At 63.1% G+C, this 114,492-nt stretch carries 105 protein-coding genes, 2 tRNA genes, 1 pseudogene and 1 other annotated feature (2 of these 109 only partly in view); of the genes and pseudogenes, 58 read left to right on the forward strand and 50 right to left on the reverse strand.

The window, feature by feature from the left end; genetic code table 11:
* Positions 1-1,180 carry the 3' portion of an NAD(P)/FAD-dependent oxidoreductase gene (locus P8T11_RS16235; protein WP_268080995.1) on the forward strand. It extends 386 nt beyond the left edge of the window, so the window shows 1,180 of its 1,566 coding nt (coding positions 387-1,566); the start codon falls outside the window, past its left edge; the stop codon is at positions 1,178-1,180.
* On the opposite strand, the gene P8T11_RS16240 is transcribed toward P8T11_RS16235, so the two are convergent.
* Complete coding sequence (locus P8T11_RS16240) at positions 1,177-2,619, reverse strand: MFS transporter (RefSeq protein WP_268080994.1); 1,443 nt, start codon at positions 2,617-2,619, stop codon at positions 1,177-1,179. The genes P8T11_RS16235 and P8T11_RS16240 overlap by 4 nt on opposite strands.
* A 161-nt stretch (positions 2,620-2,780) precedes the next feature.
* On the opposite strand from P8T11_RS16240, the gene P8T11_RS16245 reads away from it, so the two are divergent.
* Positions 2,781-3,668: a LysR family transcriptional regulator gene (locus tag P8T11_RS16245; RefSeq protein ID WP_268080993.1), complete on the forward strand. Its 888-nt coding sequence runs from the start codon at positions 2,781-2,783 to the stop codon at positions 3,666-3,668.
* A gap of 23 nt (positions 3,669-3,691) precedes the next feature.
* Here P8T11_RS16245 and P8T11_RS16250 read toward each other — a convergent pair whose 3' ends face one another.
* The 5 genes from P8T11_RS16250 to P8T11_RS16270 all read right to left on the reverse strand — a co-directional run bounded on the left by P8T11_RS16250 (position 3,692) and on the right by P8T11_RS16270 (position 9,652).
* A complete protein-coding gene (locus tag P8T11_RS16250) occupies positions 3,692-5,239 on the reverse strand; it encodes an argininosuccinate lyase (RefSeq protein WP_268080992.1) in 1,548 nt (515 codons plus the stop codon).
* 167 nt (positions 5,240-5,406) lie between these two features.
* Positions 5,407-7,398: an acid phosphatase gene (locus P8T11_RS16255; protein ID WP_268080991.1), complete on the reverse strand. Its 1,992-nt coding sequence runs from the start codon at positions 7,396-7,398 to the stop codon at positions 5,407-5,409.
* Between the two features lie 93 nt (positions 7,399-7,491).
* Positions 7,492-8,469, reverse strand: a complete 978-nt coding sequence (locus tag P8T11_RS16260) for a LysR substrate-binding domain-containing protein (protein WP_268080990.1) — start codon at positions 8,467-8,469, stop codon at positions 7,492-7,494.
* A 76-nt stretch (positions 8,470-8,545) separates the two neighbouring features.
* Positions 8,546-9,217 carry a DUF1028 domain-containing protein gene (locus tag P8T11_RS16265; protein ID WP_268080989.1) on the reverse strand — a complete coding sequence of 224 codons (672 nt, stop codon included), beginning with the start codon at positions 9,215-9,217 and terminating at the stop codon, positions 8,546-8,548.
* A gap of 21 nt (positions 9,218-9,238) precedes the next feature.
* Positions 9,239-9,652, reverse strand: a complete 414-nt coding sequence (locus P8T11_RS16270) for a RidA family protein (protein WP_268080988.1) — start codon at positions 9,650-9,652, stop codon at positions 9,239-9,241.
* 243 nt (positions 9,653-9,895) lie between these two features.
* Between P8T11_RS16270 and P8T11_RS16275 the strand changes: the two genes are divergently transcribed.
* The 3 genes from P8T11_RS16275 to P8T11_RS16285 all read left to right on the forward strand — a co-directional run bounded on the left by P8T11_RS16275 (position 9,896) and on the right by P8T11_RS16285 (position 12,698).
* Entirely contained in the window at positions 9,896-10,921 is a 1,026-nt protein-coding gene (locus P8T11_RS16275) for an ABC transporter substrate-binding protein (RefSeq protein ID WP_268080987.1), read from the forward strand.
* Positions 10,922-11,020: 99 nt separating this feature from the next.
* A complete protein-coding gene (locus tag P8T11_RS16280) occupies positions 11,021-11,875 on the forward strand; it encodes an ABC transporter permease (protein ID WP_268080986.1) in 855 nt (284 codons plus the stop codon).
* Between the two features lies 1 nt (position 11,876).
* Positions 11,877-12,698, forward strand: coding sequence for an ABC transporter permease (locus P8T11_RS16285; protein WP_230694461.1), 822 nt, complete (start codon positions 11,877-11,879; stop codon positions 12,696-12,698).
* A 96-nt stretch (positions 12,699-12,794) separates the two neighbouring features.
* Here P8T11_RS16285 and P8T11_RS16290 read toward each other — a convergent pair whose 3' ends face one another.
* From P8T11_RS16290 to P8T11_RS16310, 5 genes are read right to left on the reverse strand one after another with little or no spacing between them, the layout of a single operon-like run.
* Complete coding sequence (locus tag P8T11_RS16290; RefSeq protein ID WP_268080985.1) at positions 12,795-13,775, reverse strand: 2-hydroxyacid dehydrogenase; 981 nt, start codon at positions 13,773-13,775, stop codon at positions 12,795-12,797.
* Positions 13,776-13,789: 14 nt separating this feature from the next.
* The gene (locus tag P8T11_RS16295; RefSeq protein WP_268080984.1) at positions 13,790-14,248 is read right to left on the reverse strand and encodes a type II 3-dehydroquinate dehydratase; all 459 of its coding nucleotides are present in this window, start codon (positions 14,246-14,248) and stop codon (positions 13,790-13,792) included.
* A 12-nt stretch (positions 14,249-14,260) separates the two neighbouring features.
* The gene (locus P8T11_RS16300) at positions 14,261-14,893 is read right to left on the reverse strand and encodes a glutathione S-transferase (RefSeq protein ID WP_268080983.1); all 633 of its coding nucleotides are present in this window, start codon (positions 14,891-14,893) and stop codon (positions 14,261-14,263) included.
* A gap of 46 nt (positions 14,894-14,939) precedes the next feature.
* Positions 14,940-15,938, reverse strand: coding sequence for an NAD(P)H-quinone oxidoreductase (locus P8T11_RS16305; protein ID WP_277550032.1), 999 nt, complete (start codon positions 15,936-15,938; stop codon positions 14,940-14,942).
* An 8-nt stretch (positions 15,939-15,946) separates the two neighbouring features.
* Positions 15,947-17,065, reverse strand: a complete 1,119-nt coding sequence (locus P8T11_RS16310; RefSeq protein WP_268080981.1) for an ABC transporter ATP-binding protein — start codon at positions 17,063-17,065, stop codon at positions 15,947-15,949.
* A 243-nt stretch (positions 17,066-17,308) separates the two neighbouring features.
* On the opposite strand from P8T11_RS16310, the gene P8T11_RS16315 reads away from it, so the two are divergent.
* Positions 17,309-18,577: a flavin-containing monooxygenase gene (locus tag P8T11_RS16315; RefSeq protein WP_268080980.1), complete on the forward strand. Its 1,269-nt coding sequence runs from the start codon at positions 17,309-17,311 to the stop codon at positions 18,575-18,577.
* Between the two features lie 49 nt (positions 18,578-18,626).
* Here the strand turns inward: P8T11_RS16315 and P8T11_RS16320 are convergent, their stop codons facing one another.
* The 3 genes from P8T11_RS16320 to P8T11_RS16330 are packed head-to-tail and all read right to left on the reverse strand — an operon-like array spanning position 18,627 to position 21,570.
* Complete coding sequence (locus P8T11_RS16320; RefSeq protein ID WP_268080979.1) at positions 18,627-19,403, reverse strand: SDR family oxidoreductase; 777 nt, start codon at positions 19,401-19,403, stop codon at positions 18,627-18,629.
* Between the two features lie 24 nt (positions 19,404-19,427).
* Complete coding sequence (locus P8T11_RS16325) at positions 19,428-20,342, reverse strand: 3-keto-5-aminohexanoate cleavage protein (protein ID WP_268080978.1); 915 nt, start codon at positions 20,340-20,342, stop codon at positions 19,428-19,430.
* 13 nt (positions 20,343-20,355) lie between these two features.
* Positions 20,356-21,570, reverse strand: a complete 1,215-nt coding sequence (locus P8T11_RS16330; protein ID WP_268082341.1) for an ABC transporter substrate-binding protein — start codon at positions 21,568-21,570, stop codon at positions 20,356-20,358.
* 172 nt (positions 21,571-21,742) lie between these two features.
* Here P8T11_RS16330 and P8T11_RS16335 point away from each other — a divergent pair, with 172 nt between their 5' ends.
* The 4 genes from P8T11_RS16335 to P8T11_RS16350 all read left to right on the forward strand — a co-directional run bounded on the left by P8T11_RS16335 (position 21,743) and on the right by P8T11_RS16350 (position 23,767).
* On the forward strand, positions 21,743-22,519 hold the full coding sequence (locus P8T11_RS16335; protein ID WP_268080977.1) for a Crp/Fnr family transcriptional regulator: 777 nt from the start codon (positions 21,743-21,745) through the stop codon (positions 22,517-22,519).
* A gap of 90 nt (positions 22,520-22,609) precedes the next feature.
* Complete coding sequence (locus tag P8T11_RS16340) at positions 22,610-23,032, forward strand: hypothetical protein (RefSeq protein WP_268080976.1); 423 nt, start codon at positions 22,610-22,612, stop codon at positions 23,030-23,032.
* 179 nt (positions 23,033-23,211) lie between these two features.
* A complete protein-coding gene (locus P8T11_RS16345) occupies positions 23,212-23,448 on the forward strand; it encodes a ribbon-helix-helix domain-containing protein (protein ID WP_268080975.1) in 237 nt (78 codons plus the stop codon).
* 4 nt (positions 23,449-23,452) lie between these two features.
* Entirely contained in the window at positions 23,453-23,767 is a 315-nt protein-coding gene (locus P8T11_RS16350; RefSeq protein ID WP_268080974.1) for a type II toxin-antitoxin system RelE/ParE family toxin, read from the forward strand.
* Positions 23,768-23,998: 231 nt separating this feature from the next.
* Here P8T11_RS16350 and P8T11_RS16355 read toward each other — a convergent pair whose 3' ends face one another.
* From P8T11_RS16355 to P8T11_RS16365, 3 genes are read right to left on the reverse strand one after another with little or no spacing between them, the layout of a single operon-like run.
* On the reverse strand, positions 23,999-24,775 hold the full coding sequence (locus tag P8T11_RS16355; protein ID WP_268080973.1) for a molybdopterin-binding protein: 777 nt from the start codon (positions 24,773-24,775) through the stop codon (positions 23,999-24,001).
* On the reverse strand, positions 24,772-25,635 hold the full coding sequence (locus tag P8T11_RS16360; protein WP_268080972.1) for a cytochrome b/b6 domain-containing protein: 864 nt from the start codon (positions 25,633-25,635) through the stop codon (positions 24,772-24,774). Before P8T11_RS16360 ends, P8T11_RS16355 begins: the two co-directional genes overlap by 4 nt.
* 57 nt (positions 25,636-25,692) lie before the next feature.
* A complete protein-coding gene (locus P8T11_RS16365; RefSeq protein WP_268080971.1) occupies positions 25,693-26,328 on the reverse strand; it encodes a hypothetical protein in 636 nt (211 codons plus the stop codon).
* 449 nt (positions 26,329-26,777) lie between these two features.
* On the opposite strand from P8T11_RS16365, the pseudogene P8T11_RS16370 reads away from it, so the two are divergent.
* A pseudogene (locus tag P8T11_RS16370) lies at positions 26,778-27,321 on the forward strand (IS3 family transposase); the annotation flags it as partial.
* Positions 26,885-27,000: a sequence feature (AL1L pseudoknot), on the forward strand. It overlaps the preceding pseudogene by 116 nt.
* A gap of 160 nt (positions 27,322-27,481) precedes the next feature.
* Here the strand turns inward: P8T11_RS16370 and P8T11_RS16375 are convergent.
* A tRNA-Gly gene (locus P8T11_RS16375) sits at positions 27,482-27,555 on the reverse strand.
* A gap of 184 nt (positions 27,556-27,739) precedes the next feature.
* Between P8T11_RS16375 and trmB the strand changes: the two genes are divergently transcribed.
* The 5 genes from trmB to lysM all read left to right on the forward strand — a co-directional run bounded on the left by trmB (position 27,740) and on the right by lysM (position 30,864).
* A complete protein-coding gene (gene trmB / locus P8T11_RS16380; protein WP_268080970.1) occupies positions 27,740-28,576 on the forward strand; it encodes a tRNA (guanosine(46)-N7)-methyltransferase TrmB in 837 nt (278 codons plus the stop codon).
* Positions 28,576-29,517, forward strand: coding sequence for a prolyl aminopeptidase (gene pip / locus P8T11_RS16385; RefSeq protein WP_268080969.1), 942 nt, complete (start codon positions 28,576-28,578; stop codon positions 29,515-29,517). The genes trmB and pip overlap by 1 nt, the downstream gene beginning before the upstream one ends.
* Before the next feature lie 11 nt (positions 29,518-29,528).
* Complete coding sequence (thiS, locus tag P8T11_RS16390; RefSeq protein WP_268080968.1) at positions 29,529-29,729, forward strand: sulfur carrier protein ThiS; 201 nt, start codon at positions 29,529-29,531, stop codon at positions 29,727-29,729.
* A gap of 327 nt (positions 29,730-30,056) precedes the next feature.
* Positions 30,057-30,374: a hypothetical protein gene (locus P8T11_RS16395; RefSeq protein WP_050445694.1), complete on the forward strand. Its 318-nt coding sequence runs from the start codon at positions 30,057-30,059 to the stop codon at positions 30,372-30,374.
* Between the two features lie 43 nt (positions 30,375-30,417).
* On the forward strand, positions 30,418-30,864 hold the full coding sequence (gene lysM, locus P8T11_RS16400) for a peptidoglycan-binding protein LysM (RefSeq protein WP_268080967.1): 447 nt from the start codon (positions 30,418-30,420) through the stop codon (positions 30,862-30,864).
* Positions 30,865-30,984: 120 nt separating this feature from the next.
* Here lysM and ffh read toward each other — a convergent pair whose 3' ends face one another.
* Positions 30,985-32,391 (reverse strand): signal recognition particle protein, encoded by a 1,407-nt coding sequence (gene ffh / locus P8T11_RS16405; RefSeq protein ID WP_050445692.1) that lies wholly within the window; start codon positions 32,389-32,391, stop codon positions 30,985-30,987.
* Positions 32,392-32,497: 106 nt separating this feature from the next.
* On the opposite strand from ffh, the gene P8T11_RS16410 reads away from it, so the two are divergent.
* The 4 genes from P8T11_RS16410 to P8T11_RS16425 all read left to right on the forward strand — a co-directional run bounded on the left by P8T11_RS16410 (position 32,498) and on the right by P8T11_RS16425 (position 34,952).
* A complete protein-coding gene (locus P8T11_RS16410) occupies positions 32,498-33,340 on the forward strand; it encodes a cytochrome C assembly family protein (RefSeq protein ID WP_268080966.1) in 843 nt (280 codons plus the stop codon).
* A 1-nt stretch (position 33,341) separates the two neighbouring features.
* The gene (locus P8T11_RS16415) at positions 33,342-33,602 is read left to right on the forward strand and encodes a PP0621 family protein (RefSeq protein ID WP_268080965.1); all 261 of its coding nucleotides are present in this window, start codon (positions 33,342-33,344) and stop codon (positions 33,600-33,602) included.
* Positions 33,603-33,733: 131 nt separating this feature from the next.
* Positions 33,734-34,312, forward strand: a complete 579-nt coding sequence (ampD, locus tag P8T11_RS16420; protein ID WP_268082340.1) for a 1,6-anhydro-N-acetylmuramyl-L-alanine amidase AmpD — start codon at positions 33,734-33,736, stop codon at positions 34,310-34,312.
* Positions 34,313-34,331: 19 nt separating this feature from the next.
* On the forward strand, positions 34,332-34,952 hold the full coding sequence (locus P8T11_RS16425; protein ID WP_268080964.1) for a glutathione S-transferase family protein: 621 nt from the start codon (positions 34,332-34,334) through the stop codon (positions 34,950-34,952).
* A 239-nt stretch (positions 34,953-35,191) separates the two neighbouring features.
* Here P8T11_RS16425 and P8T11_RS16430 read toward each other — a convergent pair whose 3' ends face one another.
* Positions 35,192-36,010, reverse strand: a complete 819-nt coding sequence (locus tag P8T11_RS16430; protein ID WP_277550027.1) for an IclR family transcriptional regulator — start codon at positions 36,008-36,010, stop codon at positions 35,192-35,194.
* Positions 36,011-36,370: 360 nt separating this feature from the next.
* Between P8T11_RS16430 and P8T11_RS16435 the strand changes: the two genes are divergently transcribed.
* The 4 genes from P8T11_RS16435 to P8T11_RS16450 all read left to right on the forward strand — a co-directional run bounded on the left by P8T11_RS16435 (position 36,371) and on the right by P8T11_RS16450 (position 40,867).
* Positions 36,371-37,603, forward strand: a complete 1,233-nt coding sequence (locus P8T11_RS16435) for a 2-dehydro-3-deoxygalactonokinase (RefSeq protein ID WP_268080962.1) — start codon at positions 36,371-36,373, stop codon at positions 37,601-37,603.
* A 10-nt stretch (positions 37,604-37,613) separates the two neighbouring features.
* On the forward strand, positions 37,614-38,267 hold the full coding sequence (locus P8T11_RS16440) for a 2-dehydro-3-deoxy-6-phosphogalactonate aldolase (protein WP_268080961.1): 654 nt from the start codon (positions 37,614-37,616) through the stop codon (positions 38,265-38,267).
* The gene (gene dgoD / locus P8T11_RS16445; protein WP_050445685.1) at positions 38,264-39,412 is read left to right on the forward strand and encodes a galactonate dehydratase; all 1,149 of its coding nucleotides are present in this window, start codon (positions 38,264-38,266) and stop codon (positions 39,410-39,412) included. The genes P8T11_RS16440 and dgoD overlap by 4 nt, the downstream gene beginning before the upstream one ends.
* Positions 39,413-39,556: 144 nt before the next feature.
* The gene (locus tag P8T11_RS16450) at positions 39,557-40,867 is read left to right on the forward strand and encodes an MFS transporter (RefSeq protein ID WP_268080960.1); all 1,311 of its coding nucleotides are present in this window, start codon (positions 39,557-39,559) and stop codon (positions 40,865-40,867) included.
* A gap of 72 nt (positions 40,868-40,939) precedes the next feature.
* On the opposite strand, the gene P8T11_RS16455 is transcribed toward P8T11_RS16450, so the two are convergent.
* The 3 genes from P8T11_RS16455 to P8T11_RS16465 form a co-directional block, all read right to left on the reverse strand.
* Entirely contained in the window at positions 40,940-42,139 is a 1,200-nt protein-coding gene (locus P8T11_RS16455; RefSeq protein WP_127185874.1) for an MFS transporter, read from the reverse strand.
* 125 nt (positions 42,140-42,264) lie between these two features.
* On the reverse strand, positions 42,265-43,074 hold the full coding sequence (locus P8T11_RS16460; RefSeq protein WP_268080959.1) for an IclR family transcriptional regulator: 810 nt from the start codon (positions 43,072-43,074) through the stop codon (positions 42,265-42,267).
* Positions 43,064-43,861 carry an IclR family transcriptional regulator gene (locus P8T11_RS16465; RefSeq protein ID WP_268080958.1) on the reverse strand — a complete coding sequence of 266 codons (798 nt, stop codon included), beginning with the start codon at positions 43,859-43,861 and terminating at the stop codon, positions 43,064-43,066. Before P8T11_RS16465 ends, P8T11_RS16460 begins: the two co-directional genes overlap by 11 nt.
* Positions 43,862-44,086: 225 nt before the next feature.
* On the opposite strand from P8T11_RS16465, the gene P8T11_RS16470 reads away from it, so the two are divergent.
* From P8T11_RS16470 to P8T11_RS16490, 5 genes are all read left to right on the forward strand, one after another.
* A complete protein-coding gene (locus tag P8T11_RS16470; protein WP_268080957.1) occupies positions 44,087-45,253 on the forward strand; it encodes an acyl-CoA dehydrogenase family protein in 1,167 nt (388 codons plus the stop codon).
* A 66-nt stretch (positions 45,254-45,319) separates the two neighbouring features.
* Positions 45,320-46,303, forward strand: coding sequence for a Bug family tripartite tricarboxylate transporter substrate binding protein (locus P8T11_RS16475; RefSeq protein ID WP_268080956.1), 984 nt, complete (start codon positions 45,320-45,322; stop codon positions 46,301-46,303).
* A 61-nt stretch (positions 46,304-46,364) separates the two neighbouring features.
* Positions 46,365-47,528 (forward strand): acyl-CoA dehydrogenase family protein, encoded by a 1,164-nt coding sequence (locus tag P8T11_RS16480; RefSeq protein WP_268080955.1) that lies wholly within the window; start codon positions 46,365-46,367, stop codon positions 47,526-47,528.
* 19 nt (positions 47,529-47,547) lie between these two features.
* Positions 47,548-48,543: an acryloyl-CoA reductase gene (locus P8T11_RS16485; protein ID WP_268080954.1), complete on the forward strand. Its 996-nt coding sequence runs from the start codon at positions 47,548-47,550 to the stop codon at positions 48,541-48,543.
* Between the two features lie 17 nt (positions 48,544-48,560).
* On the forward strand, positions 48,561-50,705 hold the full coding sequence (locus P8T11_RS16490) for an acetate--CoA ligase family protein (protein ID WP_268080953.1): 2,145 nt from the start codon (positions 48,561-48,563) through the stop codon (positions 50,703-50,705).
* Here the strand turns inward: P8T11_RS16490 and P8T11_RS16495 are convergent.
* The 3 genes from P8T11_RS16495 to htpG form a co-directional block, all read right to left on the reverse strand.
* Entirely contained in the window at positions 50,665-51,921 is a 1,257-nt protein-coding gene (locus tag P8T11_RS16495; protein ID WP_268080952.1) for a type II toxin-antitoxin system HipA family toxin, read from the reverse strand. The genes P8T11_RS16490 and P8T11_RS16495 overlap by 41 nt on opposite strands.
* Positions 51,918-52,175, reverse strand: coding sequence for a helix-turn-helix transcriptional regulator (locus P8T11_RS16500; protein ID WP_268080951.1), 258 nt, complete (start codon positions 52,173-52,175; stop codon positions 51,918-51,920). The genes P8T11_RS16495 and P8T11_RS16500 overlap by 4 nt, the downstream gene beginning before the upstream one ends.
* Positions 52,176-52,385: 210 nt before the next feature.
* A complete protein-coding gene (gene htpG / locus P8T11_RS16505; RefSeq protein ID WP_268080950.1) occupies positions 52,386-54,284 on the reverse strand; it encodes a molecular chaperone HtpG in 1,899 nt (632 codons plus the stop codon).
* A gap of 214 nt (positions 54,285-54,498) precedes the next feature.
* On the opposite strand from htpG, the gene P8T11_RS16510 reads away from it, so the two are divergent.
* The 4 genes from P8T11_RS16510 (at position 54,499) to repC (ending at position 57,510) form a co-directional block, all read left to right on the forward strand.
* Complete coding sequence (locus tag P8T11_RS16510; protein ID WP_050445671.1) at positions 54,499-55,887, forward strand: uracil-xanthine permease family protein; 1,389 nt, start codon at positions 54,499-54,501, stop codon at positions 55,885-55,887.
* 162 nt (positions 55,888-56,049) lie between these two features.
* Positions 56,050-56,134 (forward strand) — tRNA-Leu (locus P8T11_RS16515).
* Between the two features lie 312 nt (positions 56,135-56,446).
* Entirely contained in the window at positions 56,447-56,638 is a 192-nt protein-coding gene (locus tag P8T11_RS16520) for a helix-turn-helix transcriptional regulator (RefSeq protein WP_042795350.1), read from the forward strand.
* A 26-nt stretch (positions 56,639-56,664) separates the two neighbouring features.
* Complete coding sequence (gene repC / locus P8T11_RS16525) at positions 56,665-57,510, forward strand: replication protein C, IncQ-type (RefSeq protein ID WP_268080949.1); 846 nt, start codon at positions 56,665-56,667, stop codon at positions 57,508-57,510.
* A gap of 458 nt (positions 57,511-57,968) precedes the next feature.
* Here the strand turns inward: repC and P8T11_RS29250 are convergent, their stop codons facing one another.
* Positions 57,969-59,399 carry a UvrD-helicase domain-containing protein gene (locus P8T11_RS29250; RefSeq protein WP_431521702.1) on the reverse strand — a complete coding sequence of 477 codons (1,431 nt, stop codon included), beginning with the start codon at positions 59,397-59,399 and terminating at the stop codon, positions 57,969-57,971.
* Complete coding sequence (locus P8T11_RS16530; protein WP_268080948.1) at positions 59,392-61,113, reverse strand: ATP-dependent nuclease; 1,722 nt, start codon at positions 61,111-61,113, stop codon at positions 59,392-59,394. Before P8T11_RS16530 ends, P8T11_RS29250 begins: the two co-directional genes overlap by 8 nt.
* A gap of 372 nt (positions 61,114-61,485) precedes the next feature.
* Between P8T11_RS16530 and P8T11_RS16535 the strand changes: the two genes are divergently transcribed.
* Positions 61,486-62,283 carry a hypothetical protein gene (locus P8T11_RS16535; protein WP_268080947.1) on the forward strand — a complete coding sequence of 266 codons (798 nt, stop codon included), beginning with the start codon at positions 61,486-61,488 and terminating at the stop codon, positions 62,281-62,283.
* Positions 62,284-63,386: 1,103 nt separating this feature from the next.
* Here P8T11_RS16535 and P8T11_RS16540 read toward each other — a convergent pair.
* From P8T11_RS16540 to P8T11_RS16555, 4 genes are all read right to left on the reverse strand, one after another.
* Positions 63,387-63,818 (reverse strand): hypothetical protein, encoded by a 432-nt coding sequence (locus tag P8T11_RS16540; RefSeq protein WP_268080946.1) that lies wholly within the window; start codon positions 63,816-63,818, stop codon positions 63,387-63,389.
* Positions 63,819-65,610: 1,792 nt separating this feature from the next.
* The gene (locus P8T11_RS16545) at positions 65,611-66,690 is read right to left on the reverse strand and encodes a BsuBI/PstI family type II restriction endonuclease (RefSeq protein WP_219991214.1); all 1,080 of its coding nucleotides are present in this window, start codon (positions 66,688-66,690) and stop codon (positions 65,611-65,613) included.
* On the reverse strand, positions 66,687-68,210 hold the full coding sequence (locus tag P8T11_RS16550; RefSeq protein ID WP_268080945.1) for an Eco57I restriction-modification methylase domain-containing protein: 1,524 nt from the start codon (positions 68,208-68,210) through the stop codon (positions 66,687-66,689). Before P8T11_RS16550 ends, P8T11_RS16545 begins: the two co-directional genes overlap by 4 nt.
* Positions 68,211-68,403: 193 nt before the next feature.
* Positions 68,404-69,537 (reverse strand): integrase, encoded by a 1,134-nt coding sequence (locus P8T11_RS16555; protein WP_219991216.1) that lies wholly within the window; start codon positions 69,535-69,537, stop codon positions 68,404-68,406.
* A 638-nt stretch (positions 69,538-70,175) separates the two neighbouring features.
* Here P8T11_RS16555 and P8T11_RS16560 point away from each other — a divergent pair.
* The 3 genes from P8T11_RS16560 (at position 70,176) to P8T11_RS16570 (ending at position 72,121) form a co-directional block, all read left to right on the forward strand.
* Positions 70,176-70,793, forward strand: coding sequence for a nucleotidyltransferase domain-containing protein (locus P8T11_RS16560; protein WP_268080944.1), 618 nt, complete (start codon positions 70,176-70,178; stop codon positions 70,791-70,793).
* The gene (locus P8T11_RS16565) at positions 70,777-71,202 is read left to right on the forward strand and encodes a hypothetical protein (protein WP_268080943.1); all 426 of its coding nucleotides are present in this window, start codon (positions 70,777-70,779) and stop codon (positions 71,200-71,202) included. The genes P8T11_RS16560 and P8T11_RS16565 overlap by 17 nt, the downstream gene beginning before the upstream one ends.
* Positions 71,203-71,503: 301 nt before the next feature.
* Complete coding sequence (locus P8T11_RS16570; RefSeq protein ID WP_268080942.1) at positions 71,504-72,121, forward strand: HAD family hydrolase; 618 nt, start codon at positions 71,504-71,506, stop codon at positions 72,119-72,121.
* A gap of 56 nt (positions 72,122-72,177) precedes the next feature.
* Here P8T11_RS16570 and P8T11_RS16575 read toward each other — a convergent pair whose 3' ends face one another.
* Positions 72,178-72,810 (reverse strand): CGNR zinc finger domain-containing protein, encoded by a 633-nt coding sequence (locus tag P8T11_RS16575; protein WP_268080941.1) that lies wholly within the window; start codon positions 72,808-72,810, stop codon positions 72,178-72,180.
* Between the two features lie 268 nt (positions 72,811-73,078).
* Here P8T11_RS16575 and P8T11_RS16580 point away from each other — a divergent pair, with 268 nt between their 5' ends.
* The 6 genes from P8T11_RS16580 to P8T11_RS16605 all read left to right on the forward strand — a co-directional run bounded on the left by P8T11_RS16580 (position 73,079) and on the right by P8T11_RS16605 (position 77,212).
* Positions 73,079-73,939 carry an alpha/beta fold hydrolase gene (locus P8T11_RS16580; RefSeq protein WP_268082339.1) on the forward strand — a complete coding sequence of 287 codons (861 nt, stop codon included), beginning with the start codon at positions 73,079-73,081 and terminating at the stop codon, positions 73,937-73,939.
* Positions 73,940-73,942: 3 nt separating this feature from the next.
* Positions 73,943-74,080 (forward strand): hypothetical protein, encoded by a 138-nt coding sequence (locus P8T11_RS16585; RefSeq protein ID WP_268080940.1) that lies wholly within the window; start codon positions 73,943-73,945, stop codon positions 74,078-74,080.
* A 45-nt stretch (positions 74,081-74,125) separates the two neighbouring features.
* A complete protein-coding gene (locus tag P8T11_RS16590; RefSeq protein ID WP_268080939.1) occupies positions 74,126-75,094 on the forward strand; it encodes an AraC family transcriptional regulator in 969 nt (322 codons plus the stop codon).
* A gap of 143 nt (positions 75,095-75,237) precedes the next feature.
* On the forward strand, positions 75,238-75,777 hold the full coding sequence (locus P8T11_RS16595; protein ID WP_268080938.1) for a carboxymuconolactone decarboxylase family protein: 540 nt from the start codon (positions 75,238-75,240) through the stop codon (positions 75,775-75,777).
* A gap of 89 nt (positions 75,778-75,866) precedes the next feature.
* Entirely contained in the window at positions 75,867-76,637 is a 771-nt protein-coding gene (locus P8T11_RS16600) for an alpha/beta hydrolase family protein (RefSeq protein WP_268080937.1), read from the forward strand.
* Positions 76,638-76,744: 107 nt separating this feature from the next.
* Positions 76,745-77,212 (forward strand): MarR family winged helix-turn-helix transcriptional regulator, encoded by a 468-nt coding sequence (locus tag P8T11_RS16605; RefSeq protein WP_050445665.1) that lies wholly within the window; start codon positions 76,745-76,747, stop codon positions 77,210-77,212.
* Positions 77,213-77,282: 70 nt separating this feature from the next.
* Here P8T11_RS16605 and P8T11_RS16610 read toward each other — a convergent pair whose 3' ends face one another.
* The 4 genes from P8T11_RS16610 to P8T11_RS16625 form a co-directional block, all read right to left on the reverse strand.
* The gene (locus P8T11_RS16610) at positions 77,283-78,599 is read right to left on the reverse strand and encodes an MFS transporter (protein ID WP_268080936.1); all 1,317 of its coding nucleotides are present in this window, start codon (positions 78,597-78,599) and stop codon (positions 77,283-77,285) included.
* Between the two features lie 59 nt (positions 78,600-78,658).
* Complete coding sequence (locus tag P8T11_RS16615) at positions 78,659-81,679, reverse strand: cytochrome c (protein ID WP_268080935.1); 3,021 nt, start codon at positions 81,677-81,679, stop codon at positions 78,659-78,661.
* Positions 81,676-82,266, reverse strand: a complete 591-nt coding sequence (locus P8T11_RS16620; protein WP_268080934.1) for a (2Fe-2S)-binding protein — start codon at positions 82,264-82,266, stop codon at positions 81,676-81,678. The genes P8T11_RS16615 and P8T11_RS16620 overlap by 4 nt, the downstream gene beginning before the upstream one ends.
* A 94-nt stretch (positions 82,267-82,360) precedes the next feature.
* The gene (locus tag P8T11_RS16625; protein WP_268080933.1) at positions 82,361-83,518 is read right to left on the reverse strand and encodes an FAD-dependent monooxygenase; all 1,158 of its coding nucleotides are present in this window, start codon (positions 83,516-83,518) and stop codon (positions 82,361-82,363) included.
* Between the two features lie 271 nt (positions 83,519-83,789).
* On the opposite strand from P8T11_RS16625, the gene P8T11_RS16630 reads away from it, so the two are divergent.
* Genes P8T11_RS16630 through P8T11_RS16655 form a run of 6 tightly spaced genes read left to right on the forward strand, consistent with a single transcriptional unit; the run spans position 83,790 to position 90,676 of the window.
* Positions 83,790-84,566, forward strand: a complete 777-nt coding sequence (locus P8T11_RS16630; protein WP_050445660.1) for a maleate cis-trans isomerase family protein — start codon at positions 83,790-83,792, stop codon at positions 84,564-84,566.
* Complete coding sequence (locus P8T11_RS16635) at positions 84,563-85,399, forward strand: alpha/beta fold hydrolase (protein WP_268080932.1); 837 nt, start codon at positions 84,563-84,565, stop codon at positions 85,397-85,399. The genes P8T11_RS16630 and P8T11_RS16635 overlap by 4 nt, the downstream gene beginning before the upstream one ends.
* 39 nt (positions 85,400-85,438) lie before the next feature.
* Positions 85,439-86,512 (forward strand): 2,5-dihydroxypyridine 5,6-dioxygenase, encoded by a 1,074-nt coding sequence (locus tag P8T11_RS16640; protein WP_268080931.1) that lies wholly within the window; start codon positions 85,439-85,441, stop codon positions 86,510-86,512.
* Positions 86,509-87,195 (forward strand): isochorismatase family protein, encoded by a 687-nt coding sequence (locus P8T11_RS16645; protein ID WP_268080930.1) that lies wholly within the window; start codon positions 86,509-86,511, stop codon positions 87,193-87,195. The genes P8T11_RS16640 and P8T11_RS16645 overlap by 4 nt, the downstream gene beginning before the upstream one ends.
* 41 nt (positions 87,196-87,236) lie before the next feature.
* Positions 87,237-89,627, forward strand: coding sequence for a xanthine dehydrogenase family protein molybdopterin-binding subunit (locus tag P8T11_RS16650; protein WP_268080929.1), 2,391 nt, complete (start codon positions 87,237-87,239; stop codon positions 89,625-89,627).
* Between the two features lie 14 nt (positions 89,628-89,641).
* Positions 89,642-90,676, forward strand: coding sequence for an XdhC family protein (locus P8T11_RS16655; protein ID WP_268080928.1), 1,035 nt, complete (start codon positions 89,642-89,644; stop codon positions 90,674-90,676).
* Here the strand turns inward: P8T11_RS16655 and P8T11_RS16660 are convergent.
* From P8T11_RS16660 to P8T11_RS16670, 3 genes are read right to left on the reverse strand one after another with little or no spacing between them, the layout of a single operon-like run.
* Positions 90,673-91,218: a GAF domain-containing protein gene (locus tag P8T11_RS16660; protein WP_268080927.1), complete on the reverse strand. Its 546-nt coding sequence runs from the start codon at positions 91,216-91,218 to the stop codon at positions 90,673-90,675. The genes P8T11_RS16655 and P8T11_RS16660 overlap by 4 nt on opposite strands.
* Positions 91,218-92,570 (reverse strand): MFS transporter, encoded by a 1,353-nt coding sequence (locus tag P8T11_RS16665; RefSeq protein WP_268080926.1) that lies wholly within the window; start codon positions 92,568-92,570, stop codon positions 91,218-91,220. The genes P8T11_RS16660 and P8T11_RS16665 overlap by 1 nt, the downstream gene beginning before the upstream one ends.
* Before the next feature lie 34 nt (positions 92,571-92,604).
* Positions 92,605-93,834, reverse strand: coding sequence for a metal-dependent hydrolase family protein (locus tag P8T11_RS16670; RefSeq protein WP_268080925.1), 1,230 nt, complete (start codon positions 93,832-93,834; stop codon positions 92,605-92,607).
* Between the two features lie 204 nt (positions 93,835-94,038).
* Here P8T11_RS16670 and P8T11_RS16675 point away from each other — a divergent pair, with 204 nt between their 5' ends.
* Positions 94,039-94,989 (forward strand): LysR substrate-binding domain-containing protein, encoded by a 951-nt coding sequence (locus P8T11_RS16675; protein WP_268082338.1) that lies wholly within the window; start codon positions 94,039-94,041, stop codon positions 94,987-94,989.
* Positions 94,990-95,011: 22 nt separating this feature from the next.
* Here P8T11_RS16675 and P8T11_RS16680 read toward each other — a convergent pair whose 3' ends face one another.
* The gene (locus P8T11_RS16680; RefSeq protein ID WP_268080924.1) at positions 95,012-96,142 is read right to left on the reverse strand and encodes an FUSC family protein; all 1,131 of its coding nucleotides are present in this window, start codon (positions 96,140-96,142) and stop codon (positions 95,012-95,014) included.
* A gap of 164 nt (positions 96,143-96,306) precedes the next feature.
* Here P8T11_RS16680 and P8T11_RS16685 point away from each other — a divergent pair, with 164 nt between their 5' ends.
* The 3 genes from P8T11_RS16685 (at position 96,307) to P8T11_RS16695 (ending at position 100,175) form a co-directional block, all read left to right on the forward strand.
* Positions 96,307-97,323 (forward strand): amino acid ABC transporter substrate-binding protein, encoded by a 1,017-nt coding sequence (locus P8T11_RS16685; protein ID WP_268080923.1) that lies wholly within the window; start codon positions 96,307-96,309, stop codon positions 97,321-97,323.
* Positions 97,324-97,561: 238 nt separating this feature from the next.
* Positions 97,562-99,697, forward strand: coding sequence for an ATP-dependent helicase (locus P8T11_RS16690; RefSeq protein WP_268080922.1), 2,136 nt, complete (start codon positions 97,562-97,564; stop codon positions 99,695-99,697).
* 196 nt (positions 99,698-99,893) lie between these two features.
* Positions 99,894-100,175 (forward strand): peptidylprolyl isomerase, encoded by a 282-nt coding sequence (locus tag P8T11_RS16695; RefSeq protein WP_050445647.1) that lies wholly within the window; start codon positions 99,894-99,896, stop codon positions 100,173-100,175.
* Between the two features lie 94 nt (positions 100,176-100,269).
* On the opposite strand, the gene P8T11_RS16700 is transcribed toward P8T11_RS16695, so the two are convergent.
* From P8T11_RS16700 to P8T11_RS16715, 4 genes are all read right to left on the reverse strand, one after another.
* Positions 100,270-101,010 (reverse strand): ATP-binding cassette domain-containing protein, encoded by a 741-nt coding sequence (locus tag P8T11_RS16700; RefSeq protein WP_326494531.1) that lies wholly within the window; start codon positions 101,008-101,010, stop codon positions 100,270-100,272.
* Positions 101,011-101,072: 62 nt separating this feature from the next.
* Positions 101,073-102,035, reverse strand: coding sequence for a sugar ABC transporter substrate-binding protein (locus P8T11_RS16705; RefSeq protein WP_050445645.1), 963 nt, complete (start codon positions 102,033-102,035; stop codon positions 101,073-101,075).
* Positions 102,036-102,053: 18 nt separating this feature from the next.
* Positions 102,054-102,995, reverse strand: a complete 942-nt coding sequence (locus tag P8T11_RS16710; RefSeq protein ID WP_127185904.1) for an ABC transporter permease — start codon at positions 102,993-102,995, stop codon at positions 102,054-102,056.
* Between the two features lie 145 nt (positions 102,996-103,140).
* Positions 103,141-104,790 (reverse strand): xylulokinase, encoded by a 1,650-nt coding sequence (locus P8T11_RS16715; RefSeq protein WP_268080920.1) that lies wholly within the window; start codon positions 104,788-104,790, stop codon positions 103,141-103,143.
* A 217-nt stretch (positions 104,791-105,007) separates the two neighbouring features.
* Between P8T11_RS16715 and P8T11_RS16720 the strand changes: the two genes are divergently transcribed.
* Genes P8T11_RS16720 through P8T11_RS16730 form a run of 3 tightly spaced genes read left to right on the forward strand, consistent with a single transcriptional unit; the run spans position 105,008 to position 108,045 of the window.
* The gene (locus P8T11_RS16720; RefSeq protein ID WP_268080919.1) at positions 105,008-105,943 is read left to right on the forward strand and encodes a 3-keto-5-aminohexanoate cleavage protein; all 936 of its coding nucleotides are present in this window, start codon (positions 105,008-105,010) and stop codon (positions 105,941-105,943) included.
* A 44-nt stretch (positions 105,944-105,987) separates the two neighbouring features.
* Entirely contained in the window at positions 105,988-107,187 is a 1,200-nt protein-coding gene (locus tag P8T11_RS16725; RefSeq protein WP_268080918.1) for an ABC transporter substrate-binding protein, read from the forward strand.
* 54 nt (positions 107,188-107,241) lie between these two features.
* Positions 107,242-108,045: an SDR family oxidoreductase gene (locus tag P8T11_RS16730; protein WP_268080917.1), complete on the forward strand. Its 804-nt coding sequence runs from the start codon at positions 107,242-107,244 to the stop codon at positions 108,043-108,045.
* 54 nt (positions 108,046-108,099) lie between these two features.
* Here the strand turns inward: P8T11_RS16730 and P8T11_RS16735 are convergent, their stop codons facing one another.
* The 4 genes from P8T11_RS16735 to P8T11_RS16750 form a co-directional block, all read right to left on the reverse strand.
* Positions 108,100-109,029: a LysR family transcriptional regulator gene (locus tag P8T11_RS16735; protein WP_268080916.1), complete on the reverse strand. Its 930-nt coding sequence runs from the start codon at positions 109,027-109,029 to the stop codon at positions 108,100-108,102.
* Positions 109,030-109,033: 4 nt separating this feature from the next.
* On the reverse strand, positions 109,034-110,506 hold the full coding sequence (locus tag P8T11_RS16740) for a DUF1254 domain-containing protein (RefSeq protein WP_268080915.1): 1,473 nt from the start codon (positions 110,504-110,506) through the stop codon (positions 109,034-109,036).
* Positions 110,507-110,643: 137 nt separating this feature from the next.
* Complete coding sequence (locus tag P8T11_RS16745) at positions 110,644-111,207, reverse strand: ureidoglycolate lyase (protein WP_268080914.1); 564 nt, start codon at positions 111,205-111,207, stop codon at positions 110,644-110,646.
* Positions 111,204-111,443, reverse strand: coding sequence for an Arm DNA-binding domain-containing protein (locus tag P8T11_RS16750; RefSeq protein WP_268080913.1), 240 nt, complete (start codon positions 111,441-111,443; stop codon positions 111,204-111,206). Before P8T11_RS16750 ends, P8T11_RS16745 begins: the two co-directional genes overlap by 4 nt.
* A gap of 160 nt (positions 111,444-111,603) precedes the next feature.
* Here P8T11_RS16750 and P8T11_RS16755 point away from each other — a divergent pair, with 160 nt between their 5' ends.
* Complete coding sequence (locus P8T11_RS16755) at positions 111,604-111,984, forward strand: cupin domain-containing protein (protein WP_268080912.1); 381 nt, start codon at positions 111,604-111,606, stop codon at positions 111,982-111,984.
* 3 nt (positions 111,985-111,987) lie between these two features.
* On the opposite strand, the gene P8T11_RS16760 is transcribed toward P8T11_RS16755, so the two are convergent.
* Entirely contained in the window at positions 111,988-113,292 is a 1,305-nt protein-coding gene (locus P8T11_RS16760) for an MFS transporter (protein ID WP_431521703.1), read from the reverse strand.
* 291 nt (positions 113,293-113,583) lie between these two features.
* Here P8T11_RS16760 and P8T11_RS16765 point away from each other — a divergent pair, with 291 nt between their 5' ends.
* Positions 113,584-114,492, forward strand: partial view of a WG repeat-containing protein gene (locus P8T11_RS16765; RefSeq protein ID WP_268080911.1) — the 5' end (the start) only. Its footprint extends 1,932 nt past the window's final position; only the first 909 of its 2,841 coding nucleotides appear in the window; its start codon is at positions 113,584-113,586; its stop codon lies beyond the right edge, outside the window.

Raw genomic sequence — 114,492 nt, forward strand, 5'->3', positions numbered from 1 at the left:
GCACCTGGCCGAAGCCGGGGTCGACGTCGTGCTGATCGAAAAAGACCATATCGGCTCGGGTGCCTCGGGCCGCAACGGCGGGCAGATGACGCCCGGCCTGGCGCGCTGGGAAGCCGGCACCATGCTGGACAAGTTATCCATCGATGAAGCTCGGCGCCTGTGGCGCTTTGCTTCAGTGGAAGCCATGGAAACGGTGGACGGCCTGCGCGACCGCTACGGCTTTGATTGCGACCGCAAACGCGGCCACATCACGGCGGCGGTCCACGCGGGCCATATGGGTGCACTGGTCGAAAACGCCGACGCGCGCCGCCGCCTGGGCGATGACGAGGTGAAGATCATCGGCCGGCACGAACTGAAAGAGCAGTACGTGAAATCCGACATCTATTTCGGCGCCGCCATCGACGGCGGTGGCGGCCAGGTGCAGCCGCTGGCCTTGCTGCGCGGCCTGGTCCACGCCTTCGTCAAGCTGGGCGGCCGGGTGCACGACAACACCACCGCGCAAGCCATTGAAGAGTCACCGGGCAGCACGTTGGTCAAGACCGCGCAAGGCGCGATCAAAGCCCGCCGCGCCGTGGTGCTGGCCGTGCACAGCGCCACCTTCCAGTTCATGCCGGGCAGCGCCACCACCGTGCCCTTCTTCACCTATGTGGCGGTCACCCCGCCGCTGGGCGACACCCTGGATGCGTTGATCCCGTCGGGCTTGCCGGTCTACGACACGCAACTGCAAATTGACTACTACCGCCCGGTGCGCAACCAGCGCCTGCTGTTCGGCGGCCAGGGCACGGGCAACTCGTGGTCGCCGCGCGACGTCAACAACTACCTGCTGGACCGCATCAAGACCGTGTTTCCGCAGCTGGAGAAACCTGAACTGGAATATTCCTGGAGCGGCATCAGCGACCTGACGCTGAACGGCGCCACCGACAGCCGCAAGAGCGCGGGCGACGTGCCGGTGTACATGGTGCATGGCTGGAGCGGCCACGGCGTGGCGCAAACGGTGCGCATCGGCCGCGCCATCAGTGACGACCTGACCGGCCGCAACACCGACTACGCCATGCTGACGCGCTTTGACCACGCCGGCATTCCGCTGGGCCGGCATTTGTCGCCCGTCGCCATTCCGCTGATCAAAGGCGCGCTGGGCGTGATGGGCATCATCAACCCGGCCGACATGGTGTCGTTCTAAGCCGCCACGCGCGCGCGGCCCCGGTCCAGCGCCGCCAAGGCCAAGGCCAACAGCAGCAAGGCCGCGGCCAAGGCGTACGTCCACCGCATGCCCGTCGCCAGGTCGGCGGGCGATGCGGCCCGGAGGTCGCCCGCGCCCGCCGCCCAGGCGAACACCGCGCCCATCAACGATGCGCCGGTAATAAAGCCCAGGTTGCGCGACAGGTTCAACACGCCCGATACCGCGCCACGCTGGTCAGCGCCCGTGCTGCCCATGACGGCACTGCTGTTGGCGGCCTGGAACAGCGCGTAGCCGCTGGTGATCACCACCAGCGGCGCCACGTATTCCGCCACGCGCGCCATCCCCGCCACCCCGCCAACCACCATCGGCACCCAGGGCAGCAGGATCGCGCCCGTCGCCATCGCGGCCAAGCCGGCCAGCATCACGCGCTGCGCGCCATAGCGGTCCACCCCGCGTCCGGCCGGCACGCCCACCAGCGCCGCCACAACCGGTCCGCAAGACATCACCAGCCCGACCCGCGCGGCATCCAGGCCCAACGCGCCCGCCAGATAGAAAGGCCCCACCACCAGCGTCGTCATCATTACGGTGGACACCAGCGTGTTGGTCGCCACACCCGCCCGCAGCGTGGGCTGGCGAAACAGCGCCAACTGAATCAAGGGCGACGCCGCCCTGGCCTGCATCCGCACGAATGCCACCGCCGCCACCGTGGCCGCCAACAGCAGCACGGCCTGGTTTGCGCCAAAGCCGCCAAAGCCACCACCGGCCGTCATCGCCAGCGCATACGCCGCAATGGCCAGCGCCAGCAACAGCGAACCCATCACGTCGAAACGCGCGCGGGCCTGGCCGGCGGGCTTGCGGTCGGCCGGCAGATAAGACCAGGCCAGCGCGAACGCCAGCGCGCCCAGGGGCAGATTGATCAGAAAGATAAGCGGCCAACCCCAGCCACTGATCAGCAGGCCGCCCAAGGTGGGCCCCAGCGCCGTGCCCACCGCCGACATCGTGCCCAGCAGCCCCATCACGCTACCGGTCTTGCCTTTCGGCGCGGCTTCGCTGGCGAACGCCATCGTCAACGCCATCATGACGGCGGCGCCCAGGCCTTGAACGGCACGCGCCCCAATCAAGCCCATCAAGCCACCTAACCAGGGTGAGCCGCCACACAGCGCCGACCCCACGGTGAACAGGGCGATACCCACCAGCATCAGACGCCGACGCCCCATCAAGTCGCCCAAGCGGCCCACGCTGACGATCAGCGTTGTGATGGCAAGCAAGTACGCCAGCACCACCCATTGAACAGCTTGAAAGCGCGCCTCGAACGCTTGCGCAAGCGTCGGCAATGCGACGTTGGCAATACTGGTCGCCAGCGCGGGCAACAGCATGCACAGGGACAGGCAGGCCAGAAGGGGAATAGACGGAGAAGCTGTGGAAGGTTGGGTATGCACGATCAGGCCTGCAAGCAAAGCGGGCCACCAACACGGCGCCCTCAACACATCCTAGGCGCTACTGGAATCAGGCGAAAGACGCAGCATTTACATTGAATACCTGCACCAGACGCTATGACAAAAGCCGCGGGCAAGTGCACATCCGTGCTACGTTTGCGAGCATGGCCACGCCCGATCTCAACCTGCTTATCACCCTGGACGCCTTGCTTGACGAAGGCAGCGTGGCGCGCGCCGCGAGACGCTTGCGGCTAAGCCCGTCGGCCATGAGCCGTGCGCTGGCGCGGCTGCGCGCCACCACGGGCGACCCGCTGCTGGTGCGCGCCGGACGCGGGCTGGTGCCCACACCGCGCGCGCTGGCGCTGCGCGCCCATGTGCATGAACTGGTGCAAGACGTGGAAGCGGTGCTGCGGCCCGCCGAAGCATTGGATTTGACGCGGCTGGATCGCGTCTTCACGCTGCGCGCCAGCGATGGCTTTGTCGAGAATTTCGGCGCCCGGCTGCTGGCCCGCATGGGCGACGAAGCCCCCGGCGTGCGGCTGCGCTTCATGCAGAAGACCGACAAAAGCAGTGCGCCGCTGCGCGAAGGCGAAGTAGACCTGGAAACCGGCGTGGTGGGCGACGCGGCCAGCCCCGAGCTGCGCACGCGCGCGCTGTTTCAAGACCGCTTCATCGGTGTCGTGCGCGCGGGCCATCCGCTTGGTGGCGGCAAGATCACGCTGGCCCGCTACGCCAAGGCGCAGCACATTCTGATGTCGCGCCGCAACCAGGACAAGGGGCCGGTGGACGACGCCTTGGCAGCCACGGGGCGGCAACGGCACATCGCCACCCTGGTGGGCGGCTTCTCCGCCGCCCTGGCGTTGGCCCGGGAAACGGACCTGATCGCCACCGTGCCGGAACGGCACACCGGCACGCTGCGCGCCGGCATGCACAGCTTTGCGCTTCCCTTCCCCGTACCGACGTTCACCGTGTCGATGCTGTGGCATCCCCGCATGGACGGCGATGCCGCGCATCGCTGGTTGCGCGGTTGCGTGCTGGACGCCATCCAGTAGCCCCCGCGCGCCCAGGCTTGCGCTTACTTCGCGGCGCTGGCCGCCAGGGCGTTGAACTGCTTGTCCAGCTCGGCCAGCGACTGGTTGATGTGGGCGCGACGATCCTGAATCCACTTGCCCTGCTCGCTCAACTGCGCGCGCGCTTCTTTCAGCATGCGGTCCATTTCCGCCGGCTGCGGGCCGCCGATGGTGGCGCGATTTTTCACGATGGACACGGGGTCCAGGGTCGAGCGGAATTCCGCTTCGCTCATCGGCAGTTCTTTGGCGTACTTGGAGTCTTTCATGGCATCCGCGTAGATGCGGCGGGCCTGCTCATACGGAAAGTCCAGCGGCTTGATGTTGTTGGCGCGGGCGTAGCTGACCACTTCGGACGCAAAGTGGTGGCCGTCGCGGAACGGCAGCTTGTACTTGCGCATCAGCACGTCAGCCAGCTCCTGCGAGGCGGTCCAGTCGCTGTTCAGTTCTTCCAGCGCGCGCTCGGGGCTGATGACCATGGCCTTCAACACGCGATCCCAGCGCTTGAGCGCCGAGATGCCGCTGTCCACCATTGCCGAATTCTGCTTCACGTCCTTGGGGTCGCTCATGCCCGGCGTGATGTTGTGCGTCTGGATGGCCGGCCCCATCGCCAGCGTCAGCGCGGTAGAGGCATCGCTGCGGGTGGAGTTCAGCAAACCCGGGTTGCGCTTCTGCGGCATGGCGCTGGACACATAGGTGTTGTCGCCACCCTCTTGCAGCAGGATCCAGGGGCGCGACTGCGCGTACTGCGTCATGACGTCTTCAACGAAGTTACCGGTCCGCAGCGCGATGCTGGTCACGATGGACGCCACTTCCACGGGCTGGTCCATGGACGAGATCTGCGAGGCATCGTAGGCGTTGTCGACCAGCGCCTCAAAGCCCAGGTATTGCGCCATGCGTTTACGGTCCAGCGGCCAGCTGGTGCCGTTGAGCACGGTAGTGCCCATGGGCGAACGGTCGATGCGCACATAGGCTTCGCGGATGCGATCGGCGTCGCGCGCCAGGCCGGCAGCCTGGCCCAGCAGGTAATGGCCATAGCTGTTGGGCTGCGCGGCCACGCCATTGGTGTAGTTCGGCACGACGGTGCCAGCGTGCTTGGCGGCAAGCTCAACCATCGTCGTCGAGGTCTTGTTCAGTTGGTCGGCCAGCTCCAGCAGCTTGTCGCGCAGGATGGCGCTGCGGTAGGTCGCGTGCATGTCCTGGCTGGAGCGGCCGGCGTGCAGCAACGTGATGTCTTCGCCCGCCGCCTTGATCAGCAGGGGCTCGAAGGTGATGACTGTGGCGGGGCGCTTGCCGCCGGGCTGGTTGCCGTCGTGGATCACCTTGGCCACACCCGCCGCCAGGCGCGGCGCCATGGCCTTGTCCAGCAGCCCTTCATCGGTGTTGATGACGGTGGTGGCCTTGTTGATTTCCCCCAACCAGAAGAAGGGGTCGCGTGGGGTGGCGGAGGCTGCCGCCGGTTTGGCGCCCGCAGCCGGCGCGGCCTGGGCCTGCGCGGCGTGCGCGCTCAGCGACAAAACCAGGGCGGCGCCCAGGGTGGGAAAAAACTGTCTCATGGAGTTCTCGTTATTGGGGGTGGTCCGGTAGTTTATGGAAAAGCCCCTTTGCCGCAAACCCAGAGTTTCACGGATGCGTGGTGAAGAACGAAAAGTAAAAAAAAACCCCTGCCATCCCGAAGGCAGGGGCCAAGCCGGCGTGCGGGCGACCAGGTCGCCCGCAACGCTTAGACCGCCGAATCCAGGCGCACCTGCACGCTGTCGGCGTTGTACACGGCAGTGGCCTTGAAGCCGTTGACCGTAATGCCGTCGAACGTGCCATGCACCTTGTTGGCGCGCAGCACCGTGATCGTTGCACCCACCTGCGGCGTGTAGCCCGAACGGAAGTCAACGTTCAACTGACCTGCCAGGGCAGCATCCGAGTTCACGGCGATCTGGCCGGCTTCATCGTCGCCGATCAGGGCTTGCAACACGCCAGCCGAAGTCTGGGTATAGCTGCCTTGCACCTGCACCGCTTCAGCGGCATTCAGCGCCAGGGCGCCGCCGCTGAGGTACACCGCGCCCTCGCCCAGCGCCTTGGCAGAATCCGCGCGCAGCGTGCCGCCCGCAACCAGGGTGCCACCCGTGTAGGCGTTGGCGCCCGCCAGCCCCAAGGTGCCGGTGCCGCTCTTGGTGAGCTTGCCCGCGCCGGCGATGTCATTGCGCCATACGTCCAGCGCATTGAAGCCACCACGGCTGGCCGTCATGGTGACGTCCACGTCGCCATTGAAGGCGCCGTAGCCGTCGCCGGCTGCGAACAGGTTCAGGCGGCCAAAGCCTTCGGCGTCGTCAATGACCGGATAGCCCGAGGGCAGCGCCGTGGTCTTCAACACCACGCGGCGTTGATCGGCCGTCAGGTACGGCAAGCGCGTTTCCAGCATGACCTCCGCGCCCTTGGGCACGACGGCCGGTTTGCCGGTGTCGCCAATCTGCGTGAAGGCGAACGTCAGGCGGCGACGGTACTCGGCCTTGTTCACGGCATGATCCGCAAAGCGGTCCTGGCTGACGTCCTGCGAATGCGCGAACGCCAGGAACTGCTCGGGCGTGCTGGCGCCCACGGCGGCCATCAGCGTCTGGTGCGCCTGCGCATACGCCACCGAGCGCGTGCCTTCGCTGGCGGCATAGATGTTGCCCAGCGCCGAGGCCTGCCCCAGGATGCGGCCGCTGATCACGTCCAGCGGTGAATGCATGCCGGCGATGATGCGGCTTTCGCCCAGTTCCAGGCCGCGCGCCAGCAATTCGTGGAAGCGCTCCGGCACCAGATACGCCATGCCGATGGCGTTGCGCACGGATTCCGCCGTGTGGCCGCTGGGGTAGCCGCCATCGGTCGGCGGAGTCAGGCTCTTGGCGGGTTCAAGCGTGGGCACCACCTGTACGTCGGCGCTCCAGCGCCACGGGCGTGCGTACTTGTAGTAGCGCTTGCTGGGCTCGGTGGACGCATTGGCGCCCATGCTCTGCACAAAGGCGATGACGTCGCCAAATTCCGGGTTGGCGGCGCCACTTACGCCCGTGTTGTTGCCGGTGTCGTCGTACTTCACCGTGGTGGCGTCGGGCGCCACGTCGTTGATGCTGGTGGTCTGCTGCGCAGCGGTGCGCCAGTAGGACGTCAGCGGCCCAAGGCCATCGGTCACGCTGTAGTTCTTGCCACGGCGATCATCCAGGTAGGCGGCCTTGGCCTGCTCCGGCGTGCGCGCGGCGGTGGTGCGCACGACGAAGTCGATGTTCTCGTCGTGCACGGCCTTGTTCTTGACGCGGCCATCCGTGGCATCGCCCGGAATGCCCGTCCAGTCCGACGCGATGACGCCGGGAAAGCCATCGGCGCCTGCTGCCGTGACACCGGCATCCACCAGGCGGGTGCGCGGTTCCCAGATGTCCAGAAAGCCGCCCAGCACACGCACGCCGGCATTGGTTTCCAGGGTGGCGTAGCGCGGATCACCACGCTGGTTCGTGTTGGCGAAATCAACAAAGGCGGGCGCATCGGGCACCGGCGCGGTGTCGACTCGGCCCAGCCCGGCGGGCGGCGCGGGGATGACATAGGCAACGTCGTCGTTCTGACCTGGGGCGTCGGTATCGTTGTCGTCATCGCCGCCGCAGGCGGACAAGGCCAGGATTACCGCCAGGGACGTTGCGCGCAAGGCATAGGCAGGGAGCACCCTGCGCAAGGGTCGTGCTTGAATCATCGGGATCAACCAAACTGGTTAGAGAACGCAGCATGGTAGGTAGAAAATATTTACGCCCGATGACACCCGTTTGCTAAACCCGCGGCTTCTGCGTCATGGCGGATCGGACGCGGCCACGCCGGAAATGTAGGGGTCGAAGAAGCTGGCCGCGCTCATGCCCGGGATGTACTGATCCGAGATATACGCGCGACAGCGCTGCATGAATGCTTGCGTCAGGCGTGAGGGCTTCATCGGCTTGTACGTGGCCAAGCCCAGCAGCATGGGGCGTTGTTCACCGGCCAGGCGCAGACGAACCAGGCGCTTGCCGTCCAATGATTGGGTCGACTTCGGCCGCACGTTGAAGAGCGCGTAGCCGATGCCATTGGCGACCATCGAACGCACCACGTCTTCGGAACGTGAACGCGCCACGATGTTCGGTTCCAGCCCGGCCTTGGAGAACAAGGACAGGAAATATTCCCGGCTCATGGGCAGGTCCAGCAACACCATGGGCAACTGCGCCAGCTCATCAAGCGTGACGGCAATCTGCTGCGCAAGCGGATGCAGTTCGCTGACCAGCACATGGGGCGGCATGTGCGCCAGCGTTTCAAAGCTGATCTCTTCGCCCAGTTGCAGGTCGTAGGTCAACGCCACGTCGATGTCCAGCGTGTGCAGCTTGTTGATGAGCTCTTGCTGGTCGCCTTCGGCCATATGCAGCTCGACCTTTTCAAAGGCGCGCGAAAAGCCAAAGATGACCTCTGGCGCAATCATGGCCGCCAGCGGCTGAAAGCAGCCCACGCGCAGCACGCCCTGGATCGCGTCCGTGGAGTTTGAGGCAATTTCATAAAGCTTGGTCGCGCGTTCCAGCAGGTCTTCGCATTCCTGCATGACCTGCATGCCCAAGGGCGTCAGCGCCAGGCCCTTGGAGGGATGCCGCACAAACAGTTGCACCCCAAGCTCGGTCTCGATGTGGGCAATGGCCGCCGAGATGGACGGCGGCGAGATGTGGATCTGGGCGGACGCCGCGGCGATGCTGCCGTGCTTGGCAGTCGCCACGAGGTACTCCATCTGGCGCAGGGAAATGCGATTGAGCATGGTCCAACTTGAGGGAACAGGGAATGTTGCAGAGTATCCGGTCTGCCCGTGGCGGTGGGCAACATTTTCCTCAGTCTCACAAGTCGCCCGGCACGCCGAAGCTGGGCGCGTCGCGCGGGTCACGCGCGCGCGTCACGTAGGCCGCAAGCTGCGGCTCGTAAATTTTCCAGGCCTCGTACAGCGCTTCAACCGGTCCGGCCTCGACCCAATCCAGCCGCAGGTCCACGATGGGCCAGTCCAGGTCTTGATACACCAGCAGGCCAGCCGAATGCACCGGCCCCGCTTCGCCGCCCGCCTCCTGACCTGCCAGCAGCGCTTGCATCAAGCGTTCGGCCAGCGCGCCCTCTGCCCGTTCGAACGCGGCCAGCATGGCGCGCGGCACGTCGGTGCTGGCCAGCATATTGCCGGCGCAGGCGGCGTGCTCGCCTGCCGCGCTGGCCAACACGCCCAGCGCGCTGGCGCCCGTGTAGATGGCCGGCGGGTTCGTGGCGTCTATCGCCATCAATTGGCGGTAGGCGATGAAGGGCCGTTCCTGCAAGCCATCAAGCGCTTGTTGCGGGCTATGCCCGGCCGCCATCAAGTCCAGCGCCAGCGGCCCCAACGCGGGGTCGGTGATGTTCTGACTGACGGCGGCGCCCACGCCCGCGCGCGCGCGGATGCAGCGCGAAGCCACGGCGGGCGAAGACGACGAGACGGCCGCGCCGAACTGGCCGGAGGCGGGGCAGCGGGCAATGATCGAGAAGGTCATGGTCGGTGGCCTGAAGGGATGTCAATCGGGGATGACAGCGGTGGCGTCGATTTCAACCAGCCATTCCGGCCGCGCCAGGGCCGACACCACGATGCCGGTGGACACCGGGTATACCCCCTTGAGCCAGCGTCCCACCACGCGGTAGACAGCCTCGCGGTAACGCGGATCAATGATGTAAATGGTGATCTTGCAGATGTCCTCGAGTTCACCGCCCGCCTCTTTGAGCAGCATGGCGATGTTCGCCATGGCCTGTTCGGCCTGCCCGGCGGCGTCGCCGATGCAAACGCTTTCAGAGGTATCCAGGTTCTGCCCGATCTGTCCCCGCAGGAAGACGGTGCTGCCCCGGGCCACCACGGCCTGGCACAGATCGTTGTCCAGGCTCTGTTCGGGGTAGGTGATCTTGGTATTGAAGGTGCGGATGCGCTTGTGTTTCATGGCGGCGTGGGTAGGTGGGTCAATGGCATGGCCCCCATCTTCAAACCCGGACGACGCCACCGGCTATTTGTTTTTTCCTTTGCCCGCTCTCGGAATTTCCGACTCAGGCACGGCATGGCCGCGCCTCAGGAAATTCGAGCCAGGCCGAAGGAAAAGGCGACTTGGCCCCCGCTGCCCCCTCTTCCATCATCTGGCTTCCAGTCGGAAGCGCTCGGCGGAACCAACATAGACAAGGGGATTTCAATGATTCGCAAACTTACGGTAGCCGGCCTGCTTGCCGGCGCGCTGCTTGGCAACGTCGCCTGGGCCCAGGACGCGCTGGTGGTCAGCACCTGGGGTGGCAGCTTTCGCGACCTGATCGACGAAAACATCGGCAAGGAATTCACGCGCCAGACGGGCGTGCCGGTCAAGTACATCACGGGCGGCACGATCGACCGGCTCAACAAGGCCAAGCTGAGCAAGACCCCCGAAAGCGACATTACGTTCACCACGTCGCACATCGGCTGGCTTTATGTGAACGGCGGCCTGTTCGAAAAGCTGGATACCGCCAAGCTGCCCAACTACGCCAACCTGGTGGACCGCGCCAAGGTCAGCCCGTATCACGTGGGCAGTTGGGCCTACGTGTACACCATCGGCTACCGCCCCGACCTGACACCCAAAGACATCAAGTTCGATAGCTGGAACGACCTGTGGAACCCCGAGCTCAAGGGCAAGCTGTCGGCACCGGACTTCGACCCCAGCCACATCATCAACGTGTCGGCCATGCTGTCGGGCGGCGACGCCAAGACCTGGGAAAAAGGCCAGGACAAGCTTCGCGCGCTGAAGCCGAACTTCAAGGCCTTCTACACCAACGACGCCAACAGCCAGCAACTGATCGCCACCGGCGAAACCCCGGTGCAGATTCTGTTGTCGATGAACGCCTACTACATGATCAGCCAGGGCGTGCCGATCAAGGTGGTCATGCCCAGGGAAGGCGCCGTGCTGGGCATCGACACCATGGGCATCATGAAAGGCAGCACCAAGGCTGACCTGGCCTACAAGTTCATGAACATCGCCTTGTCGCCCGAAGTGCAGTCCAAGATCGTGGCCTTCAAGAAGGCCAGCCCGGTCGTCACGAACGCCAAGGTATCGGCCGAGGACGCGGCGCTGCCCGGCGTGTTCACCACCAAGGAACAGTGGGACACGCAGGCCATCGTGATCGACGACAAGCTGCGCGCCGAGAAGACCGCGGAATGGCGCAAGTGGTTCACCGAGAACATCATGAACTGACATCCGCGCCGGTTGCACCGCGCCTGTGTCCCAGCCATGGCCATGGCGGGACACGGGCGTTTCCAGCAAGCATCAACGCATTCGGATTGACAAGCCCCTATGAATACACGTTCCAGTCTGCGCGGCTGGTTGATATCGCCCGCCGGCCTCGTCGCCCTGTGCATCTGCGTGTCGATGGCAGCGGTGCTGCAATTCAGTGTGCGCGCCTTCATTCCCGGCTCTTTGGACGTGGGCGGGCTGACGCTGGCGAACTTCACGGGGCTGGGTAAGTCCGTCTACCTGTCCGCCTTCGTCAACACGCTGCTGCTCAGCATCGAAACCACCATCTGCTCTTTGCTGGTGGCCTACCCGCTGGCCTATGCCATGGTGCGGGTGCGCAACCGCCTGTTGAAATCGTTCATCCTCATCGTGTCGATCACGCCGTTGTTCCTGGGTGAAATCGTCCGCACGTATTCGTGGATCATCGTGCTGGGCAACAATGGCTTCATCAACACGGTGCTGCGGAAAACTGGGTTGATCGACCTGCCGCTGAACCTGATGTTCACGCACCTGGGCGTGCTGATTGCGCTGGTGCATGTGACGATACCCGTGGTGGTGCTGATGCTGGCCACCGCCATTTCGCACATCAATCGCGACTATGAAAAAGCCGCGCAAAGCCTGGGTGCCGGCCCCGTGCGCACCTTCCTGACGGTGACGCTGCCGCTATCCATGCCGGGCATCATCGCCAGCATCACCACGTCGTTCGCCTGGACCTTCAGCGCGTTTGCCACACCGCAGATGATCGGCGGCGGCCGGGTGCCCACCGTATCGACGCTGGTCTACCAGTTGGGCTTCTCTTCCATGAACTTCCCCCTGGCCGCGAGCCTGAGCGTTGCCGGCCTGGCCTTGACGGTCGTGTCGCTGATGCTGCTGGGCCGGGGCACCAAGCGACTCAAAGCAATGGGAGCGCACTAGCATGGCCATCAAACACACCCTGCCCTTGCCCTTGCGCATTGGCGCGCCGCTGCTGATCACCCTAATCCTGGCCTTCGTGCTGTTGCCGGTGGTGGTGGTGACCCTGGCGTCGTTCAACGACAAGGCACTGCTGACGTTTCCGCCCGAAGCCTGGTCGCTGCGCTGGTTTGAACGGGTCTTCACGTACCCGGACTTTCAGCAGGGCTTTCGCGCCAGCCTGATCGTGATGGTCTGGGCGTCGTTCCTGGCGCTGTTCATCGGCACCGCGCTGGCCATCGCCGTCAAGCGCATGGGCTTTCCCGGCAAGGACATGTTGCAGGCCATCCTGCTGTCACCGCTGGTGATCCCGCATTTCACGCTGGGCCTGGGGCTGCTGATTTTGGTGGCGCAGTTTGATATGGACCGGGGCTACGGCCTCGTCATCCTGTGCCATGTGATGCTGGTGCTGCCCTTCGTGATGCGCAGCGTTTATGTGTCCATGGAGAACATCGACGAACGCCTGGAACAGGCGGCGGCCAGCCTGGGGGCTTCACCCTTGAAGGTGATGTTCACGGTGACCGTGCCCTTGCTGGCGCCCGGTCTCTTTGGCGGGTGGTTGTTCGCCGCCATCATGTCGTTCAGTGAATTCACCGCGTCGCTCTTCGTCACGACGCAACTGACGCAGACGCTGCCGGTGTCGATGTACAACTACGTGCGTGAATTCGCGGACCCGACGCTTGCCGCGCTATCGGTGGTGTATATCGCCGTGACGGCCAGCCTGCTGGCGCTTGCCAACGCCTTCCTGGGCCTGGGCAAGATCCTGAACATCGAAGAGGTAGAGTAGGCGGTTTGGCGGCCGGCGGTCCGGCGGTCCGGCGGTCCGGCGGCCGGCGCCCCGGCAGCAGGCGGCAGGCGAACCTGCCGCACGGCGACCCGGCGCTCAGTAACCGCGCGACGGGTCGATCTGGTTGGTTGGGGCATCGCCGCGCGAAACACGCGCGATGTTCTCAGCGATCTGCGCCGCCGCCGACGCCGGAATGGCAACGGATGCCAGATGCGGCGTGATCAGCACGTTATCCATGGCCCAAAGCGGATCATCGCCGGGCAGGGGCTCGCGTTCAAAAACATCCAGCGTGGCCGCGCCGATGTGCCCGCTTTGCAGCAGCGTCATCATGGCCGCCTGGTCCACCAGGGCGCCACGCGCCACGTTGATCAGCGCGGCCCCGCGCGGCAGCTTCTCAAGCCGCGCCTGGTCAAGCAGGCCGCGCGTCTGCGGCGTCAGCGGCAGCATGATCACCAGGATATCAGCCTGCGAGATCACCGTATCCAGCGCGCCCATACCCGCGTGGCACTGCACGCCCTCAATCTGGCGCGGGCTGCGCGACCAGCCCAGCACGGTGAAGCCTTGGCGTTGCAGTTCGTGGGCCGCATAAGCGCCCAGTTCCCCCAGCCCCAGCACCGCCACGCGCGTATCCTCTGGCGCGCGCGGATGCCGATACGCCCATTCTCCACGGCGCTGCGCCTGTTCAAACCAGGGAATATCGCGCGCGTGGCGCAGCGTGGCGAACAGCACGTAGCCCGCCATCATGCGAGCCATGTGCGGATCGGTGATGCGGGTAATGGGTACGCCGGCCGGGAGATCGTTGCGGCCGACCAAGGAATCCACCCCCGCGCCCAAGTTGATGATCAGGCGCAGGTTGGGCATGGGGTCGAAGAAGCCGGTGGGCGGCTTCCAGGCCAGTGCGTAGTGGATGGCGGCGGGGTCGTCGACCTCGCTCTCGTGCAGGATGCGCAACTGCGGCATGCGCGCCTGCAAGGCCTGCTTCCAGGCGGTGAAATCGTCGAACTGGCTGTAGAAGACCAGCGCGCCAGACGGCGCGGCGAGGGTTGCGGAGCCTATCGCGGTGTTACCTGACGTCATCGGTATCGCCTTTTTCAAGCGGGGCGCGCGATCAGGCGCGACATGGCTTCAATGGCCAGCTCATAGCCCTCGCCGCCCAAGCCCGCGATGACGCCGTCGGCCGCTTTGGAAATATAGGAATGATGGCGAAACGCTTCGCGCCGCCAGATGTTGCTCATGTGGACCTCGATAATGCGGCCGGGAAACGCCAGCAAGGCATCCAGGATGGGAATCGAGGAATACGTCAGGCCCGCGGCGTTGATGATGATGCCTTGCGCATCGCCGCGCGCTTCCTGTATCCAGTCGATCAACTGGCCTTCGTGGTTGGATTGCACGAAATGCAGTTGCAGGTTCAGGCTGGCCGCCTTCTTTTCGCAACGTTCTCGTAGCGCCGGGAAGCTCTCGGCGCCATAGGTTTTGTTGGCGTCCAGGCCATACAGATTGGCGTTCGGGCCGTTGAGAAACCAGATGGTGGCAGGAGTAGAGGGTGTCATGGCGGTGCGACCTTAAGCTTCGTGAGGAAGGGTTGCCTGCATGGCGGGCAGCTTGCGAAACGCCGCTTCCCATTGCGTGGCGCGCGGATGGCTGGCGCGCCAGTCCAGTTCAGGAAAACGAAAATCCAGATAGCCCAGCGCGCAGCCCAAGGTGACGTCGCCGATGGTGGGCGCTTGCGTGGGTAACGTGGCAGTCGGCGGTTCGATCTGCCGTTCGATCTCAACCAGGCAGGCGTCGACCTTGACCAGTTGCGCCTCGCGCCATACCGACCACTGATACTCAGCCGGCCGAGCCGTGCGTTCATAGCGCGCCAGCAAGGCCGCGTCCAGCAGCCCATCACCCAACGCCTGTTGCGCCAGGGCGACCCAGCGGCGCGGCCCCGCGGCAGGAAACAGATCGGCGTTGCCCCCCAGATGGGCCAGGTATTCGCAAATGACGCGGCTGTCGTACAGCGCCTGCCCATCGGCCAGGATCAGCGTCGGCACCTTGGCCAAGGGGTTATACACAGCGATGCGATCATCGCGGCGTACCGGATTGGCCGCGCTGTCCAGCCATTGGATCTGATCCGCCACGCCCGCCAAATGCGCGCAAACCATGACCTTTCGGACGTACGGGGAGGTGGGTGCGTAAAGCAGCTTCAGCATGGGGTCTATTCCTTTATCGCGAAGGCAACACGAACAACGCAACGCATCAAGGGCGCAGCACTGCCTTGCCGAACACGTCGCCGCTTTCCAGCAGGCGGTGCGCCTGCGCCGCCTCTGACAATGGCAGGCTGGCGTGGACGCGCGGGGCGATGCGGCCGTCCGACACCAACGGCAGCACATGCCGGGTGATGGCCTGCGCCATGCGCGTTTTCTCTGCCGCGCTTTGCGGCCGCAGGGTGGATGAATGCAGGCTCAATTGCTTTTGCATCAGGGTCAGCAAATCAATGTTGACCTGCGACCCTTGCAGGAACGACAGGCTGACGTGACGGCCGCCAAAGGCCAGCGCCTGAAGGTTGCGCCGCACATAGTCGCCGCCCACCATGTCCAGCACCACGTCCACGCCCTGCCCTTGCGTGGCGTCCAGACAGGCCCGCACGAAATCCGTGTCGCGATAGCAGAGGGCATGGGCCGCGCCCATCTCGCGCAGCGTCGGCAGACGGTCCGCGCGCCCGGCCGTCGCCACTACCCGCGCACCCGCCGCGTGCGCCATGCGCAGGGCCAACGTGCCGATGCCGCCCGCCGCGCCATGGATCAATACGGTCTGGCCCATGCGCAGGCGGCCAAGCTCAAACAGGTTGTGCCACACGGTGAACAGGCCTTCGGGCAAGGCCGCCGCCGCGTCGTCGTCCAGGCAATCCGGCACGACAAAAGAATGGTCGACGCGGGCCACGCACCAGGGTGCATAGCCGCCACCGGGCAACAGGCTCATCAGCCGTTGCCCCCGCAACGCTTCGGGCACGCCGGGGCCTGTGGCGACGACCTGGCCGCAGGCTTCCAGGCCCAGCACGTCGGTCACACCAGTGGCCAGCCGTACCGCCCCCTGGCGTTGCATGATGTCGGGCCGGTTGACGCCGGCGGCGCGCACGCGCAACAGCACTTCACCGGGGCCGGGCACGGGCACCGGCCTTGTTGCCAACGTCAGCACACTGGCGTCGCCGGGTTCGCGGGCGACGACGGCCTGCATGGTGGAGGGAATGACGGTCATGGCGGGCGCTAGGACACGTTGAACACGCTGATGCCCTGGCCGGGCAACGCCAGGCCGGTCACTGAGCCTACCGGCCAATGCTGCAAGGCATCCAGGCCCGCGCTGCGCACCATCACGCGTTGATGGCCGGCCACCGGGATATCGACGTCGATATAGGAATCAATGTGATCGCCCTGGAACACATGGTTCACGACCGTGCCGCTAAGCACGGATTCGCTATGCAGGCTCTCAAGCCGGATCTGTTCCGGCCGCACATAGATGTCCAGGCGGCGGCCTTCGTGCGAGCCGCCCACCAGCCGGTCTCGCGCCACGCGGATCAAGCCGGCGCCCAGGCGCAGCAAGATTCCGTCCGGGTCCGAGCCGTGATAGTGCGCGGGCAGTATGTTCACATCGCCCAGGAACGAGGCCACGAAAGGGTCTTGCGGATTGCGGTAGAGCTCGTCGGGCGTGGCGATCTGGCGGATGACGCCGCTGGACATCACCGCGATACGGTCCGACATGGCCAGCGCCTCGCCCTGGTCGTGCGTGACGAACACCGTGGTCACGCCCAGCTTGCGCTGGATCTCGCGGATTTCCACCTGCATCGAACCGCGCAGGCCCTTGTCCAGCGCCGAGAACGGCTCGTCCAGCAGCAGCACCTTGGGGCGTATCACCAAGGCGCGCGCCAGTGCCACGCGCTGCTGCTGGCCGCCGGACAACTCGCGGGGCTTGCGTTCGCCCAGCCCATCCAGCTTGACCAGCGCCATCGCCTCTTCCACGCGCTGGGCAATCTCAGCGGCCGGCATCCGGCGCATGCGCAGGCCGTAGCCGATGTTGCGCGCCACCGTCATATGAGGAAACAGCGCGTAGTTCTGAAACACCATGCCAATTTGCCGCTGATAGGGCGGCAGATCCGTAACCAGTTGATCTTCGATGAAGATCTCGCCGTTGTCCGCTTGCGCGAACCCCGCGATCAGGTTCAACAGCGTGGTCTTGCCGCAGCCGGACGGCCCCAGCAGCGTCAGGAATTCACCGCGCCGGATCTTCAGCGACAGCTCCTGCAACACCGTCTGCTGACGGTACTTCTTGACCACTCCTTCCAGGCTCACCGCGCTGGACGATTTTGGGGACACGGGGCTGTTCTGCATGGCGGCTCTGTCTGTTGCGCGATGCTTTGCAGAATAAGGGAAGCGGGGTCGGCCGGCCGTTTGTGGATATTGATGCGGTCCATCGGAAAAAACGAAACGAGGCCCCCGTTTCGGCCCACGGCAAGTGATTTGCTTTTTCCTAAGCCCAGCGTCCAAAAAACCAAGTTATCAAGCGCGCCCATCTGGCTCACACTGCGCCGCATCGATGCACGTATGCGGTCTGGAACCTTCTTAGGAAAAGCAATGTCAGTGGAAAAAACCAATACCTTGGTGATCGGCGCCGGCCAGGCCGGCATCGCGATGAGTGAGCACCTGGGCGCGATGGGCATTGACCACATCGTGCTGGAACGCAAGCGCATCGCCGAACGCTGGCGCTCTGAACGCTGGGACTCGCTGGTGGCCAACGGCCCCGCCTGGCATGACCGCTTTCCCAGCCTGAAATTCGACGACATCGGCGCGGATGTGTTCCCGCCCAAGGAACGCATGGCGCAGTACTTTGAAGACTACGCCAGGATGATCAATGCGCCCGTGCGCACCGGCGTCGAGGTCCTGCGCGTGCAGCGCAACCAGAAGCGGCCTGGTTTCACCGTCACCACGTCTGATGGCGTGTTCGAAGCGCTGCATGTGGTGACCGCGACCGGCGCGTTCCAGATTCCCAGCTACCCGGCCATCGTGCCAGAAGACGCGGGCATTCAGCAGGTGCATTCATCCGCCTACAAGAACCCGGGCCAGCTTGCAGACGGTGCGGTGCTGGTGGTGGGCGCGGGCGCTTCGGGCTCGCAGATTGCCGAGGAATTGCGCCGCGCCGGGCGCACCGTGTACCTGTCCGTGGGCGAACACTATCGCCCGCCCCGTTCCTACCGCGAACGCGATTACTGCTGGTGGCTGGGCGCGCTGGGCATGTGGGACGAAGTCAAGAAAAAGCCCAAACGCGAGCACGTCGCCTTCGCGGTCAGCGGCTACGACAACGGCAAGACCATCGACTTTCGCCGGCTGGCGCATGCGGGCATTCAGTTGGTCGGCATCACGCAACGCTTTGAGAACGGCGTGATGGCGTTCCAGGAGGGCTTGGCCGAAAACGTGGCGCAAGGCGACGCCGACTACTTTGAAGTGCTGCGCGAGGCCGACGCCTACATCGAACAGAACGGACTGGACCTGCCGCCTGAACCCGAAGCCTGGGAACTGCTGGACGACCCCGACTGCCTGACAAACCCCATCCTGAGCCTGAGTCTGGCCCACGCCGGTATCACCAACATCGTCTGGGCAACCGGCTTCAAGGTGGATTACCGCTGGATGGAAGTCGACGTGTTCGACGACCAGGGCTACCCCGTTCACAAGCGCGGCATCACCGCTGAAAAAGGCATCTACTTTCTGGGCCTGCCGAACCAGTCGAACCGGTCGTCGTCATTCATCTGGGGCGTGTGGCACGACGCGAAATACATCGCGGACCATATCGGGATTCATCTGGACTATCTGGCGTATGAGAAGAACGGAGGGATGCCGCAAGTGTGAATGAGGCATGCGGGGCGCGTTCCACCCTGGTCCGCGTTCCCGCCCGTGCTCAGCCCAGATACTCCACGTTTCCACACACCGAGATACTCTGCCCGCTGATGACCGCCCCTTCGTCGGAACACAGGAAGGCCACTTGGTTCGCGATATCTTCGGGACGCGTCATGCGGCGTAGCGAGACTTTCTCGACCAGTTGTTCGCGCATCGCATCGTTGCTGACGCCCCCTGCCTGCGCGCGGGCGGCAATGATGCGCTCGACGCGATCGCCCGACACCACGCCCGGCAGCACGGAGTTGACGCGAATGTTGGACGGGCCCAGTTCCATGGCCCACGTCTGCGTCAGCCCCGCCAAGCCGAACTTGCTGGCGCTGTAGGGGCTGCGCAGCGAAAAGCCCAGACGACCCGCCACCGATGAGATATTGACGATGGCGCCGCCACCGGCCGCCCGCAGCAAGGGCACGGCGCTGCGCGCGCACAGGAAAGTGCCGGTCAGATTCACGTTCAACGTGTTTTGCCAGGCGTCCAGCGGGGTGTCTTCCAAGCGGCTGGTGGGGCCGGACACGCCCGCGTTGTTGATCAGAGCGTCAAGCTTGCCCCAGCGCGCGGCCAGGTCCGCGAACATGGCCATTACCTGCGCTTCGCTGGAGACGTCGGTCACGCTTACCGTCATACGCGGGTTCACGCTGCGTGCCGCTTCGCAGGCTGCCGCATCCACGTCGCAGATGTGCACTTCGGCGCCGGATGCCAGGAATTTCTGCGCGATGGCCAAGCCGATGCCCTGCGCGCCCGCCGTGATCAGGACGCGCTTGCCGTTCAAGGATTCAATCATGATGTCTCGTCAACGTTAAGGCGTTCAGACCGCGAACTCGGGGCGGAGTCCGCTTTTCAAGGGCAAGCCCATGATCTCGCGCGCCTCGGCGGGTGTGGCGGGTTCCATGTCCATTTCGCGGATGATGCGCACAATGCGCTCGGTCAGTTGGACATTGGTGGCCAGTTCGCCGTGCCGGTAATACAGGTTGTCTTCCAGGCCCACGCGCGCGTGGCCACCCAGCAGCAACGCGCTGATGTTGGCTTCAAGCTGCGACGGGCCGATACCGCTGACGCAGAAAATGCTGTTCTTCGGCAGCAGGTCCACCATCATTTGCAGATGCCGGGGCGAGAACGGCATCGCGTTCTGGAAATTCCGATGCACGTTCATGACCAGGTTGATGAAGTGCGGCTCTTCGTCCAGGCCTTCCTCGATCAGCGTCGTGGCGTCTTGCAGGATGTGCGTGGGGCTGAAGACCTCCCACTCGGGCTTGATGCCGCGCGCCTTCATGCCGGCCGCCAGTTCGCGCGCCTTGCTCAGCGGCGTATTCATCAGGTATTCGCGGTCGCCAAACGCCAGGTTCAGCGTGGTGGCGTCCAGCGTGCACATTTCGGCGCCGGCATCCATGCCCTTGAGCCGCTCTTCCCACAAGATTTCCCAGGTGCCGGGCGACGTTTCCTTCACCATGTCGCCATGCACGCCGCCCCCGGTGGAATTGTTCAGCACAATGTCGCAACGTTCGCGGATGCGCTGGTTCATGTCGCGGTAGATGGCGGCATCGCACGTGGCCTGGTCGTCCGGCCGGCGCGCGTGCAGCGCCACCACGCTGGCGCCCGCGTTGTAGCAGCGGTAGACGTCCTCGGCGATTTCAGCGGGTTGCGTCGGCAGGTGCGGGTTCTGGGTCTTGAATGCCATGCCCCCGGTTGGGGCGATGGTTACGATGACTTTGCGTTTGGCCATGGGGGTCTCCGGTTCACTTCCACAGCGCGCAGCGGCTTTCGGCTTTCTTGGTGAAGGCCTCGTTGCCGTCAATGGTCTGCAGCACCTTGAAGTAGTCCCAAGGCGCTTTGGACTCGTCCGGCGTCTTCACCTGCAACAGGTACATGTCGTGCACGACGCGGCCATCCGGGCGCACCACGCCGTCCTTGATGTACATGTCATTCAGCTTGTTCTCGCGCAGGTATGCCAGCACGCGATCACCGTCGTCCGTGCCCAGGGCCTTGACAGCGCGCAGGTATTGCAGCGCCGCGGAATAATCGGCCGCTTGCAGCGACGACGGCATGGCGTTGCGGCGTTCAAAGAACTTCTGGCTCCAGGCGCGGGTCGCATCGGATGCGTTCCAGTACCAGCTATCGGTCAGGTACAGGCCCTGCGTGGCGGGCAAGCCCATGGCGTGGATGTCGTTGATGAACATGATCATGCCCGCCAGCTTCATCGTCTTGGTCACGCCGAATTCATTGGCGGCCTTGATGGCGTTGGTGGCGTCGGCGCCCGCGTTGGCCAAGGCAAGAATCTCTGCCTTGCTGGCTTGCGCCTGCAACAGGAACGACGAGAAATCGTTGGCCGACAAGGGATGCTTGACCGATCCCACGACCTTGCCGCCGCCCGCCTCGACCACCTTCGTCGTATCCGCTTGCAGCGCGTGGCCGAATGCGTAATCGGCCGTCAGGAAATACCAGCTTTTACCACCCGCCTTGACCACCGCCGCGCCCGTGCCGCGCGCCAGCGCAACCGTGTCGTAGGCATAGTTCAAGGTGTAGGGCGTGCATTGCTCGTTGGTCAGCACGGGTGCGCCCGCGCCCACCACGATAATGGGCTTCTTCTTGTCGGCCGCCACCTTGGACATGGCCAGCGCGGTGCTGGAATTGGTGCCGCCGATCAGCATGTCCAAGCCCCGCTGGTCCAGCCATTCACGCGCCTTGGCCGATGCGATATCCGCCTTGTTCTGGTGGTCTGCCGTCAACAGCTCGATCTTCTTGCCGTTGATCTCGCCGCCCATTTCCTCGATGGCCATCTTGATGGCTTCCGCTCCACCCGGGCCGTCGGGGCCGGAGTACACGCCGGACAGGTCGGTGATGAAGCCGATTCGGATGACATCGTCCGAAATCTGGGCGTGCGCGGCGCTTGCACTGAGCAGCGACACGGCGGCAGCGCAGGCGAGCGCGCTGCCGGACTTGATGCGTGGCATTGACAACATACCTGTCTCCTCTTATGTTTTTTGGCTCTTGATGCCTCAAGTATTCTGGGACCGCCCCCGGGCGCGTACAGTCATCATGGTGACAAAGCGGCCTAGGGTTTACCTGTGCGCCTTTTACCTTTTGCCTTTTTCCCCTTTTGCCCTGTTGTTGAACGGAGAAACCATGCGTGGACCGACCGCCAGCCTAGGCAACCAGACCCGTGGCCCCAAGCGCAAGCCGGCCGCGTGCCCGGTGGACAGAATGTTGAGTGTTGTGCCCTGGTACAACGGCATGCCCGAGCTTGAGCGCAACCTGGTCCGCTCGGAACTGCGCACGGTGCCGCTGGCCACTGGCGAATACCTGTTTCGCGCGGGGTCCAAATCGCTGGGTTGGTATGGCGTGGTCGAAGGCCTGGTGAAATGGACCTCGCCCGGCGCGGACGGCAAGTCCCTGTCGTTGGCCGGCTTCAGCATCGGCAGCTGGTTCGGCGAAGCCACCATGCTGCGCCGCGCGCGCTTTGAGTATGAGGTGATTGCGCTACGCCCCAGCCGCATCGTCATCCTGCCGCGCGACACCTGCGAACGCCTGTGGAACCACAACATCGAATTCACCAAGGCGCTGACGATGCACCTGGCGCAGCGGGTCAACTGGCTGATGGCCAGCTACACCGGCAACGTGCTGCTGGACGTGGACACCACCGTCGCCCGCGCCGTGGCGGCGCAATTCGATGCCGAACGCCATTCGGACACGCAAGGCCGATTGAAAATATCCCAGGAAGAAATTGCCAGCTTGTGCGGGGTCTCCCGCCAGCGATGCAACGCCGCGCTGACCCGGCTGGCGCGCGCGGGGGTACTGCGAACGCACTACGGCGGCATGACGATTCTGGATAAGGACGCGCTGTATCAACGGGCGTTGATTGACGATGATTCGGGGGATTCGCCGAGTATGATGCGCCGCTGACTCATTGGAGATGCGTTGACATTCGACGACCAGAAGGCGAGCAGCTTGCCTCGACGGGCCGGGCTGCGCGTAGGTTTGCGGGTCTTGCTCATGCTATTGCCCTTGTTCTGCCTATTGCTGGCTTGGGCAGGCTGGAAGATTCTGAAATCGCCCTACGAACCCCAGGGCGCAACGTCCACGGCGTCGGCATTCATCCAGGACATTCACCAGGAAAACTGGCCACGCGCGCATGACCTGACATTCAAGAACGGCTACACCGGACGCAGCCTGGATGAACTGCGCCGCGTCGCCGCCCGCCAATTCTGCGGGCGTGTGTCCGTGCTGAAATCCTGGCATCCCCCACAAACCCACGGCAACCGGCTGCGCCGATGGCTGAACGGCGTGGCGGTGGATCAAGACCAGGTGTGGGTGGAATTCGATGACGCGGCGTCGGGATGCATGATGACGTTCGAGATGCGGCTTGGCAAAGATAGCCAGTGGAAGGTCTTCAATTTCCAGAGCCATGCGGGGTGATGGTGGGCACCGGGGATTCACTAAGCGTTCATATATGAACACCTAGAGGGGTTAGCAATTCAGATCTGAACAAGGCTCCGAGACGACCGTTGCCGACTTGTTGACGTATTCATTTTTGATTATATTGAATACACCAATAGCGACAGGAGCCGGACATGCCTCGGACTACGACTACAACCATGACGGTACGCCTTAGCGGACCGCTCAGTGATTTCGTCGCCGCCAACGTGGGCGAGCATGGCGACTACGAAAACGTCAGCGAATACATGCGCGATCTGATCCGCCGCGACAAGGAACGCAAGGAACAGGACGCCTTCAACCGACTGAAGGCCGAGCTGGCCCACGCCTTCGCAGCCCCGGAGGCGTCGTACCGCCCTCTGACCGCAGCCGATGTGATCGCGCGCAACCGAGGCTGACGGCGTGGCCAACGTACTGATCCAGGAAGCAGCCTCCTGGCGGCTTGACGAAATCTATCGCTACACGCGCGATCGTTGGGGTACGGATCAAGCCGATCGCTACATTACCGGCCTGTTCGATGCCTTCGAAGGCATCGATACCCACCGGACTTCATCCAAGCCCCTTCCCGCCGAGTTCGGCATCGACGGCTACTTCTTCCGCTACGAACGCCACTTCGTTTACTGGCGCCGGCTCTCGAACGGCGACATCGGCATCGTCACCCTACTGCACGAACGGATGCACCAGATCGACCGTTTTCGGGACGACTTTGGTTTATGAGCGAAAGGCAATTTTGGGAAAGGCCATGCCAAGATCCAGGACGGCCCGAGCAACACGCCACGGCGTTTTCTTGGAACTGCCTGGATGTTGAGGTGGCGCGGGTGAAGGGTTTCTCATCCGGGGGGAGCTGGCGAACTAGCGTAGCCATTTCGGTGTGCCAAGACTCGCCGGTATTTGGGTTCGTCATAAAACTACTCACCGTGACCGTCAGAATGGCGCACCGCCATGCGTTCAAATACCTGCGTACCACTCATAACCACGATCTTCCCAGTAGCCGCCTCGACCGCCCCATAACGTGTCGAACGACGAAACGACTTCGATGCGCATCAGGTATTTCGCCTGTTTGTAGCCGAGCTGCCGTTCGACTCTCAGCCGCAGCGGCGCACCATGTGCAACCGGCAGATCCTTTCCGTTCATCGCATACGCAAGAATCGTCTGCGGATGATAGGCATCGAGCAGATCGATACTTTCGTAATAACGGCCACTGCCATCAAACGTAACCTCTAGCTCATCCGCGCAGTGAAGCACGACATATCGCGCTCCGGGTTTCAATCGTGCAAGATCCAATATCCGGCCGAGGGGGGCCCCCTGCCATTGCCCGATAGCACTCCACCCCTCGACACAATCGTGCCGGGTAATCTGCGTGCGCGACGGCAGACTTTTCAGTTGCGCGAGGGACAGGCTGAGAGGTTGTTGCACCAACCCATCCACCTGCAGCCGCCAATCGGCGAAGTCATTTTCGAGCAGACGGTTATATTCCTCGGAGTCAGGTGCTTGGGTACCATTGGCGCGGAATACGGGCGATAAGTCGGCCACGCTGTATTCTGGGGCCAGCGATTGACGGTCCAGCAGCAATCGCTGACCAGCCATCGTCAGCTTTTCGGTATTGCGCAAGACGGTACCGAACGACTCGCTCTGCGTCACGCGGTCACAGCCAGCCAGCAACAATGTGCTGGCGCCAGAAACCAGGCTGGCCAACATTTTCCGTCGGGAAAATCCTGTTGTCATGATTCATGTCCTGAGTGATCGATGTCATAGCGTCCGGTGATCATCGATCGTATGTTGTTCCAAAAACCAGACAACACGACCATGAGTACATGCACAATGACAAACAGCACCAGCGATGATGCCGTGATGAAATGCAAGGTACGTGCCGACTGCCGGCCCCCGAACCAATCGGGTAAAAACGGAAAGGCCGCGTCAATACCGGGCGACATAGTCAACCCCGTCAACACCATGAGGGGCAGTAGTACCAGCGCGACCATCAGATAAGTGAGTTTTTGCAGGGCGTTATATCGCCGTGCTTCGTCGCCTTTGGCGAAACGCAGGCGTGCATGATCCACGATTTCTCGCCATAGGTGCCGCGGCGTCAGCTGATCCCGATCCGGCAACAGTTCCCCGCGAATATGATTTCGCCAGAGTCCGTGTACTAGATACAGCAGACCATTGATCACCAGCAGCCAGGCAAACAGGAAATGCCAGTTCCTGGCTGCGCCCAGATCGTAATAGGACGGAATGGTCAGCCAGGCAGGAAATGCTCGTGCCGTATCGGCACCGTCTACGTTAGAGACGCCGAGAATGCCGGTTGTCTCGATACGAAGCGCACCAATGCGAAGGAATCCGTGCGTGCCATCGTCACGTTGCTGTGAACCAATCTCCAGCAGCGCATGTTCGGTATCGGCACCATACTGACCCCAGTAGAGTCGGGGGTGCGCATTGAAAATCTGCAATCCGCTGAGCAACATGATTGAAAAGCACAGCACGTTGATCCAATGCGTAATGCGCACGGTCACAGAATGACGCCGGATGCGATGACGGCGCGTTGGACTATCCGCAACACGGATAGAGGTTGAATTAGTGATATTCATGGACAGGGTCTCTTTTCGGCTGGCAGGGGATGCCAGCCGGACATCGTTGTGATCCCATTACATCGGAGGCACGACACCGTTCTTGCCTACGATCAACTGCCCCGTCGACAGCATGCCTTTTGCATCCTTTTGCGCGGGGATGAAAACAGCGGTGCCGGGTTGCACGTCCTCAGCCGTAGCAGGTGCAAGCGTCACAACTGGCGTACCGTTGGGGATGGCGATTTTCTTTTCTTTGCCGTGATAGTTGACCGTCACCGTGCTGCCATCCACCGATTTGACGGCGTCGCCGACGGTAGCATTGGTCATTGTGCTATTGGGTTTCAAATCCCATCCATAGCTGCCTTCCCCGGTTCCTTTGAGTGCGGGGGGAAAGATCAGCACTTCCAACGCGCCGTCGCCGCCGGCAGACTTGGGCAACGAAGCGATGCCCACGAAATCGCCTGGCTTGATATCACCGATGCTGGCTTTCACGACAGCTGACGCCATCCATCCTTTGTTAAGCGTAATAGTCAGTGCTTGACCCTCGCGTGATTTCACCTGTAGTTGATCACCAGCCAGCGAGACCACGGTGCCGCGTACGCGTACGATTTGATCTGCTGGATTGGCCGCCATTGCGGCAGTCAGGCCCCCAGCGACAAGGGCGACGCCCGCCACACTGTTGATGAGGTATTTGCGTAATGTTGAGAGATGCATACAAATTTTCCTGGTGATGAAAACACCACCTAACGAACAATCGGCGTCTAAGGTGAAGCAAGCTGTCGAAAGCCGCGCCGAGAAAACTTTCGAATAACGACCAACTAGTTGGTCGGTTGCTAAACTAAAAAAAATGGCGACCTTGCTCCTATCCGGACAGGAGACCTGATTCAGACAGTCAACTGATGAATAGCAGCACTCACTAGCGTGCGAAAAACCTCTGGCCGGCGGGCCGCCCGCGCCGACAACGATGACTGACTGGATACGCAAACGCGACAATTGCCGTCGCTAGATCAGCTTTTTGTCGCTCGTGATGGCTACCAATCTACTAGTTGGTCGATAGGCTGTCAAGGCGGCTTTTGTCACTCGTCGTCAAGAAACTTCAAGATCGCGCGGTTGAACGCCGCCGGATCCTGAATGAATGCAAAGTGAACCGCCCCGGGTTTTGCAGCGGGCAGCGCGAAGGCGTCACCACCAGCGAGCGCGAGCGGATCAAGGAACTGGAGCGGGAGAACCGCGAACTGCGCCGGGCCAACGACATCCTGCGTACGGCCAGCGCTTTTTCGCACAGGCGGAGCTCGACCGCAAACTGAAGTCGTAAACGCCTACATCGACCGGCACCGGGAGGCTTACGGGGTCGAGCCGATCTGCAAGATGTTGCAGCTTGCCTCGTCGGCCTATCGGCGCCATGCCGCGCGGCTGTACGATCCATCGCGACGCAGCGACCGCGTCCGGCGCGACGAACAGCTCACGCTGCACGGTCGAGCGACTGATGCGCATGCAGGGTCTGCAAGGTGTGCGGCGCGGCAAGCGGCTGCGAACGACCATCGCCGATGACGCGGGCAGCCGCCCGCTGGATCGGGTCAACCGGCAATTCCGCGCAGACCGGCCGAACCAGTTGCGGGTCTCGGACTTCACCTATGTCTCGACCTGGCAGGGCTGGCTGTACGTGGATTCGTCATTGACGTCTACCCCCGGCGCATTGTCGGTTGGTTCAACCATAAACGCCTGTACTCATCCATCGGTTATATGCCGCCCGCCGAAGCTGAGGCAAACTACTACAACCAACTCGGCACAACCGCCGACGAGGCCGTTTTACTTTAACCAAATAGCCTCCGCGATACCCGGGGCGGTTCACCGTAGAAGCTAAGCGTGGAGCGGGTGAAGGGAATCGAACCCTCGTATGAAGCTTGGGAAGCTGCCGTTCTACCATTGAACTACACCCGCTCGGGTGTCGTGCCGCAGCGCTTGGCCTGGGCAGAGCCGACGATTATAGCGCGGGTTTTTCAGATTCCAGGGGCGATTTTTGCGTGCGTCCTTGGCGGTATGGACCTTCGGAATTTAATGCGTCCCCAATTTAGTCCATCCGGCCGACTCCGCCCCGCCGCACCTGCCACTACAATTCGGGGCTATGAAACCCAACAACCCCGCGAACTCCTCCGCGGACACCCCCGCGACGCCTTCCGTGAACACCTCCGACACCCCCGCCGACTCCTCCGCTTCGGCGCCTGCCACCGCCCCCGTTTCCGCCGAAACCCAGGCGGCCTTGGCAAGCACGGCCCACGCGCCGAACAGCCCTGGCGCCACGCACATCCGCAGCTTCGTGCATCGCCGTGGCCATATCACCCAGGGCCAGTTGGCTGCGTTGGAACGTCTGATGGGCGAATGGTCCATTCCGTACGCGCCCCGCCGCCTGGATCCCGCCGCTGCATTTGGCCGTCAAGCGCCGACGGTGCTGGAGATTGGCTTTGGCATGGGCGAGACCACCGAGAAAATCGCGCTGGCGCGTCCCGAAGACAATTTCCTGGGCGTGGAAGTATTCAATGCCGGTGTCGGATCGTTGCTGCGCCGCATTGAAGATTCCAAGATCTCGAACCTGCGCATCATTCAGCACGACGCCGTGGAAGTCGTGCGCGACATGATTGCGCCGGACTCGCTGGCCGGCGTGCACGTGTACTTTCCGGATCCGTGGCCCAAGAAGCGCCACCACAAGCGCCGCCTGCTGCAGCCGGCGTTCGTGTCGCTGTTGGCCAGCCGCATCGCGCCGGGTGGCTATATCCACTGCGCCACCGACTGGGAAGACTACGCCGTACAAATGCTGGAAGTGCTTGGCGGCGAACCGCTGCTGGCCAACACGGCGGACGGCTACGCGCCCCGCCCCGATTACCGCCCCCTGACCAAATTCGAGACACGCGGTCTGCGCCTGGGCCACGGCGTCTGGGACCTGATCTTCAAGCGAGTCGCCTAATGCTCTATCCGCCGATCGAACCCTACCGCCACGGAATGCTGGATACCGGAGACGGCCACCAGATCTATTGGGAAATGTCGGGCAATCCGAACGGCAAGCCCGCCGTGTTCCTGCATGGCGGGCCGGGCAGCGGTTGTTCGCCCGTGCATCGCCAGCTGTTCGATCCGCAGCGCTACAACGTGCTGTTGTTCGATCAACGCGGTTGCGGCCGATCCAAGCCGCACGCCAGCCTGGACAACAACACGACCTGGCATCTGGTGTCCGACATCGAGCGCCTGCGCACCGAGATCATGGGCGCGGAAAAGTGGTTGGTGTTTGGCGGTTCGTGGGGGTCGACCCTGGCGCTGGCCTATGCGGAAACGCATCCGACGCATACCAGTGAATTGGTGTTGCGCGGCATCTTCGGCCTGCGCCGCGCGGAAATCCAATGGTTCTACCAGGAAGGCGCGTCGTGGCTGTTTCCGGACCGTTGGGAAGAATACCTGGCGCCCATTCCGGAAGCCGAACGTGGCGACCTGGTGGCGGCGTATCACAAGCGCCTGACGGGCGATGACGCGGCCGAGCAACTGCGCGCGGCCAAGGCCTGGAGCAAGTGGGAAGACAGCACCATCACCTTGCTGCCCAGCCCGCGCCACCAGCAAAGCCACGCCGCTGACCGCGCCGCGCTGGCGTTTGCGCGCATCGAGAACCACTACTTCGTGAACGCGGGTTTCATGGAAGAAGGCCAGTTGATTCGCGACGCGCACAAGCTGCGCGGCATTCCGGGCACCATCGTGCAGGGCCGCTACGACGTCTGCACGCCGGCCCGCACGGCCTGGGACCTGCATCGCGCCTGGCCGGAAGCGGATTTTCATCTGGTTCCCGACGCGGGCCACGCCTTTGATGAACCCGGCACGCTGGCGCGCCTGCTCGCCGCGACCGACGCTTACGCAAAACAGTGAGGACACCTGACATGCACATCACCCTGAATGGCGACGCGCGCGAGTTTCCCTTGGACACCACCGTCATTGAACTGCTGCAAACACTGGGCTACGCCGGCAAGCGCGTAGCGGTGGAACGCAATGGCGAGATCGTGCCCAAGAGCCAGCACGAACAGACCACGCTCACCGATGGCGACCAGGTCGAAATCGTGGTGGCGGTGGGCGGCGGCTGAAAGCCCTTATCCACATCCCCCGCGGCGCGAACCGGTGCCGCAACCCACAAAGGCCGCTGTCAGTTCAGCGGCCTTTTGCGTGGGTGATTACATAGAAGCGGACCGCGCATGGCATCCCGCGCCCGATGCGGTTTGCGCTTGCCGTGCGACACGCCCTGCAAAGTGGCGAGCATTGTTGCGTAGTCTGCCAAGCGGCTAGCAACCTGTTACACCATACCCTCTCGTCTCGCGGCGATTACGCGAGTAATAATCGTTGCTGCTGGCGTTGTAGGTTGTCGTGTTGTTGTTCTGGCGTTGCACATCGCCCCATCGGGGCAAGGAGGCATCATGAACACCGCGGTCATCATCAATCTTCTCATCCAGCTCGTTGCTGGCGCAGCGGGCGGTAATGGACTGGGAAAAATGCTCCAGCAGTTCAATTTGGGTCCCCTGGGCAACACCATCGCGGGCGCCATCGGCGGCTTGGCCGGCGGTTCGTGGCTGGCGCCCATGATCACCGCCGGGGCGGGCGCCGCCACGGCGGCCAACACGGGGATGGATCTTTCAGCGATAGCGGGCAGTGTGGTGGGCGGCGGAGTGGGTGGTGCCGTGCTGACCTTGATTGCCGGCATCGTACGCAAGATGTTCGTGGGCCGCGCGCCCTGATGGCAATTCGTTTTCTCACCGCAACATAGATAAAGGAAACACGATGGGTCTGCTCAATTTCATCAAGGACGTAGGCGAAAAGCTCTTCGGCGCCAGCGAGGCCAAAGCCGCGACAGCGGACGAGTTGAAGAAAGAGTTGGATAAGCACGGCCTGAATGCGGATGGCCTGCAAATCTCGGTGGAGGGCGACAAGGTCACGGTGGCTGGCGAGGCGCTCAGCACGGAAGACGCCGAGAAAATCTCGCTGGCGCTAGGCAATACCGTGGGCGTGGCGGCGGTGGACAACCAGTTGAAGGTGAAGCAGGCCACGCCCGAAGCCAAGATGTATACGGTGCAAAAGGGCGACAACCTGTGGAAGATTGCCGAAGCGCAGTATGGCAAGGGCCAGGGCGCGAAGAACACGCTGATCTTCGAGGCCAACAAGCCGATGCTGACGAGCCCGGACAAGATCTACCCGGGCCAGGTGCTGCGCATTCCGCCGGCGGCGTAAGCGCTCATTGAACTCGACAAGCCGGAGAACACCCATGCGTTTTCCGGATTGTGTCGCGGCACGGCTCCCCCTGCCTGCCGCGATTGCTTGGCCAGACGCAATGTCTGGCCATTTTTTTGATTACTTCATTCCAAAACGGCCAAGACCCTTCATGCCGCCCATGGCGCGCATCATTTTTGCCATGCCGCCCTTCTTCATCTGCTTCATCATCCCCTGCATCTGCTCGAACTGAGCCAGCAGGCGGTTGACCTCTTGGACCGGCACGCCGGAACCGGTGGCGATGCGGCGCTTGCGGGATGCCTTGATCAGCTCGGGCTTGGCGCGTTCGGCGGCCGTCATGGAATTCAGGATGCCTTCCGTGCGGCGCAATTGCTTTTCGGCCTGGCCGCCTTGCAACTGGCCCGCGGCCTGCTGGAACTGGGCAGGCAGCTTTTCAAGCAGCGAACCCATATCGCCCAGCTTTTTCACCTGGCCCAGCTGTTCGCGGAAATCGTTCAGGTCGAACTTGTTGCCCGACTTGATCTTGGCCGCCAGCTTTTGCGCATCGGCGATATCGATGTTCTTCTGCGCCTGCTCGACCAGCGACACGATGTCGCCCATGCCCAGCACCCGTTGCGCCATGCGGTCGGGGTAGAAAGGCTCCAGGCCGTCCAGCTTTTCGGACACGCCGACAAACTTCAGCGGCTTGCCGGTAACGTGGCGCACCGACAGGGCCGCGCCGCCACGGGCGTCGCCGTCCAGCTTGGTCAGCACCACACCGGTCAGGGGCAGCGCGTCCGCGAAGGCGCGCGCGGTGTTGACCGCGTCCTGGCCCTGCATGGCGTCCACCACGAACAGCGTTTCCACCGGCTTGACCAGGTCATGCAGCGCGCGGATTTCGCGCATCATGGCTTCGTCGATGCCCAGGCGGCCGGCCGTGTCCAGGATCAGCACGTCGTAGTGGTGACGGCGCGCATGGTCCACCGCGCCGCGCGCGATGTCTTCGGGTTTCTGGCTGGGGTCCGACGGCAGGAAGTCCACGCCGACCTGCGCGGCCACGCTTTTCAGCTGGTCGATAGCGGCGGGGCGATACACGTCGGCTGACACCACCAGCACTTTCTTCTTGCCGGTCTTGCGGCCGTGCTGAGTGTGCTGCCCTTCGGACAGCCAGCGCGCCAGCTTGCCGGTGGTGGTGGTTTTACCGGCGCCTTGCAGGCCGGCCATCAGGATGACGGCGGGCGGCTGCACAGCCAGCGACAGTTCGTTGGAATCGGCGCCCAGGTCGCCGCCCATCAGGGCGGTCAGTTCCTTGTGGACGACGCCGACCAGGGCTTGGCCCGGGCTGAGGCTGGCGGCCACTTCTTCACCCAGCGCTTTTTCCTTCACGCGGGCGACAAATTCACGCACGACGGGCAGCGCCACGTCGGCTTCCAGCAGCGCCATGCGCACTTCGCGCAGCATCTCCTGGGTGTTGGCCTCGGTCAGGCGGGCTTCACCGCGCAGCGTCTTGACGACACGCGAAAGGCGTTGAGTTAGGTTATCGAGCATGAGAGGCGTTTCCGCTTAAACTAGTTGATTGAACGGTGGCCGCAGGCGCGGATTCTGCGCTTTCGGGTGGCACGCACCCCAAGGCCCCATCCAGACAACGGTTTTTATGTCACTAGGCATTGTATTTCACACAGCGGCTGCCTTGGCGTACGCAGTGCTAGGGGGGGCTCTCTGGGCCCGCCTGGCCGGCGCCGGGGAAGTCGAACAGACGGGCAAAATCGGCCGTCTGTGCCTGCTGGGGGCCTTGGTCCTGCATGGAATCGGGCTGCAACAATCCATGTTGGGCGCGCAGCATCTGTTCATTGGGTGGGCACTGGCCCTGTCCGCGGCCATCTGGCTGGGCATGGTGGTGTTCTGGCTGGAAAGCCTGCTGGTGCGCATCGACGGCCTGCAATTGCTGCTGTTGCCCGCCGCCGCCATCGCCAGCGCCCTGGCCGCCGTGTTTCCCCAGGGGCAATTCGTGCCCCACGCCGACAACGCCTGGCTACGCGTGCACCTGTTGATCGCCCTGGCCGCCTATGGCCTGATCACCATCGCCGCCCTGCACGCCATGATGATGGCCCTGCTTGACCGCCATTTGCACCGCCCGCTTGACGCCCCCGCCGAACGCAGCATCATTGGCCGCGTGCTGGACTCCCAGCCGCCCCTGCTGGTGCAGGAACAGCTGCTGTTCCGTATTATCTGGATCGGTTTCATCGTGCTGACCCTGGCGGTGGGCTCGGGGTCGGTGGCGTCAATGAAACTGACGGGCAAGATCCTGCCGTTTGACCACAAGACCGTCTTCACCCTGCTGTCCTGGCTGACGTTCGGCGTGCTGCTTGCCGGGCGCCACGTGTGGGGCTGGCGCGGGCGCGTTGCGCTGCGCTGGACGTTGACGGGTTTTGGTTTCCTGATTCTGGCGTACACCGGCAGCCGGTTCGTGCTGGAAATGATTCTGCATCGAGGCTGACGTGGGCAAGTTGTTGTTCTGGATCGTTTTGATCATCGCGGTGCTGTTCGTAGCTCGCATCGCCGCCCGCATGGCGGCGGCGCGCCAGGAGGGCGACCCGCCCAAGGCCCGCAACCCGCCTCCCCCGGCCAAGCTGGCGCCGGAATCCATGGTGCGATGCGCGCATTGCGGCATCCACCTGCCCCGGTCCGAAGCCGTGCTGCTGAACGGTCACACCTGGTGCGGCACCGAGCACGCAAAGCTGGGCCCAGCCAGGAAGTAAGCGGCGGGCAGGCGGCAGCGTTGGCGCCATCGGCGGCGTTTTACGCGCGCGCCCTTGCAAAAACGCGGATTTTGGACGCGGCGGCGACCACGGCATAATGCCCGTTGGATTCACCACGCATGTTCTCTCTTATGGCTCTGCTTCTGGATCGACATGGCTGGCTGGCGCCGGCCCCGGGTGTAACCCTCCTGCCCTCGCCCAACCGCGACGCGCGTCCCAAAGACGCGCAGGTCTCGCTGCTGGTGCTGCACAACATCAGCCTGCCGCCGGGCAAGTTTGGCGGCCCCGAAGTCGCCGGGCTGTTCCTGAACACGCTTGACCACGCATCGCACCCCTGGCTGGAACGCCTGCGCGGCTTGCGCGTATCGGCCCACTTCTTTATTCGCCGCGATGGGCGCATCATGCAGTTCGTGTCCACCGACCAACGCGCCTGGCACGCCGGGGTGTCGCGCTTTGGCAAGCGCGAACGTTGCAACGACTTTTCCCTTGGCATCGAACTCGAAGGCACGGACACCCTGCCTTACACCGATGAACAATACCTGGCGCTACGCAAGCTGACGCGGGTGTTGCGCGTACGCTACCCCTTGGCCGCGGCCCGAGGTCACGAACACATAGCCCCGGGGCGCAAGACCGACCCCGGGCCGGCTTTCAACTGGACGCGTTTTTCGCGCGACAGCGGCTTTGCGCGGCGGCAGTTGCCGCCCGTCTGACACTACTCAAGGACTGGTTATGTTGAAGATCTGGGGACGCCTGACGTCCGTCAACGTGCAGAAAGTGATGCTGGCCGTGCGCGAACTGGCGCTGCCGCACACCTTCGTACAGGCCGGCGGACCTTTCGGCGTGAACGACACGCCGGAATTCGCCAAGCTCAACCCGAATCGCACCGTGCCGGTCATCGACGATGGCGGCTTCGTGCTGTGGGAATCGAACGCCATCGTGCGCTACCTGGCCTCGCGCTACGGCGTGGGCACGCTCTGGCCCGAAGACGCCTGCCTGCGCGCCGATGCCGACCGCTGGATGGACTGGCAGGCTACCGAATGGCAAGGCGCCATGGGCCCGGCTTTCCTGGGGCTGATCCGCACGCCCGAAGACAAGCGCGACCACGCCGCCATTGAAAACTCGGTCAAGCGTTCCAACGCACGCGCCCTGATCCTGGACCAAGCTTTGCAAGGCCGCGAATTCATCGCCGGCCGCCATCTGACCATGGGCGACATCGCGCTTGTCTGCGCGGCGCACCGCTGGCTGGCCCTGCCCATTGAACGCCCCGACACCCCGGCGCTGTCCGCCTGGTACCGCCGCGTGATGATGCGCCCCGCCCCCCAAGGCGTGCTGACGCTTCCGCTGGAATAGCGCATATTGCGTTGCGATCCCGACTTGTAGGATGGGTGTAGCGCCAGCCGTGACATGTAGGATGGGTGCAGCGCGGCCAGGTCATGCCTAGAACCCCGGGCGCCGATCGCGCGGAACCCATCTTGCAACGGTTGCTATGTGGCAAGGCTGCGGAAGAATTGGGGTGCTGCTTGATGGGTTTCGCGCGATCCGCGTTTGTTTTTTTTCGTGCGACCTCGCGCGCTACACCCATCCTACGTTCAACTGCGGTCCACCTTCCAGCCCATTTCCGCCGAAATACCTGCGGCCGCGTCCTGCACCACCGGGACCATGTCGCGCATGCGTTCCAGGGACATGTACGGCACCGTGCTGGACACGCTGATCGCCGCGACGATGCCACTTGAAGCATCGCGCACCGGCGCCGCCACGCAGCGAATCGACGGCTCGTTGTCTTCCAGGTCAAACGCATAGCCTTGCGCCGCGTACTCGCGCATGCGGTCACGGAACGCTTCCCAGGTCTGCTGGCCGCCTGGGGCGCGCGACGACACCGGCGCGCCGATGCGATGCAGCGCCTTCCATTGCGGCTCTTCGGTATCCAGCAGCAGCGCCTTGCCCACGCCCGTGGCGGCCAGCGGCATGCGATGCCCCACGCGCGACCGCATTTCCAGACCCTTCTTGCCGGAGATCTTCTCCAGGTACAGCACGTCGTCGTTGTCACGCACGGCCAGATGGATGGTGTCGCCCGTTTGTGTGGCCAGCGCATCCAGATAGGGGCGCGCCAGGGTCGCCATGGGAAACGCTTCGCGCGCCTGAAAACCCAGTTCGATCAGCTTCGGCCCCAGCACGTACCCCACACCGGGCAAGGCCCGCAGATAGCGTTCTTGCACCAGGCAACTGGCCAGCCGGTGCGTGGTGCTGCGCGCCACGCCGATGCGGGCGCAGATGTCTTTCAGGTCACGCGCACCGGCCGCCACCGCCTGCACCACGGCCAGGCCGCGCATCAGCGTCTGAGTACCGGCGGGCGCGACGGCGTCGGGGTCCAGGGTGGGGATGGGCATTGCGGGCGGGAGGGTGGTCATGAAACGTGAATACACAGCGAGAACGGGGGCAAGCATACCCGGGATGGCGCAGGGCGCGCGTGCGGTGGGATTACGGTGGGATTGCGGCGAGGCTGCGAACGGAATTGCGGCGGGGTTGCACCCCCGGCGCCTGCCCAATCTCGCCACGCCTTATTCCCTATATGCGGGATTTAATTCTACATTTTGAGATTTTTCAAGCTCTGATCTAGAATTTTTTCCCAACGCGCGCCGGGCTCGACGGCCCGGCGCGCATCAAGACAACAAGGCCGCAGCGCCCCGTATTGCACGCCTTACCCGCGCCCACCTTGGCGCCACCGGCAAGCGACTTCGGGCATGGCGGCCAACGATGAGACACATCAGATGACACCCGCAACACCCGCCCGCGCGGCGCTTATCGCGCTGGATTGGGGCACCTCTTCACTACGCGCGTACCGACTGGACGACACGGGCCGCACGCTGGACACCCGGCATCTGCCCTGGGGCATCATGCGCCTGCCGCAGCCCTTGCAGGATGGCGCGGCCAGCACCGCCCTGTCCGGCTTCGACCTGGCGTTTGAACAGGCTTGCGGCGACTGGCTGCGCGCCGAACCCACGTTGCCCGTCATCGCCTGCGGCATGGTCGGCAGCGCCCAGGGTTGGCAGGAAGCGGCTTACCTGGATGTGCCGGTTGACCTGGAACGCATCGGCACCTTGCTGACCGTGGTCGACCGCAGCAGCGCCGGCCCCAACGCCACCCCGGTACACATCGTGCCCGGCCTGATCCAGCGCCATGGCCTGCCCAACGTGATGCGCGGCGAAGAAACGCAGGTGTTCGGCGTGATGTTCGACCAGGCGGGCGGCTTGGCCGCGCAGCCGGGCGCAGCGCCAGATGCAGGGCTAGATGCAAGGCCGGATGCAAGCCCAGATGCAAAGCCAGATCCCGCATCAGGCCCAACGTCAGACTCAAATCCAATCGCGGCCCCCGCCGACACGGTGCTGATCGGCCTGCCCGGCACGCATTCCAAATGGGTCAACGCCCGCCATGGCCGCGTCACGCACTTCGACACCTTCATGACCGGCGAGGTCTACGCCGCGCTGCGCGGCCACACCATCCTGGGCCGCACGATGAGCGATGCGCCCGCCACCAACAAGCAAGCTGACGATCAAGCTGACAAGCAAGCCGAAAAGCAGGCAAACAAGCAGGCCGACATCGCCGCCGACAGCGGCGCCTTCATGCGCGGCGTGAAAGTGGCCGGTGCGCCGGCGGGACGCGCCGGCGTGTTGTCCACCATCTTCAGCACGCGCGCGCTGGGCCTGACCGGTGAACTGCCTTCAACGTCGCAAGCCGACTATCTGTCAGGCCTGCTGATCGGCCACGAAATTGCCGCGCTGGCCCAGATGCTGCGCGAGCAAGGCGAGCTGCCCCGCATCGTGCTGTGCGGCGACCCCGCGCTGTGCCAACGCTACATCCTGGCCATGCAGCACTACGGCCTGGGCACGCCCGAGCAAGCACAAAACGCCACTGAACGCGGCTTGTGGCACCTGGCCGTCTGCGCCGGGCTGGTCAAGACCGGAATGGTCAACGCCGCCCCCACCCCTTCGGCATCCGTCTAGGAACCTGCACATGAACCACACCGGACTGCAATCCGCCATGGCCCAATGCGGCCTGATCGCCATCCTGCGCGGCGTCCAGCCGCACGAAGCGGAAGACATCGGCAATGCCCTTTACACGGCAGGCTTTCGCTTGATCGAAGTACCGCTGAATTCACCGGACCCCTTGTCCAGCATCCGCGCCATGCGCGCCGCGCTGCCCACCGACTGCCTGATTGGCGCCGGCACCGTGCTCAACCCCGATGACTGCGCGCGCGTGCAGGATGCGGGCGGTGAATTGATCGTGATGCCGCACAGCGACGCCGCCGTCATCCGCGCCGCGAAAAAGCTGGGCATGGCGTCCTGCCCCGGCGTCGCCACGCCCACCGAGGCGTTTGCCGCGCTGGCGGCCGGCGCCGACGTGCTGAAGATGTTTCCCGCCGAACAGCTAGGCCCCGCCGTCCTCAAGGCCTGGCGCGCCGTGATGCGCCCGCCGATCGCGCTGGTGCCGGTGGGCGGCATCACGCCGGACAACCTTTCCGTTTTTGCTCAGGCCGGCGCCAGCGGCTTCGGCCTGGGCTCCGCCTTGTACAAACCCGGCCTGACGGCCACCGACGTCGGCCAGAACGCGCGCGCATTCGTCGCCGCCTGGCAACGCGCCTATTCCGCCCAGGAGACCCAAGCATGAAGATCACCAAGCTCACCACCTACATCGTGCCGCCCCGGTGGTGCTTCCTGAAAATCGAAACGGACGAAGGCATCGTCGGCTGGGGCGAACCCGTCGTGGAAGGCCGCGCGCATTCGGTGGCTGCCGCCGTCGAAGAACTGTCCGACTACCTGATCGGCAAAGACCCGCGCAACATCGAAGACCACTGGACGGTGCTATACCGAGGCGGCTTCTATCGCGGCGGCGCCATCCACATGAGCGCGCTGGCCGGCATCGACCAGGCGCTGTGGGACATCAAGGGCAAGCACCTGGGCGTGCCGGTGTCGCAACTGTTGGGTGGCAACGTGCGCGATCGCATCCGGGTGTATTCGTGGATAGGCGGCGACCGCCCGGCCGATACCGCCGCCGCCGCCAAGAGCGCCGTGGACCGTGGCTTTACCGCCGTGAAGATGAACGGCACGGAAGAACTGCAATACATCGATTCGTTCGACAAGGTGGACAAGTGCCTGGAGAACGTGGCCGCCGTGCGCCAGGCCGTCGGCCCCAACGTGGGCATCGGCGTGGACTTCCACGGCCGCGTGCACAAGCCCATGGCCAAGGTCCTGATGAAAGAACTGGACCCGTTCAAGCTGATGTTCATCGAAGAGCCGGTGCTTAGCGAACACTACGAAGCGCTGAAGGAACTGGCGCCGCTGACGTCCACGCCCATCGCGCTGGGCGAACGCCTGTTCTCGCGCTGGGACTTCAAGCGCGTGCTGTCCGAAGGCTATGTAGACATCATCCAGCCCGACCCGTCGCATGCGGGCGGCATCACCGAAACCCGCAAGATAGCCGCGATGGCCGAAGCGTATGACGTGGCGCTGGCGCTGCATTGCCCGCTGGGTCCCATCGCGCTGGCCACCTGCCTGCAGATCGATGCGGGTTGCTACAACGCCTTCATCCAGGAACAGAGCCTGGGCATTCACTACAACGCCGCCAACGACCTGCTGGACTACGTCAGCAACCGCGAAGTCTTCAAGTACGAAGACGGCATGGTCGCCATTCCGCAAGGCCCAGGCCTGGGCATCGAGGTCAACGAGGAATACGTGAAGGAACGCGCCGCCGTGGGCCACCGCTGGCGCAATCCGATCTGGCGCCACGCCGACGGCAGCTTCGCCGAGTGGTAAGGCCGGCCCGATCACGCTGACTGACCGCCATCCGGCGCCTCTTGCTTCTGTCACGAGCGCCGCTTTTTCTTCTTTATATCGATAACCCAAAGGCATCCAAGCCGATGCCCCCCGCCCCTTGAAGGGCGCACGAGGAGACAATCCGTGTCGACCGCCACCCACGCCGGCTTGCAACACGCCCAGCGCCCCACGCGCAGCCGGTACATCATCATGGTGATGTTGTTTATCACTGTTGTCATCAACTACCTGGACCGCAGCAACCTGTCCATCGCCGCGCCCGCGCTGAAAGACGAGTTCGGGCTGGACACCTGGCATGAAGGGCTGATCCTGTCCGCCTTCGGCTGGACCTACGCCGCCATGCAGATCCCCGGCGGCTGGCTGGTGGACCGCGTATCGCCCCGCGTGCTGTACGCCGTCGCGCTGATCCTGTGGTCGGCCGCGACCTTCTTCATGGGCTTTGCCAGCAGCTTCATCATCCTGTTCGTGTTGCGGCTGGCGGTGGGCGCATTGGAAGCGCCCGCCTACCCCATCAACAACCGCGTCGTCACGACCTGGTTTCCGGAAAAAGAACGCGCCACCGCCATCGGCTTCTACACGTCCGGCCAATTCGTGGGCCTGGCGTTCCTGACGCCCGTGCTGGCCTGGTTGCAACACCACTACGGCTGGCACATGGTGTTTGTCAGCACCGGCTTGCTGGGTATCGTCTGGGGCGTGCTGTGGTACTTGATCTATCGCGAGCCGCGCCAGTTCAAGGGCGCCAATGCCGCCGAGATCGAACTGATCCAGCAAGGCGGCGGCGTGGTCGACCTGGACCGCAACGCGCACGCCAAGAAGGCGCCGTTCAACTGGAATGACCTGGGCCTGGTGATGTCCAGGCGCAAGCTGTGGGGCGTGTACCTGGGGCAGTTCTGCCTGACGTCCACGCTGTGGTTCTTCCTGACCTGGTTCCCGACCTATCTGGTGAAGTACCGAGGCATGGACTTCATCAAGTCGGGCTTCCTGGCATCCGTGCCCTTCCTGGCCGCGTTCGTCGGCGTGCTGTGCTCGGGCGTGCTGTCCGACTTCCTGGTGCGGCGCGGCGCCAGCATGGGCCTGGCCCGCAAGCTGCCCATCATCCTGGGCCTGCTGATTTCCACATCGATGATCGGCGCCAACTTCACCGACTCCACGCCCTGGGTCATCTTCTTTTTGGCCCTGGCCTTCTTCGGCAACGGCCTGGCGTCGATCACCTGGTCGCTGGTGTCCACCTTGGCGCCGGTGCGGCTCCTGGGCCTGACGGGCGGCGTGTTCAATTTCGTGGGCAACCTGTCATCCATCTGCACGCCCATCGTGATCGGCTTCCTGGTATCGAAAGACAACTTCGCCCCCGCCATCGTGTATGTGTCGTCGCTGGCATTGCTGGGCGCACTGTCGTACATCCTGCTGGTGGGCAAGGTGGAACGGATAGAAGCGTGATTGATGTGTGTTGGTGAGACAAAAGGCGCCGGATAAGTCTGGCGCCTTTTTCGTCTATATGGTCAGCGCCCCTCAGCAGCCCTGCATCGCCAGCTTGCGGCGGCGCACATTGCCGGCCCGCTGCACCAGCACCAGCGCCAACCCGGCCACGGCGATGACGGCGCCGGCGATGGGTACCGCCGCGTAGCCCAGGCCGGCCGAGATCACCGCGCCACCAGCGGCTGCGCCGACCGCGTTGCCCAGGTTGAACGCGCCCACATTCACCGAAGACGCCAGCCCGGGGGCCGCTGTGGCGGCGCGCATCACGCCCATCTGCAAGGGCGGCACCACGGCGAAGGTGGCGACGCCGAAGATCAACAGGGAAATGGCCGCGCCGATCTGGGTAGAGGCGATCCACGGGAACGCCAGCAGGTCGATGATGACGATCACAAGGAAGGTGATCAGCGTGCCATCCAGCGAGCGGTCGGCCATGCGGCCGCCCAGGCCATTGCCCAATGTGAAGCCCAGGCCGATCAGCACCAGCATGCCGGTAATGAAGGCGGGCGATGCGCCGGTAATGTCGGCCAACGTGGGCGCAATGTAGGTGTACAGCGTGAACATCGCGCCCGCGCCCAGCACCGTGGTCAACAGCGCCAGCAGCACGACGGGGCTTTTCAGCACGGCCAGTTCATGGCGCACATCGGGGCGGCGTCCGGCTTCGCCAGCAGGCAAGGCAAACCACAGGGACAACATCGCAATCAAGCCCAGCACGGCGGTGGCGGCAAACGACATGCGCCAGCCGATCACCTGCCCCAGCCACGTGGCGGCGGGCACGCCGCCCACGTTGGCGATGGTCAGACCCATGAACATGGTCGCCACCGCGCTGGCCTGCTTGTGGCGCGGCACCACGCTGGCGGCCACCAGCGAGCCCAGGCCGAAGAACGCGCCGTGGTTCAGGCTGGTGACCAGCCGTGCCAGCAACAGCGTGGTGTAGTTGGGCGACAGCGCGGACAGCACGTTGCCGATGGTGAAGATCAACATCAACAGAATCAGCGCCTTGCGCCGCGACCAGCGCGAAAACGCCAGCGTCATCAGCGGCGCGCCCAGCATCACGCCGATGGCGTAGGCGCTGATCAGCATGCCGGCGCTGGGAATGGACACGTCCACGCCCTCGGCAATAACGGGCAACAGGCCCATGGGGGAAAACTCGGTCACGCCGATGCCGAACGCACCGACGGCGAGCGCCAGCAGCGGCAGGCCGGACTTCACCGGCGGATTATCTTGCGGGTTCATGCGGATTCCTTGAAGCGCGTCGGAAAGACAGGCGTGCAGTATGACGGCGCGATCCTTGCGGAAAAAGCCGTCTGGCATGCAAACACTTTTGACTTCAAGTCACGAATCGCCCCCAGGCACGGAGGCTAGGTCAGCCCCAGCAAGCGCTCCGTCTCGCGCGCCAGGGCGACCAATCGGGGGCCGATGTCGGCGGCGCGCTCGCGGTAGGAGCCGTCCCCGGACGGTACGCCGCAGTTAAAGACGTACAGCAGGGACTGATAAGGCCGCCACAAGGGCGCGGCAAACCCATAGGCGTCGGGACGCCATTGCACGTTGTTGCCGCAATACCCTTTTCGTTCCAGGTCGCGCGATGCCGCCGCCAGGCTGGGGAAGTGCTCGGCGTAATGGCGCGCGTCGGCCACGCGCAACTGGTTCAGCACCACCACCCGCTCGGCGTCCGGCACGCGGCACAGCCAGGCCTTGCCCGCCGCGCTGGACAGCAAGGGCAAGGCCGCGCCGATGTCGGGCCGGGTCTGCAAGGCGTCGTTTGACCTGGCGGTTTCCACGTACACCATCTGCAAGCGGTCGCGCACCACCAGCGACACCGCACCGCGCGCATGGTCGGCCAACTGCTTCATCAACGGCCGCGCCAATTGGCGGATCTGCATGCTGGCCAGCAAGGGGTAGCTCAGCGCCAGCACCGACGCGCCCAGCCGATAGCGGGCAGGCGGCCCCAGGCGTTGCAAGAAACCCAGTTCGACCAAAGTATGTGTCAGACGCGCCACCGCGCTTTTGGACAGGCCGGTCTGCTGCGCGAAGTCCTTGTTGGCCAGCTCCGGCCGGTCCGCCCGAAAGCACGCCAGGATATCGATGCCGTGCGCCAAGGTGGTGGCAAAGTCGCGGTCGGGGTTGGGCTTGGGATCTCGGGCGGGACCCTGTTCAGGTTCAAGCGGCATCCTGGCGCTCCAGCATTTTTTCCACCCGCGCCACCAAGGTCAGCAGACGCGGCGCGATACGTCGACGCAAATCTCCCGCCCGCAGCCGCCGCGCGGGTACGCCGCAATTGAAGACGAACACCTGCTCGTCAACGCGACTACGCATCGGCACCGCCACGGCATGCACATCGGCATGCCATTCGCCTTCAGCCACGCAGTAGCCGTGCGCCGCATAGTCACGGCGCGCCTGTTCCCACCCCGGCGCATGCCGTTGCCAGGCGGCGGGATCTTGCTGGCGCAGCGTCTGCAGCAGCGCTTCTGCCTCATCGTCATCCGCCTGTGCCAGCCAGGCCCGGCCCATCGCCGAGGGCAGAAGCGGCAGCATGGCGCCGATGTCGGGCCGAAACGCCACGGCGTCATGGCCCCGGCAGGTTTCCACGTACACCATGTGCGTGCCGTGATGCATGCCCAGCGACGCCGAGCCGCCCGCCGCGTTGGCCAGCCGCGTCATCAGCGGGCGCGCCAACTGCCGCAGCTTGATGCTGGCCAGCAAGGGATAGCTCAGCGACAACAGCGCCGTGCCCAGGCGGTAGCGGCGCAGGCTGGCGTCATAGCGCAACAGGCCGCGCTGAACCAATGTATAGGTCAGCCTCGAAATCGTGGCTTTGGACAGACCGGTGCGGTCGGCCAGCTCGCGGTTGCTGAGCGCGGGCTCGCCATGGCGAAAGGTTTGCAGCACCGCCAAGCCGTGGGCCAGCGTGGTCGCGAAATCAGGGTCGGGGTGGCGGCCGCCCAGGGGCGTGGTCATGGTCGCAATCCGGGTGGGAATTCCGCGCGAGAAAGTTAATGGCGAAATGCGCGGGACATTGATGCCGATCATAGAGCAAGCGCCGAACGTATCGCGTGATTTGCGTTCAAGATATCAAAACACTTGTCTCGCATTTCGCTTTGCTTTGCTAGCCTGGGTTCCATGTTGCCCCGGCGCGGATTCCTCCGCCCGCAGGCCAAACAATTAGAAAATCGGAGACAACCCATGATCAGGGACCCTGACGGCTTTCCCGCCTTCATCGAATCGCTGCGCCGCTTCGTCCGCCAGCAACTGGTTCCGCGCGAAGCCGAAGTGGCGCGCCTGGATGAAGTGCCCGACGACCTGGTGCGTGCCATGGCCGACCAGGGCATGTTCGGCTATTCCATCCCGGAAGCCTACGGCGGCGCGGGCATGAGCACCGAAGAACTGATCCGCGCGGCGATTGAGCTGTCGCAATGCTCCGTGGCGTTTCGGGCGCGGGTGGGCACCAACACCGGCATCGGCTCTGAAGGCCTGGTGGCGGACGGCACCGAACAGCAGAAAGACCACTACCTGCCCCGCCTGGCCTCGGGCGAATTGACCGGCTGCTTTGCGTTGACCGAGCCGCAAGCCGGGTCGGATGCCACCGCCTTGCGCACGACCGCCGTGCGCGACGGTGACAGCTACGTGCTGAATGGCGAAAAGTGCTTCATCACCAACGCCCCGCTTGCGGGCCTGTTCACCGTCATGGCGCGCACTGACCCCGATGCGCCTGGCGCCAAGGGCATATCCGCCTTCATCGTGGAGCGCGGCACACCGGGTTTGTCCACCGGCCAGCCCTACGACAAGATGGGCCAGGCCGGTTCGCCCGTGTCCACCGTCCACTTCGACAACTGCCGCGTGCCCGCCGCCAACCTGATCGGCGGCCAGGAAGGCATGGGCTTCAAGACCGCCATGAAAGTGCTGAACAAGCAGCGCATTCATCTGGCCGCGCTGTGCATCGGCCCCGCCATCCGTATGCTGGACGACACGCTGCGCTTTGTGGCCGAACGCCAGCAGTTCGGCAAGCCGCTGATGGACTTCCAACTGATCCAGGCGATGCTGGCCGATTGCCAGACCGACATCCAGGCCGCGCTGGCGCTGGTGCTGCAAACCGCGCGCGAACGCGACGAGGGCCGCGACGTAACCATGAACGCGTCGATCTGCAAATACTTCGCATCGGAAATGTGCGGCCGCGTGGCCGACCGCTGCGTGCAGATGCACGGCGGCTACGGCTACATCGCCGACCAGGGCATCGAACGCTTTTATCGCGACGTGCGCCTGTTCCGTTTGTACGAAGGCACCAGCCAGATTCATCAACTGACCATCGCCCGCCACACGCTGGCGCAGGCCGGTTACACGCCCGGCCGCTAGGCCAGGGCGTTATCCCGGGACCGCAGCCACCAGAAGCCCGCGGCCCATCAACCCAAGGAGACTCACATGCTGCACAAGCACCTGCCGAAATGGATCGGCGCCATCGCCGCCGCACTCACCTGCGCGGCGCTGCCGCCCCAAGCCGCCGCCGCGTATCCCGACAAGCCGATCCGGCTGATCGTGCCGTTTGCCCCCGGCGGCTCCACCGACATACTTGGCCGCCTGCTGGCCGAAGCGCTGCACCCCATCCTGGGCCAGCCGGTCATCGTGGAAAACAAGCCAGGTGCCGGCGGCAATATCGGCGGGGACTTCGTGGCGCGCGCCGCGCCGGACGGCTACACGCTGCTGCTGGCGGCGGCCGGCCCCACGGTCATCAACCCCAGCCTGTACGCCAACATGCCGTTCGATCCCGCCCGGGACCTGACCGCCATCACCTGCCTGGAACGTGAACACAACCTGATGGTGGTGACCAAGTCCATGCCCGTGAAGACACTGCAGGAATTCCTGACCTACGCGCGCGATAACCCCGGCAAGCTATCGTTCGGTTCGCCCGGCAATGGCTCGCCGGCGCAACTGGCTGGCGAACTGCTCAAGCAAAAGGCCGGCCTGCAAGCCGAGCACGTGCCCTACAAAGGCAGCGGCCCCGCCATCACCGACCTGGTCGCCGGCCATATCGACTTCATGATCGACAACATGCCCGCGCTGCTGCCGCAAGTGAAGGCGGGCACCCTGCGCGCGCTGGCCGTGCCCAGCGATGCGCGCGCCACCGCCGCGCCGGACATCCCCACTTTCAGCGAAGCCGGCCTGCCGGGCTTTGAGGTCATGGCGTGGAAAGGGCTGATGTCACCCGCCAACACGCCGCCCGCCGTGGTGGACCGCTTGCATGCCGCCGTGGCCAAGGCTTTGCAAGACCCCGAGTTGCGCGCCCGCTTCCAGGAATTGGGCGCCGAACCGCTGGTCAACACGCCCGCGGAATTCGCCAAGCAGATCGCGGACGAGACCTTGTGGTGGGGCAAGCTGGTGAAGTCCACCGGCACCCGCATCCAGTAAGCGTTTAGACGTCAGCCTCACCAGCAAGCCAATACCAGCCCGCCTTTAAGAAGGGAACGCCATGCCCGCCCAGCCCACCGGCGACGCCGCCATCGAAGACCTGTGCGAACGGGTTCGCCGCTTTGTCGATGACGTCGCCATCCCCGAGGAATCTGCCGCCATCGCCCGCAACGTAGCGGCCCTGGACGAATGTGTAGCGCGCTTGCGCGTGCAAGCCCGGGACGCCGGCCTGTACGCGCCGCAACTGCCCGTGGAACTTGGCGGGCTGGGCCTGGGCTGGCGCGCGCTGGCGCAAGTGCTGGAAGCCGCCGGACGCGGCTTTCTGGGGCCGGCCGCCTTGAACTGCGCCGCGCCCGACCAGCCCAATATGCTGACCCTGCTGCGGCTGGGCACGCCCGCCCAACGCGAACGCTATCTATTGCCCCTGGTTCGCGCCGAACAGCGTGCCTGCTTCGCCATGACCGAACCCGCACCCGGGGCGGGCTCCGACCCGTCCATGCTGCGTACTCGCGCAACAAGGCACGGCGAAGGCTGGGTGCTGCACGGACACAAGCAATTCATCAGCGGCGGCGTGGGCGCGGACTTTGCGCTGGTGCTGGCGCAGGCCGACGCCGGCGCCACGCTTTTCGTGGTGCCCGCCGACACGCCGGGCTACCGCGTGGTGCGCGACATCGGCATGGTCACCGGCTACCAGATCGGCGGCCATGCGGAAATTGAACTGGACGGCTGCGAGGTCGGCGACGACGCCGTGCTGGGCGAACCCGGCCGTGGCCTGGAATACGCGCAACTGCGGCTGGAACCCGCGCGCTTGTCGCACTGCATGCGCTACATCGGCCGCGCCCGCCGCGCCCTGGAAACCGCGCAAGCCTACGCCAACACGCGCGAGTCTTTTGGATCGCGCCTGGCCGACCTGCAACAGATCCAGGCCATGGTGGCCGATTCGCACATCGACCTGCATGCCAGCCGCTTGATGACGCTGGATTGCGCCGCCCGCATGGACGCCGGTTTATCCGTCAAACAGCACAGCGCCATGACCAAGGTCTTCGTATCCGAAGCCGTGAACCGCGTGGCCGATCGCGCGGTGCAGATGATGGGCGCATCGGGCCTGTCGGACGACACCCCCGTGGCGATGATCTGGCAGGAAATGCGCCCCTTCCGCATCTACGACGGCGCCAACGAACTGCATCGCGCCACCCTTGCGCGCCGCCTCTTGGCGCGCGGCTGACCCATTCCAGGAGACCCGCATGCCCATCCCCACCTTCCAGGCCTACCGGCTGCATGGCGGCGCCGACGGCGCGCCCCCTGAAGGGCGCTTCGACACCTTGTCGGAAGATGACTTGTCCGCCGGCAACACGCTGATCAAGGTCGCCTACGCCGGCCTGAACTACAAGGACGCGCTGGCGCAGGCCGGACGCGGCAACGTCGTGCGCCAGTACCCCCGCATCGGCGGCATCGACCTGAGCGGCACCGTGGTCCACTCCACCGACCCCGCGCTTGCGCCCGGCCAGGAGGTCGTGGTGCATGGCTTTGGCATTGGCGTGGACTGCGACGGCGGCTATGCGGAATATGCGCGCGTGCCCCATGACTGGGTCCTGCCCTTGCCCGCCGGCATCACGCTGCGCGATGCCGCCGTGCTGGGGGCCGCGGGTTTCACCGCCGCGCTGTCCCTGCACTGGATGGAACACTGCGGCCTGACGCCCGACCAAGGCGAGGTGCTGGTAACCGGCGCCACCGGCGGCGTGGCGGGCATCGCCATCGACATCCTTAGCCAGCGCGGGTATCGCGTCTGCGCCATGTCCGGCAAACCGGATGCCGCCGACTACCTGCGGTCGCTGGGCGCTGCCGAGGTCATGGCCCCGCCCGACCTGTCCGCCCCCATCAAGCCCTTGATGAGTGCGCGCTGGGCCGGCGTCATCGATTCCGTGGGCGGCCCCTTGCTGGCCCACGCGCTGGCCAGCGTGCGCCCCGACGGCGTGGTGGCCGCCTTTGGCAACGCGGGCGGCGCGGAGCTGCCCACGTCCGTCATCCCCTTCATCTTGCGCGGCGTAAAGCTGCTGGGCATCAACGCCAACAGCCCCATGCCGCTGCGCCGCGCGCTATGGCAAAAGCTGGCCACCGACTACCGCCCGCAGCGCCTGGACCTTGCCGCGCGCGTCATCCAACCCCAGGACTTGCCGCAAGCGCTGGCCGCCATGCTCGAACGCGGCAGCACCGGCCGCAGCGTCGTGCGCTTTTCCTGAACCACCCCGCCCCCATCATGACTACGCATTCCGATCCCTCGTTGTCCCGCCTGTTCACCCCGCGCAGCATCGCCATCGTGGGCGCATCCGCCACCCCCGGCAAGATCGGCGCCATGCCGGTCAGCCTGCTGCGTCAGCATGGTTACGACGGCCGCATCCTGCCCATCAACCCGCGCGCCGACAGCATCCAGGGCCTGCCCGCCGCGCCCGACCTGGCCGCGCTGGACACCGACGTGGACCTGGTCATCCTGGCCGTGCCCGCTGCGCACGCGGCCCAGGCACTGCAAAGCGCGCGCCCCGGCCAGGTAGGCGGCGCGGTCGTCTTCACCTCGGGCTTCTCGGAAACCGGCGCGAGCGGCGTCGCCATGCAAGAGGCGCTATGCGCCATCGCGCGCGAGCGCGGCATCCGCCTGCTGGGGCCCAACTGCCTGGGCTACATGAACGTGCGCCACAAGGTCTACGCCACCTTCTCGCCCGCGCCCGCCAACGGCGCCGTGGCGCTGGGCGGCATCGGCATGGTGTCGCAAAGCGGCGCGTTCGGCGCCTATGCCTATTGCATGGCGCGCGAACGCGGACTCGGCCTGTCGCACTGGATCAGCACCGGCAACGAAGCCGACATCGACGTGGCCGACTGCATCCACTGGCTGGCGCATGACGCCGACACGCGGGTCATCATGGCCTACATGGAAGGCTGCCGCGACGGCGCCAAGCTGCGCCGCGCACTGGCCGCCGCGCGCGACGCCGGCAAGCCCGTGGTCGTCACCAAGATCGGCCGCACCCAGGCCGGCGCGCAGGCCGCCGCGTCGCACACCGCCGCGCTGGCGGGCGATGACGCCGTCTACGACGCGCTGTTTCGCCAATACGGCGCGCTGCGCGCCCGCAGCATCGAAGACTTCTTCAACCTGGGCTATGCGCTGGACACCTGGAAGCAGCGCCCCCAAGGCAAGCGCCTGGGCATCTTCACGATATCTGGCGGCGTTGGCGCCTTGATGGCCGACGAAGCCGAGGAAGCCGGCCTGTCGCTACCCGAACCCGATGCAGGCGCGCAGGCCCGCTTGCTGGAACGCGTGCCCTTCGCCGGCCCGCGCAACCCGGTCGACGTCACAGGCCAGGTGGTGTCCGAACCCGGCCTGCTGCTGGCCACCGCCGACGACATGCTGGCCGACGGCCGCTACGATGCGCTGGCGGTCTTCCTGGCGGCCGCCGGGTCCTCGGAAACGTTGTGGCCTACCTTCGAAACCTTTGCCCGCGAAATGCGCGCCCGCCATCCCGACGTGCCGCTGGCCTTCTGCGCGCTGTTTCCCCCCGAACGCCGCCGTGAGCTTGAACGCCTGGGCACGCTAGTGTTCGAAGATCCTAGTGCCGCGATACGGACGGTAGGCGCGGTGGCGGGGTTGGCGGGGATGTCAGGGGCCGCCTCGGACGCCTCCACCCACACCTCCATGCCGCCAGTTGCGGCAAACTCCGCGCCGCTGCGCGACACCTACAACGAAGTGCAGGCAATGAACGTCCTGCGCCAAGCCGGCCTGCCCGTACCCGACTGCACGCTAGCGACCGACGCCGACACCGCCGTGGCCGCCGCTGCCCGCGCGGCCGGCCCCGTGGTCTTGAAAGTGGTGTCGCCCGACATCCTGCACAAAAGCGATGTGGGCGGCGTGAAGCTGAACCTGTCGGGCGAAGACGCCGTGCGCCACGGCCACGCCGCCATCCTGGACAGCGTACGCACGCACTGCCCCAATGCGCGCATCGACGGCGTGCTGGTCGCGCCCATGGCGCCCAAGGGCGTGGAGTGCATCGTGGGCATGCACCGCGACCCGGTCTTCGGCCCCGTCGTCATGTTCGGCCTGGGCGGCGTCTTCGTCGAAGTGCTGAAAGACGTCAGCTTCCGCCTGGCGCCCTTCGACCACGTCCAGGCCTTGTCGATGATCCGCGAGATCAAGGGCTACGCGCTCTTGCAAGGCGCACGCGGCGCACCGCCTTGCGACATCAATGCGTTGGCAGACGCGTTGGTGGCGCTGTCACGCTTCGCGGATGCGCGCCGGGAAGATTTCAGTTCCGTGGAGATCAACCCGCTGTTGGCGCTGCCGGATGGGCAGGGGGTGCTGGCCTTGGATGCGGTGCTTATTCCCAACGCTGGGCGTGCCGGCGCGCGTTCGTCTTGATCCAGTTGCCCAGGCGTTCGATCAACGTGCGTTCGGACCCGGCGGCGGACTGCGCAAGCAGGCTCGCCTGCACAGCCTCCAGTGCCACGGGCAACGCGGTCATCAACGAGCGCGCCACCGTCACGCCGTACCGCGGGTGGAAGCCCAGGTCCGCGGCCATGGCCTCGATCTGTTCGCGTCCGATGCTGCCCGGGGTCATCACGCCGCCCACGGAAAACGCAAAGCGGCGGGAAAGCCCCGGGTACATCGCGGTACACATCAGGTCATAGAACGGTGCCAGCCGATAGCGCCCGTTTGGCGACTGGAGGACGGACAGGTTCTTGGCGTGGCTATCGTTGTTGCCCACGTAGAGATTGAAAATCACCCATTGCAAGAATCGCTTATGGTCGCCCGCGCCCACACCCATGCCTGCCAGCAAATGGCGGCAATCCGCCAACGTGGGGCCGCCGTCCGCTTCGTACTTCACGTCCGACGGCTTGCCCGCCAATTGGCATAAGTCCAACTGATGCAAGCGCAGCAAGCCGCCTTGACCATCGTCCAAGCGGTCATAGCGCTTGATCAGGCAGGCGTGGGTGTCGCGTTGATAGTGCGCGTGCGCCACGCCCAAGCCAAGCTGCGCCGCCAATTGCATCACCAGGGTTTCGTTCAATGCCGACGCCCACACCCCTTTCAGGCCGCGAATGTCGGGCTTCAAAATATGCGATGAAGCCGCCGAGCCTTCCGGCATTGCGGGCGAGCCGTCCGGCAACACCGACAGCAATAGCTTGTCTTGCGCGCCAGCCAGGGAGATTCGCGCGCCCTCGTCGCTCTCGGCGACCAGCGCGGGCACCGCGCCATGCTTCAGGCGTTCGGCAATGGCTTGCCACGTTGTGGGCCGATAGTGCGCGGGCGCGGGCTTTTCCCCTCGCGGCAATATTGTCAGCCCGCTGGCCGTGTCGCCGCCCACGCTGCGCAGCAGTCCGAATACCGTCGTCGCGTGGCGACTCAGTTGCAAGAACTTGCGTACCTGCCCTTCAGGCAGCAGGTTTTCAAAGAAGGCATGAACGGCGTCGCCGGCGTGATCGGCCTGCGTCAGTGGCATCGTCGGGGAAATGGCCTGCGCGCCTGAAGCGTTCCGCCACGCCTCGTCGTACACGAAACGCAATGGCCGCTCGTCATACAGGCGGCCCACCTTGCGCAACCCTTCATAAAGATCCAATGCGTCCGACGCCGTCATGGCAACCTCGGACGTTTCGGCACAACTTGCACTTCAAGACCAAGCAGATCCAGCATGTCCAACACCTTCTGCAATTGCAGCGTGGGTTTGCCGCGCTCAAGGTCGCCCACAAAGCGGTTGCCCGAACCAGACAGGCCAGCAAGATCGGCTTGAAGCAAGCCTTGATCGCGCCGCATGGCTTTCACCAGTTCGCCCAGTTCGGCTGCGGTGCGTATGGTTGCTGGCAACGTGGGTTGGACGGGGTCGATAGGCATGGAAGCCTCCAAAATTACCGTTCGGTAAGTTTAGGGTGTTTCGGCCATGAATCCAATTGAATATTCCCGATCGGTAATATTTCATCCCCGCCATTGCAATTTCGTTGAAATATTACCGATCGGGAATATTTAAAATATTGATAGGTGTCCGGCGAAAAAAAAAGAGCGCCCGGCTTCCCAGGCGCCCCTCTCATCCCACTACCCCGCCGCTTACTTCAGCAGCAAGGCATTCAAGCGCTTCACAAACGCGGCCGGGTCGGCGATTTGCGCGCCTTCAGCCAGCAGGGCCTGATCCAGCAGCAGACGCGCCCACTGGTCAAATTCACCATCTTCGGCAGCACGGATGCGCGCCAGCAGCGGGTGTTCCGGGTTGATTTCCAGCACCGGCTTCACGTTCGGCGCTTCCTGGCCCGCGGCCTTCAGCATGCGCAGCAGGTGCGGGCTGAGTTCGTTCTGGCCCACCACCACGCACGCCGGCGAATCCACCAGGCGCAGCGTGACGCGCACTTCCTTCACCTGCTCTTCCAGCGTCTTTTGCAGGCGCTCGACCAGCGGCTTGAAGTCTTCGGCCACTTCGGCCTGATGCTTCTTTTCTTCTTCGTCGGCCAACTCGGCCAGGTCCAGGCCGCCCTTGGCCACCGACACCAGCGACTTGCCATCGAATTCGCGCAGGTACGACAGCATCCATTCGTCAACGCGGTCAGACAGCAGCAGCACTTCGATGCCCTTCTTGCGGAAGATTTCCAGATGCGGGCTGTTGCTGGCGGCGGCGAAGGTGTCAGCCGTGACGTAGTAGATCTTGTCCTGGCCTTCCTTCATGCGCGACACGTAGTCGGCAAACGACACCGTCTGCGCCTGGTCGCCCGACTGCGTGGACGCAAAGCGCATCAGCTTGGCAATGCGTTCCAGGTTGGCGGAATCTTCACCCGCGCCTTCCTTCAGCACCTGACCAAATTCCGTCCAGAACGTGGCGTAGTCTTCCGGCTTGTTCTCGGCCAGGTCTTCCAAGAGCGACAGAATGCGCTTGGCCGAGCCTTCGCGAATGGCGCGCACGTCGCGGCTTTCTTGCAGGATTTCGCGCGACACGTTCAAGGGGAGGTCGGCGGAATCGATCACGCCGCGCACAAAGCGCAGGTACGACGGCAGCAGTTGGTCAGCGTCGTCCATGATGAAGACGCGCTTCACGTACAGCTTCACGCCGTGGCGGCCGTCGCGGTCCCACATGTCCATGGGCGCGTGCTTGGGCACATACAGCAGTTGCGTGTATTCGCTGCGGCCTTCCACGCGGTTGTGCGTCCAGGCCAGCGGGTCGTCGTAGTCGTGCGACACCGTCTTGTAGAACTCGCGGTACTGCTCTTCGGTAACGTCCGACTTGCTGCGAGCCCACAGCGCATTGGCCTGGTTCACCGTTTCCAGTTCTTCGGTCTTGACCTGCTCGCCCTTTTCCTGGTCCCACTCTTCCTTGGCCATGCGGATCGGCAAGGAGATGTGGTCGGAATAGCGACGCAGAACTTCACGCAGCTTCCAGCCGTTCAGGAAGTCGTCTTCGTCGGCGCGCAGATGCAGCGTGACGTCGGTGCCACGCGTGGCCTTGTCAGCCGCGCCAATCGTGAACTCGCCCTGGCCGTCGGATTCCCACTGGATCGCGTCCGTGCTGCCGGCGCGGCGGCTGACCACCGTGACCTTGTCCGCCACGATGAACGACGAGTAAAAGCCCACGCCGAATTGGCCGATCAGTTGCGCGTCTTTTTGCTTGTCGCCCGTCAACTGGGAGAAGAATTCCCGCGTGCCGGAACGCGCGATCGTGCCCAGGTTGGCCACGGCTTCTTCGCGCGACAGGCCAATCCCGTTGTCCGAGATGGTGATGGTGCGCGCGGCCTTGTCGTAGCTGACCGTGATGGCAAGCTCGCCGTTGCCTTCCAGCAAATCGGGCTGGTCGATGGCTTCAAAACGCAGCTTGTCGCAGGCGTCCGATGCGTTCGACACCAGCTCGCGCAGGAAAATTTCCTTGTTGCTGTACAGCGAATGGATCATCAGGTGCAGCAGTTGCTTCACCTCGGCCTGGAACCCCAGGGTTTCGGACGTGGAAGACGTGGCGGTTTGGCTCATGGTTCTACGTGAAGTAAAAAATTTAGGGACAAATAAAAGGGAATGCAAAAACGGGAATGCAAAACTGGGATGCCGGGGCGGTGTGCCCGCGCGGAATCCCGGAAACCCTACAGAGGTGGGGGCTATCGGGAACTTTTCAAGGCCCCGTCGCGGCAGCGGCACGAAGCCCGCTAAAATCCCGCACTTTCTCCTACCCCCGGCCGGCCTTCCGCCCATGCAACCCGCCTCCCTGTCCCAACCCGCCCCCCACAGCGCCCCCGACGACGCGCCCAGCGCCGACCTGGTCTACGGCCCCGACGACCGCCCCGCACCGCCCGTCGCCTTTGTCGCCGCGTTGCAGCACCTGCTGGCCATCCTGGTTCCCATCGTCACCCCCGGCCTCTTGATCTGCCAGGCCCTGGGCGTCAGCAGCCGCGACACCACGCTGATCGTGTCCATGTCGCTGGTCATCTCCGGCATCGCCACCTATGTGCAGTGCAAACGCTTCGGCCCCCTGGGCGCCGGCTTGCTCATTGTGCAAGGCACCAGCTTCAACTTCGTGGGCCCGCTGATCGCCGGCGGCTCGGTCATGGTCAAGCAAGGCACACCCGTCGAAGCCGTGATGGCCGCGATCTTCGGCGTCGTCATCGCCGGATCGTTCGTGGAAATGGGCATCAGCCGCATCCTGCCCTTCGTCAAACGCCTGATCACCCCGCTCGTGACCGGCATCGTCGTGCTGCTGATTGGCCTGACCTTGATCAAGGTCGGCCTGATCAGCATGGGCGGAGGTTTTGGCGCCATGGCCAACGGCACCTTCGCCAGCGCCGAGAACCTGACGCTGTCCGGCCTGGTGCTGGGCACCATCATCCTGCTGAACCGCGTGCCCGTCGTCTGGATCCGCAGCACCGCGCTGGTCCTGGCGCTGGCCGTGGGCTACATCGCCGCCGCCGCCATGGGCCGCCTGGACTTCACCGGCGCGCGCGAAGCCGCCCTGTTCCAGATCCCCGTGCCGCTGCACTTCGGCCTGGGCTTCTCGTGGGCGCTGTTCGTGCCGATGCTTATCATCTACCTGGTCACGTCGCTGGAAGCCATCGGCGACGTCACCGCCACCAGCAAGGTGTCCAAACAGCCCGTCGAAGGCCCGCTGTGGATGCAGCGCATCAAGGGCGGCGTGCTGGTCAACGGCGCGAACTCGCTCTTGGCCGGCGTGTTCAACACCTTCCCCAGCTCGGTCTTCGCGCAGAACAACGGTGTGATCCAACTGACCGGCATCGCCAGCCGCCACGTCGGCGTGTGGATCGCCGGCATGCTGATCGTGCTGGGCCTCTTCCCCAGCGTGGCCGGCGTCCTGCAAGCCGTGCCAGAACCCGTCCTGGGCGGCGCCGCCATGGTGATGTTCGGCGCCGTAGCCGCGTCTGGCATCAACATCCTGGCCGGCATTCAGTTGGACCGCCGTGCGTTGTTGATCATCGCGGTGTCGCTGGCTCTGGGGCTGGGCGTGTCGCAAGTCCCGGAGATCCTGTCGCACCTGCCGCATGCGGTAAAGAGCGTGCTGGAGTCGGGTGTCGCCACCGGTGGTATCTGCGCCTTGGTGATGAACTGGTTCTTGCCGGAAAAGAAGTAGGCAGTGCTTGAGGGCTGGGTCCGCTTTTGGCTGAATGGCCGGGCGGATCTGGCTCTGATCAGGAGCTGGATGTGAGGCCGCCTGACAATTTTTGAAAGTACGCATATAATCGCTGTCTTCGTTCTCCCGCAGCCGTCATCTGGACGTGTTCGCGACCCCCTTGCCCGGGTGGTGAAATTGGTAGACGCAGGGGACTCAAAATCCCCCGCCGCAAGGCGTGCCGGTTCGATTCCGGCCCCGGGCACCACGCATTTAACTCGTTGATTCAGAATGAATTTTCGAGAATTTGCGATGCAAACACTGCATCAGCGAAGGCGCGGCGTATTGACCTGTTGACAGTCCTGTGCACAGTTTCAATTCGATTGAGCGCTTGGCTTCCACGCGCTGTGCACAGCGCGCTGCTCTACCAAATCATCCTCGGCTCACCTTCCTATACTCCCCTGACGCCATATGACGTCACCGGACGCTGCCGGCTCTACCCATGCGGGCTGCGAAGGACATATCGAGCAAATGAGGACACATTTCCGGGCATATCCCATGGGGACGTTGGAAATGAGAAATGAGCAGTGCAGACACTCTCCTGCGCCTTCCCGAAGTACTAGCCATCATTCCCGTGTCGCGAGCGACCTGGTATGAGGGTATCAAGACCGGCCGCTTCCCGGCGCAAGTGAAAATTGGCCCCCGCATCGCCGCTTGGCGACGCAGCGACATCGACCGCCTCGTGGCGTCGTTTGACGAGGTCGGCCGTTGACAAGAAAACTTCCACCACATGCGAAGATGGCGCATCCCATTGTGCATGCCCACGGTTTGTTCCGAAGCTTGGCCCCAGGAGAGCGAAAGCAGAAGAAGCTGGATGTCACATTCACCATTGAAGAAACCTCTTTCCGCTTCATGGGCTTCGAGCCGCTAGACTCGAGAGACTTGCAAGTCCTTCAAGCCATCGTGGCGCTCTCCACCGAGGGACTCAGAAATGTCAAAGGCATGCTGAGTGACGCGGCCCCAATAAGGTCATTGCTCGCGTTGACGGGCGACGCCAGCTCGGCTCCGACAGTAGCAGCCCCCCTCACCCTCGCAAAGCTCGCGGAGACCGCAGGATTTGAGAAGAATTGCGGCTTCAGCTACCAAAAGATGCGGGCTTCTCTCGTGAGACTTGCGAACGTGACTGTCCTAGTAAAAAAGCCCGACTTTGAAGGCTCATATCACCTTATCGCGGGTCACGACATCGAATCTCGAACTGGCCGCCTCTCCATCGTTCTCAGCCCGCTAGCCACAGCCGCAGTCCTAGGACGCAACGGCTTCCTCAGTACCAATATGGACGAGGTCCGTAGCCTTAAGTCTGGCGCTGCACATATTTTGCACAACCGGCTGCATTGGATAAACCAAGGCTGCAGGCGCAAGGTTGGAATGCAGACTCTGTGCTCCTATATCTATGGTGACGGCGAAGCACCGTCCATCGTCGCTCAACGAAAGCGACAACAATCGGTTCGGCGCGCCTTGGCAGAGCTACCAGGGATAGGATGGGCTGTCGTCGAGACAGAGCCAAGCATGTTCACTATCAGCCGCCCAGCAAGGGGAAAGACAACATTCAGAGACGCCAAGAAACCTGAAGAATTGGTTTCCTAAAAACTGAAGAATTGGGTGCATCTCCCTGTAGAAATGGTTCACAGGCCCTCTACCCCTGACGAAGGAAGAGGGCTTGTTAGAAGACCTTTTTTACAAGCAAGCCCCTGCCTACACAACCCATCTAATTACTTATTATCTATGACATTTTTTTATATCAAAGAGAGCCCGCGCCAAGTACGCCGCCATGCTGAGGTGGCTCTCTGAACCAGACGCTCGTTCTCCGAGCAAGCACTGAGCAACCAGCGCCGCGTTCTGTGATGGCAAGCACCAATAAACGCCTGCGGCGTTCGCAGCCAGGGAGAGGAGTGCGCGAGCGTCGCGAGCGCCCCCCCCCTACCCAAAAATGGCCCCACGCCTTACAGATAGCGCTAGAGCGGCGCCAATGGAAGCTGTAGGCTCGCTGGCTGCCTTTTTAAAGCCTATATAGACGCGCGAACAGATTGCCCCCCCCCACTGCGCTAGGCGCTCCTAAAATCCAGGATAGGTGAGGGTGACAAGACACGTACGCTACGCGTGGCCCTAGTAAGCGCTACATACCAATCGCAAGCAGTGGAACACGCCCCCGGCGTTATCACAGCATGGTCGAACTCGAGCCCCTTTAAGAGCAACGTGCTTCCGACTGCATTGTCTCGAACTGTGCGCCCCATCTGCCGGCGCCGATTGGCGACTTCCCAGCATGCTTCAGCCATATCGACCTCCGGATTGGAAGCCAGCATCTCCAAGGTAGACCGAACAGACGCAAGCAGTTCTGGCCTAACTACCCTAGTTTTTTCCTCTCTCCCAACTGCCTCCAAGGCATCGAGAACCAGAAGAATTTCGGTATTCTGAGCAACAGCGCAGAGCGCCAACTCAACCTCGCTGGGCGGATTTGCAGCCCTTCCAGGTCGATTCAATATGCTGGTAACGCGCTTTCTTTTGTTCGATGCGTCGACCCCCTGCCATACCGTGGCAGCGAATTTCAGGACCGTATTGACTCGGTCTAATCCGGTAGCTCGCGTGACATCCTCATAGAACTTCATTTCCGACGTGCTGCCGACTGGTTCCAATGTAGTGCCGCGAATGTACTTGGCAAGCTCCGCCCTCCTAGCTGGGGCCTGGCTCACATCGATAACGGCTAGCACCTCGCCAGCCGGCCTCCTCACACGACAGTGTGCCGCCAACTCCCGGGCGATGGCATCCTCTTCACAGTGAATCCAGCGTACAGGCAGATGCGGCGCTGACTGTAAGTCCAACGCGCCGGATGAGAAGGTCTCGCGTATCGATAACAGCCACCGCCCTAATTCCGGGTTGTTTGCGTGATTCCAGCGATGAGGAGTCTGCAAGCGTCCATGCAGAGGAAACTCTTCTAGAACGGCAGACCAATCAACGATTTCTTCAGATGCCACACCACGATTGAAGCGAAAGATGGCCTGTAACGGGTCTCCAAAAATGTAGCAGCGCAAGATACCTCGCAGGGCAGACAGAATCGCATGCTGGGCTATTGAGCAATCTTGATACTCATCGACTAGCAATCCATCATAAGAGGCTGTCAGCGCACTATTAACGGCACCTGAGCGGACCAACTTAGCGGCGGCCAAATACACATCAAGCCAGACGTCTAAGTGTCGGCCAGCGGCCGGCACCAAGCCTGATGCTAATGGGTAAGCGCTTGCCCAGCGATAGGACCAAGCCGCGATAGTATCGACATGAGCCTTCTTAGCACTGACCCCTATCCGCTCAAGCCGCCGACGGATGGCATCTCGACCAGCGATGGTGTGGGTCAGTACTAGCCATCGGCCAGGTACCACAGACGCAATCCTTGCTATCTGTTCTGTCTTTCCAGTTCCTGCCGGTGCCTCGATAGCTCCAGTATCCGACTCCAGCATGCCACTAACGACAGTCTCAAGCATCGCTGGATAGCCATAGATGCACTTCCCGCAGCTTGGCTGCCAAAGTACCGACTCCCTGCGACATAGCCAGAGGGATGATTGTCTGGCCCACTCGATAGGCTAGGTCATAGTGATGTTTGACCCACGTATGGCCATTTGCCTGTTTCCCTATGATTTCGGCAGTCTCGTCATTCTCTAAGAGAGGAAGTAGGTCCGCGAGTGCAGCGTATTTCGAGCTTGTCGCGCTGCCGACTTGGCCACACGCCGCTATGACCGAATATCCTTCGTCAGACAAAACTGTGGCCAAAAGACGCTTTCGTAGCTCCGCCGGGATACCGAGAAATAGCTCTACTTCAGTGCAGCGTCCCTTCTCCCACGAATAATGCGGAACCCCTTCCTCTTTTAACGCGGCCGCGTTTTTTGGCGAGATATCCTTATCACTGTCCATTAGTAGTGCAACTTTGTACCCAAGCGCTGCATAGTGCAAGGCCACGCCAAAAGCCTCCGGGTCACCATTGCCCTCCAGCACTGTCACACCCAGAGTTTGAAAGTCCACTGGCAATTTTGAGGCCCAACCCTTCATGAGCCCCACTTCTGTTTGCCCCTCGCAGACAAGTATCCTCTTCGATAGCAGCGCTTCGCCCTGATTCCGCGTGTATCGCCGTTCTTCGTTAGTTTCCGGCGACTTTCTGCCGGCCCCCCTAACTCGCACAGTACCGTCGGCAGAATCCCGCCGACAAATGACGACCTCATTGAAACGAAGTTCCCGCAACACAAATGGAGAGTGTGTGGTCATGAAAACTTGACCGCTTTCAGCCACTTTATTCCGCAAGTGCGAAGTGAGCACAGAAATTCGATGTGGCTCTAGCCCGTACTCGACTTCGTCCACGAGAAAAAACTGCCTAGAACCAGAGTCCGCGCTCTGCAGCGCAGCAACCGCAAGCCGAGATGACCCAGTACCCATGCGTCGCACGGGGACGTCGCCATCGTGTAGGGCGACACCACCAGCCCCCATCGATATGCTGCCGTAGTCCAGATTAGCGGCCAATCCGCTCTCAAAACGCACACCCAACTTCGCGATTTCCGCTCCGATGATGCCCAAGCGCTCATTGAAGGCGTTTGCCCCGTTCTCTGTAAAAGAATCGCGAGCAGCTCGAACCAGGCGACTCAACGTCGCGGGCAACTCCTCCGGTGATGCACCGACCCGCTGCAACGCTGACCCGCGCCCCCAAGACAGATGACGATTCGAATAGCCGCCTAACCTTGCCGGAGCCAGCACTTTCCGGTCCTCAAAGGCAATTTTCTTGGTCCTATCAGAAATACCGCGTCTCCGCGTGAGGACATGCCAGTCCGGCTCTAGTGTGCTGTCTACCTGAAGCTCAATGCATAGCACGGCTTCGATTCCAGCACTCTCGTTAGGCTCTTCAACCCAAGGATTGTCCCCGCCCTGCCACCCTGATAGCGACAAGCCGTAACGGTCCTCTCTGAGAAAATCACGGGGGAGGTCGGCCAGGACGGCGACGATTCTAATTTGCTGGGTTGTATCCGCCTTGTAAAAATCAAGGTCATCGAAAGCGATGTTGTGCCGTTCAGCAAATAAGAAATCGATGGCGTCGAGTATCGTCGTCTTGCAGCTATCGCCTGGCCCAACTAGACAGTTAACCCCCTTTCCAGGGGACCATTTCAGGCTTTCGATACCACGGAATCGCTTGATTACTAGGTGCTTGATATACACGCTTCACCCGATAGAGCACGAAGGTCGTGCCGAGTATACGGGAACCAATTTTTGGTACGAAGACCTGTGCCGCCGACTTCGTTGACACAATAAATCGCTTCACCTAGAATGCGGCCTGCTCTATTCGCGCTCAAGCGAATCACCAGAGCGGTCGATAGTCGGCAGCTAGCCGACCTTCATAGGACCTTTTGACATCACCATGCCGGCCATTCAGGCCCATGGCGTCGGTGTCCCTATGGAGAAACGATAATGCCGACCGTAAATCCCGCCGCTACCCGCAAAGCCTTCAAACCACGTCAGTCCGACCTGGCAACGCCTCTCCTACGTCTTGTCGCGTGTGGGCAGTCCGTGGCCGATGCATGCGAAGCGTCCATGCCGAAGCGCAAACGCGCGCGAACTGCTACCTCGACAGCCGATAATCCCCTGCGCGCGATTCTCGATTGGCGCCGCGCTGGAAGCAAACAAAAGCCGGTAGAACAACTCTGCCATGCCGCCACCTCGCACCGGGCGCTTTCTGTGACCCAGAGGGTCGAAAGGGGCTGTCTGGAATATCTAGGGCTTGGGGTGGAGCATGCGATTGGTTCACTACCCGACGCCATCGTCCTGACCAACAAGAGAAGATTCCGACAGCAGTGCCCGGAACTCGCTCATCTCGTCAAACTCTTCGAATCAGGCGGCGGCGTTGTCCCCTATGGCCCCGGGTACGCCCGCCATGATTGTCGCGCCAGAGTCGGAAAAGTCACGCAACTGCACACCGGGTCACCACTGTTGAGCGTACTGCGCGCAGAACTGAAACCGGGCTGGACGGTGGAACAAGTATGGTACGCGTGCCTCACAGGTGACATACCGACGACGGGTGACGACGACAGCGAACTGATGGAAATATGCGAATTCTGCCACCTGCTTCCACGTGCCGGGCTCGTACCGTTCAACAGTCACCCAGAAGACGGGCCTGAAGCGGATGGGTTGGCTGGAGTCGAGCTATTGAACGAGACAAAGTTCTGCCAAGTTTTTCCAGAACTGGCTCACCTAGCCCCCATGCTGCGTGAATGCGACGGCGTCGTCGGGCACAGCGGCGGACGGCCCCGAACCAATTCAAAATCTGGTCCATTGCCGACCCGAAGTAAAGGCGAGCTATTCTTGGCTTGGTCTAACCCGGCTGAAGAGTGAACCTGACTCCTCTATCTTCGGCCAGCGAGAGCCTCCAAACAGGAAATTGCACTACATCACCGGAATGTGCTCTCCGTGGCCTATTTTCTGCATGTAGAACAAGAATGGCAGCTCCCCGGGATACCCGCGGGCCCTCGCCTCCTGACAAAGACGCCACGACTGACCACGGACCCCGTAAAACCCTGGCTGCGAGGCCACTCTTGCGAGAGTGGCCTCAACCTCTCTCCACCGACGCCGCCGAAGCTGCTCATCTAGCAATGTGTACAAGTTCCGCATCTGCTCTGGCTCTCGACGCCACGTCCATCTAACTCCACCCTTATGGTTGTGCCGAGTAAGTTCATAGCCTAGCCAGACCAATCGCGGCTTTTCAAAGACGCTTCGTAGCGACTCGTTGGCATCTAACTCACCATCCGTGAAGAGCATCAACCAGCAAACTCGCTCAGCCCCTTGGGGCTGGAACAAAGTCAAAATTGCATTCGCCTTCCCACGTCGCTTTCTGGTAATCCGCTGAGATGCCGATGCAGCCACTCCATAAAGGCGATGGAACTTACTGACCAGAGCACCCACTTTGGATGCCAGGATGGTGCCTGAGGTGTAGCGGGTGTAGCCACGGGGAACGCTGTCTAGGACTCGCGCGAGCGCAGCAGCAGTGGTTCGGGCCAGCGGGGTTGTAGGTGTACGCATTGGCATCTCAAGAAAAGACTGATACCAGCGTATAGAGCAGACGCAGTGCGTGTGATTCGCTTTGCTAAGGGCCGAGGAGGATGAGACAAATAGATGTTCCGAGCGCAGCTCGGCTGACTCGTGCAAGACGAAGTGCGAAACGTAACGTTGGGACGCTCGCGCACCCAAACGTAGACTGAAGCTTGCGCGTCTGCTACGACCGATTCGGTCGGCGATTTCCCCTTGAGTGGCACGACTCCAGCTCTTGCCTAAGCTCATCAATTCGAGCTTGCATCTCCGCGGCTCCGCGGAGGAGTTGGCTTACCTGATACCAGTATGCATAGCCCAAATCCCCATCGGACATGCCCAACTCATGGAACTTACGCAAGGCAATTTCCAAGTCAATTTGGGGTGACATTCTTGAGGTCATAGACATCTCCTCAGCAAGGGGACAACATCGATAACATCCTCGCTCCTGAAGTCTCGCGACCGAGTTCGCCTTCAAGCAGCGACCGCCAAGCGTCATGTTGGAACATGGCATCGCAAATCTCAAACTCAACCTGGTCATCGACGATGGCTATCGAGTCATAAGGCGGCCAGCTTCCCCAGACATCTTCCGAGAGCGAATCGGGCTCCAGGCTCAGCACTTCCAAGGTCCCCAGCACTTTCATCGACTCGCCCAGCAGTTTTCCTAACTCAAGCACGCCCGTGCCCCGCGGCAGACCAGCCTTCTCACAAAAATTCTGAAGTGAGATTACTTGCAATCGAATTCCCCGATTCTCGGCTGCAATTGCAACAGCTGCTCGTAGTACACGCAGCGCCCTCTCCGAAACTCCATCCGTGTTGAACTTGATGGACACAATCGCATTCATAAAAGATTCCCCCAGGTAAGCGCTTATTCGAACAACGGCGAGCACCGTGTGGACATCATCAACAGGGCAACGGAGGGATTTGCCCTCCCCAGTCGTGTCAGGTCCGTGCGATAGCCATACACACGATGTACCGCCAACGCGATTGCGCAAGACCTCGAAAATCCGCCCTCGCAATGCACCACCAATGACTTAACTTCGGCAGGCAATGAGCGGATAAAGCAATGAACAGCGGACGCTTGTTCGACGGTAAATTCTCGTTGCGGTCGGCTACGCGCCCGCAACGAAATTGAGGGGTTAAGGAAGTCGACATCCGAGAAGCAGAGCCGAAGGAGATGGGCAAATCCGTCCAGCGCTGCCGGCTCATCATCCGGCGACCTAATTGAGATGATTGCCAGACTTGGCAGTCTGGGCAAGCGCTCAGCATCCTGACGAGAAAGTGCGAGAACCTGCCGCACCGAGTCGGGATTTGACCTGTAAATCGCATCAACGATGCCGCTCATGCGTTTGAATCCGCCCATCCTTTCGCCTCACCAAAACGCTCTAGAGGCAACAGCGTCGAACCTCTGTCCCGACGTCACCTTGACTCCTTTTTTGCCCCTGCGATTGGAAGTTACGGACAGGACATAGAGTGGTCAATGGAAAAGAACCAGCGCTTGGCAATAGCCGATTTTGACGCTATACGCTCTGTGGTTTTTGCGCGTCAAAACCTGTGATGCGACGAGTAAGAGCCGCACTATACGTACACAGGAACACAACGCGCAGAGTCGATGCTCATGCGCATTGCATCAGGCAGCCCTGCGTTGTGCACCTTACCAAAGGGTGCACAACGCAGGACCGCCAACTTGCAAACACACACATGGGGAAGACCCCCCGCAAAGGCTCGCCAAGCCTTTGCAAACCGCCGTAGCTCTATGCCTTGTAATTGGGGCTGGTAGGGCTGCAACGGGCGCTGCAATGGGACACCATTGCTTCGACCCACTCCGACGCATAGCGGGCCAGATAGCCTGCTTGCCGGCGACGTTGGGCGACACGGAAACGGGAGCTGTGGCAACACAGTCGAACCCTGTTCAGCGTGAAGCAGTGTGAATCTGCATTGGGGGGTGTGCGGAAATGAACGGCACAACCCAGTCTCGGCAGGTGGGCTGATGAGGTCGCAGAAATGCGACAGGGGCACGAGGGGAAACCTGGACTGCTCGGCACCACGCGGAAATGCGTGGGTCTCTGGATAGCTTAAGCCTGTAATTGCCAGTGAGAGTCTGGCATCCGAGTAAAGGCCCTTGGATATGCGCCCTTGCGGCGTGATGAGTTGATGAAGGTTCGGGACGGTAACCCGATGCTATGGAACATCGTAGGGCGAAAGCGGCAACAGCCGTGAAGCGTATGCGACTCCTGGAACCTGAGGCTCCATATCTCAAATCGTGGGTCTGACACGATGAGCTAACGTGGGAATCTCTGACGGCCAATCGACCAAGGTGGCACTTGGAACGGCACAAGAGAGGGAGAGGCGGATAGTAGAGTCCGAGTGACGGACAAGACCTAATCAGTCGAGTCCGAAGCGAGCGTGTAAGCGCACTCGAAAACTGCCAGCGGTTGAAAATGTGTGTGCCCCGCAAGGGGTTTTTGAGCTTGGCGGCTCATTGCAAGTTAGATAGCTCGAAACGCTTGGCGGCGTTAACAGCGAAACCCTCGTTGCCTGGCGGCAATCGAGAGCAATAGAGGCATTCCCTACGGAGGTCACACTCGAAACTCGCCCCCCTTCCACTCGGAGGGGGGGTATCCAGGCACACCACATCTATGGCCGCGTCTTCCCCGTAATGTCGAAGGGCCTCTCTGCTAGCCATAAAAGACGTTCGGGCTCTGACCGAAACCAGACGAATGACCCCCAAGCCAACGTCGGCAAGGCCTTCTTGAAAGCACTGTCAGCCCGGTCCTCGAAAGCCGTACCAAAATAGCACTGTTTTTCGGGAAACCCCGCCACCCGCACGTATGACAGCAATGCATCTTTGCGCGCTTGCGTCATCGGCCCGTCTGAGGCTACGACTTCCACAAAGACGAGCGCAGTGTCCTCGCCTGAATCACCAACGTTGACCAGAATGATGTCCGGCAACACTTTGGATGCATCTATATTGAGCCCAAGGGATTGCGCCACCATATCATCGTGGTAACGGACCTTGGCCCCGCTTTCCGACATCCACAAGAGCGCGGCGGCACCCAAAAAGGACTCGGAAAAATTCTCAACAACGCCTTTCGAAATCAACGACGATGGACCTGGAGCTAGCTTAATGACGCTCCCATCAGGACACCGAACCGACACCTCGTCATCACGCCTTACTTTGCCGGCAGCGATTACTTTCATACGCGCCCGCGCAGCGGAAGACAAATGTCTCCCCTGCCATGACTCTACTGCGGCTTCAAACCGTTCCTCCGTCAGAGCTGGGTCGAAAAGCTCAGCAAAATCAGTCTTCAAGAAATAAATCGGCTTACTAGAAGTTGTCGGAATGCCAGGAATTTTCCCCACAGCACCGATATCGACCAAGCCCAGACGGATAGTTTCATCGCGAATTGGTTCGCGAGTCGTGTCTGCATACCATCGCTCACCCTCGGGTCGGAAACCGGGCCGGTTTGAGTTAGCAACCCAAGCCAAGCGGTCCATGTCATCGGTCAAAGCTGCTTGGTCTGCCGTGTAAAAGTACACATGACTTGGACGCAGAAGCCGGCCTTCCCCTTCAACCATGCCCCCATACAGAAAAACCCAAACGGTCTTCGCCGCCATTTCCCTGGTCAGCGGGCCACGCATTTCCAGCCCTGCCGGGAAAATCTTGAGTAATCGGGCCTGAATTTCGGCGATAGACAATAGTGGAGGCAGGCTCATTCTCCCCCCGCACACATCGCTTGTTGCTCAGCAGGAATGGCAAGCTCCTCATCGACCACACGGTCAATTGCCGACAGTGTTGGGGTAGCACCAACACGTTCACCTATTCTCACCAGCAGAGCCAAAGGCGGCAGCGGCAGTTTTCTCAATTCGGTCGCATTGATTTGCGTACTGCCAGCAAGCGCGCGGAAATGTTCATCCACAACACTGCTCGCCAGAAACGCCGAAATACCGCGCGCTTCAGCTTGCGTCATCGTCCCCCCTTTGCGATAGATATAGTTCAGGTGATTCTCAAGGCCAATTGCGGCACCAGGCAATTGGCCGAGATACGCCGCGCATGTCACTCGACGCTCGTCTTCCTTTGGCGAAAATCTTCGCATCACCACCATTGGAGCATTGGGCACCAACATCCACGCACTTTCAGCAGATGCCACAATATGCTCGCGCTTCTTCTGCACAGGCCATTGAATATGTTGCTGCCTGACGTGTTGGAGCCAAAGTAGAGGAACCGTGTTCTCACCACCGAATTCCCGAATCTGCTGCTTTGCTCGGAACGCGACCACAGGGCCTGTTGAGACCGTCAAACCATAGGTCTTCAGCGTCGCGGTCCATCCTTCAAACGGGTCGGCGCTTGCCGTTGGCAATGAGAACATGGCGTGCTCATCGGAGCCCACAACCCGTTCAATCGGTATCGCTTGCATACCCGCTGCGGCAAGGTCATTTGCGCCCTGACTACGCGTAACCTGAATGTTTGCCCCAACCTCGACCTGCGTTCGCCCGACGCCCCAAGCAATGACTGTCTCTTGAAGCACAGCGTCTTCTTCGAAACCCTCCGTGCGACTCTCGAAGGCGTGCAAACGATTGATGGTCAGGTGCCGCAACATTGTGCGGCGTGCCGCCTTAAAATAGGCTCCGGCCATCCAGCTGCGCGGAGTGATGAAACACCAGCCTCCGTCGGGTGGCGTAAGCCTGGCTGTGGCGGCCATAAACAGCGCGTAAATGTTCGGCTGACCATAGACGGCGTAAGCATGCAGCGCTGCTCGCGGGTCCGTAGTCTTATTTAGCTTCAAGAACGGCGGATTCGCGATAGTCATCAAACCTGGCAAGGGGTCCGCACGCAGCGCGAAGTCCGAAAGCAGGAAGTCTTCATTACGAATCACGTAGTCAAACGCGACGCCGTTTTGCTCGCACACCGCTAGTATTTGCTCGCAAAGGGACTGGAGTCCCGGTATCAACCTGGACTCCAGTTCGTACAGAAGTAGCTCAATTCGGCTTGGCCGCTCCATCTGCGGCTTCGACAGCAGCGCCTGGACAGCTGCTGCTGCCAAGATGCCGGCGCCAGCTGCTGGCTCAAGAACCTTGGCCGTCGACTGAGTCGCGTTCGCCACGAGGCTTTGCGCCATGAAATTCGCAACGGTGGGCGGAGTCATGAACTGACCCATCGCACGCTGTTCCGCACGGCTCAACGTCGCGGTGAAGGCGCGCCCAGCGGAGTGTGCTATGTCGACTAAGGAGTTCATTTCAACCTACCAGATGCCCAAAAAAACCCACCGTTAGGTGGGCCATGCTGCGCACGCGATGCTAACACGTTGCCCCCGAGACTCGGCAGCTGACGAATGCTGTCGCCAGGGTCAGGTTGTGCTCGAAGGCAGTAACGAATTCGTAGCCCCAGACCGGAGGCGACTCATCTCGGTGAGTCGGACCCGTCAGCAGCTATCGGCCAAACTCCAGGTACTCCAACATACGTTCAAGTGCATCCCTCTTTTCATCCTGAAAGTCGTAGTTGTTGTAGTGCCTGGTTTCTACCCCGGTTAGATTGTGGGACTGTAGGTGATTACGAACCTCCGCACTTACCTTGAGCTTTGCCAAAAGCGTCGCCACGCCTGAACGCACGCGCTTCAGTTCGAAGCCTTCGAGTTTGCCTCCAACAACTCGCTTGGCCCACGAGCGAGCAGTCGTAGCACTGAGATGCCTCCCAGGCATTACCGTTATTGCGAAATCTCCGCTCGCCGTAAGTTGACTTAAGGCCTCATCAATCACGGGAATCCGCGGCAAGTGAATCGGCCTGCGGGTACCCGAGCGCCCCTTCGTGTCAATCAACGTAATAAAGTCTTCCTGAATATCGTCCGCGCGTAGCCGGACGAACTGCTCAATCCGTTGGCCGCCGAGCATCAAATGCAGTCTCAACAACGCGGCCTCCTGCCCGGGAACATTGATTAGTCTCCAGTAGACACGCATCTCGTCCGGCGTTAAGGGGTTCTTGTCCGACCCGCGAGACTGCCTCACGCCAGCCACATCCGCGACCGGATTGTGGCGAATCTTGAACTTTGCCAACGCCTCCGAGACCGCAGCATTCTGTTCAGGGTTCTTTGCTCGCTCGAAGGCGGAGCTCAAATACGCCTTGAGTTTACGAGCCGTGTTGCGCTTGCCAGCAGTGGATAGCGGCCTTAGCACCTCAGCAATCTGCTCACTCGTTACCTTGTTCGCTCGTGAGGCTGCGACAGCGGGGAATGGCTTTTGCACGTTTTTCGCAAAGAGGTTCCTCGCCTGCTTGCCGGTCTCAGCATTTCGCTCCGCCAACTGCTCCACATAAAAGGCATAGAGCTTGCCTAACGTGTAGCCCTCCGCGGCACTTTCCTCCCGCTTTGCCTGGGCTTTGGCCTTCTCCTCGTTCACGACAGCTCTATAGCCACCCTCAGCTTGAGCCTCATAGTGCTTCGCGGCCATCGCGGCCGCCGCTGTACGAGCCGCCTGCAACGAATAGCCTTTGCTGGTGGGTGAGAGACTCTTTGGCGCAGCAGATGAGTCATAGAGACCGATAGGGTAACGGTCGCTCTTTCCAGCCAACGTGACACGCCAGTAGAACGAGAGAACCCCCTGCCCTGATTTCCGTAGCTCTAATGAGCCACATGGAGGCACTGACTCCAACCTCAAGAATTGCCGCGGCTTGATTGCCTGGACCGCGTCACGCAATGACAGGACTTTCTTCAATGGCTCGACCTATCTGTTTACAGTTATGTGCACAGTTTAGCGCCAAATGAAGCTGGATGCAGCCGGACAACACTGGACTTCATATTGTTATAAATCAATAGGTTAAAGATAGAACGTTGTCCAGCCGCATCCAATGAAGTCCTAAACTAGGGGACTCAAAATCCCCCGCCGCAAGGCGTGCCGGTTCGATTCCGGCCCCGGGCACCAGAAAGCTCTCAAGCATCCGCCGGTTTTTTTATCGACCGCGCACCGCAAATTTCTCAGCATTTACTGCACCATACGTTCCGCCTCTTGCTGGCGTAGAGCGATGTGGTCGCGTACGGCAGGTTCGTTTGATGAGCCGAGAATGGGCTACCGAAGATTCCAAAGCCTCTGCACAAGCAGAGGCTTTTTTTCGCTGATACGCTTGGCGCGGAACAACGCAAGCCGCACGTTCAGCTACGCTTGTACGGCTGCTTCCCAAGATACCCAATTTGGGTACAATCAAACCCAATATGGGTATAACGATCGAAGCCCCTCTCACGCACAGCGGTCTCGCCGACGCGCTTTTCCCTGGCACCAAACAACGGGTGCTGGGGTTGCTGTTCGGCCAACCGGATCGCAGCTTCTATGCCACGGAAATAATCGGTCTAGTCTCCAGCGGATCCGGATCGGTGCAACGCGAGTTGGCCAACTTGGCGCAGACCGGCTTGGTCACGGTGAAGGCGGTCGGCAATCAGAAGCACTACCAAGCCAATCCCGACTCGCCCATCTTCGCGGAGCTATGCGCGATTGTGCAGAAGACCATCGGCTTGGCCGGACCGCTACGCGAGGCGCTCGCCCCTTTGGCCCCGAAGATCATTGCGGCGTTCGTCTACGGCTCGGTGGCTAAAAACACCGACACCGCACGCAGCGATATTGATCTGATGCTGCTTAGTGACGACATCAGCTACGGCGATGTGTTTGCGGCGCTGGAGGACGTGGGGAATAGGCTCGGCCGGCCGGTGAATCCGACCATCCTCACGCGCAAGGAATTCACGAAGCGCGTAGAGGCACAAGAGTCCTTCCTGACCCGAGTGCTGGCGCAACCCAAGATTTGGATCATAGGAGCCGACGGTGACCTCCCCACTTGAAAAGCTGAGTGGCCCGGGAAAATCGCTGAAGGCTGAGCCTCCCGATATCAAAGAGTTTGAAGGCCTGAAACGCTCCGGGCACGCAAGGCTGCGCGACGCCTGCAACGTGTCGCTTTCAATAGAGAGCCGCTTCGACTTGGCCTACAACGCCGCCCATGCGCTGTGCTTGGCGGCGTTACGTAGAAGTGGCTATCGCTGCACCAATCGCTATCTTGTCTTTCAGCTTTTGCCGCACACACTAGGAGTCGGGCCTGAGGTGTGGCGAGTGCTGTCGAAATGCCATGACATCCGTAATCTTGGTGAGTACGAGGGCGACTTGAATGTGGATGAGCGGATCGTCACTGATCTGGTGGCGGCATGCCAGGTTGTTGCGGCGAAGGTTGATGCGTTGGCGCCGATAGACGCGTGACGTACTAGCGGCAGCTTGACTCCCCCTTTCCATACAGACAACAATCGGCACAATCGCGCCCGAACCTCTGCTGCTGGCTAGCCCGGCAACATGTTCGGGCCTTCTCATTTCTGAGGCATGGATTTGGCCCAACAGCCGCGACTTGGGCTTGCCGCTTACGCTGATTTAGAGCCAAGCACCACATTCACGACCGCACTCCGGACCTGCCCAGACTTTTAGCGGCTAAAACTACCGTTGCGATAAGCTTGCCTCCACCCGCCCACCTCCCCGTGGACACGACCTCTGACGAACCGGAGCACCGATGGCAATCAAGGCCGTGGCATTTGATGTGTTTGGAACATTGGTCCGCATCGAGCGGCCCACTCGTCCCTTTCGAAAGTTGGTCCGGCTATTACACGAAGCTGGCCGTCAGCGACAACGCGACGACGGTATTCGGGCAATGAGCAACGTGCTCGACCTTAGACAAGCGGCAAACTTGTTTGGCGGAATGGTCAGCGAAGAAGACCTATGCGCGTTGGAAGCCGAATTGCATGAAGAGATCCAATCTATCTCTCTCTTCGACGATGCCATTCCCACGATGGCGGCTCTAAAAGACCGGGGCATCAAAGTAGCGCTCTGCTCCAACCTTGCCGCGCCTTACGGGCCGCCGGTACTCAAGCTGTTGCCCGTCCAGCCGGACTTCTGCGCCTGGTCATACGAAGCCAGCGCCGTGAAGCCGCAGCCAGAAATCTATCAATACCTTTGTGATGGAATTGGCTGCCGACCCGAAGAGATTCTCATGGTGGGAGACACCATCGAAGCCGATATGGTCGGGCCTCGCAAATTCGGCATCCATGGATATCACTTGAACAGGCAAGCATCCACGCCAGCCAGCAGCGACTCTCTCCGCTCGCTAAGCGATGTACTCCATCTTATTTAATCGATTCGCGAGTTTTGTAGCCCGACATTTGCAGCGCCTTCCAGGCGCCCTCAACACTAGCGCCCCCCCGCCTCCTTAAGCCTTAGACGGTGCGCAGCCACCTTTGCGCGATTGCCGCAAACAGCCGTGCTGCACCATCTGCGTCGGTGGCCGCGCGTGTGGTCGGCGAATATCAATGTGCAGTGCTGGCCCTCGCACGCCTTCACATTCGAAAAATCTTCTTCGCACACGAACTTGGCAAGCGCTTCGCCAATCGGCAGTAGCAAGGATTCCGGCGAGCGCCAGCGGCGCGTCATGCGCCACTCAAGCGAGTGGCCGGCACCGGAGTCGTGGGCCACGATCTGCCCAAACCCTTCGTCTCGTTCCAGCAATCGGTTCAACGGCGCCAACTGCTGAATATCCGCGACCTCGAGCGGCTGTCCTTTACGGCTCAGCACAAATTCCCTGAACCACTCCCGCAGGCTTCGGGCCTGCGCCGCGACGCTATCGAGCTCGCCGGGCATGGCCTCTGCGCGCAGCGTATCCAGCGTGCTTGCAGGCACAAGGCCCGCTTGCTCTATCCACGCCAAGAAGCCGCTACCGCTGTCTATCCAGTCGATCTGCACATCGGTCGGCGTGGCGATGGAGTTGAGGAAATCAAGAGCCATTGCATCGGCAATGAATATCGCGGGCGAGCGGTGAAGGCCCATGTCAGCACCTCGTGACAGCCCTGGGATGAACCCGGGCGGTTGGTAACTTATAAAAAACAGGTTGACAGGTTACCACCAGCATTAGTAACCTTGCAAACAGGGTTGGTTAGGTTACTAATGCCAGAACCTAGGTTTGGGGAAAGACGCGGCAATACAAGCTGAACAAACTCTGAACCTCAGGCCAAAAAGCCCTTCCGACAGACGAACCACACACCCAATAGATAACCTATTAAGACCGCCCATACCTGTCACCCAAAAGGAAAATACCATGTCGAAAATCTCATACCGCTTTGCCAACGTAGATGGCTTGAACGTTTTCTATCGTGAAGCTGGCGCTGTCGGCGCGCCCAAGCTCTTGCTGCTGCATGGCTTCCCCAGCTCGAGCCACATGTTCCGCGACCTGATCCCGTTGTTGGCGGACCATTTCCACATTGTTGCGCCCGACCTTCCTGGCTTTGGCCGTACGGATATGCCCTCGCGCAATGACTTCAACTACACCTTCGACAACATGGCGAATGTCATTGACCGGTTTACGGACGTGGTGGGGTTTGATCGCTATGCAATGTACGTATTCGACTATGGCGCGCCTACCGGTTTTCGCTTGGCGGTGAAGCGGCCGGAACGCATTAGCGCAATCATTTCCCAGAACGGCAATGCGTATGAAGAAGGGCTGAGCGAAGGCTGGAATCCGATTCAAGCCTACTGGCGCGATCCGTCGGAAGAAAACCGGGCGGCGCTACGCCCCCTGCTGGCGCCCGCAACGACGTTGTGGCAATACACGCACGGCGTGTCCGATGCGACCGCGGTATCCCCGGATGGCTACACGCTGGATGACTTCTATCTGGCTCGCCCGAACGCCGATGAAATCCAGCTCGATATATTCGGCGACTACAAAAGCAACGTTGCGCTGTACCCCACTTTTCAGGCGTATTTCCGGACGCATCAGCCGCCCTTCCTTGCGGTGTGGGGCAAGAACGATCCGTTTTTCTTGCCAGCAGGGGCCACCGCATTCAAACGGGACATTCCCGACGGGGACATTCGTTTCTTCGATACGGGTCATTTCGCGTTGGAAACCCACGCCGAAGAAATCGCAACGGCGATTCAGAGTTTCCTGGCTTCCCGCGCCTGAGCCTTGGACATCAGTGTGCAACGCAACGGCACGCTCATGGATTCGTCGGCGATGCTGCGCCATGGCGGGAAGGCCCGCCAGGCCAGCACGCCGACCCGCCTCGGAAACCGGCAATTGGTGCCTTACGCCATCGGCAAGTAGACTGCGCCTGTGGCCGACTGCACCGAGTGTCGAACTCCCCATCCTATGCCCCAACCCGACTGGTTAAGTCACCTTCTGAAAATGATCGTCGTTACCGGCCAGCTGGAATTCCGGTGCGCCTACGGCGCGCCGTGGAGCGTGGTGTACGACCAGTCCGCGCCACGAGAAATTCCCTATCACGTCGTGCTGAAGGGCCGCGCGATCCTCGAGGATCCAGGGGGCAATACGGTCGCGGAACTGGGCAGCGGCGACATCGTGCTGATGCCTCACGGATCCGCCCACGTGCTGCATGACGGCAGTGGACGCGTAGCGGCCCCCGCGCACAATCGCGAGGATTCAACGGGTTGGACAATCAGCGAAAACAACGGCACTGGCGAGCAACTGGACATGTTGTGCGGGCGCTTTTTCATAGCGCCTCCCCATGACAGGCTGATTCGCGATTACCTGCCCACGAAACTGATCGTGCGGACAGCGGATGGCGATAATGCGGCGAAAGCCGATCCCCCCTTGAATCACTTGGCGAGTCTGGTCGGCCTGATGCGCATGGAATCCGCCGAGGGCAAGCTGGGCGGGTACGCCATGCTCAACGCCTTGTCGTCGGCGCTGTTCACGCTTACCTTGCGCGCGGCCAGCGAGTCCGCGCAGGCTCCCGTGGGGCTGTTGGCCCTGGCTGGCCATCCCCGGCTGGCGCCCGCCATCTCGGCCATGTTCAGCGCGCCCGACAAGCCTTGGACCTTGCCCGATCTGGCCGGGCTTTGCAGCATGTCGCGCGCCACCTTCATGCGTCACTTTCAGGACAAGCTGGGGCGCTCAGCCATCGACATGCTGACGGACATCCGGATGAGCCTGGCCGCCAACGAGTTGAAGAAGCCGTCGATGACCGCTGAAGCCGTGGCCGAATCGGTGGGCTATCAATCGGTGTCGGCGTTTCGGCGCGTGTTCACCGAATGGATGGGGATGACTCCTGGGGAATGGCGCCGCTTGTCACAATCGACCAAGGAAGAGGCACGCTAGCGCGGGCTGCCGCATCCGGTCACGCTGAACGAGAGCCCATGGTTTGATCCTAATTAGGATTATTTTGATATTTAACAGACTCGAATGGATCGTTTTGCGGACGTAAAGTGGAGGCTCTTAACCACCACATTGAAGGAAACACCATGAGCCGCATCGCTATCCCCGCCATCGCAACCGCCACTGGCGCCACCGCCGACGTGTACGCCCAAGTCAAGAAAATTGCCGGTGGCTCCGTGCCCAATCTGTACGCCGCCCTGGGCCACCTGGCCCCGGCGACCCTGGGCGCAGTGCTCAACGCTGAAGGCGTGCTGGCGTCGAGCAGCCTGAGCAAGCAAGACCTCGAAACCATCAAACTGCTGGTCAGCGAACAGACCGGTTGCGATTACTGCGTGGCCGCTCACCACATGCTGGGCAAGATGGTTGGTCTGTCGGCCGATGCCTTGCGCGCCATTCGTGCGGGGCAGCCTACCGGTGACGCCAAGCGCGATGCCTTGATCCGTTTCGTGTTGAACGTACAGAACACCAGCGGCACCATCAACGAAAATGAATTCGCTGCGATTCGTGCCGCCGGCTACACCGACACGCAACTGGCCGAGATTTCGCTGGCGATCGCACTCACGATCTTCACCAATACCTTTAACCGTATCAACGACACCGACGTCGATTTTCCGGCCGCCCCGTAAACCGTCGTGCCGGGCGAGTGGTGATGCGCAACATCCCCTCGCCTGGCACTGACATGTCGCAACGCACGCCAACAACAGGGACATCATTCATGACCGCACAAGCTTTTGAATTTGACGGACCTCGCGGCTATCGGCTCGCGGGCCGGCTGGAACTGCCAGATGCCGAACCGCTAGGTTGGGCCATACTTGCCCACTGCTTTACGTGCGGCAAGGACAGCCTGGCGGCCAGCCGTCTGGCGCGAGCCCTGGCGGCGCGTGGCATCGGTGTACTGCGCTTCGATTTTGCCGGGCTGGGCAATAGCGGCGGAACTTTCGCGGACGCGACGTTCGCGGCGGACGTGGACGATCTGGTCGCGGCTGGCAACGCGTTGGCCCAAGACGGCAAGCTACCGGTCATTCTGATCGGCCATAGCTTGGGCGGAGCGGCTGCCTTGATGGCGGCCGGCAAGATGCCGGGCATACGCGCAGTCGCGACGCTGGGCGCGCCTTTCGACGTCAGCCATGTCCTGCATCAGTTTGATCCCGGGAGTCTCCAGGCCATCGAAGCGCAAGGGCAAGCCGAGGTCCTGCTTGGCGGCCGGCCATTCATCGTGCGCAAGAGTTTTGTCGACGACCTGGGGCAACACGATCTGGCGTCGCGGATCGCACAATTGCGAATTCCGCTGTTGATTCTGCATTCGCCGCTGGACGCAACGGTGGGCATCGAAAATGCCGGGCGCATATTCGCGGCCGCCAAGCATCCCAAGAGTTTCATTTCGCTGGACGATGCCGATCATTTGCTCACGCGCAGGGCGGACGCAGACTACGCCGCGGCGATGATCTCAACTTGGGCGAGTCGGTTTTTGCCTGAGCAAGGGTAACGCGGAGGCCTCTACGCCCCACAAACGGTCGCGCTGCTGGCAAACTAGCCAACCGGCATCCCGTTGATAAAAATCATCATGACCCCTGCATTGCTTCGGATAGGCTTATGCGCAATATGAAAGGCAAGTCCTCGTCCAACACGGAAGGCTATTTGTTTTCTGATCAGATAGGTCACCTGCTGCGGCGCGTCTATCAACGGCATACCGCGCTGTTTCAGCATTACATCCCTGACTCCCAGCTCACCGCCGCGCAGTTTGTCGTGCTGTGTTCGGTGCGGGACCACGGGGCAAGTTCGCTGGCTGACTTGGTCAAGGCAACTGTTATCGACCAGGCCACCGTGCGCGGCGTGGTGGACCGCTTGAAGCAGCGCGAGTTGGTGCAGGTAGACCACGACCCCGTCGATCGGCGCAAGGTAGTCGTGAGCCTGACGCCCGTTGGGCAGGCGCTGGTGCAAGAGATGGAACCGTTTGCCAAGCAGATCACCGAAAGCACCTACGGCAATCTGAACCCCGCCGAGCGTCTGGCGCTGGATTTTCTGCTGACCAAAATGCTGAACGGCGACGAACAGGTCTGAGCTGTTCGTCGCCGTTCTTGGCAACTGCGCCGCCGGCATTCATCCAGCGCCGCCGCGATTCACACCGCCATCAATCCAGCGCGCGATTACGCGATTCCACGTCCACCGACCCGATCGCGACGGCGCCTGCCAACAGCATGCTGGACAGCACCACCAGCGACAGCGTGAAGTGGCTGGTCATGATGGGTGCAATGATGGCCGGTGCGAACAGCCCACCAAAACGCGCCACGGCGCCCGCCATGCCCATGCCGCTGGCGCGCAGGTCTGTCGGGTAGACCTCGGGCGTGAAGGCGTACAGCGCGCCCCACGTGCCCAGCAGCGAGAAGCTCATCAGCAAGGTGGAACCGATCACCACGGCGGGTGCGGTGCCCAGGCTGTAGAGCATGCAGCCGACGGCGCTCAAGATCAGGAAGCCGATCAGCGTGGGCTTGCGGCCCCAGCGCTCCACGCCATAGGCCGACAGCGCAAAGCCTGGCAACTGCACCAGCGCCAACAGCACCAGGAACTCCTGGCCGCGCATGAAGGCGAAGCCGGCGGTGCTGAGTTTGATGGGCAGGTAGACGAACACACCGTAGTACGCGATGGAGATCAGCGCCCACGCCAGCAATAGCCCGATGCTGCGGCGGCGGTAGCTGGACGAGAACAGGGCGAATATGGATTTATGGACGGGCGTTTCCGGTTGCAGCTCGGGCACGTCGACGTCGCGGCGGTTCACGCGCGCCACCCGTTCAAGCACCTTGCGCGCCTGGTCTGACTTGCCGTTGCGGTTCAGGTACATCGGCGATTCAGGGATATAGAAGCGCAGCACCACGCCGATCAAGGCGGGCAGGCCGGTCACGAAGAAGATCACGCGCCAGGCATCGTCGCCCCAGGACACGGCCGCCAAGGCCAGCAGCGCCAGGAAAATGGTGCCCACGGCCCAGAACGATTCCAGCAGCACCAGCCAGCGGCCACGGCGCGCGCTGGGCAGGAACTCGGCCATCATCGTGTAGTCCACCGGCAGCGTGCCGCCCACGCCGATGCCCGTCAAAAAGCGCAGGAACAGCAGCCACGTGAACTCAGGCGCGAAGGCTGACGCCACGCCCGCGCAGGCGTCGATGACCACCGCAATCATCAACACCGGGCGGCGCCCGATGCGGTCGGCCATACGGCCGAACATGAAGGCACCGATCAGCATGCCGACGAAGAAGAGCGTGCCCGTTTGCAGTGCTTGCGGCACGGTGATGCCGAAGGTCTTTGCAATGGACGGCGCGGAAAAGCCGATGGACAGCACCTGCATGGCGTCGGCCATCCAGACCAGGCCAAATATCACGAATAGCCGGTATTGAAACTTGCCGACGCCCGCCACCTGAATGGCTTTGTCCACGGAAACCAATGAAGCTGACATAGATGAAACCCCTTGATGTGATCATCACTAAAGCCGCACGCGTTATGGCCGCGTTTTCCTTAATTCAGCTCCGCATGGTTGCGTAGCCGCTTAATCGTCGTGGTGGGATCGGGCCAGGCGTCTTCGTCCGGCGCAAAACGTTCCCGCAAATAGCCCAGCAGATCGGCGACCTGCCTGTCGTCCAGGCTGTCTTTGAAGCCCGGCATGTAGCCCAGCGCATCATCGGCGGGCTCCTGGATGCCGTGCAGGATCACCTGGATCAGGTTGTCCGGCGAGGCGGCATGCAGGTTGGTGTTGGCGCTTAACAAGGGCTTGGCGCCAAACAGCGTGGGTCCGCTGCCCGCTTCGTGGCAAACCGCGCAGGCGTTCTGATAGATGCGTTCGCCGTTGGCGCGTCGGCCTTGGAGGGAATGGATCGTTGGAGCGGCGGGCGCGGGCGATGCTGCCCGGGATGGAGAAGCCGGCGCCACAGGCGCGGCAGCGGGTTCGCCCTTCGGCTTCGGCAAATCCAGCAAGTACGTCGTGATGGCCTTCACATCGCTATCCGGCAATTCAGCCAGGCCATGGATCACCGGCGCCATCGGCCCGGCCGCCACGCCGTGGCTCGGTGAATAGCCGGTACGCAGATACTGGAATAGCTCATCGCCCGTCCAGGCACGCGCGCCACTGGCCAGTTGATTCAGGGCAGGGGCAGTCCAGCCTTCGGCTTCGCCACCGGCCAGGTAATGCACCCCCTTCTTCTCCGCGCCCAGGCGGTTGCGCGGCGAATGGCAGGCGGCGCAGTGGCCAACGCCTTCCACCAGATATGCGCCGCGCAACCACTGCGCGCTGCGTGACGGGTCCGGTGTGAAGGGGGTGGCGTCGTGAAACAGCGCATTCCAACCTGCCAGCAGTGGACGCATGTTGAAGGGGAAGGCCAACTGCGTTTTCGGCGGCTCGGACTTCACGGCGGGCTGCGACATCAGGTAGCCGTACAGCGCCTGCATGTCCGCGTCGCTCAGCTTGGCATAGGCCGTGTACGGAAACGCGGGATAGAGCTGGCGGCCATCCTGGTGCACGCCCTGGCGCATGGCGCGTTCGAATGCGGGGTAGGACCAGCGGCCGATGCCGGTGTCGTTGTCGGGCGTGATGTTGGTGGAATAGATCGTGCCGAACGGCGTGTCCAGCGCCAGCCCGCCCGCGTTGGCCTTGCCCCCTGGCGCGGTGTGGCAGGCGATGCAGTCCCCAGCGGCGGCGACGAGGCGGCCGCGTTCGATGGCGCGCATGGAATACAGGGAAACGTCGGGGCCTGCCGTGAGTGGCAACGCGGGCTTCAGCGGCCAGAGCGCGGCGGCGACGCCAGCAAGCCCTGCCATCCCGGCTGCCAGCCACATCCAGCCACGCGCCAACACACCACGACCGCGCGCTGGGCGTTGATCCGCCAATGCCAAGCGCAAGGATTCTGTGTCGAACGGCGCTTGCCGCAGGCGCACGCCGGTTGCGTTGTGGATGGCGTTGGCAATGGCGGCAGCAGCGGGCAAGGTGACTACGCCGTCCACGGCCAACTGCCCTTGCTTCACCACGCCATCCAGCGCGTTGGCCGTGGCGTCGCGCTGAACTATGCCGTCACCGCCTGCGTCGCGGCGCAACGCGATCGCAGTCTCGGCGTCGTCCTGTTGCGATGGACTCATCCAATCGTCAAAGGCCGGCGGCCGCGCCAGCAGGCGGCGGGCGTTGGCAAGCAGCCACGGGGTTTGTTGTTCGATCTCGGCCTGCATGGACGCAGCTTGCGCCGGTTGCAGGTGCTGGCTGTCGTGCCCCGCCACCACGCGCGTGACGTCGACATGGCCGGTCTGAGGCTGCACCGATACCTCGGTCACCCAGGCGCTCCACACCATGCGGGCGGCGCCATCGTCATCCACGCATTGCACCTGTGCGGTGGCAAAGCCCGTGCCATGCAGCAGGCCCGGGCGCGGCGCAGGGGCGTCGTCGGCGCGTGACGTTGCGCGGTCAATGACTTGTCGCGCGAGGTCTCGGCCCTTGCCTTCCGGCAAGTGTTCCAAGCGCCACGCGATGGGGTCTTTACCTTGAGCCAGCGCCGCTTCATGCCACTGGCTTTCTTGCGCGAAGACTTGCGCGGCGTTCAGTTCATCGACGCTTGCGCGCAACGGCGGCAGCGCGCGTCGGGACGACGTTACCGATGCGCCGCATACCGTCGCATACGCCGACGCGCTTGCCTGCCCGGGTTGGCTCAACAGCCGCGCCAGACTGGGGCGCACTGCCCAGGATGCCTCGGACAGCAGCGCCGCAACGCAACCATCGGCAACCGATTCAGGTTGCGGCGTCAAGGTAGAGGCGCTGGAGGGAGCAGCGTTCGAGGCAGCGGCGTTCGAAGCAACGGCGTTAGAGGCAACGGACTTGGACTCAGCACCAACGACCGGAACACGCAACACCAACTCATCGGCAACACCAGACTGGCAAGCCACGCACACCGGCCGGCCCACGGCCTGCGACAGCAGCGCGGCGTCGGCGGCGGCGTCCATCAAGTCCAGCGGATGCACCGCGTCCTGGCCTTCGGAGACCACGCCATCCACCGTGACATTGATCGTGTCTTCCGCTTGTTGCAGCAGCGCCGCCAGTTCGCGGTGGATCTGGGCTTGCGTGGCGGGCGTGCATCCCGGCAGCCACACGCTGGCGTGTCCGTTCAGCACCCATGCCGTCGCCCGTGTGCCGGCAGGCGGCTCGGATGACGGCAGGCGCATGCCATAACGAATCTGGTCCGGGTCAGCCGCCTCCGCGCGCGGGGTTTGGGCGACGTCCGACGCCTGCCACACGGGCGCCAAGGCCATGGCCGCCTGTCGCGCGTGAACCGGCGACACCGCCACCACACCGGCAAAGTGCATGCACTGCACCGCCATCACCACGCCGGCAAGCTCGCGGGCCTGATCCAACTCCACGTGCTGCAAGACACTGCCGCGATACCGCGCGCCATCCCACAGCACACCCGACGGGCGCAACGCCACGCCGTGCAGCAAGTCGGCGGGCAAGGCAGTGGGCAAACCCGCGTTATGGTGCGGCGACGCCAAGGTGTCCGAACTCATCGCGTGGATCCGCCGTCGGCAATGCCCACAACGCCTGGAACACCCACAGCACCGCCCCCACCCGCCGCTTGCGAGCCAGGCGCATCAGCCCCCTCTGCCCGCAAGCGAACCGCCCGCAACGCCGCCTGCATGATCTCCACGTGCGTGCCGCAGCGGCACAGATTGTGGTGCAGTTCACTGCGCAGCGCGTCTTCCGTGGGGTTGGGGTTACGGCGTAGCAGCGCCTCCACCGTCATGATCATGCCGTTCAGGCAATAGCCGCATTGCGCGGCCTGGCAGTCGATGAAAGCCTGCTGCGTCGTGCCCGGCTGCTCGCGCGTGCCCAAGCCTTCCAGCGTGACCACGGCACGTCCTTTCGCTGCCCGCACCGGGATCACGCAAGACCGCGCGGCCACGCCGTCGATCAGCACCGTGCATGCACCACATTCGCCCAAGCCACAACCGTACTTCGGGCCGTTCAGCGCCAGGTCATTGCGCAACACGTGCAGCAGCGCCGTGTCGGGCGCCGCGGGCACGTCGCACTCGCGTCCGTTCACGCTCAGGCGGATCGGAGGCGGGGTGCTGCTTGAATTGACGGTGGATCCCATGGCGTGTGGCGCGTGTGCGGGTTTTGAGAAGTACGAAGGTTGCCGCGACACGGGCCTAGGGGCAAGCCCCCACGCCCGCGCGGCGGACAGGTCGTCAGGCCGCGGCCCGCGTCTTGGGGTCTACCAGCGGTTCGTTAAACACGTCATAGCCAAAGCACCACGACGGGTCTTCATTCGTGCGCAGCCAGGTGTTGTCGTGCGAAATGCGCTGCACCTTGCTGGCGCGTTCCGCGCGGTTGGCCTCGTACAGCGCAAACGCCAGTTCGTGATTGTTCACGCCCACTTCCTTGAAGCAGCGCGCCAGCATGGCGCCGTCTTCAATGGCCATGGCCGCGCCTTGCGCCATGTGCGGCTTCATGGGGTGGCAGGCGTCGCCCAGCAATACCAGACGGCCACGGCTCCACAGCGGCAAGGGGTCACGTTCCAGCAGCGACCACTTGGTCACTTCAACCGTGGCGTCGATCAGCGCCTGCACGGTGGGGTGCCAGCCGCTGAAGGCTTCGCGCATTTCGTCCTTGCTGCTGGGCAGCCAACGGTCGTTCAAGTCCCAGTGTTCCACCGGCACGCCCGTCACGTAATAGAGCTCGTCGGCCTTGCTGGTGACGAAGTAGACCATCATGTGACGGTCATCGCTCCACCATTTGACGCAGGAATCGAACGGCAGCATGCCCGGCTTGGTCTGCGGCGTGGGGAACACGGCGCGGTGCGCCAGGTAGCCGGCGTACTTGGGCAGCTCGGGCCCCAGCAGTTCTTCACGAATGCGGGAATTGACGCCATCGGCGCCGATCACGATGTCAGCCTCTTCAGAGGTGCCATCGGCAAAGTGCATGACGACCACGTCGCCGCGATCTTCCACGCGGGTCAGGCTCTTGTCATAGGCCAGCACGCCCTTGGGCAAGGCGTCGATCAGCAAGGCGTGGAAGTCGCCCCGGTGCACGGTGAGGTACGACGCGCCGTATTCCTTCACGGCGTAATCGCCCAGCGGAATCTGCGCCAGGATGTCGCCGGTTTCCCAATGACGGCTGTACCAGAAGTCCGGATGCGAGCCTTGTGCATTGAGCGCGTCTTCGATGCCGATGCGCCGCAGAATCTTCATGACGTTCGGCCCCACGTGGATGCCGGCCCCCAGCCGCGAAAAGCCGGGCGCCTGCTCGTAAACGCGGACGTTCAGCCCTTCCTTGAGCAGCAGCGCAGCGGTGGCGGCGCCGCCAAGGCCCGCGCCGACGATGGCGATACGAGGGGATGTAGACACGGAACTTCTCCTTGCTGGATAGTGAAAGACTGGGAAAGCGAATTCTTGAAAATTATGACGTACACGCTTAATTTATGAATACAGAAATTTTCGATCCAAGCGTAAACCCCAAGACGCATCACCAAAACAGTGCATATTTTTCACATCATTAGGTGAAAACCACTACGGAAACCGGGCTGGTCATCTGCGTCGCTCTTTGCAAGAATAGAGCGTATACGCTTCTTTTGAATTTATCGAAAACCCTAGGCCCGTCCCTTTTCAAGGCTTCTCCATGACGAAGACATTCCGAATCGGCCAGATCGTTCCCAGCTCGAACACCACGATGGAAACCGAAGTGCCCGCCATGCTGACGGCGCATTCATCGCTACGCCCCAGTGACCGCTTCACTTTCCATTCCAGCCGCATGCGCATGAAGAAGGTGCAAAAGGAAGAGCTGGCCGCCATGGACGCCGAAAGCGACCGCTGCGCGCTGGAACTCAGCGATGCGCGCGTCGACGTGCTGGGCTACGCCTGCCTGGTGGCCATCATGGCGATGGGGCGCGGCTACCACCGCGTGTCGCAAAAGCGCCTGACCGAGCGCACCGCTGAAAACGGCGCGTCGGCGCCCGTCATCACCAGCGCCGGCGCGCTGGTCGACGCGCTGCACGTCATGGGCGCGAAGAAGATTGCGCTGGTGGCGCCCTACATGATTCCGCTGACCGAACTGGTCATGGATTACATCGCCGCCGAAGGCTTTGAAATTGTGGACTGGCGGGCGCTGGAAATTCCCGACAACCTGGACGTGGGCCGCCACGACCCCGCCAAGCTGCCCGGCATCGTCGCCGGCATGAACGTGGCCGACGCCGACGTGATCGTGCTGTCCGCCTGCGTGCAAATGCCGTCGCTGCCCGCCGTCTCGCAAGTGGAAGCCGAAACCGGCAAGCCCGTGCTCACCGCCTCCATCGCCACCACCTACGCCATCCTGAAGGAACTGGGCATGGACCCGGTGGTACCCGGCGCCGGCGCCCTGCTCTCGGGCGCTTACCCCTATTCCAGGAACGCACAATGACCCAAGTCGCCAGCACCTACCTCTATGGCGGCCACGTGCACGCCAACGGCATCCGCCAGCACTACCTGCGCTATGGCGGCACGGCGGGCGAACGCGCCGGCCGCCCCGCCGTCATCCTGATTCCCGGCATTACCAGCCCCGCCGTTACCTGGGGCTTTGTGGCTGAACACCTGGGCCGCCAGTTCGACACCTATGTGCTGGACGTGCGCGGCCGTGGCCTGTCGGCATCCGGCCCCGAGCTGGACTACGGGCTGGACGCGCAAGCCGCCGACGTCACGGCGTTCGCGCAGGCGCTAGGGTTGACGAACTACGCGCTGGTGGGCCATTCCATGGGCGGCCGCATCGCCGTACGCGCCGCGCGCAGCCAACCCGAAGGCCTGGCGCGTCTGGTCATCGTGGATCCGCCCGTCTCCGGCCCGGGCCGCCGCGCCTACCCGGCCAACCTGACGTGGTACGTGGATTCCATCCGACAAGCCACGCACGGCATGACCGCCGAAGCCATGCTGGCCTTCTGCCCCACCTGGACCGAAGCCCAGCGCCAGTTGCGCGCACAATGGCTGCACACCTGCTTTGAACCCGCCATCGTGCAGAGCTTTGAAGACTTTGGCCGCGACGACATCCATGCCGATTTGCCCGCCATCAAGATTCCGCTGTTGTTGATGACCGCTGAAAAAGGCGGTGTGGTCGGCGACGACGACGTGGCCGAATGGCAGGGGCTGGCGCCGCAGACGCAGCACGTGCGCGTGCCCGGCGCGGGCCACATGATTCCTTGGGACAACGAAGCCGGCTTCTACGCGGCCTTTGGCGACTTCCTTGGCAGCAAGGTCGACTGAAACACCACTTCCTCAATCCGCTGATTCAAGGAGCCCGCCATGTCCGTCAGCGATATCGATTTGATCCACGCCTGGAAGCAGGTGCTGACGCTGTCACGGCTTGAAGCCGGGCAGATCGTCACCGTGCTGACCGGCGCCGACACGCATCCGCAAACGCTGCGCTGCGCGATTGCCGCCGCCACCGACCTGGGCGCCCGCGTCAACCGGCTGGACCTGCCGCCCGTCAACGCCGAAAAATCCATCAGCCGCGATGCGCTGGCCTACCTGGGCGCCACCCCGCTGACGGGCAACCCGGCCGCCATCGCGGCGCTTAACGCCAGCGACCTGGTGCTGGACCTGATGACGCTGCTGTTCTCGCCCGAGCAGCACGAAATCTTGCAGACCGGCACCAAGATCCTGCTGGCCATCGAGCCACCCGAAGTGCTGTGCCGCCTGGTGCCCACCGAAGCCGACCGTGCGCGCGTGCAGGCTGCCGCGCGCCGGATTGAAGCGTCCAAGCAGATGCACATCACGTCGGCCGCTGGCACCGACCTGCGCTGCGAGCTGGGCGAATTCCCCGCTATTTCCGAATACGGTTTCGTGGACGAACCCGGCCGCTGGGACCACTGGCCCAGCGGCTTCGTGCTGACCTGGCCCAACGAAGGCCACAGCAATGGCCGCGTGGTGCTGGACCGGGGCGACATCCTGCTGCCCATGAAAGACTACGTGACCGACCCGATCGAACTGGTCATTGAAAACGGCTACGTCACCCGCATCAACGGCGGCTTGCAGGCCGACATCCTGAAGGAATACATGGCGGCGTACGAAGACCCCGAAGCCTATGCGGTGTCGCATATCGGCTGGGGCCTGCAACCGCGCGCGCAGTGGTCGATGCTGGCGCACTACAACAAGGAAGCGCACATCGGCATGGACGCGCGCGCTTTCGAGGGCAATTTCCTGTGGTCCATGGGCCCCAACAATGAAGCGGGCGGCAGCCGCACCACCGCCTGCCACATCGACATCCCCATGCGCCATTGCAGCGTGGCGCTGGACGGCCAGGCGGTCGTGACGCGCGGCGTGGTGCAAGACGAACCCGGCCTGGCGCACGCCGCCCGCCGCAAGGACAGCAAATGAACGCCTCAACCCAAACCATCCCCACCGACGCCGTCACGGGCGATATCTCCGCCTATTCACGCCAGGGCTTTGGCACGCCGCTGCCGCTGAAGGCGCCCTTTGGCTTGTTGATTGTCGATTTCGTCAACGGCTTCGCCGACCCCGCCGTGCTGGGCGGCGGCAATATTCCGGAGGCCATTGCGCAGACGCAGCATCTGCTGGCCCACGCGCGCGCCCAGGGATGGCCGGTGGCGCACAGCCGCATCGTGTTCTCGGACGACGATGCCGACAGCAACATCTTCTGCCTGAAGGTGCCCGCCATGCTGGCCCTGAAAGAGCACAGCCACAACAGCGCCATCGTGCCCGAACTGGCCCCCGCGCCCGGCGAATACGTGGTGCGCAAGAGCACCCCGTCCGCCTTCTTCGGCACCATGCTGGCGCCCTGGCTGGCGCAGCGCGGCGTGCAGACTTTGTTGGTGGCGGGCTGCGTCACCAGCGGCTGCGTGCGCGCCAGCGTGGTGGACGCCATGCAGGCAGGCTTTCGGCCGCTGGTGGTGTCGGACTGCTGCGGCGACCGCGCCCTGGGTCCGCACGACGCCAACCTGTTCGACATGGCGCAGAAGTACGCCGCCGTCATGCCCTTGGACCATGCGCTGGCCGAAACGCGCGCCTTGGTGGATGCCCCAGTGCCGGCCGCCCGCTAACGGCGACATAATCCTCCACCAGCCCGACCCCTGCTTCCGTCATGACCCTGCCCCCGCCCCACCACCTGCCTGGCGCGCTGCTCGCGCACCCCGACGCCTTGCTCGTGGTGCGCGAGCCCTCGGCGCCGCCCAAGCCGGCGCCGGGTCAGCCAGGCAGCGCGTCGGACTACGTGCAGGCCACGCCCGAGATCTTCATTGCCATCGTGCGCGATGCCGGCTTGGTGGCGGGCGACACGCCATCGCCCGGCTGGCGCGTGCTGGCCTTCAACGGCCACGTGGACCTGGGCACGGGCATCCGCACGTCGCTGGCGCAGATCGTTGCCGAAGAGCTGGACGTGCCGCTGTCGCGCCTGGACATGGTGCTGGGTCATACCAGCGCCGCGCCCAATCAGGGCCCGACCATCGCCAGCGCCAGCATCCAGATTTCCGCCGTGCCCTTGCGCCGCGCCGCCGCGCAAGCGCGCGAGCACTTGCTGATGCTGGCGGCGCGGCAATGGGACCTGCCGCGTGATGCGGTGCAAGTGCGCGATGGCGTGGTGCGGCCGATTGCGCGTTCCGAAGTGCAGCCTGAGATGCGGCCCGAGATGCGGTCTGAGATGCAGCCCGAAATGCGGCCTGGGCCGCAGCTTGCAGCGCAGCCCACCCCCGACGACGATACACGCCAACTGCACTACGGCCAGTTGCTCGCCGGCCAGCACATCCGGCTGACCCTGGCGTCGCCCGACCAAGCCGTGCCCCTGAAGCCCGCCAGCGAATACCGCATCGTCGGCCAAGGCGTGGCGCGCGTGGACATACCCGCCAAGGCCACCGGAGAACTCAGCTTCGTGCATGACGTGCGCGTGCCCGGCATGCGCCATGGCCGCGTGATTCGACCGCCGCATCCGGGGCGCGACGCCGGCAGCTTCATCGGCCATTGCCTGATCGACGTGGACCGCGAGTCCGTCGCGCATCTGCCCGGCAACGTGCAGGTGGTGGTGCAAGGCGACTTCGTTGGCGTGGTGGCCGATCGTGAAGAACAGGCCATTGCCGCGATGCGTGCGCTGAAGGTGCGCTGGAAGCCCGTGCCGCCCGCGCCCCAACTCGACGACCTGGCCGCCGCCATCCGCGCGAACCCGGCCCAAGCACGGCCCCTGATCGAAGAAGGCGATGTGGATGCCGCCTGCACACAGGCCGCCACGCACTTGCGCCGCCGCTACGTCTGGCCCTATCAGATGCATGCGTCCATTGGCCCGTCTTGCGCCGTGGCCAACTTTACTGACGGCCGGCTCACCGTGTGGACCGGCACGCAGAACCCGCACATGCTGCGCACCGATCTGGACCGGCTGCTGAACCTGGGCGAAGGCCAGATCGAGCTGGTCCGCCTGGAAGCCGCCGGCTGCTATGGCCGCAACTGCGCGGACGACGTCTGCGCCGACGCGGCCCTGCTGTCCATGGCCGTGGGCGCACCCGTACGCGTACAACTTACGCGCGAACAAGAACACCAGTGGGAACCAAAAGGCACCGGGCAGTTGATGGACGTGGCCGCCGCCATCGACGCGCAAGGCGAGTTGCTGGCGGTGGACTTTGCCGTGCGCTACCCGTCCAACGATGCGCCGCTCTTGGCGCTGTTATTGACGGGCATCGTCTCCGGCGAGCCGCGTACGCTGGAAATGGGCGACCGCACCGCCGCGCCACCCTACCGCTACAAAAACCGCCGCGTGGTCTGCCACGACATGCCGCCGCTGGTGCGCTCGTCGTGGTTGCGCGGTGTGTCGGCCTTGCCCAACTCCTTCGCGCATGACTGCATGATCGACGAACTGGCCGAGGCCGCCGGCGCGGACCCGGTCGCGTATCGCTTGCGCAATCTGGACGATGCGCGCGCCATCGCGCTGATCGAAGCCACCGCCGCGCGGGCGCAGTGGCGCCCAGGTATGCCTGGCAGCCGTGGGAAGCCGGATGCCGATGGCCTCTTGCATGGCCGAGGCATCGCCTACGCACGCTATGTCCACAGCAAGTTCCCCGGCTTTGGCGCCGCCTGGGCCGCCTGGGTCATCGACCTGTGCGTGGACCCGACCACGGGGCGCGTGCGCGTGGAGCGGATGGTGGTCGGCCAAGACACCGGCATGATCGTCAACCCGGACGGCGTGCGCCACCAGATTCACGGCAACGTCATCCAGACGCTCAGCCGCTGCATGCTGGAAAAGGTGGTCTTTGATGAAGCGGGCGTCGCCAGCCGCGAATGGGGCGGCTACCCCATCATCGGCTTCAAGGATGTGCCCGCAATCGATGTGCTGCTGATGCCACGCCAAGACGAGCCGCCGATGGGCGCGGGGGAATCCGCGTCAGTACCCGGCCCCGCCGCCATCGCCAACGCCCTGTTCGACGCCACTGGCAAGCGCTTCTATGAAGCGCCCTTCACGCCGGAAGCCGTGCGCGCCGTGCTCGTGGCCTGACTGATACCGCGTCCATGAGCGACATCAACATTCTGGTGCTGCGCCAAGCGCTTCAATGGCATCAGGCCGGCATGCCGGTGTGCTTGTTCACCGTGGCGCGCACCTGGGGCTCGTCTCCCCGGCCCGTGGGTTCCATCATGGCGATGAGCGCGCAAGGCAAGGTGGCGGGGTCCGTGTCGGGTGGCTGCATAGAAGACGATCTGGCCGACCGTATCCCGCACGTGGACCACGGCAACCCTGTGCCCGAGGTCTTGCGCTACGGCGTGCAGGCCGACGACGCCCGGCGCTTCGGCATACCCTGCGGCGGCACGATTGAGTTGGTCAGGGAATGCATCGGCGCGCATAGCCTGCTGCCGGAACTGCTGGATGCCTGTGTTCAACGGCGCTGCGTGACGCGCACGCTGAACCTGTCGTCCGGGCAGGTGACATTGCAAGCCCAGCCGCCCGACCGCGCGCTCAGGCTGGCCGACGCCACGCTGTCAGCCACCACGCTGATCACCCGCTTCGGCCCCACGGCACGTCTGATCGTAATTGGCGCGGGCGACACCAGCCGATATCTGTGCCAGATCGCGTTGACGCTGGGGTTTGAAATCATCGTCTGCGACCCGCGTGAATCGCATCAAGAAAACGGACTGCAAGACCACTGGGAACAAGCCGGCATCACCTTCACGCGCGAAATGCCCGACGACCTGATTCTGCGCCTGCGGCCCGACGCACGCACCGCCGTCGTCGCCCTGACGCACGATCCCAAGCTGGATGACCTGGCGCTGATTGACGCTTTGCAGTCCGATGCGTTCTATATCGGCGCAATCGGTTCCCGCAAGAACAGCGACAAGCGCCGTGCGCGCTTGCGTGACTACTTCGACTTAAGCGAGGCCGAGCTGAACAAGCTGCATGGCCCCGCTGGCGTGTTCATCGGCAGCAAGACGCCCGCCGAAATCGCCTTGTCGATCATGGCCGAAATGGTGGCCGCGAAAAACGGGGTGGACCAGCCACCCCTGCAAAACGTCTCCGACGGCAAGGCGCGGCTGGTGCGGGAAAGCGTCTAGACGCTGTCCAGCCCCGCCCGGTCCACCGCTGCCGCCGCGGCTTGCGCGGCCTGCGTTTCCTCGATGAAGACGGGCGCGCACAATCCCGCCACCAACGCCGCCAGATCGCGATCAGCATGGTCATACGCCTTGCGGCCGGCCAGCAGGTTCAGCGATCCAATCACCCGGCCCTGATAGCGCACCGGAATATTGAACGCGGAATGCAGCCCGCGCTCGATCAGCATCGGCGCTTCGGAAAACACCGAGCGCACGTCGTCCTCGTTGCTGGCGACGTATAACTGGCCTTCTTCCAGCACATGACGCGACCACGGTCCGTTGCCCGTGGCCTTGAAGCCGCCCAGCGGGCTGATGCTTTCATTGGAGGTATACAGCCGCTTCATCAGCCGATGTTCTTCCAGATACAGCAAGGCGGTGAATAGCTGGTGCCCGAAGGCCTCTTCCAGCATGGCCGACACCACCTGCCATTGCGCGGCGCGGTCACCGGCTTGCGCCAAGGCGCGCGCATGCGCCGCCCAGGGCGCCAACGTGGATGCTTGCGTCATCAGTGAATCGCCTCAAGCACCACGCCGCGCGTGTTCTTGCCGAAGAACAGAATGCCCAACCCGCCCACCATCAAGATGGCCGTCATCATGGCGAACACACCGGCAAAGCCCAGCACCGGATACGCCACGCCCACAATGGTGGGCGATGCAATCGACCCAATCCGCGCAAAGGCCGATGCCGCGCCCATGCCGGTTGCCCGGATCGACGTCGGGTAGATCTCGGCGGTATAGGTGTACTGGCCCGCAATCACTCCATTCATGCCGAACGACAGCAGCATGCTCAACATGATGATCTGCTGCTCGCCGCTGGCCAGCGCCAGGCCCAATGCAGACAGGCACGACAACAGCATGTACGCCAGAATCGTGTACTTGCGGCCGATCTTGTCGTTGAAGTACGCGGCGGAGAAATAGCCGGGAATCTGCGACAGATAGATCAGGATGGTGTACGAAAAGCTCTTGGTGATGGTGAAGCCGCGCTCGACCAGCAAGCTGGGAATCCACACCAGGAAGGCGTAGTAGCAGAACAGCACGGTGATCCAGAACACCCACACCAGCACCGTCGTGCCCAGATAGGTTTTCGAGAACAGGGACGTCAGCTTTTCCATCGCGCTTTGCGGGTTTTCCGCGGCGGTGGCGGCACGGCGCGTGGCAACGGGCTTGGGCAAGGGCCGGCCCAGCTTTTGCTGCACTTCGGCTTCAATAGCCGAGCAGATGCGGTCGGCTTCGGCGGTCTGGCCGGTGTGCTCCAACCAACGCGGCGACTCGAACAGCGACTTGCGCCACCACAGCAGGAACACCACCGGGACGGACGCGATGATCATGATCCAGCGCCAGCCGTCATCGCTCATGGGAACAATGAAGTACCCCAGCAACGCCGACAATACGAAGCCAAACGAGAAGAAACCCGCCAGCGCGCCCGTGAAGCGGCCACGATATTTGCTGCTGACGAACTCCGCCAAATACGGCGCAATGATGGCGCCTTCCGCGCCCATGCCGATGCCGGCGATCATGCGCAGGATGTAGAACTCGTGGTAGTTGCGAGCGAAGGCGTTGATGAACGTGGCCACGCAGAACAGCATCAAGGCCCACATCATGATCTTCTTGCGGCCGTAGCGGTCGCCCAGAATGCCCGAGAACAGCGCGCCCACCAGGAAGCCCACGTAGGTGCTGCTGGCAATCCAGCCGATCTCGCCGGTGGACAGGCCCCATTGCGTGCGCAAGGACGGGATGATGAACGCGATGATGCCGGCGTCCAGTGCTTCAAACGCCAGCCCCAGGCCGCCGATCATCAGCAAGCGGAAATGGAAGCTGGAAAACGGTAGCCGCTCCAGGCGGTCCGATACGGAATACATGGTGAAGATTTCCGGAAGTAAGAGTGAAGGAACGTCAGCAGGCGTTCTTGTGCAACAAGCCGCGGTTCATGATCAGCTTGATGGAGTCGGGCTGGGTCAGCAGAGAGATATCGTCCAGCGGGTTGCCGTCGACGAGCAGCAGGTCGGCATGCGCGCCCACGCACACTTCGCCCAGCAGACCTTGCTGGTTCAGGATTTCGGCGCCGATCAGCGTCGCCTGTTGAATCACCTTGGCGTTGCCCAGCACGCGGGCGCGCAGAGTCAGTTCATCGGCTTGCATGTAGTGGGTTTCGCCCAGCAGGTCGCTGCCGTAACCCATCTTCACGCCGACGTCGTCCAGGATCTCAAGCGCCGTCAGGCCTTGCGTGCGCACGGTGGCAATCTTTTTCACCGAGTCCAGCGGCAGGCCATAGCGTTCGCCGTCGTTGGCCAGCCCTTCGTAGGTGATCAGCGTGGGCACCATGTAGGCGCCGTGCTCTTTCATCACCTCGGCGGCCTCGCGGTCGACCAGGTTGCCGTGTTCGATGGTGCGTACGCCGCAGCGCACCGCGCGCATGATGGCGCGCGGCGTGTAGGCATGCGCCATCACATACGTGTTGGCGTTGCTGGCCTCTTCCACGATGGCCAGCAGCTCGGCTTCGGAAAAGCCCAGGTTCTGGATCGGATCATTCGGCGAGGCCACGCCGCCCGACGCCATGACCTTGATCTGCGTCGCGCCCTTCAGGATTTCTTCGCGCACCGCCAGGCGGCAGTTGTCCACGCCATCCACCACACGGCCGATGTTGCCGATCTTGACCGAGCACGGGCAGGGGTCCAGTTCATCGTTGCGCTGGCGGAAGTCGCCATGGCCGCCCGTCTGCGACAGGGCCTTGCCCGCGCAGAAGAGGCGCGGGCCGTCGATCACACCGTCCAGCACGGCTTGCGCCAAGGCCCAATCGGCCCCGCCGGCATCGCGCACGCTGGTGAAGCCCCGGTCCAGCATGCCCTGCATGATGGGCAGTGCGCGCAACAGCGCCAGGGCATTCGGCAAGGCCGCCACGCGGCCCAGGTTGAAGGACGACGCCACCACGTGCACGTGGCAGTCGATCATGCCCGGCATCAGCGTCATGCCCTTGGCGTCCACCACCTCGGCGTCCGGCACGCTCAGCTCGTCGGCGCTGATGCGAGTGATCATCCCATCTTCAATCAACACATTGGCCGCGGCTTCCAGGGCCAACGATCGGGTATTCAAGATCTTGCAATTCTTAACAACAACCGGCTTCATAAATAAATCACGCTATCTGTTCAACATGCAGGAAATTCAGCATGGCGAACTCTACCGGTACAATCCAAACGTCCGATACCGGGTCTCCCCTTAGGCGTTCGACACAAATTTGAACAGCCTTATGAGCTTTACTCATACCCCCGTTTTTTCGTCATTCGCATCACTCATACCCCCATGAGACGCCGCTGCCCCACCCTTTCTGAATTGAATGCGTTCACCGCGGCGGCGCGCCATTTGTCGTTTTCCAAGGCGGGCAAGGAACTGTTCGTGACGCAAAGCGCCATCAGCCGGCACATTGCCACGCTGGAAAGCTATCTGGGCCACGCGCTGTTCATCCGCGCCACCAACGGGCTGCAACTGACCCGCATGGGCGCCACCTACCTCAGCCTGATCCGGCCCGCGCTGCACACGTTGGAAAGCGCCACGTCACAAGTCATGGCCACGCAGCAGTCCGCCAAATCGCTAAACGTATCGGCCGCGCCCACCTTCGCCGCGCAGTGGCTGTTTCCCCGTTTGAAGACCTTCCGCGAGTTCAATCCCGATATCTCGATTAATTTCGTGCGCTACAGCGTGGCCGATTACAAAAGCACCGAACTGGATTTCGATGCTTCCATTCAATATGGCTACGGCGATTGGCACGATGGCGACGCCAAGTATCTGACCGGCCGCGAAACCCGCCTGGTGTGCTCGCGCGAGTATCTGGAACAGCACCCCATCGGCAGCCTGGAAGACATCAAGCAATGCACGCTGTTGCAGCACATCGAGATTCCGCTGTCTTGGGAATACTGGTTTTCCACTTATCTCGGCGATTATGACCGCGCGCGATTCGGCCCCGGGTTCAATCTGTTTTCGATGATTATCCAGGCGGCGTCGTCGGGCTTTGGCGTGGCGCTGATGCCGCATTGCCTGATCGAAAAGGAATTGGCCACGGGGCAGTTGGTGGACGTGTTCGACCGCACGTTCGAAAGCCCGCTGGGTTACTACCTGTGCGCGCCAAACTGGCGCAGCAATATGGAAAGCTATGACCGCCTGAGCCAATGGCTGTCGCATGAGTGTTTACATGCGGCGGCGCTGGAAGGCATGCCGGCGCAAGCGGCCACGCCCGCCTTGGATTGCCCTTATTGCGTGGCGGGCCAGGCCGGATCAACCGACTAGTTCACGTGCTGGCTTCATCTTTTTAGTTCACACGATTGGGGAGCACCGCGCGCATCCACCGGCTTAATCGCGGCCGAATGCGCTGGTTATGCAGCAGCACCGCGCCCAACACACCGATGAACGCGCCAATCACCGTATCCACAAAGCGCGCCTCGATGACCTCGGCCGGATAGCCCTGCCCCAGATGCGGCGCTTCCGCCAGAAAGATGGTCAACGGGGTGATCAGCGCGACGGCGCTGGCATAGTGCCGGACCACCAATGTTTCGATCCCGAACGACAGCGCCATCATCACGGCGGCCAGCGTCCACACGTTCAACGGCAAACTCAATAAAGCCCACGCCACGCACAAGCCCAGCGCCGTACCCAGTATCCGGTGCAACTGCCGGTTCCACGCCGCCCAAAGGCTTGCCCCCTGGATAATCGCCAGGCAACTGACCGGCACCCAGTACGGGCGCGGCAGTTGCAGCAATTCGGCCACCAACAAGGAAATGCCCACGAACAAGCCGATGATGACGGAGTCATACACCACAAAATCAAACGTGGGCTTGGGTAAGGGCGTATCGGGCGGTGGCGGCGCCACGCGCGTCATGTGCAGGCTATACGCAAACGCCACCAGGCAGGCCACCAGGCAACCCAGTGCCACCATGCCTACCCGCATCGGCACATCCTCGATGCTGCCGGGCGTGTACGCCGCAATCGCCGTTGCCATGATGAAGAACAGACTGCCCGGCGGACCCAGCCGATAGCAGCGGCACACCATGTTCACCAGCATGGCAATCAATGTCAGCGCCGCGATCGTGGCCGTGGGCCAGAACTGCGTCAGCGCGCCCACCGCAAAGCAGGCCACCATGCCGAAGGACGCGGCCAGCAACATCATCATCCGTTGCTGCAAGGACGCATGCGGCAGGCTCAGAAACACCATGCCGCCCAGACTGGACATCAGGCCATAGTCCATGCGGCCAAAATACGCGCCCACCATCAAGGGCAGGCCGGAAGACAGGGCCGCCGCCAGCGGCATCTCCCAACGCCGGTCGCTGGCATTGACGCGGATCAGTTCGCGCCATGTGCCCTGAACCTGCTGCTTGACGAAGCCGCGGCCGGGTCGGCGTAGGTCATCGCCGTCTGCCTTTTTCGCTTGGTCTTTCTCGTTCATGCATCGCCCCTCTGTCGGCCTGGCAGCGATTATCCCTCCAAAATTCCGCCCAGTGGATTTAACGGGAATTCCCTGATATTCCCGCCCAGGCGCCGTGGCTACCATTCCGCGCACCTCGGCTTACCGGCCGACAGAATACCTATGCGCCATCGCGCGGAGACACCATGAAAGCACTCAAACACGTTGCGGCAGGCACCGCCTTATTTCTTTCGTCCTGGGCCGCCACGGCCGGCGTGACTTTCGACAGCGTCAAGAGCAAGGGCTTTGTCCAGTGCGGCGTCTCGACCGGCGTGGCCGGCTTCTCGGTCAATGACAGCAAGGGCGGCTGGGTCGGCCTGGACGTGGACCTGTGCCGCGCGCTGGCCATCACCATGTTCGGCGACCCCGCCAAGGCCAAGATCATGGCCGTCAGCGCCGTGCAGCGCTTCACCGCTTTGCAGTCGGGCGAAGTCGACGTGCTGCCGCGCAACACCACGCTATCGCTCACCCGCGACACCACGCTGGGCTTGATCGGCGTGGGCGTCAACTTCTACGACAGCCAGGGCATCATGGTGAACAAGTCCCTGAACGTGAAAAGCGCCAAGGAACTGGACGGCGCCACCGTGTGCGTGCAGCCGGGAACGACGTCGGAACTGAACCTGGCCGACTGGTTCCGCTCGCACAACATCGTCTTCAAGCCGGTGGTGGTGGAACGCCTGGACGAGATCATCCGCGCCTTCGCGGTCGGCCGCTGCGATGCCTTCACCGGCGACAAGTCGCAACTGGCGGCGGCACGCAGCAATCTGGACAACCCGGGCCAGTACGACATCCTGCCCGAGAACTTCTCGAAGGAACCGCTGGGCCCCATGGTGCGCCAGGGCGACGAACAATGGTTCAACGTCGTACGCTGGACCCTGTTCGCCATGCTGGAAGCCGAGGAATATGGCATTACGTCCAAGAACGTCGACGAGATGCTGAAAAGCACCAACCCCAACGTGCAGCGCCTGCTGGGTGTGACGCCCGGCATGGGCAAGAACCTGGGCGTGGACGACAAATGGGCCTACAACATCATCAAGCACATCGGTAACTACGGCGAGAGCTTTGAGAAGAACCTGGGCCCCAGCAGCCCGCTGAAGCTGTCGCGCGGCCTGAATGCGTCGTACCGAGATGGTGGTTTGATGTATGGGTGGCCGGTGCGTTGATCGGGTATTAGGCGGGGCTGGAGCCTCGGCTTGATATGGGCTTGATCTAGGCTGGACTTGGGTCGGTTTCCGGATTCGACCCCACGCTTGACTCCGGGCTTGCTCCCCTTTTTCGGCCCGAACGGCCGGCGGGCGCTTCATGCGCCGGCCGGCCGTTTTCATTGGCCGGGCCGGTTGAGGGAATCGTTACACTGGCGGCTGCCCCTGCGACATTCCTGCTCGCGCCTTTTCCGCCTAGATGACCACAAACTCCCCTGCCCCCCAGTTCTTCCCCGCCGGCTTCGTTCCTACTGAAGAACAGACCCGGATCCAGACCTCGCGGAGCCGGACCAGCCTAGTCATCGCCAACGCGGGCGCCGCCAAGACCACCACGCTGGCCCTGCGCATCGGCGAAGCGCTGACGCGCGGCCTGCCGCCCGAAGACATCCTGGCGCTGACCTTCACCGACGAAGCCCGCCAGGTGCTGCAAACGCGCTTGGTGGACGTGGGCATCGCCTACAACACGGCGCGGCGCGTCAACGTGCTGACCGTTGAAGAATATGCGCAGCGGGTATTGGCCAAGGTTGAAGACGGCAAGCCCGAGCCCCTGCCGTCCACGCGCGAACAACAAAGCTACGCGCTGTTTGCGCTGGAAAACGTGGCGGCAAATAACCCGCAGTACGCCGACCTGCTGGACATCCGCACCCACAACACCGCCGTCAGCCAGTTCCTGGACAACCTGCTGAAGCTCAAAGCCACCATGCGGATTGCGCCGGATGACGGGGCCGACGTGCTGTTCATTGCAGAAAGCGCGGGCGTGACCATCACCGACTATCTCTGGGCCGTTGAATACGAAAGGCAGCGCGTGGATGTGTTCGGCTACGTCGACGCCCGGGGCTTTTTCGACGCCACTTACGACTTGGCGCGCCTGCTGCGATCCGCGTCTGACCCGCGCGAGGTCTTGGTGCCCTACAAGCTGGTTCTCGTCGACGAATTGCACGACATCAACGAAGCGTCGTTCTGCATCATCGAAGCGCTGTTGAATGTGGACGTCACCTACTTCGTGGGCGTGGGCGACAAAGACCAGGTGATCTATTCCCACCTGGGCGCCGATGAATCCTTTCTGCAAACCCGCATCCGCGCAAGCTTTCCCGATTGCGCGAACTTCCCGCTGACGATGACCTACCGCCACGGCCCACACCTGGCCTACGCGATGGAAGCCTTCAAGCATAAGCCGGTGGATTCCAACCTGCCGCTGCGCACCGAGATTCACGAAGCCACCTACGCCGACACACCGGGCGACTGCGGTGCACAGGTCGTCAAGGCCATCCTGCAATGGAAGCAGGCCCGCAAGCCGCTGGACCAATGCAGCGTCCTGCTGCGCGACGCGCATCAATCCATCGAAATCGAAAACGCCCTGATGAACGCCGGCGTGCAATACCGCACGCTGACGATGAAGAGCTACCTGCTGCGCGAAGAGATCCTGTTCCTGCGCGGCATGCTGGCCATCGCGCTTGATGACTTCCATCATGTCGCGGCCCCCGCCACACGCGAAGCCATCGTCGACGCACTGACCACCTTCGCCGAAGTACCGCTGACGCCCAAGGAACTGCAAGAGGCACAGACGACGCTGGCGAAAGAACCGTCCGCGCTAAAGCACTTTTTTACCGGCCAGATCCAGCGCGTCGGCAGCCCCGCCGCCCGCGCCCGCATCTCGGATGCGGTTTCGCACCTGCGCGAGCTATCAACCGACACCCCAGCCTACCAGGCCCTGGAAACCGTGCGCGACCTGATGGACATGGACAAGGTCGCCAAGCGCCTGTACGTGCATCCCTACGAGGCTTCCGTCGTCACCCGCTCGGTCAACGGCTTCATCGCCTCGGCCAAAATGTCGGGCAAGACCCTGCGTGAGTTTTCAGAATGGATTGGCGCGGCAGAAGCGTTTGTTGGCGCGCGGCCCGGCAAGAACACGGTGCAGATGGACTGCATCGTCAACGTCAAGGGCAAGGAATTCGAACACGTCATCCTGCCATTCATGGACGCCGACGCGTTTCCCGATCCGTTGCGTAAAGCGGGGGAAGAAGAGAATTTGTTTTATGTGGCAGCAACACGGACAAAGTCCCGCCTGACCATGGTGTCTTCGGAAGACACTGCGCGGCGTAGTGCGTTCATCGCGCGCATGCAGTTGGCGGCGACGCAGAAGCGCGCGGATACGGCGCTACGCCGGAACCTGGCCGCGCCGGTCAAGGCAGTGGGGCATCGCGACTTGAAGGTGGCGTACGCGAATAGGGACGTGGTCAAGGCGCTAGGGGCGCAATGGGACAAGACCCGCAAGGTTTGGTATGTGCCTAGCGGGGTGGATTTGGAGGCGTTTCGGGAATGGTTGGCGGAATAAGGAATTGGCCAAGGCATGATGCAGGGGTGGCAGCGGGATAGCACAGGGATGGCGCACAGGGATGTCACCGGTCGACGTAACGTAACGTTAAAGACCGCAACATGGCCGTCTTGAAAGCCAGTTTATGATGGCACCGTAGTGAGCACGCCCAAATGCGTTACTCTCCCCTCCCCAATCTATTCCGCAAGGAGCCCTCATGGCACAAGCCTCCGCCCGTCACATCCTCGTTTCCACCGAAGCCAAGTGCAACGAACTCAAGACCGCCATTGAAAACGGCGCTGACTTCGCTCAAGTCGCCAAGGAAAACTCCAGCTGCCCGTCGAGCCGTGACGGTGGCAACCTGGGCACCTTTGGCCCGGGCCAGATGGTCAAGGAATTCGATACCGTCGTGTTCAGCGCGCCGGTTGGTGAAGTTCAAGGCCCGGTGAAGACCCAGTTCGGTTATCACCTGGTTGAAGTGACCAGCCGCCAGGACTAAGTCCCGCCGCTGTAAGAAAAAAAGCCGCCGCCAGGGGAAACCCGGCGGCGGCCTTTTTGTGTCTGATGCTTCGGGTTCAGGTGCCCCACGCCGATCAATCTTTGCCTGTCATCACCCGGTGAGCCAGCGCGTCGGCGTCCAGTCCGGCGATATCGCGTTCGATCACCTTGACGCCGCCTTTCAGGATGGCGACCCGATCGGCCAGCGCGACCACGTCGGCCATGTTGTGGCTGATCAGGATTACCGTGCGCCCTTCTTCACGCAGCTTGCGCACCAGGTTCAGGACCAAGGCGGTTTCCTTGACGCCCAAGGCGGCGGTGGGTTCGTCCATGATGACCACGCGGGCGTCCCAGCGTAGCGCGCGGGCGATGGCAACGGCCTGCCGTTGGCCGCCCGACATGCGTTCGACGGGTCGGTCCATGTCGTCGATGGGCACCGACAAACGCTGTAGATAGCCGCGCGCCTGTTCGGCCATGCGGCGCTTGTCCAGCACCTGCAGCGGCCCCACGCGCCGTACTAATTCGGCGCCCATGAAGACGTTCTCCCAGATGGACAGGCGGGGCGCCAGCGCCAGGTCCTGGTAGATGGTGGCAATGCCCTGCACCAGCGCGTCGTGCGGCGAGCGGAAGACGACAGCGCGGCCGTTCAGGCTGAGCTCGCCACCCGTGGGTTCCTGCGCGCCCGAGATGATGCGGATCAGCGTGGATTTACCCGCGCCGTTGTCGCCGCAGATGGCCATGACCTTGCCTTCGGGCACGTCCAGGTCCACGCCTTTCAGCGCCTCGACGGCTCCGTATGACTTGCGGATCTGGCGTAGCGATAAGGCGGCGGTGATGGGGGGCATGCTGGCTGGGGTCATCGGGGTCATGCTGGCTGGGATTACACGCTGGCCCGCATTCACTTCGCGGCGGGTTGCAGAAACTTCTGCACGTTGGACGCATCGACCAGCACGGAATCCATGAACAGGTACGGGCCCGAGGCCACCTTCTCCTTGGGTTCCTTCTTGACGACGATGCGGTCAATGGATTCGATGGCGCTGGTGCCCAGTTGCTCGAACGGAATCATCATCGTGGCAGTGATCAGGCTGTTGGGATCAGCAATGCGGCGATAGGTTTCGGGGCCACCGTCCACCGACACCAAGGTGATGTCGCCCTTCTTCATGCCTTGCGATTGCAGCAGGTCGTCGATAACGTAGGCTTGTCCGTCAAATGATGCCCATACGCCCTTGAACTGGCCTTGGTGACGCAGGAACAGGGCTTGCATGCCGTTGCGCACGTCGTCGCGCCAGCTTTGGGTGCGGGCCATGCTGAACTTGGCCAGGTCTTTGACGGCGGTGTTTTCAGTCAGCACCGCGTCCAGCATCTTGCCGCGGATGCGCGTGCCCGAGTTGCCGTCAAAGCGCGCCGACAGGATGTTGCCCTGATAGCCCATCTTGCCCAGCAGGTACAAGACCGACTGCGCGCCCGTGGCGTATTCGTTGACTTCCACGTCGAACAGCATGTGCGGGCTGGCGCCGGACATCACGCCCACCACCGGAATGCCCTTCTCTTTGGCGGCCTGCAACTGGGCATCGGTTTCCACCGGCTTGCCCATCGCGATGACGATGGCGTCCACCTTCTTGTTGACCAGCGTGTCCAGTTGCTCGGCCAGCTTGGGCAGTGAGCCTTCGGCGTTCAGTTGCGTGACGGTCCAGCCTTTGGCGCGCGCGGCCTGCGCGGCCGCGTTGGCCACGCGGGCGTGCGTTTCGGACGACATCTGAAAGGCGACGATGCCGACATCAAAGGCATGGGCGGCGCTTGCGGCCAGCGCCTGCACGGCGAAGGCGCTGGCCAGCAAGGTGCGCTTGATCAATTGCTTCATGGTGGTTTCCCCTTTGGATCAGAATTTGAACGCCGCTTTCTTCAGCACGGCCGACGACACCGCAACGGATGCAATCATGATGAAGCCCAGCACGATGTCCTGCACGTAGTACGGCGCGCCCATCAGGACGAGGCCATTGCCCAGCACCTTCAGGATCAAGGCGGCCACCAGCGTGCCGACGATATTGGCGTGGCCGGGGTTGAACATCGTCATGCCCAGCAGCACGGCCGCGATGGCGTACAGGAAGTAGTCGCCGGCCATGTTGGGCGCGGCGGACGACAGGCTGGACGTCAGCAACACGGCGGCGATGCCGGCGCATACGCCCGACAGCGCCAGCCCGATGCTTTTCATGGCGCGGATGTTGATGCCGGCCAGGCGCGCGGATTCTCCGGCTTCGCCCGTTGCCGTCATGCGGGCGCCGGTACGCGTCCACTTGATAAGGAAATACGCGACCAGCACGATGCCCAACATCCACAGCACCAGCGCCGGGATGCCGAAAGGCTTGGCGCGGGCCAGGTCGGTAAAGGCGGTAGGCCAGCGGCCCACGTAGGACACGCCATCGGTCAGCATGAAGGCGAAGCCCCGCGCCATGGCGGCCATGCCTAGCGTGGCAATCAGCGACGGTACCCGCAGGCGCGTCACCGCGATGCCATTGGCCAGCCCGCACAGCAGGCCGACGCCCAGGCCCGCCGCGATGGCGACCACGACCGGTTGGCCCGTATGGACCATCGCGCCCGTGACGACAGCAGCCAGGCTGGCGACGTCGGCCACCGACAGGTCCAGTTCGGCCGTTACCAGCGCCAGCGTGAAACCGATGGCGATGATGGCCAGGAAGCTGGTTTCCTTGGCGATGTTCAACAGATTATTGGGCGCCGCGAAATTAGGGGCGGCGATTGCGAAGAAGCCCACCAGGGCCAAACCTGCGATTGCCGTGCCGTACTTTTCCAGGATGCCGCGCATCGACTCAACCCTTGCCGCGTTGGTGTTCGTTGTAGTGCAAGGGTTATCCACCACCTGCCGGGCGTTCGCGCCCTGATGGCGTAGCAGTTTATACCCGCGCAGTGCTGGACAGGGCCGCTTTGCCGCTGTGGCGCACTTAGGGTTTTTACGGCAAGCGCGTGCTGGCCAAGGCGTGCGACACCGGCGTCAAGGCGGCTTCGGCGGCGCGAAACTGGGCGTACATGCGGTGATAGGCGTTGCGGCGTGTTGCGTCGGGATCGTAGCGGCGCGCGGGTCGCGCAAGCGCGTCCTGCGCCTGCGCGAAGCTGGCGTAGCGGCCCAGCGCGGTCCAGGCGGCGGCGGCTGCGCCGATCACTCCAGGCTGATCCGCCTGCCCAACCACAACCGGGCGTTCACAGATATCGGCCTTGACCTGGCACCAGTGCGGGTTGGATGCAGCCCCGCCACCAAAACGAATTTCGGCAACCGGCGCACCCAACGCGGCTTCCGCGCGTTCCAGCACCGTGCGGTTCAAGAAGGCCACGCCTTCCAGCACCGCCCATGCCAGGTCGCCAGGACCATGCCGGCGGTTCAGGCCGAGGAAGGCGCCGCGTAATTGCGGGTCCCAGTAAGGCACGCGTTCGCCTTGAAGATAGGGCAGGAACAAGGCGGGCTGCGGGTCGCGCGGCGCGTCCAGCAAAACGTGCATGGCGTGGCCGACACTGGTCATGCCGCCTGCGTGTCCATCGGCGTGCTTGTCTGCGTGTTCGTCTGCGTGGCCGTCTGCGCCTTCACCTGCCTGCTCGCCCGCATCTCCGCCTGCGTCCGACGCTCCAAAGCGGCTCACCCCGCCCAGCAAGGACAGCAGCCACGCGACGGTGTCCGCGCCGTTCTGACCCGGCCCGCCAATCTGGTGATTACCATTGCCCCAGTTCACCGTCATCAGACCCGCTGCCTGCACCGGTTCCGCGCCAACCGCGCCAAACACTTCAGTGGTGCCCGAGATGTTGTAGGCGTACCCCGTCCGCAAGGCGCCCAGCCCGGCCACGGCCGCCCAGGTGTCATTCGAGCAGGCGATCACGCTACGTCCCGCCAAGCGCGCCAGTGAACCCGGCAGACCCGCCTGCACCGGGCCGACAACAGCCAAGGGGTCCAACAGCGGCGGCACCCAGGCGGGGTTGGCACCCATGGCCGTCAACAGGTCGGCTTGCGCTCCGTGCGCGCTGCCCGCCGCCGCCAGCCTGGCCATCGACACCGTGTCGCTGGCGGCCCGGCCGGTCAGGCGGAAGTTCAGGTAGTCCTTCGGTTCCAGCACGACGCGCACGCGCGCCGCGTCCTGTGGCTCGGCGTGCAGCAGCCACGCCACCCGCGCCCAGGGGTGGAACGCGTTGATCTGCGCGGTTTCGGGGTGGCCGGCAGGCGCACGCGCCAACCAGTGCGCCACGTCCGCCGCCGTACGCGTATCGCGCCAGGTAATGGCGGGTCGAATGGCGGCGCCGTGCGCGTCGATGAAGACTTGCGTGCGGGTAACGCCGCAGATGGCAACAGCGGCAATGGCGTCAAAGCCGGCCCCTGCCTGCCGGGCCAGCGTGTCGCACAGGGATTGCAGCCCGCGCCACCAGTCGTCTGCGTCAATCTCGTCCCAACCGGGGTGCGGGGCCGAGCCTGCCGGGCTGTCGATGACGCAGGCATGCGCGATGTTGCCGTCCACATCCACCAGCGCCGCCCGAAAGCGGGTGCCGCCCAAGTCCACGGCCAGCACGTAGCCGTGGGTAAGTCCAGGGGGTTGGGCGTGGAAGTGCGGGCGGTCTGACATAGTGGCCGATTGTATTTCAGCGTAAGGGTTTCCCCGGCGGCTTTCTGCCCCCGGCTTGGCGACACGGGCAATCACAAACCACGCTGCGCCGCAGCACCGGAAACCCTATCAGTTGATAATTTCTGTTCAGGTGACAAGGGCAAAGCCCTGCGACAGAATGGGCCGCACCCGGAGGAGACAGCCGGGGCCACGATAAAACGTCATACATCCCAGGCCCATGAAAAAACCCAAGAGCAATGTGATCATCACGTGCGCCATTACCGGTTCGGTGCATACGCCGTCGATGTCGCCCTATCTGCCCGTCACCCCCGATGAGATCGCGCAGTCGGCATTGGATGCCGCCGAGGCCGGCGCGGCCATCGTGCATCTGCACGCGCGCGATCCGCAGACGGGCAGGCCCACGCAAGACCCGGCGCTGTACGCGCAGTTTCTACCACGCATCAAGGCGCAAAACGATGTGGTCATCAATATCACCACCGGCGGTTCGCCCGTGCTGCCGGTCAGCGAACGCATGCTGCCGGCCGCGCAATTCAAGCCGGAGGTTGCGTCGCTGAACATGGGGTCGATGAACTTCGGCATGTATGAATTGCTGGAGCGCTTCAAGGAATTCAAGCACGACTGGGAACGCCCCTACCTGGAAAGCAGCAACGACCTGGTGTTCAAGAACACGTTCAAGGATATCGAGCACATTCTGTCGTCCTGCAATGACAACGGCACGCGCTTCGAGATCGAGTGCTATGACATCGGGCATCTGTACACGGCGGCGCATTTTGTGGATAAGGGGCTGTTGAAGCCACCGTTCTTGATCCAGTCCGTGTTCGGTATCCGGGGCGGTATCGGCACGCATCCCGAAGACGTGATGATGATGCGTCGCACGGCTGACCGGCTGTTTGGCGATGACTACCGCTGGTCGGTACTGGCGGCGGGGCGCAAGCAGACCACGCTTGCGACCATGGCGGCGACGATGGGCGGCTTTGTGCGCGTGGGGCTGGAAGATTCCTTGTGGGACGGCCCGGGCGAACTGGCACTGTCGAATGCAGATCAGGTGCGCCGCATCCGCCGCATTCTTGAGGACTTGTCGCTGACCATCGCCACGCCCGACGAGGCGCGCGAGATTCTGCAACTGAAAGGCCGGAACAACGTCGCGTTCTGACGACGACACGGCATCCACAATCAAACCCCAGGCGGGAGACAAACATGAAGAAAATCTTGAACGCGGCAGTGGCATCGGCCTTGCTGGCAATAGGCGGCGCAGCCGTGGCGGACGCCAACGTGATCCGTATCGGCTTCATCACCGATATGTCGGGCCTGTCGGCTGATGCTGATGGCCCGGGCGGGGCCGAAGCCATCAAGATGGCGGTAGCCGACATGGGCGGCGAGATCGCCGGCAAGAAGATCGAGGTGCTGGTGGCCGACCACCAGAACCGCGCCGACATTGCGTCGTCGCGCGCACGCGAATGGCTGGACCAGCGCGGCGTGGACATGCTGATCGCAGGCGCGAATTCGGCCGCCGCGCTGGCGATGGCGAAGGTGGCTGAAGAAAAGAAGACGCCGTTCTTCGTGGTAAGCGCGGGCGCGTCGGAACTGACCAACGCGCAGTGCACGCCGTACACGGTTCACTACGTGTACGACACGGTATCGCTGTCGCGCGGCACGGCGCGCGCCATGCTGAAGGAAGGCAATAAGGACTGGTACTTCCTGACCGTGGACCACGCCTTTGGCCACGCGCTGGAGCGCGATGCCTCGGCCGTGGTGCAAGCGAACGGCGGCCAGGTGAAGGGCCGCGTGCGCCATCCACTGAACGCGGCGGATTTCTCGTCATACATCCTGCAGGCGCAGGCATCGGGCGCCACGGTGCTGGGCCTGGCCAACTCGGCCTCCGACACCAGCAACGCGGTCAAGGCCGCCGCGGAATTCGGGCTGACGCCCACGATTAAGATCGCGGGCCTGCTGGTGTTGATCACCGACATCCACGCGCTGGGCCTGGCGGCCGGGCAAGGCATGTACCTGACCACCGCCTGGTACTGGGACCAGGACGATGCGTCGCGCAAGTGGGCGGCGCGCTTTGAAGAGCGCATGAAGAAGAAGCCGTCGATGCTGCAAGCCGGCGACTACTCCGTCACCACCACCTACCTGAACGCGGTCAAGGCCACCGGCACGACCGACGGCGAGACCATCATGAAGTGGGTGAAGGCCAACCCGGTGAACGACTTCTTCGTAAAGAACGCGACCGTCCGCGCCGACGGGCTGCTGGTGCACGACATGTACTTGATGCAGGTGAAAAAGCCTTCGGAATCCAAGGGCCCGTGGGACTACTACAAGCTGATCTCGAAGATTCCGGGCGACCAGATCTACACGTCGCCGCAGGAATCGAAGTGCCCATTAATGAAGCCCTGATATTGAAGCCGTGATGTTGAAGCCATGACACCTGCCCACCCCGAAGGAAATCGCATGAACCCGCAAGACCTGAGCGCCCTGCCGGTGGACCTGAGCGGCCGCCGCGTCATCGTTACCGCCGGCGCGGCGGGCATCGGCGCCGCGCTGGCCGACGCCTTCGCCGAGCGCGGCGCGAACGTCCACGTGTGCGACGTGGACGAAGGCGCGCTGTTTGAATGCCGCCATGCCAACAGCCGCGCCGACGTGAGCCGCCGTGAAGAGATTGACCGCTACATGGAAACCGCGCTGGCGCACCTGGGTGGCCTGGACGTGCTGGTGAACAACGCCGGCATCGCCGGCCCCACCGCCCGCATCACCGACATTCAGCCGGACGAGTTGGCCGCCACGCTGGACATCAACCTGGCGTCGCAATTCCATACGGTTCGGCATGCCGTGCCCGCGCTGCGCGAATCAGGCGGCGGCGCCATCATCAACATCAGTTCGGTGGCGGGGCGCATGGGGCTACCCTTGCGCACGCCCTATTCCGCCTCGAAATGGGGCGTGGTGGGGCTGACGCGTTCACTGGCGGTGGAACTGGGCGTTTACGGCATCCGCGTCAACGCCCTGCTGCCGGGCTTGGTGGCCGGCCCGCGCATCGACCGCGTGATTGCCGCGCGGGCGCGCGCGATGGGCCTGACGGTGGAAGAAGAAACCAAGCTGGAGTTGGCGGGCGTCAGCCTGCGGCAGTTTGTACAGGGCGCCGACATCGCGAACATGGCGCTGTTCCTGGCCAGCCCGTTTGGCGCGATGATCAGCGGCCAGGCGATCAGCATCGACGGCGACCTGCAATCTTTGCCGTGGCAGCCGCCGGCCGATTAAGGTTCGGTGCACCCGTAGCCCGTAGGCGGCGTGTCCGTGCGCCGGCATGCCGGGCTAGGCAATCAGTTGGATCGTCTCCGCAAAAACACCGGTGCGGCGCGCCTGGGCCGTGGCGTACAAGGCGCCCAGCAGCCGCTCGCTAAGCTCATGGTTCTGCGCTTCCTTGCGGGTGATCAGCACAAACTCGAACCACTGCCTCGACGCCAGCGGCACCGCGACGATGTCGGGGTAGACGGACACAATGTCCGACGCCGATATCGCGTTGACCAGGCTGATGCCTTTGACGGCGCGCACCGTGCCGGGCACCAGCGTCATATGCGCTTGCATGCCGGAGTCCAGCGCATCGGAATCGGTAATGTCGCCTTGCGCCACCACGTAGTCGGACCACAGCGGCTTGACGAAAGATTCGGGGGAAATGTCCGACACCGCCACCACGTCGCGCCGCGCCAAGGGGTGGTCGCGGTGCGCAATGGCCATGACGTCGGTGCGCAGGAATGTGGTGAAGTTCAGGCGCGGACTGTCGCGGCCCACCGCGCCCAGGCCGAAGTCGGCCCGCATGGTTTCCACCGCGCTTATGCATTGCACCGACGATTCCACGTCGATGGAAAACGGCCGCTTGCCGTGCTCATCCAGATGCCGCTTCACCGCTTCGGGCGCATAGACCAAGGCCAGCGCGGGCGACGAGGCCACGCGCAAGCCGCGCCCGCCAAACTTTTCAATGCTGTGCAGGGCTTCGTCGATGCGCACCAATTCGTCCAGCACGAACTTGGCTTCGGTATACAGGTACTGCCCGGCTTCGGTGGGCCGCAAGGTCTTGTGCGATCGGTCAAACAACTGCACGCCCGTAGCGGTTTCCAGCCGCGACACCGCATGGCTGATCGCGGGCTGCGTCAGGCTCATCACCTGCGCGGCCTGGCGCGTGGACCCGGTCATGACGACCGTATAGAAAATACGCAGGTCGTGAATATTGAAGTTGCGTTTCATGCCGCTATTGCGCCACCCGCTGTATTTCAGGCGTGACCCACTTGCCGTCCAACAGCGCGGGCTTGGGCCAGTAGTAGCGCAGGGTCACCATGAACGGGCCAGGCGGCGCGGGCAACCAGTTGGACTCCTTGCCCTTGCCCGGCGACTGCGACTGGATGTAGATCGTCAGCCCGCCATCGCGATCTTTCTTCAGCGACGGCAGCATGGGGGAATTGATCAGATAACGGTTGATCGGGTTGGGCGCCAGCAATTGTTCGGGCAACCGGTACATCGTCATCGACCAGAACGCATTCACGGGCGGCAGGCTGCGCGGCGCAAAGCGCAACGTGTACGCATAACGGCCATCCAGTTCCTGCCCCCGGCTGTCTTTTTCCAGCACGGGGTACAACGCTTCTTCGCGGCTATTGGCGCCGATGCCCATCTGCGTACCGGTCGCACGCGCCAGATAGTCGTTCTTGAGCTTGGCGCGGCTGCCGAACAGCCCATCGGTCTTGCCGCCCAGCGCCGCGCGATTCTTGTCGATGTCGTTCTGCGCCGTATGCATGCCTTCCTGCAAGGCGCGGCGCAGGCGCGGGTCCAACTGGTCAACGGGATAGGGTTGGCCGGGCTTGATACCGATGCTGGCAAGCCGTTCGCGCAGCCACTTTTCCGTGGGGTGGGTGGGCGCAAACTGAAGCAGAAAGGCCAGTTGGTTGTAGAACTCCAGCGACGTGCGCATCTCGTGCGGCGGCACGGGAGGAATCCAGTCGACGGCAGCGGGCGCGGGTGGCGGGCGGCGCTTGGCAAAGGACGACAGGGTCTGGATCTTGTAGCGCGCCTGGATGCGCTTGACGTTGTTCAGGTCCGCCGCGTTGAACAGTTGCGTGCGGCCGACCACGTTGACCAGTTCGGTTTCCGACTTGATCACCTTGGTGATGCCGCGCGGCACCTTGCCGTTCCAGCGCGGCCCCGCCACCAGGAAGTTGCCACCGCCGTTGCCGGTTTCGCGGCTGCCGATGTAGGCAAAGTTGTAGGTGTACAGGTCCATCAATTGCAGCACAAAGTAGCGCCGCTTTTCGATGGGCGGCACACTGATCACGACGGGCTCGGCACGCAGGTCCAGCATGGCGAAGGAATACGGCGTGTCCGCATTTGGCGTGACGAACGCGGTGTCCTCGGGCGTGAAGACGCGCGCGATGTTGTTGAAGGTGTTGGGCGGGCCTTTGTATTGCGGGTTGTTCTTGTCCAGGTTGAAGGCATACATGGTCTGGTAGCTGGCGACCATGGGCGTGCCGTACAGATACGCTTCGCTGGCAATGCTGCGCGCCTGTTGCGCGGTGACGCCTTGGATGCCCACCGACTGCGAACCCGTCGCCTCGTCGGACGACGTGAAGCTGCAGGCCGCCAGGTTTACGCTAAGCGCGGCGGCGGCCAACAGGCCCACGCGGCGGCGGAGCGCCGTGGACGCAAACCCGGTGCTACTTTGACGATCGCGCATAATTTGCTCCAACACCTGCATGTTGTTGGCAACGCCCGATTGGCGGCAGCGTCGCGGTCAAAAACAGCAATACCGCAGGCGATTCTGGCATATTTCCTGCCGATCCGCGCCGAGTTGATCCGGGCGGGGCACCGCGATCAGGCGTCGACTGCCTGTTCCCGATCCGCCAGGCTTTCCAGTTGCCTGGCCGTGATCGCCACGATGGCGCTTTCGGTGGCGCGCGCGTCGGTGTTCAGGTGCTGAATCAGGTCCAGCGTGGTGGAACGGCGGGTCAGCATCAGGCAGGTGACTTCGGCATCCACCACGCGCGTGGCATGCCAGCACCCTGGCCGCATGCAAACGCCCTGCCCTTGCGGCACGCGAAAGGCGGCAAGTGTGGCCAGGTCGGGGCTGCCGTCGGCGAGGCTTTGCGCCACCACCTGAATGATCGTGCCGGTCAGCGGCACGATGGCCTGCTGCGTCAGCAAGTGCTTTTCCAGGCTGGCGATTTCTGGGGAAGCGCTGCGGTAATTGACCCACAGCACCTCGGCGTCGCCACCCGCGCCGGTGTTGAACACGTGTTCCTGCCAGAAGTCCGTGGCGGGGTTGGAAAACAGCGGCATGCCGTTGCCATCCGGAATGGGCTTGCCCAACATCCAGCCATACGGCGTGAATGCCTGCGGCGTCAGATCATTGACTTCCAACTGCTGCTTGCTCGTCATGCAGAACCCTGTGATGGCTTGGGCGGCGTGCCGCGTTTGGGGAATTCGGTGGCGTAGTCGAAGTCGCCTCGGGCGATGGCATCCAGGATGGCAGCGCGCCGATCGGCCGCGCGTTTCAGGTTGGCGGCCGTGGGCTTGACGCGGATGCGTTCAACGCAATGCTGGCCCTTATACATGAAGCCGATCTCGATGGACGATTCCGACGCGGGTCTGACCCCCTCGAACCCCTGGCTCATCGTCTTTCCCGTGGTGATTGCGGATGGGCGACATGATAATCGCCTGATATGCATCGTCCAAGCGCGGCTTGCGTGAACACAGCGGGCAAGCATGGTTACGATGGCGGCTGGCCCTGCAAGGATGAACCCGCCAAGAACACCCCTATCAAGGATGCCCACCATGACGACTGATCTGTCATCGCATTATGTTCTGCTGGACGCCACTGGCGCCGCCGCCACGGTCAAGGGCGGCGACGAGTTCTGGTCGCAGCCGCCCGAGGCGCTGGACCGCTTCGGCCGGGGCTGGCTGGTGTCCGAATACACCTTCGCCAACGACTGGCCCCAATGGGAAATGCACCCCGAAGCCGACGAGATCGTGCGTCTGATGTCGGGCACGGCGGAGTTGCATCTGGAATGGCCGACGGGCCTGCAAGTGGTGAAGATGCTGGCCGACGACGCCTATGTCATTCCCAAGGGCGTGTGGCATACCGTCAAAGTGGTCGAGCCCTGTCGCATGCTGCACATCACGATGGGCGCGGGCACCCAGCATCGGCCGGTGTAGGGTTCAACCAGGCGCGCCGACCGTACGCACACGCAGGATCTCGCGGTCGTCGATGGGCCAATGCAGCACGGCGGACACAACCCCCAGCGCCATCGCGCCCAGCCAGATCAGGTCATACGACCGCGTGGCCTCGAACACCACGCCGCCCAGCCACACGCCCAGGAAAGACCCCAATTGGTGGCCAAAGAACACAAAGCCGAACAGCGTGGTGAGGTAGCGCACGCCGAACACCTGCGCGATCAGGCCATTGGTGAGCGGCACGGTGCCCAGCCAGACAAAACCCATGATGGCGGCGAACGCGTACACGGTTCCCGTGGACAAGGGCAGCAACAGAAACAAAGCGATGGCCGCCGTGCGCAGCAGGTAGATGCCGGCCAGCAGGTACTTGCGGCGGTGACGCGCGCCCAGCACGCCGAACACATAGGTGCCCATGACGTTGGTCAGCGCAATGATGGCCAGGGCCGCCACCGCGTCGGACGCACGCAAGCCCTTGTCCATCAGGTAAGCGGGCAGATGCGTGCCGATGAACGCCAACTGGAATCCGCACGCCAGAAAGCCCAGGTTCAACAGCCAGAAGCCGGGCCGCGTGAACGCTTCGCCGATGGCGGCACGCAAGGACAGGCTGGCGTCCGGCGCATTGGCGTCGCGCGCCGCGCTGTCGGGTTCGCGCAGCGGCCGCGCCAAGGGCAGCAAAACGGCCATCACCACCGCGAACACCAGCAACGCGCTGACCCAGCCCCAGCCCCCGATCAACCCCTGCGCGGCGGGCACCATTGCGAACTGCCCCAGGCCACCCACGGCGCCGGCCACGCCCAGCGCCCAGCCTCGGCGCTCGGGGGGCACCAGCCGGCTTAGCGCGCCATAGACGGCGGCGAACGCCGTGCCCGACAGCGCGATGCCGATGCACACGCCCGCCGTCAGCATGAACGCCATGGGCGTGACCGCATGCGCCATGCCGACCAGGCCCAGCGCGTAGAACACCAACCCGCCCGCGATGACCTTGGCCGATCCATAACGGTCGGCCACCATGCCGGTAAACGGCTGCGCGATGCCCCAGGTAAGGTTTTGCACGGCCAGCGCCATCGCGAAGGTGTCGCGGCTCCAGCCCCGGTCCATCGACACGGGCAAGAGGAACAAGCCCTGCACGTGGCGCACGCCCAAGGCCAGGCCCATGATGATGCCGCCGGCCAGCACCAGCAGCCACAAGCGTGAAGGGTCGAGGGGTGAAGCGGGGGACTGTGACGCAGCGGGCTGTGACGCATCGCGGGGGCAAGCGTCTGGGCAAGACGGGGCAAGGGGCGCTGGCATGGTGAACCTCTCTGGTCGCGCGATGGGCCTCGGCACGGGAAACATCGCGATTCCATTACAGAAGGGCCGCCACGTGGCTTCAAGCGATTATTTTTTGCCGGCTGCATGCGGGGCGGGAATGCGAAAAACCGTCGCTTGTTAACGCTTCGTTTTCTATCGTTACATTTACCCTTTCGTCGCCCCCCTACGGCTGGTTACAGTGCTGCCTTCGCATATTCTGGCAAGGCATACGACCATGTGGCACGTCCGGCTTGGCTTCCCCTTTTTCGCGGCCCCTGTCCGCGTGTTCGCATGATGCGCACCGCGCTCAAGCCCTTGGCGCTGGCCCTGGCGCTGACCTTGCCGGCCCTGCCCGATACGGCGCACGCCGACTCCTGGCTGGACCAATGCAGCACCAGCTACTACGGCCGAAACGAAGACACGGCCTGCCATCAGTCCTTCAGCGACGGACTGGCGGCCGTGCTGACCGGGTCGCGCAGCGACGAAGCCGGCGCCTGGGGTTATATCGACAAGCAGGGGCGCATGGCCATCGTGCCCGCCTACGAACACGCCTCGCGGTTTCAGAATGGCCTGGCCGCTGTCAGCCAGGGTCACTTGTGGGGCTATATCGACACCAAGGGCCAGTGGGCGATCAAGCCGCGCTACACCAGGGCCACGGGTTTTAACGCCGAAGGCACGGCGCTGGTTGAAGACGGTGAACTTAATCTGCTGATCGACCGGCAGGGCAAGGTCGTCAAGACCTTTCCGCTGGGCACCCGCACATGGGGCTTCATGCCCGGCCAGAAGCTGGCATCGATGGAGGTTCCCACGCCGCCGCGCCTGATCAACACCGCAACGGGCGCGGCCACCGCGCTGCCCGAAGGCGTGATGATGCTGGACGCGCCGTCAGCCGACTATTTGCCGGCGCAGTTGCGCGGGTCGCGCTATTCCGGCTGGTGGGGTTTGCTGGACGCACAGGGCCGCTGGGCCGTCACACCGGACGTGCTGCGCTCACGCGAAGCGCCCATGCGCGACGGCGACGTCGTGGCCGTGCGCCGTGAAAAAGATTGGACCTTCGTGGACCCGCGCGGCGAATCGATTTCGCAATCCCGCTACGAGCGCGTGCAGTGGCTGGCGTCCGGCCTTTGGCTGGTGGCGGAGGAAGACGGCAAGCCCACCTTGCTGGACGGCGGGCTCAAGCCGCTGCATGCGTTTTCCACG

The sequence above is a fragment of the Achromobacter spanius genome, assembly GCF_029637605.1.
Classification (GTDB): Bacteria; Pseudomonadota; Gammaproteobacteria; order Burkholderiales; family Burkholderiaceae_B; genus Achromobacter; species Achromobacter spanius_E.

Coding starts and splice junctions, on each gene's coding strand:
- P8T11_RS16705 (WP_050445645.1), bottom strand. CDS start 102,035: ATGAAGCAATTGATCAAGCGCACCTTGCTGGCCAGCGCCTTCGCCGTG.
- P8T11_RS16560 (WP_268080944.1), top strand. CDS start 70,176: ATGGGTATAACGATCGAAGCCCCTCTCACGCACAGCGGTCTCGCCGAC.
- P8T11_RS16550 (WP_268080945.1), bottom strand. CDS start 68,210: ATGAACTCCTTAGTCGACATAGCACACTCCGCTGGGCGCGCCTTCACC.
- P8T11_RS16740 (WP_268080915.1), bottom strand. CDS start 110,506: ATGCGCGATCGTCAAAGTAGCACCGGGTTTGCGTCCACGGCGCTCCGC.
- P8T11_RS16495 (WP_268080952.1), bottom strand. CDS start 51,921: ATGACGGCGTCGGACGCATTGGATCTTTATGAAGGGTTGCGCAAGGTG.
- P8T11_RS16520 (WP_042795350.1), top strand. CDS start 56,447: ATGAGCAGTGCAGACACTCTCCTGCGCCTTCCCGAAGTACTAGCCATC.
- P8T11_RS16715 (WP_268080920.1), bottom strand. CDS start 104,790: ATGTCAGACCGCCCGCACTTCCACGCCCAACCCCCTGGACTTACCCAC.
- P8T11_RS16725 (WP_268080918.1), top strand. CDS start 105,988: ATGAAGAAAATCTTGAACGCGGCAGTGGCATCGGCCTTGCTGGCAATA.
- P8T11_RS16255 (WP_268080991.1), bottom strand. CDS start 7,398: ATGATTCAAGCACGACCCTTGCGCAGGGTGCTCCCTGCCTATGCCTTG.
- P8T11_RS16365 (WP_268080971.1), bottom strand. CDS start 26,328: ATGCATCTCTCAACATTACGCAAATACCTCATCAACAGTGTGGCGGGC.
- P8T11_RS16670 (WP_268080925.1), bottom strand. CDS start 93,834: ATGAAGCCGGTTGTTGTTAAGAATTGCAAGATCTTGAATACCCGATCG.
- P8T11_RS16485 (WP_268080954.1), top strand. CDS start 47,548: ATGCCCATCCCCACCTTCCAGGCCTACCGGCTGCATGGCGGCGCCGAC.
- trmB (WP_268080970.1), top strand. CDS start 27,740: ATGAAACCCAACAACCCCGCGAACTCCTCCGCGGACACCCCCGCGACG.
- ampD (WP_268082340.1), top strand. CDS start 33,734: ATGGCTCTGCTTCTGGATCGACATGGCTGGCTGGCGCCGGCCCCGGGT.
- P8T11_RS16655 (WP_268080928.1), top strand. CDS start 89,642: ATGAGCGACATCAACATTCTGGTGCTGCGCCAAGCGCTTCAATGGCAT.
- P8T11_RS16610 (WP_268080936.1), bottom strand. CDS start 78,599: ATGTCAGCTTCATTGGTTTCCGTGGACAAAGCCATTCAGGTGGCGGGC.
- P8T11_RS16590 (WP_268080939.1), top strand. CDS start 74,126: ATGCCCCAACCCGACTGGTTAAGTCACCTTCTGAAAATGATCGTCGTT.
- P8T11_RS16325 (WP_268080978.1), bottom strand. CDS start 20,342: ATGGCCAAACGCAAAGTCATCGTAACCATCGCCCCAACCGGGGGCATG.
- P8T11_RS16340 (WP_268080976.1), top strand. CDS start 22,610: ATGCTATTGCCCTTGTTCTGCCTATTGCTGGCTTGGGCAGGCTGGAAG.
- P8T11_RS16690 (WP_268080922.1), top strand. CDS start 97,562: ATGACCACAAACTCCCCTGCCCCCCAGTTCTTCCCCGCCGGCTTCGTT.
- P8T11_RS16280 (WP_268080986.1), top strand. CDS start 11,021: ATGAATACACGTTCCAGTCTGCGCGGCTGGTTGATATCGCCCGCCGGC.
- P8T11_RS16640 (WP_268080931.1), top strand. CDS start 85,439: ATGTCCGTCAGCGATATCGATTTGATCCACGCCTGGAAGCAGGTGCTG.
- P8T11_RS16250 (WP_268080992.1), bottom strand. CDS start 5,239: ATGAGACAGTTTTTTCCCACCCTGGGCGCCGCCCTGGTTTTGTCGCTG.
- P8T11_RS16430 (WP_277550027.1), bottom strand. CDS start 36,010: ATGACCACCCTCCCGCCCGCAATGCCCATCCCCACCCTGGACCCCGAC.
- P8T11_RS16460 (WP_268080959.1), bottom strand. CDS start 43,074: ATGCCGCTTGAACCTGAACAGGGTCCCGCCCGAGATCCCAAGCCCAAC.
- P8T11_RS16730 (WP_268080917.1), top strand. CDS start 107,242: ATGAACCCGCAAGACCTGAGCGCCCTGCCGGTGGACCTGAGCGGCCGC.
- P8T11_RS16545 (WP_219991214.1), bottom strand. CDS start 66,690: ATGAGCCTGCCTCCACTATTGTCTATCGCCGAAATTCAGGCCCGATTA.
- P8T11_RS16755 (WP_268080912.1), top strand. CDS start 111,604: ATGACGACTGATCTGTCATCGCATTATGTTCTGCTGGACGCCACTGGC.
- P8T11_RS16475 (WP_268080956.1), top strand. CDS start 45,320: ATGCTGCACAAGCACCTGCCGAAATGGATCGGCGCCATCGCCGCCGCA.
- P8T11_RS16720 (WP_268080919.1), top strand. CDS start 105,008: ATGAAAAAACCCAAGAGCAATGTGATCATCACGTGCGCCATTACCGGT.
- P8T11_RS16760 (WP_431521703.1), bottom strand. CDS start 113,292: ATGCCAGCGCCCCTTGCCCCGTCTTGCCCAGACGCTTGCCCCCGCGAT.
- P8T11_RS16650 (WP_268080929.1), top strand. CDS start 87,237: ATGACCCTGCCCCCGCCCCACCACCTGCCTGGCGCGCTGCTCGCGCAC.
- P8T11_RS16680 (WP_268080924.1), bottom strand. CDS start 96,142: ATGAACGAGAAAGACCAAGCGAAAAAGGCAGACGGCGATGACCTACGC.
- htpG (WP_268080950.1), bottom strand. CDS start 54,284: ATGAGCCAAACCGCCACGTCTTCCACGTCCGAAACCCTGGGGTTCCAG.
- P8T11_RS16570 (WP_268080942.1), top strand. CDS start 71,504: ATGGCAATCAAGGCCGTGGCATTTGATGTGTTTGGAACATTGGTCCGC.
- P8T11_RS16665 (WP_268080926.1), bottom strand. CDS start 92,570: ATGTATTCCGTATCGGACCGCCTGGAGCGGCTACCGTTTTCCAGCTTC.
- P8T11_RS16395 (WP_050445694.1), top strand. CDS start 30,057: ATGAACACCGCGGTCATCATCAATCTTCTCATCCAGCTCGTTGCTGGC.
- P8T11_RS16710 (WP_127185904.1), bottom strand. CDS start 102,995: ATGCGCGGCATCCTGGAAAAGTACGGCACGGCAATCGCAGGTTTGGCC.
- P8T11_RS16605 (WP_050445665.1), top strand. CDS start 76,745: ATGCGCAATATGAAAGGCAAGTCCTCGTCCAACACGGAAGGCTATTTG.
- P8T11_RS16305 (WP_277550032.1), bottom strand. CDS start 15,938: ATGACCGTCATTCCCTCCACCATGCAGGCCGTCGTCGCCCGCGAACCC.
- P8T11_RS16510 (WP_050445671.1), top strand. CDS start 54,499: ATGCAACCCGCCTCCCTGTCCCAACCCGCCCCCCACAGCGCCCCCGAC.
- P8T11_RS16355 (WP_268080973.1), bottom strand. CDS start 24,775: ATGACAACAGGATTTTCCCGACGGAAAATGTTGGCCAGCCTGGTTTCT.
- P8T11_RS16360 (WP_268080972.1), bottom strand. CDS start 25,635: ATGAATATCACTAATTCAACCTCTATCCGTGTTGCGGATAGTCCAACG.
- P8T11_RS16270 (WP_268080988.1), bottom strand. CDS start 9,652: ATGAAACACAAGCGCATCCGCACCTTCAATACCAAGATCACCTACCCC.
- P8T11_RS16630 (WP_050445660.1), top strand. CDS start 83,790: ATGACGAAGACATTCCGAATCGGCCAGATCGTTCCCAGCTCGAACACC.
- P8T11_RS16245 (WP_268080993.1), top strand. CDS start 2,781: ATGGCCACGCCCGATCTCAACCTGCTTATCACCCTGGACGCCTTGCTT.
- P8T11_RS16685 (WP_268080923.1), top strand. CDS start 96,307: ATGAAAGCACTCAAACACGTTGCGGCAGGCACCGCCTTATTTCTTTCG.
- P8T11_RS16410 (WP_268080966.1), top strand. CDS start 32,498: ATGTCACTAGGCATTGTATTTCACACAGCGGCTGCCTTGGCGTACGCA.
- P8T11_RS16300 (WP_268080983.1), bottom strand. CDS start 14,893: ATGCTGAAGCTGCTTTACGCACCCACCTCCCCGTACGTCCGAAAGGTC.
- P8T11_RS16435 (WP_268080962.1), top strand. CDS start 36,371: ATGACACCCGCAACACCCGCCCGCGCGGCGCTTATCGCGCTGGATTGG.
- P8T11_RS16500 (WP_268080951.1), bottom strand. CDS start 52,175: ATGCCTATCGACCCCGTCCAACCCACGTTGCCAGCAACCATACGCACC.
- P8T11_RS16695 (WP_050445647.1), top strand. CDS start 99,894: ATGGCACAAGCCTCCGCCCGTCACATCCTCGTTTCCACCGAAGCCAAG.
- P8T11_RS16470 (WP_268080957.1), top strand. CDS start 44,087: ATGATCAGGGACCCTGACGGCTTTCCCGCCTTCATCGAATCGCTGCGC.
- pip (WP_268080969.1), top strand. CDS start 28,576: ATGCTCTATCCGCCGATCGAACCCTACCGCCACGGAATGCTGGATACC.
- P8T11_RS16295 (WP_268080984.1), bottom strand. CDS start 14,248: ATGACACCCTCTACTCCTGCCACCATCTGGTTTCTCAACGGCCCGAAC.
- lysM (WP_268080967.1), top strand. CDS start 30,418: ATGGGTCTGCTCAATTTCATCAAGGACGTAGGCGAAAAGCTCTTCGGC.
- P8T11_RS16490 (WP_268080953.1), top strand. CDS start 48,561: ATGACTACGCATTCCGATCCCTCGTTGTCCCGCCTGTTCACCCCGCGC.
- P8T11_RS29250 (WP_431521702.1), bottom strand. CDS start 59,399: ATGCTTGAGACTGTCGTTAGTGGCATGCTGGAGTCGGATACTGGAGCT.
- thiS (WP_268080968.1), top strand. CDS start 29,529: ATGCACATCACCCTGAATGGCGACGCGCGCGAGTTTCCCTTGGACACC.
- P8T11_RS16620 (WP_268080934.1), bottom strand. CDS start 82,266: ATGGGATCCACCGTCAATTCAAGCAGCACCCCGCCTCCGATCCGCCTG.
- P8T11_RS16580 (WP_268082339.1), top strand. CDS start 73,079: ATGTCGAAAATCTCATACCGCTTTGCCAACGTAGATGGCTTGAACGTT.
- P8T11_RS16425 (WP_268080964.1), top strand. CDS start 34,332: ATGTTGAAGATCTGGGGACGCCTGACGTCCGTCAACGTGCAGAAAGTG.
- P8T11_RS16575 (WP_268080941.1), bottom strand. CDS start 72,810: ATGGGCCTTCACCGCTCGCCCGCGATATTCATTGCCGATGCAATGGCT.
- P8T11_RS16480 (WP_268080955.1), top strand. CDS start 46,365: ATGCCCGCCCAGCCCACCGGCGACGCCGCCATCGAAGACCTGTGCGAA.
- P8T11_RS16535 (WP_268080947.1), top strand. CDS start 61,486: ATGCCGAAGCGCAAACGCGCGCGAACTGCTACCTCGACAGCCGATAAT.
- dgoD (WP_050445685.1), top strand. CDS start 38,264: ATGAAGATCACCAAGCTCACCACCTACATCGTGCCGCCCCGGTGGTGC.
- P8T11_RS16600 (WP_268080937.1), top strand. CDS start 75,867: ATGACCGCACAAGCTTTTGAATTTGACGGACCTCGCGGCTATCGGCTC.
- P8T11_RS16735 (WP_268080916.1), bottom strand. CDS start 109,029: ATGAAACGCAACTTCAATATTCACGACCTGCGTATTTTCTATACGGTC.
- P8T11_RS16290 (WP_268080985.1), bottom strand. CDS start 13,775: ATGACGTCAGGTAACACCGCGATAGGCTCCGCAACCCTCGCCGCGCCG.
- P8T11_RS16320 (WP_268080979.1), bottom strand. CDS start 19,403: ATGATTGAATCCTTGAACGGCAAGCGCGTCCTGATCACGGCGGGCGCG.
- P8T11_RS16745 (WP_268080914.1), bottom strand. CDS start 111,207: ATGACGAGCAAGCAGCAGTTGGAAGTCAATGATCTGACGCCGCAGGCA.
- P8T11_RS16260 (WP_268080990.1), bottom strand. CDS start 8,469: ATGCTCAATCGCATTTCCCTGCGCCAGATGGAGTACCTCGTGGCGACT.
- P8T11_RS16615 (WP_268080935.1), bottom strand. CDS start 81,679: ATGAGTTCGGACACCTTGGCGTCGCCGCACCATAACGCGGGTTTGCCC.
- repC (WP_268080949.1), top strand. CDS start 56,665: ATGGCGCATCCCATTGTGCATGCCCACGGTTTGTTCCGAAGCTTGGCC.
- P8T11_RS16440 (WP_268080961.1), top strand. CDS start 37,614: ATGAACCACACCGGACTGCAATCCGCCATGGCCCAATGCGGCCTGATC.
- P8T11_RS16750 (WP_268080913.1), bottom strand. CDS start 111,443: ATGAGCCAGGGGTTCGAGGGGGTCAGACCCGCGTCGGAATCGTCCATC.
- P8T11_RS16335 (WP_268080977.1), top strand. CDS start 21,743: ATGCGTGGACCGACCGCCAGCCTAGGCAACCAGACCCGTGGCCCCAAG.
- P8T11_RS16275 (WP_268080987.1), top strand. CDS start 9,896: ATGATTCGCAAACTTACGGTAGCCGGCCTGCTTGCCGGCGCGCTGCTT.
- P8T11_RS16265 (WP_268080989.1), bottom strand. CDS start 9,217: ATGACCTTCTCGATCATTGCCCGCTGCCCCGCCTCCGGCCAGTTCGGC.
- P8T11_RS16595 (WP_268080938.1), top strand. CDS start 75,238: ATGAGCCGCATCGCTATCCCCGCCATCGCAACCGCCACTGGCGCCACC.
- ffh (WP_050445692.1), bottom strand. CDS start 32,391: ATGCTCGATAACCTAACTCAACGCCTTTCGCGTGTCGTCAAGACGCTG.
- P8T11_RS16330 (WP_268082341.1), bottom strand. CDS start 21,570: ATGCCACGCATCAAGTCCGGCAGCGCGCTCGCCTGCGCTGCCGCCGTG.
- P8T11_RS16310 (WP_268080981.1), bottom strand. CDS start 17,065: ATGCAGAACAGCCCCGTGTCCCCAAAATCGTCCAGCGCGGTGAGCCTG.
- P8T11_RS16635 (WP_268080932.1), top strand. CDS start 84,563: ATGACCCAAGTCGCCAGCACCTACCTCTATGGCGGCCACGTGCACGCC.
- P8T11_RS16465 (WP_268080958.1), bottom strand. CDS start 43,861: ATGACCACGCCCCTGGGCGGCCGCCACCCCGACCCTGATTTCGCGACC.
- P8T11_RS16455 (WP_127185874.1), bottom strand. CDS start 42,139: ATGAACCCGCAAGATAATCCGCCGGTGAAGTCCGGCCTGCCGCTGCTG.
- P8T11_RS16315 (WP_268080980.1), top strand. CDS start 17,309: ATGTCAGTGGAAAAAACCAATACCTTGGTGATCGGCGCCGGCCAGGCC.
- P8T11_RS16540 (WP_268080946.1), bottom strand. CDS start 63,818: ATGAATGCGATTGTGTCCATCAAGTTCAACACGGATGGAGTTTCGGAG.
- P8T11_RS16645 (WP_268080930.1), top strand. CDS start 86,509: ATGAACGCCTCAACCCAAACCATCCCCACCGACGCCGTCACGGGCGAT.
- P8T11_RS16345 (WP_268080975.1), top strand. CDS start 23,212: ATGACGGTACGCCTTAGCGGACCGCTCAGTGATTTCGTCGCCGCCAAC.
- P8T11_RS16660 (WP_268080927.1), bottom strand. CDS start 91,218: ATGACGCAAGCATCCACGTTGGCGCCCTGGGCGGCGCATGCGCGCGCC.
- P8T11_RS16285 (WP_230694461.1), top strand. CDS start 11,877: ATGGCCATCAAACACACCCTGCCCTTGCCCTTGCGCATTGGCGCGCCG.